The sequence below is a fragment of the Bradyrhizobium sp. USDA 4501 genome (assembly GCF_054062115.1).
On sequence record NZ_JBSSEX010000001.1, the window covers coordinates 9,404,915 to 9,505,164 of the forward strand.

The following is a 100,250-nucleotide window of genomic DNA, read 5'->3' on the forward strand; positions in this document are numbered from 1 at the left end:
AGGCGTGGGCTCGACAGTCCGCCGCGCAGCAGGGCCGCGATGGGAGAGCCACCCGGCGGTCGCAGCGGGCCAGAGGCGTCGCTGCAGATCAGGAAGTCGCAGGAGCGCAGTCCGCGCCCGGGCTTGGTCACCGCCTCGAGCCCCATGTTGTCATAAGCGCCGCCGTCCCAGAGTCGTACCCGGGTCGTCGACGGCGTCTTCATGCGCAGCTGCCCGCGGGATGCCGGATCGGTCTCCCACCAGCCGGTAGCCGGCAACGCCAGTGACATCGCTCCGATCGCGTACGGCACGGCCGCCGAGGCGGCGGCAGCGATCGAAATTGGGACATCGGGCGCGTAGTGCCGCCCGAACGTCCAGTCGCCCATCTCACGCTTGGAGAAGCGCCAGTTCTTGCCGGTGTCGATGCAGGTCGCATTGATCAGCCACTCCGGCGCATCCGGAAGATCGGCGAGACGCCCCGCGACGCCCCAGACTCGCTCGAGCATGGTCGCCAGGACCGCTGCCCGGCTCCGGACGAGACCGAGATTGAACTCGGCAAGGCCGGCCCATCCGATCGACTTGAGGCTGAAAAGATCGGCGGCGGTGATCCGCCGTCGCAGCTGCGGATAAACCGAGTGGAGATATTCGTCCGACGTCGGCCACTTCATGCCGGTTTGGGAGATGATCGCCGCGGTGACGAGGCTGCCCCCAGATACGGTCGAAGCGACCGAGACGTTCTCCAGCAGTCGTTCGCTGGCGAGGCGCCGCAGAACGCCGAGATGGAAGACAGCGGCGCGGATGCCGCCGCCGGATAGCGCCAGACCAATGCGACAGGAGCCCGCAGATGGCGCGGGCTCCGGAGGCGCTTCGATAATATCAGCCGCTGCGCCGCTCACCGCGTGCCCCCGCAGCGAGGCCGCAACTGGCTGCGCGGCTTGCCTTGATGAAATCCTCTGTCTCAAAAACCATCTTTAAGCCACTGGATTATCGAAATAATTTTTGATGTCGCCACGGCAACCCGCGGTGCCAACACCCCTGTTTTTCTACATATGATGGCAAGACCGCCATGCAAGATGTGGTAGCAATATTTTTCGAACCGCTAGATATATGAAATGCCTAAAACTTTAGCGGTCCGGAACCGGACCCGATTCCGGCTCTCGCTCGAGTTCTTGCCTCCGGCGGCCAAGAATGAGGTGGAAGCTAAATAACTGCGCACCCCACCCACTAGGGGCGCGCACAACCCGATCAGAAAGCAGCTTTCATTGACAGATTAAATCCACCGCCCGACCTATCCTGGCTGAGATCCGGCAATACCCGTTCGGCTGCCCCGGCGACCACACCGGCTATCGGATCTTTCCTGACGAGATCGAGCGGGATCCGGAGGTGTTCTTCCACGGAACCGACCGACGCTTCCTCCAGGCCATCGTCGACGAAGGGTTCAAGCTTCGAAGCGGCCCCGACAATAAGATTAAACCTTACCCTCCCCTGATGGGCTGATTACTCGGGGCGGAAAATTGTAACCTTCGCGCTACATATTTGCTCGATCTGTAGCGCGAAGGTGGCAAATGCCGACACCCCATATCCCTCCCGCCGCCGCACGGCGGGCACTGCGCAAGCTCGGGTCGGACATCCACGATGCCCGTCGCCGCCGCCGGCTGCCGATGGCGGTTGTGGCCGAACGCGCCTTCACATCTCGCTCGACGTTGCAAAGGGTCGAAGCCGGGAACACCAACGTCAGCATCGGAATCTATGCCGGCGTCCTGCAGGCGCTCGGCCTGCTCGATGGCCTGAGCCAGATTGCCGACATCAGCAACGACAGCGTCGGGCAGGCGCTGGCCAGCGCTGATCTACCCAAACACATCCATCTCAAGCGGCCAACCGGGTCGTCCCGCGATGGCTGACTTCGAGGTGGAGACCATTCTCATCACGTCGCGGCCCCCTGTTCGGCCGGCTCCCTCCGGGTTCTTGCGGCGCCTGGCTGCTCGATGAGACGACGGCAATGCGTGTTTGCGAAAGTTGGTTCGGCGAGAACGGTACGGCGCTCTGGCCCGTCTCGGTCGACCGCGGCTGCCATCAACTGCGCGGCAGTGGCCCAGCGCTCTGTGACCGGCAGCCAGTTCCGGTAATTTTCCGACCATGCTGCGACGAGTTCGTCAACAAGATCGGGTTTGTTGTTGGTGATGCAGCGCGCGATTGCGAGATCCAGCAAGGTCAGCATGCACGCCATCTGGAGGTCGCGTGCACCGCGCGAGAGAGGCAGCTCTGAGACGTGCCGTAACAGCTCAAAGGCCAACGTCTTGCGCTCCTCCACGAGTGCCGGCGACGACCAAAGGGCTAGCGCCCGAGCAAAGGGCGGCATCTCCATGGTTTCAAACCACTGGCTGCGGCGTGCATCGCCGTTTGCAAAATAGTCCATCTGCAGCACGGCGCGTGCCGTCAGTTTAAGCAGGAGTTGCGAAGAACGGACGTCGGGATATCCGGCGCACAGCAGCTTGACGACATGATCGAATGCAAGCTCATTCAGCTTCTCCACTTCGGCCCGGCGTGCCTCGGGCATGAGGGAGACCACAAGCAGCGCAAAGATATATGCGAATGCCGCCCGCCCGAACGCCGATTGCCAGCGGTCCGGTTTTCGGACGGCAGCGTAAGGTTCGGCGGCAAGCGCCTCAAACGCGCTCGAGATACCCGCGACAAGATCGCTCGTTCGCTTTCCTATGCCGCGGCCGTCGTCCGCGTAAAATAGAATCAGGGACTGCGCCGCCCATGGCGCGATGATCTCGGAGCGCTTGTCGTCCGCGTTGAAGTAGACATCAAGAATCCGGGTCGGCTCTTTCTCGAGGCCGACAAATTCACGAAGCTGATCGATGTTTCTTTTCAGGAGCCAGGCTCGATTAGGTCCGGACGGCAATTTCGCTGCCAGGCGGTACCTGATCTCTGGCGTCGAGACGAAATTGTATTCAAGCGCCAGCATTTGGTCGTCAGAGAGTCCGTCAGACGGCCAATCGGCCGCCAGATCGACAAGCATAGCTTCGAGGTCTGATGCGAGCTTCGATAAACGCTCCGAAGCATTGTCTATTTGATTCCGGAGCATGTTCACTTCGGCATCGAAATTATGTTGTCCGCCCGCCGCCGCCTCGGGGTTTGAATCCAGATAGCGCAGCCGCGCGCGGGTTTCGTCAATCTGATGCTCGGCCCAGTACCGGCCGTGGATCGCATGCTTGATCCGGTAAGCCACCATCCATGTTGCGTCGCCCGGTTCGATGCCGTTCGCGACCAGACACTTGTGGCAGTCGCGAAGCCTTTCCAGCGACGGTTCTGGGAATACTGGACAGACGTGGTGGGCGGCAGCCAGACATTTCAGGGACGGAATGGCGCTCTTAAGGAGCAAGTTCGCGCGACCGAGCACGTCGGCATCGTATATGGACGAGAGCGCGGCGGTTGCGATGGTGGCCACGCGCAGGCGGTTTCGGTGGCCAGCGATCCAGCGATCGATCGCCCGTGGTTCGATTGCCGTGACAATCCTGGCAACGAAGCTCAAGCCATATCGCCCAGGGCTGATTCCGATGTCTGGATGGCCGATGCGCTGCACAGCCAGATCGAAAGTGGACCAGTTCAGGGGCGCTCCCGAAATCCATTGCGCAAGGTCAACCGCGTCGAGGGAGAGCTTTCCATTGACCTTGGCTTCACATTCTGCAGCTGCTGAGAGCACTTTGAAGAATGATATGCTTGGTCGACGCGAGCCGAGATGTCTGGCGAGCGGCGCCAGAAGTTCGGCGCTCGTGCGCGCGTTCATTTCACCGACACCGTGAAGAACTCTCCCGAGTTGCACGGGATCACGGGGCAGTCGATTGAGCGCCGATCTCGCGAGACGCGCAGCGAGCGGGCCATTCACGTTCCAACTAACGCTGCCGTCAGCGATCAAGAGGCCGCAAAGGCGCGCCTTGACGAGAAGGTCCCGATCTGACGTCGGCCCGCCGCGATGCGCTAGCAACCATCGCAAGGCTGGCCACACGGTCGGTATGTCACGCAACGGCGGCAAGCTAAACCGCATCGTTCGGCCATTTGAATGTGATCGCCAGAGACTTGCCGCGGGCGATATCCTGGCCATCACAAAGCCCCTCGATGTAGCGCCGCACCTCCAAGCCCGCATCGGCCGACAGCAGGCTCATACAAAACGGCCAATTGCCCGCGGCGCGATTCAAGCTGTTCGACAACAGATAGATTTTGCTCGCCCCTTCATGGGGATACAGAAGCAAATAGCGATCGTGGAAGGCCTGATCGGATCCATCCGCCATATTGATCACTGTTAGCCGGGGGTTCAAAAAGCTCTCGATTTGGCGCAGCGCGGCTTCGAGCTCGGCGGTCGCACTCCGGTCAGGACCGAAAGGAACGCCCGTATCCGGGTCACGGCGCGTCCAGCTCGTAACAATTGTGAGATGGACATCCTGACTCGCAAGGCGCAGAGCGAATGCACGAAGCGCGTCGGCGCCAAACCAGGGGTCAACGAGCACGGCGCGTCGTATCTGGCCACCGTTGAGAAGCTGATTGAAATGCGCGATGAGGCCAACCTCACCCTCGATGCTCCTCGGAAACCACTTGTCCTGTCCCGGCGAGGGAAGTTGGGCCGCGACGAGATCGTTCATATCTTCGGCGAACTTGCGCCAGGAGCCTTCTGCTGGCCCGCCGACCATTGACCGATGCGACGTGTGCACGTGAACGGTAGAAGCCTGCTTGCCGAGACCTTTTTGGGCCGCTCGCCCGCTCAGGTCATCCTGGATGGTCACCTGACGCGTTATCGGCGCCATGACCAGACCGATTCTGGTAATGTATGTGTTCTGTTCGGAGTGGAGCAGCGTTTGGCCAGTCTCGTCGAAGAGTTGAAAATCGAGCTGGTCAACCCACTCCGGTGAATCCACCGGGACCCGAAATTGACCAGGTTCGAGAAAGATCAATCGATTGATCACCACATCGCCATGCACGCGACCGGTCACGTGGGCCAAATGTCTCGTATCCGCGAAAGCCGGGGTACGGCAGATTTCGAGGGTTTCATGACCAGACCAGTCGACCTGGAACGATGCCCCCTTTTGGTTGGGGGGCGGCGACGCGGCTTCGACAAGAAAAGGTTGCGGTGTGTCCAGCCACGGATTGAGATGGAAGATCTCGAAGTTGCCGAGACGCGCCGCGTAGGACGACTTGAACGGAAGGTTAAGCTCGCGCTCAAGCAACGATAAAAGCCTTTCAAGTCCCCCCTCGGCCTTCTCGATCAAGCCCACAATATCGGGAAGGGAGTAGTACGTTGTGACGCGCGCGGCGGTGTGCCCGAGCGCTCGCTGAAGAATGGCGCGGGTCACCTTTACGGTTGCACGCGGCGCGCCATATCCGACCAAGAGATCGAGTGTAATCGAACCAGCCTTGAGCTGATCTTGAAAGGTATCAAAGGCGTCTTGGGTCAGGGTGCGTTGCCGGATTTCAAGCTGGCCAAGTCCCACGAGTTCGAGTGAGTCATCCTTTGTCCACCCGGGCTCGCGCGAGGTTGGCGCAGCGCATCCGTAAACAAAGTGCTCCGAAGCGCTCTGCCGTAGCCAACAGCACCAAACCCACCAGGAAGCCGGATTGGGCGTTCCACATTCAGGCGTTTCGTCTTGCGGGTTCATGGAGCGCCAATCAGGCCAACGTCAGCCGACTTGATCTTGAAGTTTTCTTTGCGCAGCGGGGTTACGATCGCCTCGCCCGCGCGGTGCGCGTCTGCCTTTTGCCCTCTGTCGACAGCTCCCTCCAACTGATCACGCCGCCCCACTTCCCGTATCGCCCTTCTCGTTCAGACGCGTCTCGAGCGAGCCGATGCTGTCGAGCACCGCCTCGAAATCCGGAGGGTCGCCGAAGATCATACCCTGCATGGCCCTATAGTCGACGCGCAACTGCTCGATCATCGCGTCATGCGGGGCGAGTGCGAACGAACCCGGCGCAGCGCTGGCGAGATCGAAGTCCGGGCGGTTGAAGAACATCCGGGCGTGCGCGACGCAATCCGCACCGAGCGCCGCGTCAGCGATAGCGGCGGCGCCGACTGCCGTCGCAGCGAGCCGGTGCAGGTCATAATAGTGGCGGGAAACGCGTTGACCGCCTCCTCGCAGCTCGCCCCGCTTGTCGAACCAGCGTCGCAGCCCGTGGAGGATGACAACCTTGTCCCAGAAGGTGCGTTCGGGATCGACCGTGCGAACGGCCGGCACGGTCAGGTCGAGCGCCGGCAGATCATCATCGACATATGGTTTGATAGGCACTTCGCTGTTCGGATCGAGGGCGGATTTTGCGCCCGACTCGATCTTGATCGCCGCCCGGACATAATCCGATCGCGGCGTCGCCGCGGGATACCAGATCAGTAGCGTCTGCCCGTCGGGATCTGCGTCGTCGACTTCCACGCGTGCCGCGCCGCCATCGTGGCCGGCAGCCTGGAGCCGGGCCTGTAGGATTAGGGTCAACTCAGTGCGTAGCGGGCCGTTGATGTAGGCTTGGCAGGCGTCCTTGATCGCATCGAGGCGCGCCCGGCGTTTCTTGCCGCTTAGTGCGTCGAGCTCCTCGATGGTCGCCGGCTCGCCAATGTCGTCCCGAAAAACCGTGACATCGATGTCTTCGGAGAAGCGGTTGATCAGACCGCCCCCCTTGGACAACGAGGTTCCGCCCTTGAAGAGGAGGCGGGGCCCTCCCTCTTTCAGGCCATGGAACAGCGCATCCAGCGTCCAGCAGACCCAGAAGTCTTTCTCGATATTCTGGGATGCCGTGCCGAGGCGTAGCGCAGTCGTGTCGAAGGCACTCAACATCGCGTCCGACCCGGCCGCGAGAACCTCATCGAACGCCGGATTCATGTCTTCGCCGCCCGGGTTGTACCGCGCTTGGCGGTTCGCAATTGCTGTGTGGGGACCGGTTTGCGTGTCGGACGGACGCCGGCAGGCTGATGCTGATCATCGTCCCCCTCCCTCCTTCGTTGTCGATACTGGCTGATGATCATGATGATCATCAGCAGCATCAGCAGCACGTTCATGGTGCGTGTGCAGACGACGATCTCCGGCATCGTGTTCGACGAGCGGCTTGAGAAACACCCACATCCATGTCGGAAGCGCCGTCATGCCGGCAGTGAGATCGGCTTTGAGGGGCGGCCCGGCCGCCGGATCTTCGAAAAGCTTGGCGAGCTTGCGCCGAACCTGATCGCTCTCCCCTTCACGGACCAAGAGATCGCGCAGCCAGTGAAGCGCTTGGACGACGCGCATCGCCGGTCGTCCGGCCCAGAATAGCTTGCTGGCCGCAGTCGGCCGGAAGGTGATCGTCACGTTACCGAGCTTGATCGCGCGGCGCCGAGCGTCGGTGTGCACTACGATTTTGGCCGGGACGGCGTCAGTCAGGCCCAGATCGTTCGCGGCGGTCATGCCATCGACAAGCATCCGGGTTTGGTCACGTCGCCCGACGGCGTCGATGACTGAGCGCGGATCAGGCGGGTTGGGTTTCTGGGTGAGCTTGTTGAAGCCAGGTTGATCGTAAAGCCCGCGATCGATCCGCCTGAGGGTTTCGGCCTTCGTCAGCCGCTGCAACGCCTTATCGACGGCGTCCCGCGAGGCGAGATCAACGAAATCGCTGGGCGTCCAAACCTTGCGCGGCGCGTCCGCATGGATGCGCTCAAGGATGGCTGTCTTCAGATCAGGCGCGTCGCTGTTCATGTCCGAAATTTGTAGTTCTTTTTCGGACAAAAGGCAAGGCAACCGTCCGAAAAACGTATACAAATTTCGGACAGGTCCAAATCTGCCGACCCATAGCGGCTTGGGGCTCCTCCAGCCCCGGTCGGACGACGGCTTCAAGGTTGTCCGTCTGTGAGATCCCCCAAGATGGCGCGTCCATAATGAGATCCTGATTTACGTCTTCGCGGCTCTGCGGCTTTTGAGGGGAAAGCCTTCCCCTGCGTCCGAGCCCTGCGGTCTCGACCGCCCCCTTCTGCGGGGAGCCCCCGCAACGCCCCCGAGAGTGAGAGGGGGATCGGAGATCCATGACGGGTTGAGTGTCGAGAGAGAGGCTTTCGGCGCCCGTCATGGAGTTTGATCCCATGAATATGCAGGTTCTCGATGCCCGCCGCGACATGAGCGGTGGATACAAGGTCGATGTCAGCCGCGGCGAGCGTATCGGGCGGGTGTCGTCCGAGTGGTTCTCCCGCCCCGCCGACGAACGTTACCTGTCCCTGTCCGAGCTGGCCCATTCGGTTCGCGCGCGGACGGAACGCAGCCGGACCCGCGTCGTTGAGACCGCGCTCATCCATGTCGAGGCGAGCCGCACCGATCCCGAACGCCTGTCCGTGATCCTGCCCGGATCGGACACGCCGGTCGCGCCGACACACTGGAGCTTCGGCCAGCTCGCGAGCCAGGTCGGCGCGCCTGCCGCCTATCTGCGTCAGCTTCCCGCCGCGCTGGCAGGCATCAACCTGCAATACGGCCTGACCTCGCACCGAGCCGAGCAGATCAAGACACTCGAAACGGACAACGGCCGGGTCGATCTGCGCGCCGTCACCGGCCCCGACTACGGGCGCATCTATGACCACGAGCTGGTCGAGGCAGTGCAGCGGATCGCCGGCAACGGCACGGGCGACACGCGCTGGAAAGTGCCCGGCGTGCTGGATTGGTCGACCAGCGTCTACAATCCGCGCGTCGACATCACGAAGGACACGACGACGCTCTATGCGTCCGACCGCGACGTGTTCCTCTTCCTCGTCGACGATCTCAATCCCATCGAGGCCGGCCGGCTCCCCGATGGCTCGCCCGACCTCTACTTCCGCGGCTTCTATTGCTGGAATTCCGAGGTCGGCGCGAAGACGCTCGGCATGGCGAGCTTCTATCTTCGCGCGGTCTGCCAGAATCGCAATTTGTGGGGCGTCGAGGATTTCGAGGAGATCACGATCCGCCACAGCAAATATGCCGCCTCGCGCTTCGCTCACGAGGCCGCCCCCGCGCTGCTGAATTTCGCGAACTCTTCGCCCATGCCCTTCGTCAACGGCATCAAGGCCGCACGCGAACGGATCGTCGCGAGATCGGACGAGGACCGCACGGAATTCCTGCGCAAGCGCGGTTTCTCGAAGGCCGAGACCGGCAAGATCATCGAGACTGTCCTAGCGGAGGAAGGCCGCCCGCCCGAGTCGGTTTTCGATTTCGTCGCGGGCATCACCGCCATCGCCCGCGACAAGACCCACCAGGACGCGCGGCTCGAACTGGAGGGCAAGGCCAAGAAGCTGCTGGACCGCGCCGCCTAATCCTCGTGAACCCGGAAGTACGGTTTTCCGTATCTCCGGCTTTGCGTCTCAGTGCCCTTCCGTTTCACCGCATCCATGGCGCTGCCCTCATAGAGTGAGAGGGCGGCGCTTCGCTTCGTGACGGGTTTGGTTTCGAGAGAGAGGCTCTCGGCGCCCGTCGCGGAGTCAAGTCGATGGCAAACGCCGTTCAGAAGATCACCCTGTCGTCCTCGCGCGACATCCCCTTCAACAGGCTGGTACTGAGCCAGTCCAACGTCCGGCGCGTGAAGGCCGGCGTCTCGATCGAAGAACTCGCCGAGTCGATCGCACGCCGGGGGCTCATCCAGAGCATCCACGTGCGTCCCGTTCTCGACGATGAGGGTCAGGAAACCGGCATGTTCGAGGTGCCTGCCGGCGGCCGCCGCTACCGCGCGCTGGAAATGCTCGCCAAACAGAAACGTCTCAACAAGACAACGCCGGTCCCGTGCGTCGTATCGGCCGCAAACGCCGGCATCCTCATCGACGAGGTTTCGCTCGCCGAGAACATCGAGCGCGCTCCACTTCATCCGCTCGATCAGTTCCGAGCCTTCCAGGCCATGCGCGACAAGGGCATGACCGAGGAGGCCATCGCAGCCGCCTTCTTCGTCGGCGTCAACGTCGTGAAGCAGCGCTTGCGCCTGGTATCGGTCTCGCCGACTCTGTTGGACGTCTATGCCGAAGACGGCATGACGCTCGAACAGCTCATGGCCTTCAGCGTGTCGCACGACCATGCTCGTCAGGAGCAGGTCTGGGAGAGCGTGCGCAATAGCTGGCAGAAGGAGCCATATCAGATCCGTCGCATGCTCACCGAGACCACGGTGCGCGCCTCCGACAAGCGGGTCGTGTTCGTCGGCGTCGAGGCTTACGCGGCGGCCGGCGGCATCGTGCTCCGCGACTTGTTCCAGTCCGACGATGGCGGCTGGCTGCAAGACCCCGCCTTACTGGACCGTCTTGTGGCCGAAAAGCTGAAGGCCACCGCCGACGCGATCGCGGGCGAAGGCTGGAAATGGGTCGAGGCCGCCTTGAGTTTTCCCTACGGCCACCAGCATGGGCTTCGCGAACTGGCTGGCACCACGGTCGATCTGACCGAGGAGGAACATGCCACCCGTGAAACGCTGCGCGACGAATACGACCGGCTCGAAGCCAAATATGCGGAGGCCGACGAGCTGCCCGATGCGATCGACCAGAGGCTCGGCGAGATCGAACAGGCGCTCGACGTCTTCGAGCAGCGCCCGACGATCTACGATCCGGTCGACATCGCGATCGCCGGCGTCTTCATCAGTATCGACGCCGACGGCTCGCTTTCCGTGGATCGCGGCTATGTCCGCCCGGAAGACGAGCGACCGGCTGAACCCGAAGGCGACGATGCAACGGAGACGGATGGCGATATCGACCCTTCCGCCACGCCCGCCGTTCAGCGCGCCGTCATCACCATCGGCGCCCAAGCCGCGGAGCCGGAGAACGACGAGGATGACTACATCAAGCCTCTGCCCGAGCGCCTCGTCATCGAGCTGACCGCGCATCGCACGCTGGCACTGCGCAATGCGGTCGCGGAGCATCCCGATGTCGCCATGACCATGCTGCTGCACAAGCTGGTCAGCGACACCTTCCGGCATACCGCGCCGACCGGCTGCCTTGAGGCAAACGTCCGCCATATCTTTTTCTCCGCTCAGTCGGAGGAGCTGAAAGACAGCGCGCCCGCACGCGAAGTTGCCGAGCGGCACGAACGCTGGGGCGAGCATGTTCCCGCCGACGAGCAGGCGCTGTGGGACTGGTTGACTCATCTCGACGACAACACGCGCCTTGATCTGCTTGCCCATTGCGTCAGCTTCGGCGTGAACGCGCTGTTCGAGCGGCCGAACCCTTACAGCGGATCGGGCGTCAGCCAGCATGCGCTGGATGTGCGTCTGGCACAGGCCGACCGCTTGGCGCGGGCCACCGGTCTCGACATGGCGGCGGCGGGCTGGCGTCCGACCGTGGGCAACTATCTCGGCCGTGTGACCAAGCCCCGCATCCTCGAGGCCGTCCGCGAGGGTGCAGGCGACAGAGCCGCCCAGCTCATCGATCACATGAAGAAGGGCGACATGGCCAAGGAGGCCGAACGCCTGCTGGCCGAAACCGGCTGGCTGCCTGAGCTACTGCGCCTGGTCGATCACGACGTGCAGCCCACGGACGGCGAAGGCGACGAGGCGCTCCCGGCCTTCCTCGATGAGGACGAGGAATTCTCCGACGAGGAGGATGAAGCTCAGCAGGCCATCGCGGCCGAATAGCGCATGGGCGCGGGTCGGCTCCGGTCGTCCCGCACCTCCCCTCTCGATCTTCGATCAGCCCGGCCAGTTGCGCCGGGCGTTTTCGTTTCAGGAGCCTGTCATGGCCGACTATCTCACCCATTTTTCGTGCCTGCTCGACGTTGGTACGCCCGAGAACGCCGCCCGCGCGCTCGACCTCTACAACCGCCTGTCCGAGAAAGGTGTATCGGAGGAACCGCCATCCGAAGGCTTCCTTCTCTCGATCCAGCCGGAGCACGGCGGCACGCAGCTCTGGATGCGCGATGACGTAACCGGCGATCCCGAGCGCCTCATTCAGTTCGTGAAGCACTGCGCCGCCGAGTTCGGCCTGACCGGCCGGTGGGGCTTCCAATATGCCAACACCTGCTCGAAGCCCCTGCTCGATGGCTTCGGCGGCGGTGCGCATGTCCTCGATCTTGCCACGGGCGAGACTGTGGACTGGATCTACACCGATGGCTGGCTTGCCGAGACGCTCTCCGATGAGGGAGGCCGGATATGAGCATCCCCTCCTTCGCCCGGACCAATTTCGAGACCCTGCTGCGGGCGGCGGGCGACGGCAACCTCGCCCTCATGGAGTGCCTCGACGCCGTAACGGGCAGCCCGCGTTACGTCATCTGCGCCGTGGGGCGGGACAGCGGCGATTACGTCTTCACGCCCTTCGGCCATCTCGCCGACGGCAATCCCTACGACGCCTATCTGCCGCCCGATCCCGGCGATCCCGAAGGCTTCGTGCGGCCCGAAACGGGAGATGCGCCATGACCGACATCGACGCCATCTTCGCGGCGGATCGCCAGCATCCGCCGCATGAGCGGTCTCTGCCCTGGCAGGAAACCAAGGGCGACATCACCGTCGTCATCGAGCCCAAGCCCCATTGGGCCAACGACATGAGGGCGTTCCGATCTGATGTTCAGGAATATTGCGCCTATGCCGATTGGACCGCGCACGGCGAACGCGCCAGGTTCTTCGGCCACATCGACACGAGCGGCGATGACCTGATCCGCAAAGCGCGCGCGCTTATCGCCAGCGAGATCGTGGACGGACATTGAAAATGATCCCTCTAAAGCGCCCCGCCTCACGGTCGGGGCGCTTTTCTCACGCTGGCCGCGGCTGGCGTCCTGAGAGGAAGAGGTCTGCCGGGACGGGTTTGAGCCGGCGCGGTCGAGAGAGAGCGCCACGCGGGCTCGACCCTGCCCTGCTCTCCTTGAGGTTCTCACCATGACCATGATTTCCCCACCCGCGGCGGTATCCGCCACCGCGCCGCTTCCGCTTGCTCCGAACACCGACGCGTCCGCGTCTATCTTCGCCGCGGCGGGCCTGCTGCTGCCCCATCTTGAGCGCGGTGAACATGTCGATGCCGCAGCTCTGCGCGCGGCGATGGAGGCCGCATTCTGCGCCTCCGATTCCGCCGGCGTTTGGGATTGGAAGGCCGCCTATGAGGCGTGCGAGGTCGCCACCGTCTTGTTCCTCCGTAAATACGGACGGGCGCTTTTCCGTAAAACCGCTTCTCCGACAGCACGCCTTTCCATCTTGTCGAAAGTCACTGGGCTCCTGCCGACGCACACCCGTCGCTCGGAGGAGAGCCAAGCACTCCAGCAATTCTCGACGCCAGTGCCGCTCGGCCTCGCCGTCGTGGCGGCTGCGGCCATCTCGCCGGACGACATCGTGCTGGAGCCCTCCGCCGGCACCGGCCTGCTCGCCATCCTGGCCTCGACGGCTGGCGGTTCGCTGATCCTCAACGAACTTGCCGAGACGCGCGCCGAACTCCTCGCCTCCCTCTTTCCGGCCCTTGCCGTCACCCGCTTCGACGCCGCGCAGATCGACGACCGTCTCAATCCTGCCGCCGTTCCCTCGGTCGTGCTGATGAACCCGCCATTCTCGGCCATGGCCAATGTCTCGGGCCGCGTTGCCGACGCCGGCTTCCGCCATATCGCCTCCGCCTTGAACAGGCTCGCGCCTGGCGGCCGGCTCGTGACGATCACCGGCGCCAATGTCGGGCCGGACCTGCCGGATTGGCATGATGCCTTCGTGCGCCTGCAGGCGCGTGGGACCGTCGTCTTTTCCGCCGGCATCGCCGGATCGGTCTACGCCAAGCACGGCACCACATTTCCGACCCGCCTGACCGTCATCGACAAGGCGCCCGCCGGCGATCCGTCTGTGCTGCCGACGTCGCCCGGCAGCGCGCCCGACATCACGACGTTGCTCGACTGGATCGCGCGGGACGTTCCGCCCCGTCTGCCTGTCACGCTGCCCGTATCTTCTCCGCTGCGCACAGCCACGGCGCCGAAGACGGTGCGCGGTTATCTCGCGCGCTCGGTCGCCGTGCGCCCTGCGCCGGCCATCGACCCCGACGGTATCGAGCTTCCCTATGACACGATCGACTGGACGCCGGCCGATGACGCCCACCTGACCGACGCGATCTATGAAGAATACGGATTGCAGTCGATCCTTATTCCCGGCTCGCAGGCGCACCCGACCAGGCTCGTGCAATCCGCCGCCATGGCGAGCGTCGCGCCGCCGAAGCCGAGCTATCGGCCCATGCTGCCCGCCGGTATTTTCGGCCTGCTGTCGGACGCCCAGCTCGAAACGGTGATCTATGCCGGAGAGGCGCATAGCTACTATCTCGCCGGATCCTGGACGGTCGATGAGACCTTCGATCTCGTGCAGGCCGCGCCCGCCGATGCCGTGGGCGCCGTTCGCTTCCGCCGCGGCTTCATGCTCGGCGACGGCACCGGCGCCGGGAAGGGCCGCCAGTCGGCCGGCATCATCCTCGACAATTGGCTCCAGGGACGCCGCAAGGCGGTCTGGATCTCCAAGTCCGACAAGCTGATCGAGGACGCGCAGCGCGATTGGTCCGCGCTCGGCATGGAGCGCCTGCTGGTCACGCCGCTGTCCCGCTTCCCGCAGGGCAAGCCCATCACGTTGTCGGAAGGCGTCCTATTTGCAACCTATGCCACGCTGCGCTCCGACGACCGCGGCGAGAAGGTTTCGCGCGTTCGGCAGATCGTCGAATGGTTGGGCTCCGACTTCGACGGAGTGATCATTTTCGACGAGAGCCACGCGATGCAGAATGCCGGTGGCGGCAAGGGAGAACGGGGCGACGTCGCCCCCTCGCAGCAAGGCCGCGCTGGCCTCCGGCTTCAGCACGCCCTTCCGAACGCCCGCGTCGTCTATGTCTCCGCCACCGGCGCGACCACCGTCCACAATCTCGCTTATGCCCAGCGGCTCGGCCTCTGGGGCGGCGAGGATTTTCCCTTCGCCACCCGCGCGGAGTTCGTCGAGGCCATTGAGGACGGTGGTGTCGCCGCGATGGAGGTGCTGGCCCGCGATCTGCGATCGCTTGGGCTCTATACCGCCCGCTCGCTCTCCTACGATGGCGTGGAGTACGAGCTGGTCGAGCACGCGCTGACCGATGAACAGCGCCGCATCTACGATGCCTATGCCGGCGCATTCGCTATCATCCACAATCACCTCGACGCGGCGATGGAGGCCGCCAACATTACCGGCTCGACCGGGACGTTGAACCGGCAGGCGAAGTCGGCCGCGCGCTCGGCATTCGAATCCGCGAAGCAGCGCTTCTTCGGGCACCTATTGACCTCGATGAAAACGCCGACCCTGATCCGCTCGATCGAGCACGATCTGGAGGCCGGACACGCCGCTGTCGTGCAGATCGTGTCGACCGGCGAAGCGCTGATGGAACGGCGCCTGGCAGAGATCCCGACCGACGAATGGGGTGACGTTCGCGTCGACATCACGCCGCGCGAATACGTGCTGGACTATCTCGCCCATTCCTTCCCGGTGCAGCTCTACGAGCCTTTCACCGATGGCGAGGGCAATCTATCGTCGCGTCCGGTCTATCGCGATGGCCAGCCCGTCGAGAGCCGTGAAGCCGTCGCGCGTCGAGACGAGCTGATCGAGCGTCTCGCATCGCTCCCGCCGGTGCCCGGCGCTCTCGATCAGATCGTACAGCGCTTCGGCATCGACATGGTGGCCGAGGTGACGGGCCGCTCGCGGCGGATCGTCCGCAAGGGCGACCGCCTGGCAGTCGAGAACCGCGCCCCGTCGGCTAACCTCGCCGAGACGGCCGCCTTCATGGACGACCTGAAGCGCGTTCTCGTCTTCAGCGATGCCGGCGGCACTGGCCGCAGCTACCACGCCGAGCTGTCGGCGAAGAACCAGCGGCTCCGCGTGCATTACCTGCTCGAACCGGGGTGGAAGGCCGACGCCGCCATCCAGGGGCTTGGCCGCACCAATCGGACGAACCAGGCGCAGCCGCCACTGTTCCGCCCGATCGCAACCGACGTGAAGGCGGAGAAGCGTTTCCTCAGCACGATCGCCCGGCGTCTCGACACGCTTGGCGCGATCACGCGCGGGCAACGCCAGACCGGCGGCCAGGGCCTGTTCCGGCCCGAGGACAATCTGGAATCCTGCTACGCCCGCGACGCGCTGCGCCAGCTTTACCTCCTGATCGTGCGCGGCAAGATCGACGGCTGCTCGCTCCATCGCTTCGAGTCCTCGACCGGCCTGAAGCTGATGGACGACAATGGCATCAAAGATGAGCTGCCGCCGATCACCACCTTCCTGAACAGGTTGCTCGCCCTCACCATCGAGCTGCAGGGCATTCTCTTCACGGCGTTCGAGCAACTGCTTGATGCCAAGGTGGCCGGCGCGATCGCTAGCGGCGTCTATGACGTCGGGCTGGAAACGCTGACGGCGGAGAGCTTCGTCGTCACCGATCGCGCCGTCATCTACACCCATCCGGCGTCGGGCGCGGAAACGCGGTTGCTCACCATCACCCAGCGCGAGCGCAATCGGCCGCTGTCGCTCGACGATGCCCTTGGCTGGCTCGGTGATCGCGGCGCGAAGCTGCTGGTGAACGAGCGCTCGGGTCGCGCCGCCGTGCAGGTTCCAGCTCCATCGCTCATGCTCGACGACGGCGAGATCGAGCGCCGCGTCCGGCTGATCCGGCCGATGGAGCACCACCATGCTTCGTTGAAGTCGATGGCGGAAAGCCATTGGCAGGAGGCCGACCGGAACACCTTCGCGGCGGCCTGGTCTCGCGAACTCGGCGATGTGCCCGCTTTCAGCGAAAGCACGATCCATATCGTCGCCGGTCTGCTGCTGCCGGTGTGGAAGCGCCTGCCGAACGAGTCTACCCGCGTCTATCGTCTTCAGACCGACGATGGCGAGCGCATCATCGGCCGTCGCGTCTCTCCCGCCTGGGCCGCTAGTGCCGCGTCAACCAGCACGGTCGATCTGTCCGGTGACGCTGCCTACACGGCACTCGTCGACGGGCGGACGATCCTCGACCTGGCCGAGGGACTTCAGCTTCGCCGCGTGCGCGTCATGGGCGCGAACCGTATCGAACTATCCGGGTTCACAGAGGCCATGCGCGACCGCCTTCGCGCCTATGGCCTGTTCACCGAGATCATCTCCTGGTCGCTGCGGTTCTTCGTGCCGATCGACACCACGGGACCGGCAGTGCTCGGCAAGCTGCTCGACACCTATCCGGTGGTCCGCATCGGCGAGCGGGAGGCTGCGTGATGGCTCGCCGCAATGCTTCCGATCTCGCATCCCGTCTCGGCCGGCAGGCCGAGGCGGTGTGCAAATGCTATCTCGGCGCCGGCCGCCGACAGGGCAACTATTGGCAAGTTGGCGATGTTCGCAACACACCCGGCCGATCCATGTTCGTCCGCCTGAAGGACGGCACCAAAGGCCCTGCCGGCAAATGGACCGACGCCGCGACGGGCGAACATGGTGATCTGCTCGACGTGATCCGTGAATCGCTGGGCCTCATCGACTTCGCCGACGTCGCCGAAGAGGCCCGTCAGTTCCTCAGCCTGCCGCATCCCGATCCCGAACTGCAGCCGAGACAGCACGCTCGCAGTCCGGCACCATCGGGGTCGGCCGAGGCAGCACGCCGGTTCGTTGCCATGTGTCAGCCGATCGGCGGCACGCTCGTAGAAGCGTATTTGCGCGGACGCGGGATTACGGCTTTGCACGGATGCGGAAACCTACGTTTCCATCCCCGTTGCTACTATCGGCCCGATGAGCACAGCCCGACCGAGACCTGGCCGGCAATGGTCGGCGTCGTCACCGATGTCTCCGACAGGATCACCGGCGCGCATCGGACCTGGCTCGCCCCGGACGGCTCCGGCAAAGCGCCGATCGACATTCAGCGGAAAGCGATGGGCGACCTTCTTGGGCACGCGGTCCGCTTCGGGCTCTCCGGCGAGATGTTGGCGGCAGGCGAAGGCATCGAAAGTGTGCTCTCCGCCCGTGAGGTCATGCCCGGCATGTCGGCGGTGGCAGCACTCTCCGCGGCTCACCTCGCCGCCATCCAGTTCCACGACGCGCTGCGTCGGCTCTACGTCGTGCGCGACAACGATCGCGCCGGGGACGGTGCGCGAAACACGCTGATCGAACGGGCGAATGCGGTCGGGATCGAGGCGATTGCCCTATCCCCCGTGCTCGGGGACTTCAACGAGGATCTCCGCATATTCGGCCGCGACGCGCTGATGGCGCACATCCGGGTGCAGCTCGCACCGCAGGACGTCGCCCGCTTCATGTTCCTCGCGGCGTAGATCACGGACTGAACGGTGGCGGCGCACGGCCGGCATCATGCTCGCATGGATGCACGATCCTTTGGAGAGGACCGCGCCTCGGCCTTCGAGAGGGCGATCGGCCCACATGCGGTTCGGACAGGCAATGCCTGCGGCCGACTATTTTCCGGCGCGGCCTATCGGCCGCTTTCCATCGCGAGGCAAAATAGCCGGCCTCCGGCATCCTCCGCTGTCGCTCCGGCCCGGCGCTCGCGCCGGGTGCAGGTCCGCTCCGCCCGTGGGCTCCGTCGCCGTGAAGGCCGCGACGGTCGCGGTCCAGCCAAAGGAGCAAACCATGCGCGAGCATGACGACTTTGAACCCCACCACGAATCGTCACCCACGGATCACGTCCTCAACGAACTGCAGCTCCACGGCTACCGCCCCTTCGCCGACGAGCCCAACCAGCGTCTCTTGCCCGACGGCAATCAGGTCGCAGGCGCGGTTGCCGACATCTTCGACGCCCTGATCTCGACCCTGGAGGACACGCGCCTCGAACCCGACCTCGACGATCTCCTCTGGTCGACCGTCAACGTCTTCCACCGCGCCGCCGAGCGGATCGCCCGCGAACTCGACGACAACGAGCAGGCGCAGAAGCGCTTGCAGCGGCAACAGGACGGCAGCGAGGTGAAATCGGTCGAACTCGAGCGCCAGATCGCCGAGGGCAAGACGCTCATCGAACGGCAGAACGCCTTCGAGCTGATGCGCGACCAGGCCGCCGAACACTACGAACGTCAGATCGGCAAACCGTGGCTCCCTCGCACCGGGTCAAAGGTTAACCATCGCAACCTGACCTCGGCGATGATCGACAGCCGCGACTTCCTGATGGCCAAGAAGCGGGCCGAGCAGGAAGTGCTCCTCCCTCCCGGTCCCAAGATCGTCGTCACCGGCGGACTGGATTTCAACGACCACCGGCTGATCTGGGCCAAGCTCGATCAGGTGCATGAGAAGCACCCGGACATGGTGCTGGTCCACGGCAAATCCCCGAAGGGCGCCGAAAAGATCGCCTCGCTCTGGGCGAAGAATCGCAACGTCCCGCAGATTGGCTTCGCCCCCGATTGGACGAAACACGGCCGGGCTGCACCCTTCAAGCGTAACGACGAAGTGCTTCAGATCGTGCCGAAGGGCGTGATGCACTTCCCCGGCACGGGCATCAACGACAACCTCGCCGACAAGGCCAAGAAGCTCGGCATCCCGGTCTGGAAATTCGGCGGCGCGTAAGCGCCGCCATCACCCGAACAATAGCTGGGGCTGCGTGGACAGCACGATCCACTCCACAATATTCCCGGCCTTTATCGTGAAGCCCCGCTGGCGAAGGGCCGCTGCATCCGCATCGCTCAGCCGACATTGGGTTCCGTGGCTCGATGAGCCGTCTAGATTGACGACCCCGATTTCATTGCCCTTTCGCCCGTAGACGTGCGCATGCGTCTGTCCGACACCATGGGTCGGCTGATCGATGCGGATATTCTTGTCGAAGCGACCATTCACCCATTTGCCTTCGTCAAGCCGTTCGAAACCAGCATTGTCGGCGGAGACGAGAATTTCGGTCAGGACCGGAAGGTTTGCGAACTCACTGAATCTCAAAAACCGTCCTCCGATATGGGGCGTTGAGTGTTCGTGTTGCCGCGCCCGCACGTCCAAATCCATTGTGAATGCACGAGCGTCAGAGCAAGTTAGAAGACATTACTAATCGTGAACCGCATCGGCCAGTCCTCTGAGCAAAAGCACCACCCCCGCTTATCTGCGCTGATCCTTGGTCCAGCCGATGGCCTATCGCCATCAACCCACAAGGGGTCGGACTACGCGAAGCGTGCCGCCGCGCCGGCGTTGCCAGCGCGGTGATTGCGGCCATCGGCCGAACACATCGGGCGCCTGTCAGCGGGGGATGGTCCTCCGCTCAAACAGGAGCTGGATCGATGTCCTTCCCCGACGCACACGCCTTCGCCTTCAGCCTCGCCGCCACCCTGATGGTCACCATCGTCATCTTCCGGGCCGGCGACGGGACGCTCTCGGTCACCCCCGCCGCCGAATACGACGGTGACGAAGCCGCCATCGTCGGCGAAATCGACCCCTTCGCCTCGTGAGAGGCGAAGAAGGTCGCGCGAACGGCGGGTATTGCGCCTTTCCGCTCTCACGGCGATAGATTTTCTGCTAGGTCTGACGTCGCGCCATGGTGGTGGTGGAGGCGCATCCGCCGATTATTTTCGGAGCCACCACCATGATCTTCCTCGGCATCATCGTCAGCATAGTCGCCATCGGATTCCTCTGCTGGCTGCTCTTCACGCTTGCCGTATATGCACTGCCGTTCTTCGCCGGCGTCACGGCGGCCACTTGGGCCTATGGAACGGGAGCAGGATGGCTCGGCGCCGGCCTTGTCGGCTTCGTTGCCGCCGGCCTCACGTTCGGCCTCGGGCAGCTCCTGCTCGCAACCGTGCGGCCGACCTGGGCGCGCCTGCTCATCGCCGCGGCCTTTGTCGCGCCGGCTGTGATCGCCGGCTTCCACGCCACCCACGGCATCGTCAAGCACACCATGCCTTCCGAGACGTGGCAGACCGTGTTTTCAGTTGTCGGGGCTGTTGCTGTCGGCGTCGTGACCTTTGCCCGCATTGCCGGGATGGCAGCTCCCGGCCAGTCCGAGCGCCTGGCCCACTAAGCCTCACGCACCACGTCCACGGGAGACGTGCATCACGAGACGATCGCCCTTCGACATCCGTTGGAGGGGGCTGGGATGGCGCGGCTGAAGGCATGAGCTTTTGGCTATGCGTCACGTCAGGTTGGAGCCCTGTCACCAACGGCGTTGGCGTCGATACCGAGAGATCCGGTGCAGGGGCGTCCCTCAATGCCAGTGGCAGATCGGAAAGGGTCGCGCATCGCGGGCCTGGGCAAGGCAGAGCGAACGCCGGTGATCCCAGAGCCTGTCAGCCTGGCGGTGTCATAGGGGTCGGCCCCGTCTCCGTCTTCGATCCGTTGCTCGACCGCTCCAAACGGCCTCTTCAATGGCCTGATCTGGCCGAAGGACGGCTGCGCCTCGATCGCCTATGCCACAACGGCGCGTCCCGACTTTCTTCCCCTGGGCTGCGCCATTCCTCGCGAAACAACAAAGTCGCTCCTGCGCCATCCTCCGCTGCGCTCCGGTCGCAAGCGATGTGCCGGCGCTCGCCTCCGGCCTGCCGATCGCCATCGAGGCCGCGATGATGCGGGCTCGGAAAACGGAAAACGGAGACTTACAATGGCGACCATCGGCACCTTCAAGAAGACCGGCTCGAACGAGTTCAGCGGCGAAATCGTCACCCTCAGCGTCCAGGCCAAGGGCGTGCGTATCGTCCCCGACCAGCGCGCCACCGCCGAGAACGCCCCCAGCCACCGGGTCCTGGTCGGCCGCGTCGAAATCGGCGCCGCCTGGTCCAAGCGCTCCAACGAAGGCCGCGACTACCTCGGCCTCAAGCTCGACGATCCGAGCTTCAACGCTCCGATCTACGCCAACCTCTTCGATGACGAAGAGGGCGAGGGTTACTCGCTCATCTGGTCCCGCCCCAACGGCCGCCGCGGCGACTGAGGCGACGGGCTCAGGGCCCCGGCCATGGCCGGGGCCGCCTTCGCGTTCAACGAAAGGCCCCGAACGCCATAGCCGTCCCAATGGACGACCGAAATCGACTCACCCGACTTAACCGTCCATCGTCCCATCCAGGTGAGGAGAACCGTTCAGTACGCCGCGAACCAGGGTTTCGCGCTTGCGAATCAAGCGCTCACGCCAGCGCGCCGGCCAATCGCGTTTGGCCCTTTAGGCTGGCGCAAAGGAGCAAGGGCGACTATAATAGTCGCACTCCTGGAATTCCAGTCGTGATGGGAAGTGATCGATCTCGAAGATCGGGACGACGGGATTCCGTTCGTCCATACCTTGATCTGAATCATTGCCCGCTCGGGGTATCTTCGCAATCCCTCGAAACGTGAAGGAGCTTCGCAGGGGCTGAGTACGATTGGGCGGCAGCCCTAGAGAACGAGGCACTATTTGTACGAAGATATAGAAAATCGGTTCGACGATCTTGGGATAAACCAGACCTCGGTCGGCGAAAACCACGACATTCACGTCGTCAAGCACAGCACAGGACCGGCATGGTCCGACCTCTACGTCACCATTACCGAACAGCGGCCACATCACGCGATCCACCCCGCGAAATCGGGCCTCTGGATAAGCATGCCGCTGAACCGGGCCAACGTCCATCGAATCGCCGCCGGACACGACAGACGCGGTGAGATCCAGCCCTACGCAATCAATCTCATGGCGCCCGAAACGCCGTGTGAAGTCGAGGTGCGCGAGAGCTTCCGCGCACTTCACGTCTGTCTCACGCAGAGCTTGCTGCAGGAGATGGCGGAAGAACTCTATGATCGTGACGCACGAGACCTCGAACTCATCTCTTCGTTTGGTAAGAGCGATCCCGGCCTGAGCTATTTGCTTCGTGCGGCGGAACAGGCCCTGCTGGATCCCATGCCGGCGGCCCGCTTGAAAATGGATCATCTGGCGCGCGCCCTGACTGCCGATACCCTTTCCAAATATGCGGAAATGACGCCAGAGCGCATAACACCGAGATCCCCGGAGCGCTTGAGCATGGCGCAGCTTCACAGCGTGACCGATTACATTCACGAGCATCTCGACGTGAATATCGCGCTGAACGATCTCGCGGCTGTCGCCGGGCTCAGCAGGACCAGCTTTATTCGCCGGTTCAAGGCATCCTTGCATCAAACGCCGGACAGGTATCTCTGGCGGGCACGTATCCGGCGCGCCCAGGAACTGCTCGCAGGTTCGCAGCTTCCGATAACCCATATCGCCATGGCTAGTGGCTTCTCCAGCCAGGCACACCTGTCAATCGCATTCAAGCGTGAGACCGGAGTGACGCCATCCGCGTTTCGGCGGGAACGTTCATAACGAACGCAAAGCGCCCTCGCCTTCCCGTTTGGACCAGCGAGGGGTCAGCACGCGAAAGCGGTCACGGTAATGCACCTTGGCGACCGCGGCCTCGCCACCAGGCAATTTGCACGTCTGACTACTGTAGTGTTGGTCGGCGCGCTATTGGAGTTGCGCGGAGACTTTCGCGGCTGCGATTACCCCCCGTGATGCAGTAAATGACCGCACAATAACATTCTGGCTCGCAGGTGAACGTTCTCCGCTCTCCGACACGCTATCGCTCGAACAGTCTCGCTTGGGAGTGGGGACATTTGGGCGGCAGCAATGGAAACGGGGGCACGAATCCGGGCTCAGATCTCGAGGGTCCGGACGACGAGCTCCGGCTGTACCCGCCCTTAATCGGCGCCGCTCAGGATATCACCGTCGTAAGGGCCAGCAAGGGATCGGCATGGTCCGACCTCTTCGTCGTCCTCACCGACGAGCGGCCGCATAGCGTGACCTACGGCGCATTTCCAGGTCTCTGGATGACCATGCAGCTGACCCGGGCCCATATCCGCCGAATTAGCGGTGGGAACGATCTTCGGGCAGAGATCGAGCCCTACGCGATCACGCTCAATGCGCCACAGACGCCGTTGGAGGTCGAGGTGAGCGAGAGCCTCCGCGCAGTCCACGTCTGTCTCAGGGAGAGCTTGCTGCAGGAGGTGGCAGAAGAACTCTATGATCGTGACGCACCAGACGTCGGAATCATCGCTGCGTTTGGTGAAAATGATCCCGGCCTGAGCTATTTGCTTCGCGCGGCGGAACAGACCCTGCTCGCTCCCGTGCCGGCGGCGCGCTTGAAAACAGACTATCTGGCGCGCGCCTTATCCGCCAATGTCCTATCGAAATATGCGGAAATAGTGCCGGGACGTTTGAAGCCGCGATCCCCGGAGCGCTTGAGCGCGGCACAGCTTCAACGCGTGACCGAGTACATTCGGGAGCATCTCGGCATGAATATCGCGTTGAACGAACTGGCGGCTGTTGCGGGCCTCAGCAGAACCAACTTCATTCGGCGGTTCAAGGCATCCTTGCATCAAACGCCCGACAGGTTTCTTTGGCAGACGCGCATCCGGCGCGCCCAAGAGCTGCTCGTCAATTCGCAGCTTCCAATAACGCAGATCGCCATCGCTTGCGGTTTCGCAAGTCAGGCACACCTATCGATCGCATTCAAGCGTGAGACCGGAGTGACGCCATCCATGTTCCGAAGGGATCGTTCATAGCGAAGGCAAGGCGCTGACCGGCAATATCAAATCGCCCAGGTAATTCGCTGAGCAAGCGGCGCTAACTCAAGACCAAGGGCCCATTCGACCACAAGCGGCGTGAAGACGAACTTATAGATCTGCGGTAAAATGGCTGTAAGCTCTTCCCTAACTTCCCCGGTCAACCTCCGTCCTCCCTTCTCTCACGACGCGCCATCATGGCTCTCATGAATGGACGGCACGCCAAGCGTGACAAAAGAGATGCACAGCTGCGTGCATGGAACCTGGACAATATTGCAGTTGCCTATTCAAGATAGGAGCTGCCGGAAGACCATGGCGCGGGTGACATGATTGCTGCCCCGAACGGGCAATGGTTTTGTCTGCCGGGACTAACGCTCGGTCGCGACAACGCGATGGCGACGCGATGAGGCGCGCGTCTTAGGAGGCCGCCCGCCATGTCGGCACCCAGCGCTCCGGCCGAGGCGCGCGGACGAGGTCGGCCCGCGCTTCGACCAGCTCCGCGGGAACGTCGTCTATCATCAGGCGTGCGTCATAGTCGAAGCGCGGCATGACGCGGCCGTTCGCATAAAGGCCGAATGTCATCGAGTACCAGAGCCCGAGCTCCGGCTGCGCGCGTCGCACGCTGGAGCGCATCATGCTCACGGCCGCCACCCGATAGGATTGGCGATCCATCGGTTGATGTCGGACTCATGCCAGCCGGCGCCGTTGGTGCTGATCTTGAGCTGGGCGGGAAAGCTGCCCGCGGCGATCTTGCGATAGATGGTGGAGCGGGACAGCCCGGTGCGAGCAAGGACGGTTTTGAGACGAATGATACGGTCTGGTTCGCGCATGGCTGGCCTGCCTCCTGCTGGCTGTTTCTGACAAGTGCTGAGACCAGACAGAGCGCGCGTTCAGGCACCGTGCAAGACGCAAAATCTCGTCATGCGGCCATAGCGCAGAGACGGCGGCAAATCGGATAGGTCAGATTCCGATGCCGCGCCCTCTGCCAAGAGGTGTGCTCAGTCTTTAATGAGAGATCATCAGATGAAACATCCACGAGCGCAGCAGCCTGCAGCCGCTCCGTCTCGCGAGCGGCCTTCTCCAGCATCTCGCGCAATTCGTGCTTGCGATCATACTCACGTGCTCGAACGCGCGCCTCCGACAACTCGTCGAGCGCCGGGGCTTTTAACTGTCCGTACGTACAGATCCCTCACCGCAGATTCTCCCACGGCGAATGGACCGCCTTCGCTGACTTGTCCGCCGCTTGCGGTGGCACCGCTCCGGTCGTGGCTGTTTTTGGCTTCGGCTTGAGCTGTGGGCTCGGGGGACGAGGCGTCAGATCGGCCAGCGCCAGGCCCACGCCGCGCAAGCCCGCCTCAACCACGATCGGCTGGCCGACCCGCTCGAAACCGATCCTGGCGCTCGTCTCGCGCGCCAGCAGCCCGACCATCGGCCCACTAACTGGGAAGGTCGCAACGCACACCACCTTGTCACAGACAAGCGGCTTTACGAGGCGTGACAGTCCGCCAAATTCCACGGTTACGCCCTCGGCGCTGCCACTGTCGGGCGGCAAGATGAACAGCGCCATCGATCGCCCATCTTTCGCCAGCGCGATCCGCCAGCTGATCATGCTGCCGCCCTCACGGGCGACAGTCTCAAGATAGCAAAGCCGCCGTCCGCCCTTCACCACATCGCAAATCTGAGTCCAGTCCAGGAACGGCCGGATCGTGCGGGTGTAATCGCGCCGGGCGCGACCTGCTTTCCCTGCTCGAACACGCTGGCCCACTCGAACCCGAGCGCAGCCTTTGGCGTGGGCTCGCTGGCTGCCTGCGACGGAACGGACGGGGGCGAGCCTGAAAGGGCCGGCAAGTGAATAACGGGCGATTTCGTGTAACTCTGCTCCGGCATATCTCCAGCGTTCGCCTGCCCGAGCAATCCGATCGCGACACAAGCAGCCGCAATGCCGAAGGCATATCGCTTCATTCGAATAGCTCCGAGCCCTGGGGGAAGTCACGGGCGCGTCCATTAACGACGTGCCCGCTCATGCTTCAGTCGAAAATGTACGAAGCGCCGGCATTCCAGCTTGCGCTGTTCGTATTCGGAGCAAACGAGCCGCCGGCGTGGACCTGTACCGATGGTGTGATCCGATAGTCGAAGCCCGCCGCAATTGCAGTCGCTCCGGCGAAACCACCGACAGCCATCGAGACCGCACTCTGCCGTGGCCTGAGATCAACGCGATTTAGCCCAGCCAAAGCTGCCCCGGTCGCGCCCGCATCGCGCGCCAGCGCGTTCGCCTGCCCGACCCGCTGATCAGTGTAGGCCCGGTCGCTCTGGCTCATTGAAGCCAGACCATCGTTGAATTGCCGCACGTTCACCGCGTCAGTCGCGGCGGTACCGGCAGCAACATTGTGAATCGATACCGGTCCAGCCGAGCCGCCCAGCAGCGTGATTGAGTTCTGCTTCACGCCGTTGATGGCGTCATACTGCACGCCGTTTTCCAGGGCATCGCCAACGCTGCGATAAGTCCGGCCCTGCACCACATAGGTCGGCCCGGAAACAGTGCCGTCGATATTGGCCGACGCGCCACCGCCGAGCGCGTTGGCGACCGAATTTGAAGCCGCAAAGAGCTGTGAGCCGTTGACCGCATCAACCGAGGTCGCGTTGACGGCGCCGGCCGCCACCCCCGTCACAACGCGGTTGCCATCCATGCCCGAGACGTCAACCAACGTACCCCGAGTCTGAGCACCGACCGTAATCGGCGAACTCGCCCCGCCAGCTTGCTGCATAAGCCCGATCGTGCCGCTCTGGATCGAGTTCGTCAGATTGCTAATGCTCTCGTTGGTCTCATAGAGCTGCGAGCCGTTGACCACATCAACCGAGGTCGCGTTGACGGCGCCGGCCGCAACCCCCGTCACAACGCGGTTGCCATCCAAGCCCGAGACGTCAACCAACGTACCCCGAGTCTGAGCACCGACCGTAATCGGCGAACTCGCTCCGCCAGCTTGCTGCACAGGCCCGATCGTGCCGCTCTGGATCGAGTTCGTCAGATTGCTGATGCTCTGGCTGGTCGCATAGAGCTGCGAGCCATTGACCGCGTCGGTCGAGGTCGTCGACAGTTCGCCAGCCGCGACGTTATGCAACGCTACCGGCAATCCGGCGGTGGCGCCGACCATGGTGGCGTCCTGAGACGCGCCGCTGGCCCCCGTTGCGCCGCCGCCCCCGGCTCCAGAGCTCCCGTTCGGCGTCGTGGGTGCGCTCGCGCTGGAGTACTGCACCGGCAAGGACGCCGCCAACCGGTTGATCTGGGTCTCGACCGCGTTGACGGCATCCGTGACCGTGGTGTAGGTGCCGCCGTTGATGAGCGCTGAAAAGCCACCGATCTGGTGCGTGCTAGCGTTGTACGTCGTCATTCCGCCCAACGTCGCCGCTGCAGATTGCCCGAGACTGTCGGTTCGCAGCTGAACACCGTACAGCTGCCCTCCATTGACAGCATCCGTGCTTGTTGCCGAAATCGATCCCGGGGCCAGTCCGGTAATGGTGTTACCGTTGAGGTTGACCGGACCCAATAAGCGAATGCTGGATCCGTTAAGTTGCAGGGTCCCGTCGGTGTATCCGAAGATGCCCGCGGTCGAGTTGCTACCGTCGTTACGCAACCCGCTGTCATTGTAAGCTTCGAAACTGATGTTGTTTGTACAGTTGACAGGCCCGACCACGCCTAAAGTCCCGATCAGGCCGTATCCCGTTCCAACTCCGTTACAAGCGGCGAGGCCTCCGATCCCCGTTGGCGCTGTCTGCGCCATCGACGAACCTGCCAGCACAACCAATGCAATGCTGGTCAACAGACCAGCGCTAATTCCATATCTCGTCATTCCAAGGCTCCCTGCCTGATTGCTTTTGAAGTCAGCGCGACCTTGAAGCCTGGCTTCCATGTCAGACCCGACGAGCGCACTGTCGCATGCGGAACGGCCCTGGCAGACCGGTCCACCATCTTTCGGTCCCTCAGATCAGACCGGGAGGCTCCTCCTTTCGTTGAGTGTGAACCGACGGTTCGCATGGGATCGAAATAGATTTCGGTGACGCGGATTTTCCGCCAACGCGCATTGGACGACGACATCAACCGTCGCGATCAGCAGATTGCGAATATCCTCTCGCTCGAGATCGCGGCCCTCGACGGTGCCGGTCGAATTCATGACGTAGAGGGGCAACATGGACGCCAGCGGAGCTGTTATCGCTTGCGAATCGACGAATTCGGCCTGCACGAAGTCGCGGATGCGATGGACCTGCGTCATCTCGTGCGGCAGGCCGCATTCGACCTCGTGGGCGACTTGCGCGTCCTTGCGAAGTTCGCAGGCTTCGACATCGTTCCAGGGCCGTTCGCGATCGCTCCACTCCGGCGCACCTTCAGGCGATAGCTCCTCGGAATGGATGACGCTGCGTTTGGCAGAAAACTCGTGGCTGCGGTCGAACCGGCGGTCGCGCAGCCGCGAGGCAGAGCGGTAGGCGGCGGACGCCACCGCGCTTGAGCCAGCCCTACGGCCAGTGAACTTGACGTGAAGATGATAGATCGCCATCGCGACCGGATCATCTACACGGCAAAGCGCACGTCGGAACCACTTATAAGCGCGCCCACCCTCGAAAAAATCTCGGGATGGACCGGGGCGTCTCAGCCTGTGCCGGCAACCTTACAGCCCTCCGCAAGGCGTTCAACTATCGTCGCAACATCGACAATTTGAGAACGATTGGAGACGGCACATGCGCTCGCGGCGCTCAAACACAACAAGTCAACGCGCAACCGGCATCAGGCCTCGCGAGCGCGGAATGACATACGGACGTGGCAGGTGGAGCGCCAGCAGCGCGCACGTCATCTGATCGAACTCGGCGGTCTAAATTCCCACTCCCGAAGCCCCCGGTCGGCCGCTGAGCAGCCATCGGACCGCACCGGTGCCTGCCTTGGCCCGATCCGGATTGGCGCATGGACGGCAACGGCTGCCGGGGCGTGCGGATTGTTTGTAACGTTCCCCCAGCCGGCCCCTTTTCGGACTTACGGGATACCGCAGCGCGGGGCGCCTCGCATGAGAGCTGGATGACGGGTCGCGCTTAGTACTTCTCGAAGCTCGGATTGTAGTCTTGGCTTGCAAACTCGGAGAGCACTGAGCGCGCCGTTCGCAGCGCCTTCATTGCCAACGGGCTCGCGATGTCCTTTAGCGGAGCATCTTCTCTAGAGAGTAATATTACAATCCGCAGGAGAACGGCCATTGCCTCGCGAACGAGGTCAAGAGTAGGTTCATCGGCCCAGAAGTCGCCAAACTGGCGCTTGCGTATCTCGCCATGCCATCTTGGATTTCGTGCGTAGACTGGCGTGTTCACGTTGGGGATTGCCATTGCAACACCATGCGCGATGTTGTGTCTGATCGTGAAGCCAGAGCGCGCCGACTTGCACCAACTTTCAAGCAGCGTTTTCTCGTCTCCAGGTGTCAGGCCGGCGGCGAATGTTTCCAGCATTGCAAGCAGGTCGGTGATCACCCTTGCGTCCGTGTCGGGTTTGATACCCTTGGGATCGATACCCCGAAGCCTCCACAGTGCGCGCTCCAGATAATATTCGATGCTGCCAGCAAAGGTTATGATGGCAGCGACTTTCTGGCCGATCGGAGGGCTGAGCCCAAGCAATTCCTGAACTAGATCGGCCCTGCCATACTCAATCATTGCATTTGTCATCGACGTTAAGTCCTAGTGTCGCCACGACCGGAGAAGCGGCGCGAGATCAATGGACGCACGGTCGAATTTCATCGCACCTTTGCAACCTAAACGTTTTTGACCTATACACTCGCGCTTGCCCATAGCGCTGAATATCCGACCAAGCCGCTCGGTTCAATAAGCGGCAGAGGGGGAACGAGTTGAGCAGCATCAATATAAAAAGAGCGGTTGAGAACATTCGCTCGGGCACGACCGTTTACACCCCTGTTATCGAACTCATCGTGAATGCGATCCAAGCCATTCGGGTGATTAAGCCAAAGGGCGGATCGATCGAGGTTACGGTCCTTCGGCACGACCAACCCGACATGATCGACAAAATTGCCCCCGTTGATGGCTTCATCGTTCGGGACGACGGCATCGGGTTTAACGAAGAGCACCGAAACTCCTTCGACACCCTGTATACGGCTCTCAAGGCCGGTGATGGCGGTAAGGGCTTCGGGCGGTTCACATGCCTCAAATACTTTCATCGGTTCACAGTTGAGAGCGTGTTCGCGGATGGCTCAGCGCGGAAGAGGCGTTCGTTCGCCATGGGTCATGGCAACGACATCATAATCGATGAGAAGGTGACAGACGCGGGAGTTACCCCGACCGGATCAGCGGTCACCATCTCAGGCGCGCAAGGCGTCAAGTTTCCGGACAAAGGGCTCGATGTGATCGCGAGGGTCTTAGTTGAAAAGCTACTTCCCTACTTCATAGACCCAAATTCGGAATGCCCCCAGATCGTCATGCGAGATGAGCAGGGCGGCGGCCGTGTGATCCTCAATGACTACCTTGGCCAAACCAATAGACAGATCGTTGAACTGTCTGTGCGGAACAACGAACTGCGTCTCAAGTCTCTCGATAAAGACAAAGATGAAGTGTTCACCGTCCGCGTGTTCAAATTCTACGCTCCCCGCGCGAACAAGAGCAAGATCAGCTTGGTGGCCCATCGGCGAGAAGTCACCGACGTGACGTTGCAGACGTACATTCCTGAATTCGCGGATGAGTTCTATGACAAGACTGATGAAGGTGAGAATGCCAAGGATCGGAACTACATCATAAAAGCATACGTCTTCGGCGATTATCTCGATCGAAACGTCTCGCTGGAGCGCGGAGCTTTCAGCTTTGGAAAAGATAATGATTTGGTCTTTGGCATTTCGCAGTCCCAGATCGAGGCGCAAGCGGCAACGATTGCTCAAGAGGCAGTGGGTCAAGAAATCTCGGCCCGAAGAGAGCGCAAGCAGGCACGTATCAGAGATTACATCAACGATGAAGCCCCATGGCACCGAGGCCTGAGCCGAGAAACTGACTTCTCGTCACTGTCCATGAAGCCTACGCCACAAGAGATCGAACTCCACCTTCAAGCCGCGAAATTTCAGATGGAAACGCGCGTCAGAGCGGAGGTGAAGCAAATACTGTTGAGCAAGGATACCGAGGACCTGAAAGATCGGGTGACGGAGGTCGTTGGAAAAATTTCTCAGACGAGCAAGAACGACCTTATTCACTACGTGTCGTTGCGAAAATGCGTTCTCGAGCTCTTCAATAAGTCGCTACAACTTGGCGATGACGGAAAATACAAGTCCGAAGGCGACGTGCACGACATCGTGATGCCGCGCAAGAAAGACACCGATCAAATCGATTATGACCAGCACAATCTTTGGATACTCGACGAGCGACTAAATTTCACCGAATACGTCGCGTCCGACAAGCCTATGGATGAAAAGAACGGCGACCGAACGGACTTGTCGATCTTCGGCAAGCGTGTTGCATTTCGCGGAGACAACGAGGCGTCCAATCCCATTACGATCTTCGAATTCAAAAAGCCTCAGCGTCACGACTTCGTCAATCCCTCATCCGACGAAGACCCGATCGAGCAGATCGTCCGCTACGTTAACGACATAAGAGACGGAAAATACAAAACGCCCTACGGACGCGATATCCTAGTCAGCCAGAACACGCCATTCTATGGGTACGTGGTGTGCGACTTTCCTCAGAAGGTGAAGAACTGGCTGGAGCGGGAGAAGGATTTCACAGTGATGCCGGATGGCCTCGGCTACTTTCGGTGGTTCCAAAACATCAAACTTTATATCGAGGTCCTGAGTTGGACCAAGGTACAGCGTGATGCCGAAATGCGGAACAAGGTCTTCTTCCACAAGCTAGGCATCTGAGATCATGCATCGCTGCTCCCTTGCGGCCCATCTCTAAAGCAAAAGCCGCCGCTACCGAGTTGAGAACGGTGCGACGGCTTTAGGCTGGATACGCTGCGCTGGCAAGAATATCGCCGGCTTCCTTTAGAGAAACTGTGAGCATGGTAGCGGGGATTCGCTACATCGCTAGAACCCTCTCTTTCGCGGGTCCTATTTTCTTATCGCCGCGCAGCGTAACTGGCTCAGCAGCGCTCCCCCCACCCTGGAGTTATCGGACTTCCCGTGCACTCCTCCTCTTACGCTCTGATCTTCTGGAACCTGGCTCTGCCGCCGACAGCGGCCTAGGATTTGGCGGCGTGGACGATTTTCCCGGGATGCATCTCCGCCGCAGAACCAGCCCTCACGACACCTCCGGCGATATGTCCTCAAGGAGCTGTCCGCGCGTCTCCACGCCGAGCAGACCCACCGTCACTGCGCCAGCAAGGCCGACCGTCGCGAACATCAGGAATACCGCGCTCAGATCGGCATAGGCCATGAACAGACCAACGATATTTGGGCCAACGATCGACGCCACGCGCGCGAAGGCGCTTGCGGTACCGACCCCTATCGAGCGGACTCCGGTCGGATAGAGCTCGGGCGTATAGGTCCAGACCCCAAGGTTGACGAACGAAACCATCATCGACGCGATCGCCGCCAGCGACATCATCGCAATGGCCGACGCATCCTTCGTGACGAAATAAAGGACGATCAACGGCAGGCTCGTGAGACAGAAGGCGCCGATAAAGAAGGTACGGCGTGCGATGCGATCAAGCACCATGGCGCAGATCAGGCCGGAGATGAGCAGCACAAGATTGCCGGCAACGCTGTAGGTCAGAGCCTCGCTGGTGGTCATGTTGTAGCGAGTGCGGAAGATGGTCGGTAACCAGGTCATCAAGCCGTAGAGGATCATCGACGAGCAAAACCACATGATCCATACCAACACCGTTCGCTTGAGGTAGAGCGAATGAAACAGGTGCGAGAACCGGCCCTGTGTCGAGACCTGGGACGCCTGTACGGGCTCTGGCGCCGGAAGTGGCTTGCCGCTCTGCGCTGCGACGACGGCTTCGATCCGGCCGAGGATTCGATCGGCCTCCACCGTTTGACCGTTACGCGCGAGCCAGCGCGGCGATTCCGGAACCAGGCGACGCAGAATAAGCGTCAGCAATGCCGGCACTGCGCCGATGATGAACATCCAATGCCAGCCGAGATGCGGCACCACGAAGATGCTGCTCACGGATGCTGCGAGAAAGCCGACTGGCAGCATAAGCTGGTACAGCGACAGGAAGCGCCCGCGCCGGGAGGATTTGGCGATTTCGCTCACATAGGTGGCGGCAACCGGGATTTCACCGCCGATACCCCATCCCTGCAAGAAGCGAAATAGCGCCAGCGACCAAACACTCCAGGCGAATGCGCAGGCGAAGCCGAACACCGACAGAATCACGATCGTCCAGTTCAGCACGCGAATACGGCCGTAGCGTTCGGCTAGGATACCGAACAGAGGCGCGCCTATCAGCTGACCGGCGAATCCGCTCGACAGAAGAAAGCCGATCTCGGCGGGTTTCAGATGCCACTCCTGGATCAGCGCCGGAATCACGAACGCAATCGCGATTGCATCGAAACCGTCGAAGAAGGTCGCCATTCCGAGAATCGAACGGATCTTGAGGTGCCAGCGTGTGACCGGCAGGCGATCGAGCCGGGCGGCGATGTCGGCGGCGGACATCGGCGACGCGGCCATGGTCCCGTTCGGCGCAGTCTTGTCGTGCATGGTATCCCCCTCTGAGCATTTGGCCCGCTAACGGCTTCTTCAACTCGTCATATGTCGAGCACCAGCCGTGCCGAGCGAGCCCGCGAACAGCAGACCGCGATACGATCATTCGCGGCCAATTCGCTCTCGGTCTGGTACACGTCGCGATGCTCCGGCAACCCTTCGATGACCCCGACAAGGCACGTACCGCAGACGCCCTGCTCGCACGACAACGGCACCTCGACACCGGCGGCATGCAATGCCGATGCGATCGACTGATCGCTCAGGACCGTCACTGTCACGCCGCTGCGCGCCGCGGCGACTTCGAACCGGTCGCCGCCGTGCACGACCGCTGCCGTGAACCGCTCGTGATGAAGTTGATTTTGCGGCCAACCTTTTCGTTGCGCCTCTTCGAGCACCAGGTCGATGAAGGGCGCCGGACCGCACACATAGAGATGCGCGCCGGCAGCAGCCGGCGGGATGTCACGCTGGATCGCGAACTTTTGCTCCTCGTCGCCGTCGTCAAGATGCAGACGGACCCGTTGCGCATAGCTGCTGCGCTCGATTTCGGACGAGAATGCAGCCGCCCCCAGCGAGCGAGCGCAATAGTGAAACTCGAAGTCGGCGCCCTGGCGTTGCAGATGTGCAGCCATGGCGAGCATCGGCGTGACACCGATGCCGCCGGCGATCAGGACACTTCGGACTGCTTTCCCGGCTAACGGAAAGTTGTTGCGTGGCTGGCTGATGGCGAGCCGATGACCCACCTTCACCTCGCGGTGGATACCGGCGGATCCGCCGCGCGACTTGTCCTCCAGCTTGATACCAAGCCGATAGGTCGAAGTGTCGGCCGGATCGCCGCACAGCGAATACTGGCGGACGAGCTTGGGGCCGATGTGAACATCAACATGGGCACCCGCCTCGAATCGCGGCAGAGGTTCGCCGTCAACAGCGGCGAGATCAATGATGACGATACCCTCGCCGGGCTCCTCACGCCGCACCACGGTGACGTCGAGCAGGCCGTTTGCCGCACTGGGCTCGATCACCGGGATTTCCGGCACACTCGTCGCAAGCATCTTTGGTGTGTCCATCAATCGGGCTCCGGCCGTGCAGACCCCTACTGGGCTGCGACTGGCTGCCCGGCCGCTTCCTCGCGCTGCATCCGCTCGATAGTCCTGCGGAATGCAACCGAGCCCGCATCGAAGACGATGTCGACCGTCTTGGCGTGCGGCAGCAGGTCGACCGTGCGCTGCTGCGCCGCCAGAACTTCGGCATCTTCTTCGAGTGTCGCGTCGATCTGCGCTTTCAGGATCTGCGTCGTCTCCGGATCGTCGATCTTGAAGTTGCGCACTTCTGTCCAGAACAGGTGCGCAGTCGTCTCGGTCTCAGGCGTTACAACGTTGAGGTTCCAGCGCTCGATGCCCTGGCTGCGGTTGCCTTCCATCGCGCCGGTGCCGACCTTCGCGCCCCCCACCTCCAGCCACACATAGCAAGGCGGCGCGGCGGTCGCGATTTGCCAGCGGTCGATGTTGCCGTCGAACCCTCCAAGCTTCACGAAAGTCGGCGGCGGGGGCACGTTCTGCATCCAGCGCGTCACTTTCACGCTGTCGCCGTGCCGCGCCGTGGTGACGCCGTGGCGAGCGACATCGAGGGTGCCGATGGTGCGCTCGTGAACGTAAGAAAGATGGCTGAGGTCCAGCAGATTATCGACGCCGAACAGATAGTTCGCCTTGATATCGACCCGCGCGCCGACCGCGACCCAACCTTCACGATCGATGATGCTGAAGTCCGGCAGGCGAGCCTCGTCGGCGAGCGCCGGATCTCCCATCCAGATCCAGACCATCTGCCAGCGCTCAATCAGCGGAAACGACTTGATCTTGGCCGCGGCCGGTATTTTCTCCTGACCGGGCATGGAGATGCAGCGGCCGCCGCGGTCGAAAACGAGACCGTGATATCCGCATTGAACGTCGTCCTTCACGAGCTTGCCGATCGACAGCGGCACGTTGCGATGGCAGCACCGGTCCTCTATTGCGACCGCCTCGCCCGCCTCGGTCCGATACAGCAGCACCGGCTCGTTCAGGATACGACGGGCGAGCAGGCTGCGGCCGAGCTCATCGCTGCGGGCTGCAACGTACCAGTGGTTCCTCAGGAACATGTCACTCTCCGATATTTAGTAACCTATCTATCTATTTGCCGCCGGGTTCAAAGCCAAACCGTGTGCGACATGCTGCCTCTTTGTGCGGGTATCCGGCTCAGATTGAACGGATCACGCCGCCGTCGACGGGGATCGCCGCCCCGGTGACATAGGCCGAGCGTTCGGAAGCAAGGAACGCGACCACGTTAGCGATGTCTTCGGGTGAGCCAAAGCGTTGCAACGGGATATCCGATAAACGCGACTTGTAGTACGCGTCCGCGTCCATCTGCGACGCGGCGACGCCGCCTTTGAAGCGCTCGGTGAAGATGCGCCCCGGCACGATTGTATTGAACAGGATGCCGTCTGCCGCATAGTCACGCGCGAGGCTCTTCATCAGACCGGCTGCACCGGGACGCGTCGCGTTAGAGGCAACGAGATCCGGGATCGGCTCGCGCACCGAACGCGACTGCACTGTCACGACGCGCCCCCATCGCCTGCCCTGCATGTGCGGCAAGACAAGTCGCACCAGCCGGGCGAGCGGCAGTACCGTCGCCTCGAAGGCGGCGGTCAGGTCCGAGTCCGTCAGAGAGCCAAAATTCCCGCGGCGTGGCGATGCGCAGATCGCGACCAGGATGTCGATGCTGCCGAACTCGGCAACGGTTCGGCTCACCATCGCGTCCAGGTCGGGCGCCACGCTCAAGTCCGCCCTGCAGGCAAGAACGCGCGCCCCGCTCGCCGAGCGAATTTCCTCAGCGGTTTTCTGGAGCTCCGCCTCCTGACGCGCGCAGATCGCGATATTGCAGCCCTCGGCCGCCAGCAGCTCGGCGCACGCGCGTCCGATCCCCCGGCTTGCCGCCGTGACGAGCGCGGTACGCCCCTCGATCCCGAGATTCATGGTGTTATCCCCGTGAGTGTGGCGCCGGCAGACGTTCCGGTCGGGTCGTAGAGACGATCGAACAACCCGTCGCGCTCGAGCGCGTCCAGGAAGGTCGAGTCGTAAACCTCCTGCGGGCCCATCGACGCTGCGGCTGGATATTCGTCAGCGAACGAGTTCAGCACGTTCTGCAGTCCCGTGGGCGAGGCCCGCGGGATCCTGGAAAATCGCGGTGCGTAGAATTCGTGAATGCGCGCGACGCCAGCCTCGTCGGTGAAATCGAGGTGCGCCCGGAGCGTCGCACGCGCAACGTCTGGCCTGGTCTTGAACGCGTGCAAGGCTCGCGAATAGCCCTCGACGATGCGCGACACGAGATCGGGCCGCGCGGCGGCAAGGCGCTTGGTGGTCACGACGACCGGCCCCTGGAATTCGAATTCTTCGCTGAGATCCGCGAGCGCTGACAGGCCTTCACTGGGCGCGGCAGCAAAGCGATAGTCCGCCGGCAAGACGCCCGCCGCGATGCGACCGGTGCGCACCATATCGAAGATGACCGGATAGCGCTTGAGGGAGGCGATCGAGACGTCCGCGGCGGACAGGCCCCAGCGGCCGAGCATTTGGGCCGCGCAGTAACCCGTCTGGCCGGCCGCCGTCAGCACGCCGATTTCACGTCCGCGCAGTTGTGCCGGCTCTTTGACATCAGGCGCACCAACGATAAACAGCGCTGGACGCGGCTCGGCGGCAAGCAGAATGAGCGGATCGTGACCCTCGAGCGCCCACTGCACGACCGGGACTGCGCCGAATTCGGCGATGTCCCAGTCACCTTCAACAAGTCCTTTGATGCCCGCGGGGCCGGCCGTCTCCATGCCACTGATTTCCAGGGCGATCCCGGCCTCACGAAACGAGCCCGCCGCAAGGCCAACCAGCGCGAGACTTTGCGCGGTCGACTTCAGGCCGATCGCGAGCCTCACCTTCTCCAACTGCGGAGCCTTCAGAGCGGGCGATGCGATCATGAGAAGACGCTCACCGCGCAGCCCGTCTGCCAGGCTTCGATGGGTGCATAGCTCAGCGTCTGCGCCGGCCTTCCTTCCGTCGCGCCGAGCGCCACTGCCCACGGCCGGATTTCCCAGCTTCCGAAGCCCGCCTGATCCAGGCGCGACAGCGGAATATCGAGCACCGAAGTCGGCTTGTCGCTCGCCAGCAAGGCGAGGAACTGCCTGTCGAAGTCCGGGTCGAGACGGCTCGCTTCCGCCGCACCCGGCGCGTGCGACAAACCGCCGGTGGCGATGACGGCAATACGCTCCGACCGGAGACCGATGGTCTTGCGCAGGACTTTTCCGAAGTCGTAGCAGCGTCGCAACGACGGCATCGGCGCTACCTGACAATTCACCATGATCCAGACGATCGGAATGTCACGCTGCGGGCGGATCAGGCTCATGGGTACCATCACGCTGTGCTCAAGCTTGAGGCCGCGCGAGAACGCCGGGTCGAAACCGGACTCCATCGCCTCCTCCAGCAGATGGGCCGCAAAATCCGCAGCCCCCGGAACGCGGCCCTTTGGAATTCCGAGCCACTTCTCCACCGGCCCTTCATAATCTTCGTTCATGCCGACGCAAAAGGCGGGCATCCGATCGACGAAGAAGTTGGTGAAGTGATCCGGCGCAATGAACACGATCGCATCCGGCTTGCTTGCATCGAGCTCCGCGCCTACCCTGGCGGCTGCTTTAAGAAAGTCGCGACGTTGTTGTTCCGGCGCCTTGTCCGTGAAGGCAGCAATGCCGGGCGCGTGGCTCAAGGCGGCCGCAAACGCAAGATCACCCATGTCTATTCTCCGGAGTTGGTGAAACGGCGGGCGCTTGAGAACACCCTGCTGCCCTCGAGCGCGGCCAGCCGATGGTGGTAGTCGACGGGAGAGATCCCGGCGTAGCGCGAATACGGCGCGATCAGCAGCGGATGCACGCCCATGCGGTAGAGCTCCTCGACCGCGCCGCCTTCCAGGGCCTTTCGCTCCGGCGAACTGACATCGAACCCGTCAAACAGGTGCTCGTCCTTGTCGCGCAGGGCGGCCTGAAGCCGCTCGTCATGCTTCAGCTCAAAGATGAAGCGCTCCACCTCAAAAAGACTCACCGCCCGACCTCGTTTCATCGCGAGTTGTAATTTACATAGATAACTATGTATATATTTTTCCACCCGTCAATCGAAAACTGAAGACGCCCTGCCCGCAGGCTCGGGCAGTGGACGGTCGAGCAGCGCAACAATGTGGAGAGGATCAACGCAAATGTCGAAACCTGTGCTGGCGGATCTCACCGCGATCGAAAGCCGTACCCTGCTCGATGCCCGAGCGATGACTGCAACCGAATTGCTCGACGCCGTCGTTGCACGGCATCGCGCCACCCATGCAGCGATCAACGCGATCGTGGCCACCGACCTCGATACGGCTTATCGGGCGGCGGCCGAGGCCGACGCAAGGTTGGCACGCGGCGAACGTCTCAGTCCGGTGGATGGCATTCCCGTCACGGTGAAAGACAATATCGGCGTGCGCGGAATGGTCGCGAGTTGGGGCAGCCGGCTGTTCGCGGATCGCCTATGCGATCGCGACGATATCGCCGTGGAGCGGCTGCGCAGCGCCGGCGCGGTGATCTGGTGCAAGACCAACACGCCGGAATTCGCTCTCGCCGGCACCACGGAAAACAGCCTGTTCGGCATCACCCGCAATCCCCGGGATACGCGGCTAACACCGGGGGGATCGAGCGGCGGCGCCGCAGCCGCGCTCGCAGCCGGAGTTGGGCCGCTCGCGCTCGCGACCGACGCCGGCGGGTCAGCACGCAGGCCGGCCGCCTTTACCGGAACGGTCGGCTTCCGGCCATCGACCGGGCGCATTCCACGCGGAGCCTACTTCCCCAACACCACCCACGACCTGCAAACACTGGCACCGATGGCGCGTACAGTGGGCGACGCCCGCCTTCTCTATCAGGCTTTGGTCGGACCGGATCGATGGGACCGGACTTCACTGGCGCAGCCGAGCACCCGGCGCGACTTTGGGTCGCCGCTCCGAATCAACATGTTCCGGTTCGTGAGCGACAAGATTGTCGATCGCGACATTCTGGCCGCCCTCGAAGGGGCGGCATCTCGATTGCGCGACCGAGGTTGCGACGTGAGGGAAGTCGCACCCCCGTTCGATCTCGCCCGGATCGAACGGATCTGGTCGGTGCTGATCTCGACGTTTGCCACGGCGTTCGTGCGCGAGCACGATAGGTGGGATGGCTTCAGCGGCACAATCCAGGGGCTCGCCAAGGCTGGCGCCTTAATGACCGCGGTGGATTATCGCGCGGCCCTGGAAGACATCCAGCGCATCCGCCGAGAGGTTGACGAGTTGTTCGTCGGGGTCGACGCCTTCCTGTGCCCGACTTCGCCGTGCTTTCCATGGCCGGCAGATGCCCCCTTCCCCGGCGAGATCGACGGCACACCCGCATCGCTCCGCGACACAGCCATTTTCCTGCCGTTTGCCAACGTCGCAGGCGTGCCCGCAATCAGCGTCCCGGTGCCCGGCCCAGCGTTGCCGATCGGTCTGCAGTTGATTGGAAACTTCGGCGACGACGAGCATCTGCTCGACATTGCAGCGTTGCTCGAAAGATCTTTCGGGACCACGTCCGAGTAGCACCGGCCTTCAGACTAACGGCGCCGCCGCGGGGGAGCGAATTGGCCGGAATCGATGTTCGCGCGCACCTTGCGCAAGATGCTGCGCAGCATATTGAACTCTTCGGTCGAAATACCCTTCAGGACGAAATCATTGATGCCCTTGACCATCGGCAGCATGCGGTCGCCGACGTCCCGGCCTTCCCGCGTCAGGAAAATGCGCGTACTGCGACCGTCTTTCGGATCGGGTTTGATCTTGACGAACCCATGCCTCTCCATGTCTCGCAGCGCTGTCACAGCGGTCGGCTGCATCATGCCGACGCGTTCACTGAGCTCCCTCTGCGTCAGCCCGTCCTCCTCCCAGAGAACTCTGAGAAAGAACCACATCCCATAGGTTACGCCGCCCCCTTCCAACGCAAGGCACTGCTTCAACAGCGGCTTCAGGCGGCGCTCCGTCATCGTGAGCATGAAGCCCACGCTTTCGTCGAGCTTGTATTCAAGCTCCTGACGCGAGCCTGGCAATTTGACGGACTTCGGCATATCTCCACGCATAAGGCGAAATAAACTTCGTGCTCCGTGAGATCGAGAGATTCGAGGCCTCACGAAGGTCGGCATAATGCCTACCCTTCCAGCGTGAGCCAGTAAAGGGACCCCACCGATCAAAGGATCCATACGCGAAGGAGGCCCGCCGGTTCGCCTTCAACTTTCGATCATCAACAGACGGTCAGCGCCGACGGATACATGCCTTGGCGTGCCACGACCGCCATTTCTCATGTTTTTCCGAATCTGATCGATCAAGCCCTAACTTGCCCAACGGGTTGCCGAGCGGCGCGGCATTGCGCCACCCCACTTGTTGGAGAGGGGCAGAAAGACACCGCATCGGGCGACAGCGATCGGCTTGCGGGATGACGCAGCAAACCGAGCTGGAGGCGAGGCTCGCCATCCGGCAACATGGCCGCGACCGCGCCGTAGAGGTAATGAACGAAGAGAAGGTCCACTCGCCCTTCCGCCCGTTCCGAGCCGAAGCGCTGGCGCATCCACTGTTCGATGGAATGCGCTTTTCCTTCAAACCAATGAACTGTATCCCTCGTATTCGTTCCCCCAAAACATGAAATGAATTTCGTCATCGGGATATGAATTGTCCCTTTTATTTGGACATTGCTTCCCCCAGTTCGGCCCATGGTCAGAACTTCACATTGAAGCTTGCGCGGCCGGATTGGTCGGAGAGACCAGAGCCGAACTGACCGCCGTAGGAAACGCCGAGGATTGCTTTGGGCGACAGCGCATAGTCGAGCCCCGCTTCGATCACTGCAGTGCTACGCGCGATCGGCACACCAGCGATGGTGAAGGCGTTCCCGCCGCTGGCAAAGCGCATCGTCGAGAGCGGCGTCACGTCGCCGAAGGCATGACGCCAGCCCAGCATACCCTTCGCCGTGAGGTTAGCCCCGCCGAGATTGAACGTGGTCGAGCCGCGCAGGCCGAGCGTCGTGAAGGTCGCATCGGTGTTGGCTGACGCGCTGGTCAGCGCCGCAGCACCACCCTTTTCGGTGAAGCCGTCCGTGTGCAGGCTCACATAGGCGAGGTTGGCGAAGGGCTCGAAGCGGGCGCCGCCAGCATTGACGTCATAGGCGAGCTCGCCGAAGGCCTGTGTGGTCGCCGCCTGGTAGCCGCCCTTCAGGCTATCCGCGAAGCCGCGGAAAGCGACGCTGCGGCTGGTCGAGATGTCATGCCAGCTGTAGGCGGCGCCAGTCCGCAGCGCGAGATTGCCCCAGGTCGCGCCGCCGTAGAGGCCGACATGATAATTGTCGCTCGAACCCGAGGAGCGGCGATCCTTCACATTGAAGTCGCTGTTGCTGTAGCCGGCCACCGCGCCGAAGCGCCAGGTGTCGAACACCGGAGCATCGGCGCCGATGAAGAAGCCGCTGGTCGAGCGGTTGAGGCGTGCCGCATTGCCGTCGCCATCGCTATGACCCCAGGAGCCGAAGCTCTCGCCCCAGACCGCGAAGCGATCAGAGTTCGCGGCGACGCTGACTGGCTTGCCGTCGACATAGGTTGTGACCGAGCCCGAAGCCCCCACACCGTCGAAGGCCGCGCGGATGCGGTCGTTGACGGCATTGCGAACGAATCGGCTGTCCTCAATCAGCGCGGTCTTCGCGGAGGCATGAATCTCGCCGGAGAGCTGGTCGAAGGCATAGGCCGCCGCCGAGGCGCTTGTCTGCGACGCGACCAGATCGTAGAGGCTGTTACCCGTTCCCAGGCTTTCGACACCGTTCGCGGTTGCACACTGGTTGCGCGTAAAGCCATCCAGGCAAAACGACGTGTCGTTGCGTTTGATGTCCAGATAGACGTTGCTGGCGTCGTAGTCGAGCTGAAGCCCGACATACGGCATATCCTCCTCGAGCGCGTCGAACTGCCCCGTAATGCCGGATTGGGCATTCAGGATCGTCCAGTGGCTGCCGGGCAGGTACACGCCACCGGCCTTTGCGACCGTGACGATGCCGCCTTGCAGTTGCGCCTGACCGGTCACGTCGACGCGGTTGCTGTCGGTTGGATTGAGCTCGACCGCGAAGATCGATCCCTTTTCGAAAACCAGATTTCCGTTGACGGTCAGCATGCCGATCGAGTTGCCGGGCGACAGCGTGGCGCCATTCGCAACGGTCACGACAGACCCGGTGCCGGAGCCGACGGTGCCATGGCCGGCGAGTGTCCCGCCATTCTGGACATTGAGCGATCCGCCAAGCAAGGCGCCAGCGTGGGCGGCGTCGGAGCCGACGATCAGCGCGCCGGCGGTGACATCGGTCGCACCGGCGAAGCTCGCACTGTTGCCATCATAGACGAGCGCGCCCGCCCCCGCCTTGACGAAGCGTCCCGTTCCGGTGAGCACGCCGCCGTAAGCCGCATTCGCGCTCTGATCGAAGGTAAGCGCCGCCCCCGAGACGATGGCGGCATTGCCACCGAAGCGCTCGGCCGCCGTGCTCACCCCTCCGACCGCGATCGACCAGTCGAGGGTCGAGGTGCCGGTCAGCGTGAGATTGCCGGCGCCGGTCTTGACCATATGACCGAAGGTGCTGTTCAAGCTTCCGATATTGCCGGCGAAGGTTCCGTCACTCGCCTGGTCGAACACCACAGTGCCGGCATTGCCGATGGTGCCGGATATCGAGGCTGCATTGCCGATCAGCAGGCCGGACTGGACCAGCGTGTTGCCGTATCCGTTGCCGGCGTTGTCGAGCCTGAGCGTGCCCGCCCCGGTCTTAACCAGATCGCCCGCGCCTGACACCACGCCGGTGAGACCGAGCGTTGTGCCCGCCGCCACATCGATCTCGCCGGTCTGCGCCAGCGTGATATTGCGGGCTATATCGAATCTCGCGATGGTCGCGAGCCTGCCCCCATTGAAGGTGAGCGCGCCTGCTACATCGCCGAGATTGCCGTCGTCAGATACCTGCAACGTGCCACCGCGAAGCTCGGTGCCCCCCGTGTAGCTGTTCGCCCCCGAAAAGATCAGCGTGCCGGAACCGATCTGGCTGACACCGCCGCTGCCGGTGATCGCGCCAGCGAAAGTGTAGGCATCGGAGCGGTTGAAGGCCAGTACGCCATTGTTGGTCACGTCGCCAACGATGGAGCCGCTCGTCCCGCCATTGCCGATCTGCAAAGCGCCGCCCGTGATGGTGGTGCCGCCGGTATAGAGATTGTCGGCGCTGAGGATCAGCGTGCCACCGTCGGTTTTTACAAGGCGGCTATTGCCGGTCAACTCAGCTGCTATCTCCGCACCCATCTGTGCCGAGGCAGCTGTCCCGTCACCAACGCGAATGATGCTCTCGCCGTTGACGGCGCTCAACGTGAGCGCGTCCCCTTCAAGTCGATAGCCGCCGGTTGCGAACTGCATGCCGGTAGCCATGATCGCGCCGGCGCTATTGTCCACCGCAACCGTGCCGTCTGCGCCCGTGAAAACGGAAAAGGAAGGATTCGGCGTATAAGGGCCGTTGATTGAACCGTCCGCGGTGGTCCAATTCCTGCCATCGGCGCGCCAGGCGCCTGATCCGCCATCGACAGCGCCGTTGTCGTGCAATGCCACATTGCCACCGTCCCAGAAACTGGCCGGCGTCCCGTAAGTCGTGAAGAGATTGACTTGCCCGGCAACGGCGGTTTGGATGTTGTAAAGCCCCGCATCTCCCCCCGGGACCGTCCCGATCACAAGGCCGTTGTCGGTGAGCGCGCCGCCATAGCTGAAAATGCGGTAGAGACCCGGACCGAAGCTTCCGGCATCGGACACATTAAGCGTTCCGGCGAGCCGCAGGTTTCCTCCGACGTCGAAGAGAGCCGCGTTCGGGACAGCGCCCAGGGAGACATTGATCGCACTATCGATGCCAAGCGAAAGGTTGCCAGCGACGTGAAGCGTCTGGCCCTGAGAACCCGACAGAATGCCGCCGCCGAAAAATGTCAGATCCCCGGCGATGGTGCCGTTTCCCGCCACCGTTCCGGCACCCGTAGCCGTTACATTGCCGTTCAAGCTGCCATCAACCTCAAGCCGACCGCCCGTCACCGACGCCGTTCCGCCAAGGGTATTGGCAACGATGAGTCTGCCTCCGACCACTGTCGTCACGCCCTTGAAGGCGGAGCCGTCACCGGTGAGGCGTGTCGTGCCGGCATAGGAATTGATGTGATGATCGCCCGTCCCGCTGCTGACGATATCCTGCGAGAAGATATGGTTCGTATCGGTGTGGTTGAAATTCAGAGAGCCGGTGCCATCGCCGAATGCAATGGACGCGGCCTCAAGCGAGCCCGCACCTACGGCATCGGAGGCGAGTGTCGAGGCTGCGCCGATGTTGATTGCGCCAGAGTATCCCGCCACAGAGGCGACGCTGATGGAGCCCGATCCATTCGACACGCGAACTGTGCCGGCGTCCGCAACGGTGAGCGAGCCCGTTGCTTGCGAGCCGACCGTAAGGGCGCCGGCATTGTTCCAGACAGAACCGGCTCCCGTAACCAGGAAATCCGACGTACCGACTGAAGGGTAACCATCCAAATATCCAACTATCGCGACTTCGGTGTTGAGGGTGCCTCCCTTCTCCACCGTCAAGGCACCGCGCCCCTCATACCCTCCTCGAAGTTGCCCCGCCGGCCAGACGGAGCCGCCGCCGCTAATAGTCCAAGTGGAGCCGGCGCCGCTAATAGTCACTTGGCTGAGACCGTCGGAAAGCAATCCAACATCTCCCCATTGGCTCTGTACCGTGGCGCCGTCCGCAATGAGCAGCGAACCCGATCCGATAGCCATACCCGACGAATTGACCCAGCTGGTGCCGCTTCCGGTCACGGTGAGCGAACCGCCGACACTGCCATACGAGTTCTCAACGCGTGCGCCATCGGCAACCGTCACCTGTCCCCGGCCGCCCACGCTGAAATAGCCTGGCATTGACCAAAGCGAGTTGGCACCAGTAAGCGTGGCGGATGAGGACACGGAGTCCCATACGCCGCCAATTGTGAGGGCCGAACTCTTGATGACGCCCCCATCCTTGGTGATCAATGTCCCGTCTACATAGTAGCCGACGTAGATGCGGCCATACGCTTCCCATATTGACCCGGGGCCTTCGACAGTCACCGTGCCCGAAGCCACACCAGAGCCGCCGTCAAATTCCGGAGACTGATGGCCGACATAGGCACCTGTTCTGCTTAGAACATAACCACCGTCCAGGATGTGTAGAGAGCCAACGCCGTAAAAGCCGACTTCGAGGGTGTTAACCGCCAGGCTTGATCCCGTCCCGGATACGGTCACTTCTCCTGAGCTGCCGCGCCGCGCACCGATGTAGCCATTATCATGATCAACCCAGACCGTTGCGCCTCCATCGATGGTGAGAATGCCTGTACCATCGTATCCGACAACGAGCCTGCCGTTGTTTGTCCAGAATGTACCGGCGCCGGATGCGTGAACAGTGCCGCGCGCATCAGCGTAGAACCCGAGGACGCCATCCACGTTCGAGACTCTGGCGCCATCGAGGATTTCCAACGCCCCTGTCCCGGATGGAGCCGCGCCGATAAACAGATTCCCACCGACGTTCCAGGGCACACTTGGGTCTGCTGGCAGTTCCGGGGAAATATAGCCTGAACCGACAATCTGCTGTGCCCGTGCATGTCCTGAGAAACAGGTGAACGCGAGCGTCGTGAGCAGTGCAGTAGAATGACGGAATCGAATTCCGAGGCTAGCAAATTTGGCCAAAAGTACTCTTCGCGCGCCGACACCGACGCGCGCCTTCGTTGCTGGTTATTGCGGTTCGCGCCCGAGTCACAGAAGAGGACGCTTATTGCTCGCGCGGTAGCGTGTCGGAGAGTAGAAAACTTTTATCCGCGAGCCAGAATGTTATTGTGCGGCCATTTATTGGGTCGCGGAGTTAATCGCCGCCGCACAAGTCTCCGCGAAACCTCGCACATGGCCGCGACGCAACCTTGCCTGCTATATTTGCCTTGGCGAGAGAAACGACGCTCATTGTTCCCGAGCGAAGCACCGCGCTGGACAGTGCCGGTCTCTTTTCGCGAACCACGACAGGCAAAGGGCGTGGCACTCTCGCTCCTGTGACAGGGACAGCCTCAGGAGATTTTCGACACAACCAGCATGATGCCGCCCACGATGACGGCCCAGAGCCCTAGTGAGATCGGTAGCGCCCATCGCAACGCTCGCAGCGGAAAGCCAGGGACGTCGGAGGGGTCGAATACCACGAACTTGTAGGGAGGTGTCGTAGTGAGGCTCGGCTCTTCACGCACGGATGACGACTGTGTCGTGTAAGTGTCCGAGCTCATCAAGGCGACCTCATGTTTCTGCGAAATCACGTCAGGGTTGCCGAATTCGCATCGAGGCCGTTCGATAAAATATCCCTGCTGCCATTGCGCGCCCGCCTCCGAAGCGAGGTCGCTGTCCACCTGGCTTTCAACGCCTTCGACAACGACAATGCTGCCAATGGCAAGCGACAGGCGAACCATTGACCTCAGCGCGGCCTGACCTCTGGGAGACTTCCGCGCCCAGCGCAGGAAGTGCCCATCAACCTTCACCACGTCAGGATCGAGCTCGAACAGGTCGCGAAGGGCATGCTCGCCGGCGCCGAGATCATCGAGGGCAACCGCGCAGCCAAGCTCTCGCAGCCGCCGCACGAAGGCCACCGCGACAGCCGGAGCGGGAAAGCCCGCGGTTTCGGTAAGTTCAATCGTCAATCGCTTGGCGAGCGGACGATCCGCCTCGAGCTCCAGGAACCGCCACTTCCACCATTCATCCAGGCATGCACTTTGCGCGGAGACGTTGATTCCAAGCCGCAGCGTCGGATCCGAGCGGAGCTGCTTGATCGCCAGACCAAAAACATGATCGTCTACGGCCCGGATCAACCCAAGGCGCTCCAGCACCACGATCTCACTGGCACAGCTCCGCGCAGCACCATCATGGTCGACGATTCGAAGGAGGCATTCGTCATAGAGGGCGCTCGCGGCGCCGCGATGCTCCTTGATGGCCTGACGCGCCAGGACGAGACGGCCACCTGTCAAATGGTCGAAGAAATCGGCCGCGCGCGTCATCTCCTCACGGTATTGCTCCCTCCAGCCAGCTTCAGCACGAACGGGCCTCCCGGCGAACGGGCGCTCAACACGTGCGGGTTCTGATGGATGTGATACGATCCGCTGGTTGCCGTCCGCATTCGCAAACGGGAAGCACTCAACGGCAGGCGCAATCAGGATTTCCTGCCCATCGACGACGATGGACTCGACTGCGAGCGCGCGCAGAATGCGGTCAAGGAGCGATGAAGCCTCGCACGCATCACTGATCCGCACATTGAAGCGAATGAGATAATCGTTGGGCGCGTCCAGCCGCCTGCCGATCTCATGTTCGCCAGCAGCCAAGCTCGACTCGGCAGAGGCCCCGCCGAGGATCCACGAAACTGTCCGGGTCGAGGAGGCAATAGCCACCGACAATGCGGCGCCGCCGTACGCGGCGAGAATATGCCGCGCATTCAGGATTCGGACATGGACGCTGACGATAGGACTCGCCTCCGCCTGGAGGGCTCGCGTCATCGTGCGACTGGCCATTCTTTGCCGTTATGCACCAGAATCAGCTGCGGAGACTGCGCATCGCCCGAAGTGAAGAACCCCTCCACGCAAAGAATCTTGACGCCCCGGGTGACGACCAAAAGATCGCTGCCCGAACGGACACACCTCAAGAACGCAGCTGGGTCGATCGCGACCTTGACGACCCCGTCCCGCACCACGGAACCATTGCGCGCAACCGATTGAGACGATGAAACAGGAAGCGTTATCATGCGAGACCTCCAACGCGCTCATCGCCCAACCAAGCTACGACTGGAGACGCACAGGAGAGGACACCCGCAATATCGCCGCAGTACACACCGTGCTCGCTCAGGCAATCAAAAGAGCCCTCATACTCGAAAGAGCACACTTATTGCTCGACCTGATAGCGCGTCCGGAGAACTGAGACTTTCATGTCCGAGCCAGAATATTATTCTGTGATCACTTATTTCACCAGATAATCGAATACATCGAAGAGCATCTCAGCGTTGAGATTGACTATTGCGCAACGATCGCATCCTTCGCGAGCTCGACAAGAGTCCGACCCGGACCAACCTGGACGATCATCCTAGCATCGTGTCTGCGATGCAGGATGTAAGCACCGCCAAGCATGAGGTCATTGCGCAACGGGCCGCGATGGATGCCCTCATACCACCAACCCGTGAACGTGAACGACACCGATCTACAACCAGATGACCAGCCAAAATTGCATGAAGTCTCCGCCTGTCCCCCTATCCTCTCTTCTCTCGCGACGTGCATTTAAGGCTCTTATCAATGGACGGCATTCCAAAAGCGGAGGACGAAATGCGCGGGAGCGCATGTGGAAGCTAGCCGACATTGCAAGAGCCTACTCACGGCGCGAGTTGCTGGAGGAATACGGTGTGGGCGAGCTAACCGCCGACGAAATCGAGCAATGGCTGGCTCTGCACGGACTGGCACTGCGCCGAGAAGATACGACGCAGGCATAACCCGCACGAGACCGTTTCGTCCGACGGCGAAGGATTCCAATTGCAGCGCAGCCGCCACGGCTGGCTGGGAGTGCAGCATCGAGTGAAATTCGCCGACGCGGTCGTATTCCAAGGCGGAAAACCTGCACTGCTCGTGCGATAGCGCGTCGGAGAGCAGAGAACTTTTGCCTGCGAGCCAGAATATAATTTCGCGGTCATTTATCGCGACGCGAGCACACCGCTGTTCTAGACCGCCGTGAAAACGCCTCCCATCATGAACGGTAGCCGGGCAGGCCTTGTGCCAGCGGTGCCGCGTTTACGTTCAGACAAGTGGAGAGAAGTAAGGGGAAAGACATGGAACGGCTTTGCTCATGCAGCAATGCGAAAGAGCCGATTGATCCATCCTTGAATTGGCTCAAGGCGATCAGCGCGGGTGACCAACAGCCGCCCTTCGAATTTCCGCTTCAGGAGACCTCCCCTCGCCTCTGCGATGAATTCAGGATCATTCGATCCAGCAAAAAGCATGGCTGCGCCGAAATCGCCGTCCGCGCGACAAGGCAGCAACGTCACTCCCCAGATTATCGTCCGATATCGAGCTTGTGGGCCGCAGTGGCGCTCAGGACCAACAGCGTTCGCCGGACGATTGTACGCCAAACCCTTGAGGCCTCCTTTGCGCGGGACAGCGTCGCCATCACCCTAGCCGGTTCCGGGAACTCCGATCACGGAGGGCCGCGAGATGCCGCGGTTGGGCAGGTCTGAGCTGCAAGCCATGATCTTTGTCCTTGCGGCGGCTGAATGGGGCAGTTTTCGCAAGGCGGCAGCGTCCCTCAGCATCGACCCGTCGGTGATCAGCAAGCGCATTCGCGATTTCGAGGCAAGGTTTGAGACGCAGCTCTTTACCAGGTACAATGGCGGAGTGCGTCCGACCGATGCGGGATCGCGCCTTATCGCCCGAGCCGGGCCAGCCTTTGAGCAAATCAACGGCACGCTCGGCGATCTGGAAATCGGTCGCCGCGCTAAGCGCGGCGGGGTACTGAGAGTTGGCTTTTGCACATCTCTCGCATCGGGGTTTCTTGCCGAGCTCGTTCATCGACTCAGCCGGCAGCGCGAGTGGCCCCGGACGGACTATTTCGAAGGCAGCCCGAGCGATCACCTGGCTGCCTTGCGGGAGGAGCGGCTCGATATTGCCTTCTTGCCCGGCACCACCGCCATTACCGGCTGCTGTGTCGAACATCTGTGGAATGAACAGCTGTTCGTGACGATGTCGACACAAGACCCCTTGGTGTCTCACGCCGAGTTGATGTGGTCGGACCTCCATAATCGGACCTTCACCTTCAGCGAAAAGCAGCCGGGCGCCGACTTCCACTGCTGCCTGCTTCGCAGTCGGGTGACGCGCGGCCTCCCGGTTTTCGTCCACACCGTTCCGGTATTTCGTGAAGCGCTTCTTCAGCTCGTTGCCATCGAGGGAAACCTGACGCTTGGGAGCGAAGGCACCGCCACGTTCGCCAATGCCGATGTGACAAGCCGCCCGCTGATCGGCGAAGTGCTGCCCTTAAGTGCCGTGTGGTCGCAATGGAATGGCTCCTCAATGTTGCGACGCTTCGTCGATCTCGCTCGCAGCATTTCTCCGCTGACGGCCGGAGGGTCCATGAGAAAGCCCGTGGCGAGTGCGGCCCCTGCCCTGCAGCGAAAAAGTACGGATGACGTGAGATCGTGATCCGAACGGGACACAAGTCTCAGCCAATGGGCGTCAGAACGACAACCGGCGATCGGCCTCGGATGGCGCGATGACCACCCCCGCTACATGTCGCTGATCCTTGGTCCAGCCGATGGCCTGTCGCCATCAACCCGCAAGGGGGCGGACTTGCGCAGAGCGCGCCGCCGCGCCGGCTTCGCCCTCGCGGTGATTGCAGCCATCGGCCGAACACATCGGGTGCCTGTCAGCGGGGGATGGTCCTCCGCCCCGCGCAGGAGCCGGATCGATGTCCTTCCCCGACGCACATGCCTTCGCCTTCAGCCTCGCCGCCACCCTGATGGTCGCCGTCGTCATCTTCCGTGCCGGCGACGGTACTCTTTCTGTCGTTCAAGCTACTGAGTACGACGGCGACGACGACGCCATCGTTAGCGAAATCGACCCCTTCGCCTCATGACGAGGCGAAGATCGTGTCGGCAGAAGCGAAGACCTGCACGGTTTTTGCTCCCGCAGGCTCTTATGCTTTGCAATGCTCGGCGTTGCGCCGTGGTGGTGGAAGGCGCAGCTTCAGAGCTATTCGGTGATCTACCGAGCCTCGGACGGGATCTAGGTCAGGCCGTTGCCAACAATTCGCGAGATCTTCGCCTCATAGCATCGTTTTCAAGATAGATGGTCCCGTTCGCGACCGAGCTTTGGACGAACTCGGCGACAAAGGCGCGCCCGATGTCATCCTGTTCGATCGCGCCATAAGATCCTGGAATAAGACGTCCCAGCCAAGCCACGTAGTTCGGGGTGTGAACATTGCCTGCGATAATACCTGGACGAAAAATCGCGAGGCGCTGGAATCCTACGGCTTTGACCGCATCCTCCTTCAGTCCCATGACCCGCACGTAACGGATCCTGCTTTTGGCGTCGCTTCCCACCGCCGAGAGCAGAGAAAATTGTTGGATGCTGCCGGCGTGACAACCGCGGGCGAAGTCACCGACGACGCCGACTTCGAGGGCTTTCAGTTCATCCTCGCTCCATTTCATGCTGCCTTTGCCGACGCCGACACAGGATGCCCCGTAGACGGGATCGCCTTGCGCGGCCATGCTTTGCGCGAGCTTGGTCACTTCCGCCGGAAACTGAGCATCTGCCGTATCCAGGATTACCTGTCGCACGCGGGAATCGGCGTCCGGGGAAACCGCCCTGCGATTGACCATCACGACTTTGGCGCAGGACGGCTCTGCGGTCAGTGCACGCACCACTGCAGCTCCGACCTGCCCGGTGCCGCCGATGATCAAGACCCGAAATGCCATGTCTAGGTTCTAGGCCGACTTCCGCTGCGACTTGGCCGACGGCTTCTTCTCCGTCGTCTCCTTGGCCTGCTTCTTGCCGGCGATCGGCATCAGCATCTCCTTCTGACCGGCGGCGGCCTTGCGCGGCTTCTTGGCCGGCTTTGCCGCCTTCGCCGGCGCGGCCTCCCGACCCACGCTCTGCCGCAGCGCCTCCATCAGGTCGACCACGTTCGCGCCCTTCGGCCGCTCCTTCGGGCGGATGGTCTTGCCCGCACGCTTCTGGTTGATCAGGTCGATCAGCGCGCTCTCATAGTGGTCCTCGAATTTGCCAGGGTCGAACGTGCCGGCCTTCTGGTTCACTATGTGCCTGGCGAGGTCGAGCATGTCTGTGGTGACTTTGACGTCCTGGATCTCGTCAAAATACTCCTGTTCGCTGCGCACCTCATAGGGGTAGCGCAGCAGCGTGCCGACGAGCCCCTTGTCCATCGGCTCGAGAGCAATGATGTGCTCGCGGTTGGTCAGCACGACGCGCCCGATCGCGACCTTCTCCATCTCGCGGATGGTCTCGCGGATCACGGCAAATGCGTCGTGGCCGACCTTGCCGTCCGGACGCAGATAGTACGGACGGATCAGGTACCGCGGGTCGATGTCGGACTTGTCGACGAACTCATCGATCTCAATGGTGCGCGTGGACTCCAAAGCGATCTCCTCGAGCTCTTCCTTCGTGACCTCGATAAACTGCCCCTTGTCGAGCTCGTAGCCCTTGACGATGTCCTCGTTGGCCACCTCGTCCCCGGTGTCCGCGTCGACCTTCACGTACTTGATCCGGTGACCGGTCGCCCGATTGAGCTGGTTGAACGAAATTTTCTCGGATTCCGAGGTCGCCGGGTAGAGCGCCACCGGACAGGTGACGAGGGACAGACGCAGGAAGCCTTTCCAGTTGGCTCGCGGGGCCATCGTACGCAGAACTCCAGTTGGCGGGCGGCTCGGATTCAAGACGAACGGTAGACCAAGGTTCCGACAGCCTCGCCTGCCGACTAGAGCACTTTTTTCGGCGAGCGGTACTCGACGTTTTGTTCCTGTTATGTTCTAATTGAGTAATGACCGACCGCCCTGCCAGTTGGCGCTTTCCGACCATGAAACAGATCCAGAAGCTGGCCAACGCCCCTGTCGCCGGCAAAAACGCCTCCCCGGTGCCGGCCGTCGGCCCGGCCGACGACTTGCCGGCTGCCTACTGGGCAGCGCTCCTCGGGGACGAGCGTGCCGACGCCGCTCGCGCCGAAAAGCCGATCCAAGCGCGCAAACTGTCCGGGATCGGTCGTCACGTGCTGCGGGTCTCCTGCAGCCGCTGCGAGCGCATTGTCGAGATCCAGAAGGCCGATGCGCTCCGCCTCTACGGTCCGGACGCGGTGTGGCGGGATGTCGGTCAGCGCCTGCTCGACAACACCTGCCAGCAGCGGACCGGTCGCCACGAAGAGGACGGCTGCTGGCCTGCGTTCGAGTAGTTGCTGGCGCTGCCGCACGCATCAGAACTGGATGCCGGCATGGCACCGAAGCATCACCCGACGCCCCTGAGCGGCGGCGACCGCAAGGCGCTCGCTAAGGAGATCGGCCGGGCCCGCGCGATGACGACGATCCTCGCTGCGCAGTCCGCCGAGGTCCGCGCCAAGGGGGAGGCCCTGATCCGGACGGCGGACAAACTGCTCTGCGAAAGCTGGAACGAGCGGATGTGGGCCGACGGCGGGCCGATCGACCCGTCGCCGACCATCGATCAGGGCATCAACGGCGGTTACGCCTGGCTGGAGATCGAGTGCTCGCGGTGCAAGACCCGCCGGGACGTCGATCTGGCGGCGCTGCGCCATCCGCCGACCACGTTTGTCCACGATTTGGCGAGCCGGCTCCGCTGCAGCAAATGTGCTAAGGCCGGCCGCCGGCCGTCCGCCACGCTTCTGCAACTGACACCGCGTCCCCGCTAGGCCGCTCCGGAGACCTGATTTTGTGTAATCTTTATTCGATGACGAAAAACGTCGATGCGATCCGTCGCCTGTTCGGCGCGCTCAACAGCCACGTCGGCAATCTGCCATCGATGCCCGGCATCTTCCCGGACTACCCCGCCCCTATCGTCCGCAATGCGCCGAACGGCCTCGAGGTCGCCATGGCGCGCTGGGGCATGCCGTCCTCGTCGAAGGCGCTGATGGACGCGACGAAGAAGCGCGCCGAGAAGCTCGAGGCCAAGGGCCAAACGGTGGACTTCAAGGAACTGCTGCGGATGGAGCCGGACTTCGGCACCACAAACATCCGCAACACCAGCAGCAGCCATTGGAAGCGGTGGCTCGGGCCGGACAATCGCTGCCTTGTGCCGCTCACGTCGTTTTCCGAGTACGATACGATCGACGGCAAGAAGGTGCCGGTTTGGTTCGCAATCAACGAGTCACGTCCCCTCGTCGCTTTCGCCGGCATCTGGACGAACTGGACCAGCGTTCGCAAAGCGAAGGAAGGCGAAGTCACCCTAGACATCTTCGGCTTCCTGACCTGCGAGCCGAATGTCGAGGTGAAGCGCGTGCATCCAAAGGCGATGCCGGTGATCCTCACCACGAACGAGGAGTACGACGTCTGGATGCGCGCCCCTTGGGACGAGGCCAAGGCGTTGCAACGTCCGTTGCCGGATGACGCATTGAAGATCGTTGCGACGGGCGAGAAGGAAGATCCCACCACGGCCACTTAGTGTTGTGCACAGGAAGGCGGAACACGTGGACAAGCCACAGTGCCCGCGATTCCGAATCCCTGCCCTGTGCTAACCGGACGGAACGGCGGCGGGGGGCGAGGATTCGTCTCGGTGGAGCGAATTCGATGCTGATGTTCAAGGAAAGGCGGCCTGCGGTCCGGACGCTACGTGGCTGGGCCATCTCGGTCCTCAACGACGCCGGAGCCATTCGGGAATGCGGGGAGCACGGCTGGATGCAGGATCGCGGCGACCCCCACGCCCGCGAGCGTGCATTCGACGTCGCGCGTCAGGATCCGCCGGCCGGGGTTTCTCCGGAGGCCGCCGCGGTCGCGATCGCCGAGGTCCTGGATTCGATCGGCGACATATGCCCTGAGTGTCCGCCCGAGGACCTCATCTAAGGCTGCGACGAGCCGATCGCGAACCTCTATAATTTCAGGATGGCCCCATCCGATCCGGAGCAAGGCGTCTCGACGGCGCCCCACCGCAAGATCATCCACATCGACATGGATGCGTTCTATGCGTCCGTGGAACAGCGCGATAATTCGGACCTGCGCGGCAAACCGGTCGCGGTGGGTGGCTCGGCGGAGCGCGGCGTCGTCGCCGCCGCGAGCTACGAAGCCCGCAAATTCGGCGTTAGCTCCGCCATGCCGTCGGTGACCGCGAAGCGAAAGTGTCCCGACCTGATCTTCGTCAAGCCGCGCTTCGAGATCTACAAGGCGATCAGCCGGCAGATCCGCGAGATCTTCGCCGAGCACACGGCCATCATCGAACCTTTGTCGCTCGATGAGGCCTATCTCGACGTGACCGAAAACCTTCAAGGCATCCCCCTCGCCCGGGACATCGCTTTGCGCATCCGCGAAAAGATCAAGGCGGAGACCGGCCTCAACGCCTCGGCCGGCATCTCGTACAACAAGTTTTTGGCGAAGCTCGCTTCCGATCACCGCAAGCCCAATGGGCAATTCGTCATCTCTCCTGAGATGGGACCTGCATTCGTGGAGACACTGCCCGTAGGTAAATTCCACGGGATAGGACCGGCGACGAGCGCGAAGATGAATGCCTTGGGCATCTTCACGGGCCTCGACATGCGCAACCAGACGCTGGAGTTCATGAACGCGAACTTCGGCAAATCTGGTGCCTACTACTACTGGATTTCGCGCGGCGTCGACGAACGGCCTGTTCGAGCCAACCGCATTCGGAAATCCGTCGGCGCGGAGAACACGTTCTCGACAGACCTCACAGAATTCGATGCGCTGGTCGCTGAGCTCGAGCCGCTGATCGACAAGGTCTGGCGGCACTGCGAGTCGGCGGGCACTCGAGGACGAACGGTTACGCTCAAAGTGAAGTTTGCAGACTTTGAAATCATCACGCGCAGCCAGTCCGTCCTTTTGGCCATCGCGAACCGGCATGATCTGGAAAAACTGACGATCGGTCTGCTGGAGGACAACATGCCTCTTCCCAAGCCTGTTCGCCTTTTGGGGGTGTCGCTGTCCTCCCTCCAGGTCGGGGACGATGCGGAGCCGCAACTGGATTTCGGGCTTTAGATGACGGCGAAGCCGGCCGCACTCGCTGAAGTGTCGTGTCGGCCCGTGCAATGCTGGCCGCTCGGTGTTCATTCGAAACAGCGGACGATCAGGCGCGATCGCGTACCAGAGCAGGAATCAGGGTGCGTGTTGAGTGACGCAGCGGGAGCGGAGTGACGCAGAACTCGGGCCCGGAATGAGGACGGGAGCCCAGCGAACGAGCTGCGGCCGGTTTTGAGGTTTGGTGGTCGCCAGCGTCTCCGCCTGCCATCCGTTCAGCGAGCGCTCCAAACGGCCTCTCCAATGGCTGATCTGGCCGAAGGACGGCTGGCGCCTCGACCGCCTGTGCCGCAACAGCGCGTCTCGACTTTCTTCCCCTGGGCTACGCCCATTCCTCGCGAACCAAGAAAGTCGATCCTGCGCCGTCCTCCGCGCTGCTGCGGTCGCAAGCGATGCGTCGTCGGTCGCCTCCGGCCAACCGATCGCCATCGAGGCCGCATGGCGCGGGCTCGGGAACGGAAAACGGAGACTTACAATGGCGACCATCGGCACCTTCAAGAAGACCGGCAACGACGAGTTCACCGGCGAAATCGTCACCCTCAGCGTCCAGGCCAAGAACGTGCGCATCGTCCCGGACCAGCGCGCTACCGGCGAAAACGCCCCCAGCCACCGCGTCCTGGTCGGTCGCGTCGAGATCGGCGCCGCCTGGTCCAAGACCTCCAACGAGGGCCGCAACTACCTGGGCCTCAAGCTCGACGATCCGAGCTTCAACGCCCCGATCTACGCCAACCTCTTCAACGACGAAGACGGCGACACCCACTCGCTCATCTGGTCCCGCCCGACGGGCCGGCGCGGGGACTGAGGCGCCGCAACAAGGCCCCGGACCAAATGGCCGGGGCCTTGGCTATTCCGCGACGGCTTCACGCCGGGTGCGACCGCATAGGGCAGCAGCGTCTCGAAGCGTTCAGCCGTGATCTCGAGCGCAAGGAGGTTGAGGCGGTCGGATTCCGCCGTCTGGGAGGTACAGCTTGAATCCGGCGAGTTGATCCATGATCGCCCGGTCGAGCACGGACGGAGCCCGCATGCAATCGGTTGACGGCCCCGACGCCCGGCCTGTCATGCAGGCGGTCCGAGCACATCGCGACTTGTCAGACAGACGCCGACAGCTGAACCCGCCGATCCGCTGCCGCTGTGGCAACATTGGCGCAGCGTCTCAAAATGCGACCTTGAGGCCGGCGCGCCCACCGAAGCTGTGACCATCGGTGCTGGTGAGGGAGACGTTGTAGTCGCCGACCGCAAAGACCGAGACCTTGTCGCTCAGCTGGGTGGACACGCCGAGATCGAACTGCGCCAGGGTGCCGCCGAGATCGGTCCCGAACGTCGTCGGGTTGAGGCTATCAAGGTTCGAGAACGTCGTCTTCGCTTGCGCCCCGAAGTCGGTCCAGACGCCAGCCCGCGCCCAAGCCATCACCGTGCGGCCATCCTCGCGCGTCCAGTCCCGCGACAGACGCCCGCTCAGCCGCCCGTACCACGCATCGCTGTCGTTGAAGGCAATCCGCCCGAACTTGTCGGCGCCGTCGCCAAAACCAAGATGCTGGTAAACGACCTGCGCCTGCGGCTCGAAGGTGAAGCCCTGCCCAAGCGCAATCGGATAGCCGCCCTCCAGCGAGGCCAGCAAGCCGCCACCGCTGGTCTTGAGCGTCTGCGCTTCGTTGATGTTCGATGTCGCCGAAATGTCTGCGTAGTAGGTGCCTTGCAGCACCGCGTCGACATACCAGCCGCTCGATCCGATATGAGTATAATAGGCGCCGAGCGAATAGGCATCCATCGACATCCGGCCGGCGTTCGAACCGAAGCCGAAGTCGGTCACCGAGTGCACATCTGCTCTCGCACTGCCGGCGCCGACATAGAAGCCCACAAGGTCGCGTGAGCCATCACCGTTCTCCCGCCGCATCAGGTCCATGCCGGCCTGGATGCCGCCGAATGCGAAGTCGTAGGACGGACCGTGGCTGTCAAAGGCGGTGCTGCGATCTCCTATCCTGCCGCCAAAGCCCATGCCATAGCGACCGGCGTCGCCGAAGATACGACCCCAGCCGGCCTGCTGGTGACCGTCGGCGGTGACATAGTTGGTGGCGAACTCGCCGCCGGTGCGCTCATGCCAGGTGCCCAGCATGCCGAGCCCGAACCGGCTCGCCAGTGCCGGAATGGCGGTGTCGACGATTACCTCCGGACGATAGATCGAAACCTCGCCGCCACCACCGCCATCACATTCGGACACCCCCAAGCCGCCCGGCAGCGTGCAATCCACTGTTGAACGCAGATACCAGTTCTCTGGCTCGCTGGCGTCTACGCTGCCCCGGAATAACCGGTAGTCATAGGCTCCTGCTGCTGTGCGGGTGCCAAGCGTGAAAGCCCCGTTGGCAGTAGTGCCGCCGTTGATTGTATCGACCACCAGAATGCCGTTGCCCGTGGTTAGCGCGCCTGTGCCACCGGCGTTCTTGATGTACAGAGAGGTGTTCCCGCTTGCTTTCCCGCCGTTGATGACGACGCGGTCCGAAGGTGAGCTGTCATCACCGAGATAGGTGTTGAGGCTGATCGCTCCGCCAGCGCCTGAATAATTAGCGATCGTCAGGGTCTTGTAGCTGGTGAGCAGCGTTGGATCGCCGGTCGGTCCGACAAAATCAATGGTGCTGCCATTGTTGGCCAATGTCGTCAGATTGGACGAGCCGGTCATGGTCCACAACGAGCCGTTCCGAAGCGTCACATCCGTCGTGCTGCCACTATCCGTCCGAGCGAAACCCGTCAGCTGCGAATGATCCGCATCAACTGTCACAATGGCATGCACTGGAACGCGATCGGTCGAGATGCCGGATTGCGCATAGAGCCAGGCGCTCGTGCTGCTGGTCAAGGCTGAGTCGGTCAGATTTACGTTTAGTCGCGAGAATGTGTCGACAAACGCGTTCTGCGTTCCCGTGGCCCAGATTCCGTACCCTTGCTCGGAAGTCAGGGTGCTATTGGTGACGTTGACGGTGCCTGGGCCGGACGCCCCTGATGCAATCACTTTTCCAGCGTTCGCGTTGATGGCAGCGGCATCGACTCCTGTTGTGGTGACCGTGCTGTCGGCCAACGTGATGGTGGAGGAGCCCATAACGCGCAGCCCATGCGCTTGCCGGCCCGCCGTCCGGACGGTGACGTCCGTCCCGGAAATGACGGTCGGCGCCCCGTTCGCGGTATGATCAAGTACGCCGTAAAGACCGTACGCGAAATCTCCTGTAGTGCTGACGCGCACGTTGTCCAGGGTGATTCGCGCGCCGTATTGCCCCATCACTCCGAAGCCCTGCGTACCGGATGTGTTGATCGTCACGTCGGAGAGAGCGACAATATTAAGTGTATTGGCGAACAGACCCACCGCGCGCACGCCGGAGGTCGTGATGGCACCCCCGGTCATCACCAGCTTGCCGGTGAAGGAATCCAACACCGGACTGCTGGCGCCAACGGAGAAGCTTTGTGATTGGGCTACGCCATAGGAGGCGGTCCCCTCCGTCGTGATAGTGACGTTCTTCAACGTCATCACACCGGTGCCATACGCGGTCGCACCGCCGCCACTATATTCCGCGCCGACTGAATTGTTACCGGACGTTTTGATGGTGACTCCATCAGCATTTGTCGTCGCGCCGCCGTCGGTCTGCCAGAGCCCGTTCCCCGTCGTGGTGATTGTTCCACCGATCACATTGATCGTGCTGTCTGGATTGGCGTACACGCCAACCCCGCCGGAGATATCGACATTGGTCGCAGTTATACTCGCGCCCTGGTATCCGGCCTGCAAAACTGTGCCGCCCCCCGTCGAGGTGGCAGCCCCCCCGTTCAGCGTGATCGTGCCGCCGTTCTGGGCCAACGCGCTCGTCCCGGAAGTCCGGATCGTCTCGTTCGTGAGAGTTAGTGTGACGCCCGGCCCAACTGCCGTCTGGGTCGTGGTGATAGTCTGCGCAGCCGCCGCTCCCGGCAGAATGACGAGGAGCTCCACCAGGGCCGTCGAGCAAAGCAACGCACGCATGCGCGAGGATACGCCGTGGCCGAAACGGGCAAGGATATGGGCAGAGGTCAGGTTATGGTTCATATTCGGACAGGGTCGGCAATGTTCTCAAGGCAGGTTGCTTCGCCGCCTAAGCGCAGCGTTCCGAGAAAGACGTAGCGAACACTCGGCAGGAAATATTTCATCCCCGGTCGACGAATTTACTGAGCGGTCATTTTTGACTGTTCCCGCCCTTGCGAAACAAGAAACTCGTTTCCGACGCCGTCCTCCGCGCTGCCGCGGTCGCAAGCGATGTTGGTCGCCTCCGGTCCACCGATCGCCATCAAGGCCGCATGGTGCGAGCTCGAGAACGGAAAACGGAGACTTACAATGGCGACCATCGGCACCTTCAAGAAGACCGGCAACAACGAGTTCACCGGCGAAATCGTCACCCTCAGCGTCCAGGCCAGGAACGTGCGCATCGTCCCGGACCAGCGCGCCACCGGCGAAAACGCCCCCGGCCACCGCGTCCAAGTCGGTCGCGCCGAAATCGGCGGCGCCTCGTCCAAGACCTCCAACGAGGGCCGCGACTATCTGGGCCTCAAACTCGACGATCCGAGCTTCAACGCCCCGATCTACGCCAACCTCTTCAACGACGAAGACGGCGACACCCACTCGCTCATCTGGTCCCGCCCGACGGGCCGGCGCGGCGACTGAGCAGCCCCGACCCAAGTGCCCGGCCGATCGGCCGGGGCCTTACCTTTTTCGGCGCCGAGCCGAGGGCGACCGAATCGGTTCGACTTGAGAGAGGGTAACTTGCGTCGGCAACCGCAATTTTGCTCGCGCTCACCACATAGAGCGACTATTATAGCCGTAGTTCTGGCGCGCACTTTCGCGGAAGTGGGAGGTGATCATGCATGATCACCGCCCGACAATCACGGGCCGCACGAGCGTTGCTTGGCTGGACACAGGAGACGCTCGCTGACCGCGCCCGAATATCTTTGACCGCGCTGAAGCGCCTCGAGTCCGAAAGCGGGTTGGAGGTGTACGAGACCACGCGCGATGAGGTTCGTCGAGCACTGGAAACCGCGGGCATTGTCTTTCTGTCCACCGATCGGGGACAAGGTGTACTGCTCGTCAATGAACGTAAGGATAAGCAACGCTGATCGACGGCATTCGCGCGACGCCCTGGTCGCGTCGACTGATGCTTCGCGGGCGTCGTCTGTTTCGTATGATGTTTCCATAGAATACGCGGGCGACATCCTGTTGCACTGGAGGGCCAGGGATTCGCGATGATCGACCCGTTCGAAGACACGGCGCCGTCCGGTGCGGAATTGACCGCGTATGACCGCACCCACGTAAAGCTGTACATGCGGCTGCTCGATGCGGCCGCCGATGGCGCGGACTGGCGCGAGGCCGTCCAGGTACTCTTCGGAATCGACCCGGAGCGCGAACCCGAAAGGGCCAGGCACGTTCACGACAGCCATCTCGCTCGCGCTCGGTGGATGACGCACTCCGGCTACCGGCGCCTCCTTCGCGGATCGCCAAACTAGCGGACGTCCGTGCATCGCCGGCCCCGTGATGCCGCTCGTGCATCGCGCGATGCACGTTTCACGACTTCCACCAACTAATGCAACCGGGAATCGTTGATCACCCATAGTTCGCTCTGTCGGCGAGGAGCTGATGAATGAGACCCGATACTTCCGAGTGGCGTGATCGCAAGAGTTACGACTATTTTGACGCGTTGCATATCGAAGGCCTCGCCTGGGAATGCTTGCGGAGGTCTGCCCCATATCAGCAGCACTACGCGGCGCTGGTGCTAGAAAGACTTGAAACCACGGCGCTGCCGCTCGAAACCGAGCAGCACTGGGGGTTGCGATTTCCCCGCGAGACCGAGCTTGTCCGCACTCTCCCAAGACGTCTTCTGGTCCACCAGCGCCAGCTCCGCGGTGGTGATCCTCACGCCCGCACCTGCCTTCCAGCCACCTTTCTCCTTCATGCCGCCCGCCGGTCTTGGCGATCAACGCCCTAGCCCCGAAGGCATCTACGCGCTGCATCGACCCAGCGGCGTCGAACTTCTCTTCCTTCCCGGCAGCACGCCTCAATCTCATCTCGCTGCGCTCATTCCGTTGGGCGACGATGCACTCGGACACATCGAGGCCGTCACCCGATTCTGGCGCGCCTGGCATCGGCGCCCTGTCACGCAAGACACGCGTGTCACGACGCAGCAGCGGCGACGCCTGAGGCTGATGTTGCAAGCGGCCGATGGCCGTGAGCACGGGGCCAGCTATCGTGAGATCGCCCAAACCATATTCGGCGATACACGCGTCTCCGCGGATCCCTGGAAAACCTCCCCTCTGCGCGACACGGTGATCGGTCTGGTCGAAAGCGCCATCACCATGATCGGCGGCGGCTACCTCCAGCTTCTGCGCCATCGCAGGCGATCCTAGTCACTCGCACTCGAAACAAGGGTGGGGATTTTAGCCCTCCTCTTCTTTCCCATCCCCAGCGCAGCCTTCCCTCCGCCACCGTGGCCGCTGTTCGCCGCTGGACCCCAGCGGTCGCCCGAAAGCCCACGGAGGCCCGACCCATGCGACCTGATCTCGCCGCTTTACCGCCCCGCTTCCTGCGCACCAAGGAAGCTGCCGAGTTTCTCAGCCTCTCCGCCCGCACCCTCGAAAAGCACCGCACCTACGGCACCGGCCCTGCTTACCGGAAGCTTGGTGGCCGCGTCGTCTATGCCGTCGACGATCTTCAGGCCTGGGCCGAACGCGGTGCGGTGACGTCGACCTCGGACCCGCGCGGCAGCGTGCTCCCCGCAAAGCGCCAGGCGCTGGCGGCCGCGACCCAGCCCTCTCGCTCCGCACGCTGACGCGCGGCGGATTCCCGAATGGCGGCGCGACCCCAGCCACCTTCGGAGCGCGGACAGCTCGATCTGTTCCGGGCGCTCCCCGGCGACTTCGCGCCACGAGACGCGCAGGATCTCATGGCTTATCCGTTTTTCTCCCTCTCGAAGACCCATCGCGTCGCGCCGATCGATTTCGCCGCGGGCAACGTGTCGATCCGCGTCGAGGCCGTGCCCGATCACGGCATGGCGACCATCTGGGACGCCGACATCCTCATCTGGGCCGCAAGCCAGATCGTCGAGGCCCGCGACGCCGGCCTGCGCACCTCGCGGCTGATGGCCGCCACGCCCTACGAAATCCTCATGTTCGTCGGACGCGGCACCAGCCTGCGCGACTACCAGCGCCTGAAGGCGGCGCTTGATCGTCTGCAATCGACCACCGTCTCCACCTCGATCCGCCAGCCTGCAGAAGGTCGGCGTCACCGCTTCTCCTGGATCAACGAATGGCAGGAGAGGACCGATCGCGACGGCAAGCCGGCAGGTATCGAACTGATCGTACCGGACTGGTTCTATCGCGCGGTCCTCGACGACGCGCTCGTGCTAACGATCGACCGCGCGTATTTCGATCTCACCGGCGGGCTCGATCGCTGGCTCTACCGGCTGGTCCGCAAGCACGGCGGCCGCCAGCGCGACGGCTGGCGGTTCGACTTCCGCCACCTCCATCAAAAATCCGGCAGCCTGTCGCCGTTCAAGCGCTTCGCGTTTGAACTGCGCGACATCATCCGCCGCCAGCCGCTGCCCGGCTACACGCTGTTCCTCGAGACGGAGATCGGCGGCCGCGTGCTGCTCGCCTTCGAACCATCTGCGGCCTGTGGACCGGCTGTGGATCGCCTCGTGCTATCGGGAACCCGTACTCACGTGCCATCAGGAACCCGAGGCTCGTGCTATCAGGAACCCAAACAGGGTCTAACCCACCGAACTCAAAGCCGGAATCGCGCCCTTAACTTAGAGTCTAACAAAGAAACTAACTTTGAAGAGCGCGCGCACGATGTGCAAAAGCTCATCCGCGACACCGCCCGCAGCCTTGGCACGGCCGCCAAGAAGAGCGTCGGACCCGCCGATGCATCAGCGCGCTCCGCCCCAGAGCCCGTACCCGAATTGCCCCTTCTGCCACGGTCAGGAGGTGCGCAATGATCATTGCGCTCCTCAATCAGAAGGGCGGCGTCGGCAAGACGACGCTGGCGCTGCATCTCGCTGGCGAATGGGCTGGCCGCGGTAAGCGCATCACGCTCCTCGACGCCGACCCGCAGGGCTCGGCGCTCGATTGGTCGCAACAGCGCAGTCGCGGAGGCCTTCCGCGCCTGTTCGGCGTCGTCGGCCTGGCGCGCGATACGCTGCACCGCGAGGCGCCCGAGCTGGCTCGCGACGTCGATCATGTCGTCATCGACGGGCCGCCGCGAGTCGCCGGACTGATGCGCTCCGCGCTTCTTGCCGCCGACCTCGTGCTGATCCCGGTGCAGCCATCACCGCTCGACGGCTGGGCATCGGCCGAGATGCTGGCGCTCCTATCGGAGGCGCGTATCTATCGACCGGAGCTGCGCGCCCGCTTCGTCCTCAATCGCTGCGGCGCGCGCACCGTGATCGCCCGAGAGACGGCCGAGACGCTTGCCGATCACGATCCGCCGGTGCTGCGCACGACCATCGGGCAGCGCGTCATCTATGCCGACGCAGCACAGTCCGGTCGGCTCGCCTTCGAAATCGATAATGACGGTCCCGCAGCGCGCGAGATCGCAGCGCTCGTCACCGAGATCGAAAGGATCGCGCCATGAGCGAGCGATCCCCGAGACGCGGATTCGCCGCGCGACCCAGCGATCCTGACGCGTGGATCAGGTCCGCCGAGGCCGAACCGATGCGGGTCGCTGATGCGTCCAGCTTTACCGCCCGCCTGACCGTCGACATAACGCCGGAATTGCGCGGGCGCATCAAGATCATCGCGTTCCAGCGAGGCGTCACCGTCGCTGACATGCTGCGCGAGTTGCTCGCGCGCGAATTCCCTGCAACCTCAGGAGACACACTATGACCGGCATCGCGGCCTCCCGCATGCGCGGCGGCCCCACGCCGGCCGCGCTTCCCCCCGACGATCTCACCCATGTCGAGCTGACCTGGGTCGGGAAAAAAATCGAGAACTGGATTCGCTTCGGGACGCACGCTCACGAACAAATCCTCGATCGGCGGCGGCGCGTCCTGTCGTTCCGCCCTGACACAGTCTTCGCGTTCGTTCGCTGGGCGTCGAACGACTTCGGAACGATCATCTCACGCGTCGACATCGTGCGCGCCGTGTCGCGCGGCGAGGCATACCAGACGCTGCCTTTCGTGCGGCCCGGTGGCGCCATCCTGTTGAAGGTCGAGAGCTGGCCCAAGGTCGAGAGGGTGATGCAGGCGATCGACGCCATTGAGCGCCTCGGCATCGACCCGGAAGCCGTTTCGCCCGACCACTGGCGTCATGTCCATAACCGATTGACCGCTGGACATGAGCCGCGCGGCTACACGCTCGATCATCACCGTGCCTTCCTGGCTCGACGGAAGGCTAAGCCGTGAGCCGCGCCGGACTCCTCCTCGCAACGACGCTCGCGGCGCTCGGCGTCGGCTATCCCGGCTTCACGCCGATACCGATCAAGCTGATCTGGAACGCGTCAGCCAGTGCGCCGATCGGCTTCTACACGATCGATTTCGACGGGCCGTTCGAAGTCACCGATCTCGTCGCCGTGGACGCGCCCGAACCGCTCGCGACGTTCCTCGCCGAGCGCGACTATCTCCCAAAGGGTGTGCCGCTGATGAAGCGCATCCTCGCCGTCTCCGGGCAGACTGTTTGCCGCACGAGCCTCATCATCACCGTCGATGGTGTCGAGGCGGGCGCAGCGCTTGAACGCGACCGTGCCGGCCGCGATCTCCCCATCTGGCAGGGCTGCCGCCGTATCCAGACCGGCGAAATCTTCCTCATGAACTGGGACGTCCGCGACAGCCTCGATGGCCGCTACTTCGGTCTCCTCTCGACCGACCAGATCATCGGGCGCGCAATCCCGCTGTGGACCGACGAGGACGGGACAGGCCACTTCGAATGGCGCGCACCAACGCGCTGACCGCTTCCCATCGGTAGGAGCGGGTGCCCACCGATGGCTTTCCCAACAACACCGCCGAGGAGAAAGTGATGCCGCAAATCGGTCAATTCACGCGCGAGCAATCGGGCTTCGTCGGGCGTATCGAAACACTCACGTTGTTACGCGCCATTGCAGTCGTTTCCGCCGAGCCGTCCGACACGGAGAACGCGCCGGACTTCCGTGTTCATGCGCGCGACGACGGCAGCGACGAGAATGGCCCGGAAATCGGCGCCGGTTGGAAACGCACCGGCGAACGCGCGGGCGAATACATCGCGCTGCTGATCGACGATCCGGCGTTGTCGCATCCGATCCGGGCCAACCTGTTTCGCGACGACGATGCCGGCAGCGCCTGGTCCCTGCACTGGTCGCGTCCCCGCGATCGCGGCGAGAAGGATTGAGCGATGCGTGCTCGCCGCCACTCGACGAGCCTTCTCAGCGCGTCCGGGCTGCACAGCGTCGCCCGGCGCACGACGCTCCTTCTCCTTACCGGCCTTTCCATCGCGAGCGTCATGCCGGCGGTCGCGACGGCGCAGGACACGCCGATCGCACGACCTTCGGCGCGCGATCCTTATGCCGATCAGATCGCGGAGGCGTCGCGACGCTTCGGCGTTCCGATCACATGGATCCGAGCAGTGATGCGCGCCGAAAGCGCGGGAGAGCCGCGCGCCATTTCCTCTGCCGGCGGGATGGGCCTGATGCAGATCATGCCCGCGACCTGGGCCGATTTGCGCGCTCGCCATGGCCTCGGCCGCGACCCGTACGATCCGCGCGACAACATCCTGGCGGGCGCGGCCTATCTCCGCGAACTGTACGATCGTTACGGCTCGCCGGGCTTTCTGGCGGCCTACAATGCCGGACCCGAACGCTACGAAGAGTCGCTTACTGGCCGCCCGTTGCCGGCCGAGACGCGCGCCTATGTCGCCTTGCTTGCCCCGGTCATCGACGGTTCCGCCGGCACGAATCGGAGCGCGGCGGCCGAGATCGACCGATCGGCCTGGACACGCGCGCCGTTGTTCATCGCGCAGTCCGGCCACACCTCCGCTGCCGCTTCCGTGTCGACTGATCAACCGGCGGATGGCACCCCGGCTGCGTCCGCCGTGCGCGATGTGTCCGGTATCGCGCCCCAGTCGAACGGATTATTCGTGGCACGCGCGGCAGCCGGAGAGCCGCGATGACGGCACTTGGCGGCTTTCGCCGGCAATCGCACACCAGCGTATCGAAGGAAGCGCAGAGGTGGGAGGCAGGCTCCACAACCGAAGGATGGCAGGATAAAAGGCCGCGAGGTGCGGCATCGGTCGGTCGTGTTGTCTCAATAGGTTATGAGGCGATTTCGCGATGTGCTGGAAATCCTCGCACCTCGCGGCAATGCCCATTTCTTATCGTTTTCCGCGCCTTGGCGCGATGTGCGGCGCATCGGCCATGACCGGCGACAGTGAATTCCGCATCCGGCCAGGCCGCATCCGATCGACTCGCGCCCAAGCAGCGCGTCCCTTCATCGCGCAGGCCCTTGCGGCGGCAAAGAAGGCCGGCGCCGGCGTCTCGCACTCCGGCCGCATCGTCCCCGGCAATCGCTCTCGCTTCGGGCGCGGCCAGCGCGCGAGCATCCAGGCGAACCGACTGCTGACCGCGCGTTCGCGCGGCGCCGTCATCAAGGCGCGCGTCGTGCGCCAGACGTCCCGCTCAGCACCGCTCGCCACCCATCTCAACTACCTGCGCCGCGAGGGCGTGACCCGCGATGGGGATAAGGCCCATCTGTTTGGCCCCGGCGGCGACGACGCCGACCCGAAGGCCTTCGCCGAGCGGTGCCAGGACGATCGCCACCATTTCCGGTTCATCGCCTCACCCGACGACGCGCCCGACATGGCAGACCTCAAATCCTTCACCCGCGATCTCGTCGGTCAGATGGAAAAGGATCTCGACACCCGGCTCGATTGGCTGGCCGTCGATCACTGGAACACCGAGCATCCCCATGTCCACCTGATTGTGCGTGGAGTGCGCGACGACGGGCAGGATCTCGTCATCTCACGCGATTACATCAAGGAAGGGATGCGGGATCGCGCGCGCGACCTCATCACCCAGGAACTGGGGCCACGCACGGATCTCGACATCCGCCGCAGCCTGGAACGGCAGATCGAGGCGGAACGCTGGACGCAACTCGATCGCCAGCTTGTCCGCGATGGCCACGCCAACGGCGTCATTGATCTTGCGCCCGATCCGACGGGGCAGCCCGATGAGTATCACGCCCAGAAGATCGGGCGGCTGCGCAAGCTCGAAACCCTTGGTCTCGCCGATCAGGTTGGCCCCGGCCAATGGGTGATCGACGGCAAGGCCGAGGCGACCCTGCGCGAGCTCGGCGAGCGCGGCGACATCATCAAACGGATGCACCGGGCATTGACCGAACGCGGCATCGAGCGCGGCTCGGCCAGTTATGTCCTCGCAGCCGAGAGCCTCGATACGCCGATCATCGGTCGGCTGGTCGATCGCGGTCTCGATGACGAGATGAAAGGCACGGCCTACGCCGTCGTCGACGGTGTCGATGGCCGCACTCACCATATCAAGTTGCCCGACCTCGGTGCGGCAGGCGACAGCGCGCCGGGCTCGATCGTCGAGCTGCGCAAGTTCGATGACGCACAGGGCCAGCGGCGCGTAGCGATCGCCGTCCGCTCCGACCTCGACATCGATCGGCAGATCACGGCAACCGGCGCGACCTGGCTCGACCGCCAGAACATCGCGCGCGATCCCGTCTCAATGTCGGAGGGCGGCTTCGGCGCCGAGGTGCGGCAGGCGATGGATCGGCGCGCCGATCATCTCGTCGGACAGGGTCTCGGCGAACGGCACGGTCAGCGCGTCACCTTCAATCGCGGTCTGATCGACACGCTGCGCCGTCGGGAGTTGGAGGCGGTTGGCGAAAAGCTCGCCGCTGAGATCGGCCAGCCGTTCAATCGCGCGGGAAGCGGCGAGTATGTCGCCGGCACTTACCGCCAGCGTCTCACGCTCGCCTCAGGCCGCTTCGCAATGCTCGATTATGGCCTCGGCTTCCAGCTCGTTCCCTGGTCGCCCTCCCTCGAAAAGCAGCTCGGCAAGCACGTGTCAGGCGTCGCCCGCGATGTCGGCGGCGTCGATTGGAGCTTCGGTCGCAAGCGGGGGCTCGGCCTCTAAACTCTTTCGGAAAGGACAGCCGTCATGTCGGCAACAAAAATCCTCTGGGGCCAGATCCTCGCCGTCTTCCTGATCGTGCTGGCGACGACCTGGGGCGCCACCGAGTTTGTGGCGTGGAAACTGGGGTTTCAGGCGCAGCTCGGCCCGGCCTGGTTCAGGGTCATGGGATGGCCATTCTACTATCCGCCCTCCTTTTACTGGTGGTGGTATTTCTACGACGCCTATGCGCCATCGATCTTCGTCACGGGCGCCTTCATCGCAGCCTCCGGCGGCTTCATCTCGATCGCCGTCGCCATCGGCATGTCGGTCTGGCGGGCGCGCGAAGCCAAGAAGGTCGAGACCTACGGCTCGGCGCGCTGGGCCGAACAGAAAGAGGTGGGATCAGCCGGCCTTCTCGGCCCGGATGGCGTCGTGCTGGGGCGCTACCATCACGCCTATCTGCGCCATGATGGCCCGGAGCATGTGCTGTGCTTCGCGCCGACCCGCTCCGGCAAAGGCGTCGGCCTTGTCGTGCCCTCGCTGCTGACCTGGCCGGGCTCGGCGATCGTCCACGACATCAAAGGCGAGAACTGGCAGCTCACCGCTGGATTTCGCGCCAGGCACGGCCGCGTCCTGTTGTTCGATCCGACCAACGCAAAGTCCTCGGCCTATAATCCGCTGCTCGAGGTGCGCCGCGGCGAGTGGGAAGTTCGCGACGTCCAGAACATTGCCGACATCCTGGTCGACCCCGAAGGCTCGCTGGAAAAGCGGAACCACTGGGAGAAGACGAGCCATGCGCTGCTAGTTGGCGCCATCCTCCACGTTCTCTACGCCGAGGAGAGTAAGACGCTGGCCGGCGTCGCGGCCTTCCTCTCCGATCCTAAGCGACCGATCGAGTCCACACTCGCTGCGATGATGAAGACCGCGCATCTGGGCGAGGCTGGCCCACATCCGGTCATTGCCAGCGCCGCCCGCGAATTGCTCAACAAGTCCGACAATGAACGCTCAGGCGTTCTCTCGACCGCCATGTCGTTCCTTGGACTCTATCGCGATCCTGTCGTCGCGGAGGTGACGCGGCAGTGCGACTGGCGGATCACGGACATCGTGGGCGACAAGCGACCGACGACGCTCTACCTGGTCGTCCCGCCTTCCGACATCAACCGCACCAAGCCCCTGATCCGCCTGATCCTCAATCAGGTCGGCCGCCGCCTGACCGAGGATTTGCACGCGAAGGCAGGACGCCACCGGCTGCTACTCATGCTCGACGAGTTTCCGGCACTCGGCCGCCTCGACTTCTTCGAGTCGGCACTGGCCTTCATGGCCGGCTACGGGCTGAAGAGTTTCCTGATCGCCCAATCTCTCAATCAGATCGAAAAGGCCTATGGGGCGAACAACTCGATCCTCGACAATTGCCATGTGCGCGTCAGCTTCGCCACCAACGATGAGCGGACGGCCAAGCGCGTCTCCGATGCGCTCGGCACCGCGACCGAGATGAAGGCCATGAAAAACTATGCCGGCCACCGGCTGTCGCCCTGGCTCGGCCACCTTATGGTGTCGCGCTCGGAAACGGCCCGGCCGCTGCTCACGCCCGGCGAGATCATGCAGCTTCCGCCAGTGGACGAAATCGTCATGGTGGCAGGCACGCCGCCGATCCGCGCAAAGAAGGCACGCTATTACGAGGATGCCCGCTTCCAGGAACGTGTCCTGCCGCCGCCAGCGCTTGCCGCGTCAACACAGACCCTGCCCGATGACTGGACAAGCCTGCCGCGTCCTGCACGGCCAGAACCGCTTGACGCCGTGCCTGCGCCTCATGCCCCCGACGAAGATCAGACCGGGTCCGAGCGCCGGCACCAGCCCGAACTCAGCCGCGCGAAGCCGATCGAGAAGAAGCCACCTGTCGAGAACGAGTTCGAGATCGATGTCGAGCGCGACGAAGACGATGACGTTGCTGCGCGCAACAGGCGCATGACGCGGATGGTCCAAGGCGTGGCGCGACAGGTGTCGCTCGACCCCAACGATGGCATGGAGCTCTGAGGCGCCGATGTCGAAACCGCCCAAGAAACAACGTCTCTCAGTCTATCTCGATCCGGCCGTGATGGGCCGGCTCGCCGAACATGCCGCGCGTCGCGATCATTCCCGGTCCCTGGTCGCGGAGGCTGCTATCGAATCCTTTCTGTCCCCTGACGCGGCAGAGCGACAGGAGGCGGCCATCACGAAACGCCTCGACCAGCTCGATCGGCGGGTGACACGGATGGAACGCGATCTCGGCATTGCAGTCGAGACACTCGCCGTCTTCGTCCGCTTCTGGCTCTCAACGACACCGGCACTGCCGGAACCCGCCGCACAGGCCGCACGCGCTAAGACCGGAGAGCGCTATGACGCCTTCGTCACGGCGCTCGGCCGCCGGCTCGCCAAGGGGCCTAAGCTGAGACAGGAAATCGTAGAGGACGTTGATACTTAGATTGAATAGCTCACCGGGAGGTGAAAACTCCCTCAGTTCGAATCCCTCGCGCTGCGCCATTCCTGCGCCAAGGCGCGCTATCGCACTCTGTCTTACGATGATGACGAGATTGTCGCTTGGCGTCGCGTTCGCCCAGACGCGCCAAGATATCCAGGGCGGCCGTCGTCATCGACCTCCAACATCAGCACTAGCCTTCGCTAGCGAGGGATTTTCAGGTCATAGTCGGCTTCGAGCATATCGATGATCTTGATCAGGGCACGGTAGATGCTGAGCTCGTTGGCGCCAAACCGATAATGGCCGGTAACAAGCTCTTCGGGCTGCAAGTCGTCAAAGCGCGTCCGGCGCTTTTCGGATTCCCCGTTTCGCAGCACCGTTACGGGGTATCGGAATGAGCGCCCTTCCCCCTCCCACACGCCCCAAGAGCTATAGTTCTGGATGTTATCGTTGTAGCACTCGTCGCCGATGATGGATTCCATGCGGATCAGCAGGTCGCGAATCGGGCCGACCTTGGCCCGCGTATCGCGCACGTAGCGAAAGTGCTGGACGCCTCCGTTGACCTCATCGCGCTGCGATGAATACCAGTCGTGGTCGGCAGCGGCCTTACGTTTCAGCTCCTCGAAAATCTCCGCGGAAATGTCCTCTGGCCTTTCTTGCAGCTCAGAAAAAGCTTCCACCTCGTCGGCGACAAAGGTGGCACGATCCTCCCAGAGTTCACTGTAGTCATTGGCCCATTCGAGAATTTGATCCTTGATCGGTAACGCGAGGCCGAAGTCGATATTGGCGATGGCGACATACCCGCCGGTTTCGGACTCGATGTAATAGTCTTGCATATCGCGGTCGCCTGGCCACTCCTTCTTGGCGGCGGCATTGATCGAAGCAAGTATGTCGGCGGGAACATCGCTCATATCAGCGATGCTCCATCGCAAACCGCCTCGAAGCGGTGTGCTGGTAGTTGAAGTCAGGTTCAAAAAGCAGCTTCATGTCCACCTCTCTTCGATCAGCGCCATATTCCTGTCATGGCGCGCGCGGTCCGGGTCCTCGGCGGCGGGCACGGATTCTAGCCCGGCGATATAAGGTGCAGGTAAACCGTGTTCTTTCGCGCCCGCAATGACCAACGCGCGATACCAAGTGTAGGGGCGAAGTGCGGGATCAGCGTTGGTCGCGCGATAAACCTTGGCCGTCACCTGAGTGCCACCAAAACGAACCGTGATATCGGCTTCCTCATAGCCGGAGCCAAGCCCCTCGGCCTTATCTAGCTTGGACTTCTCGGCGCCAGCAATCTCATAGAGCACGCCAAAGACGGAAATGCCGGAGGCTTCGCTGGCAACGATGTCACATTTACCCGATCCGTCCTTGCTGGCTTTGTGCCAGCGCAGCCAATAACCGGGCAGTTCGGCGAGGCCGAGCGCCCGCGCGGACGGGCACCGCTCACGGATGCGAGCGGTGGGCATGTTGGAGCCATAGGCGAAGGTGATGAAACTATCCGCGTTCATTACAGGCTCCTCACGTCGAGGTTGAGTGTGCGGACAGGCGCCGTCCGTAGCTGCCATTTCTCCCGCTCGGCACCGGACGGCGATTGAACCGTCCAGCCAAGGAAGCAGCACAGTTCCAATACTCCGGCCATGCTCTGAACTAAAGACAGGATGCCGCCCTTGCCAAAAGTTTTGCGGCTACTGTTCGTTCACCTCGCCCCGTCCGAAATCTGACTCCGCCGTTTCCCTGTATTTGCACGCTGCACTACGACACTGATGAATCCTTGTTGAATCGGCTCATAATCAGGCCCTTTTAATCATCCCCGTCTGGGGAAGAACTGTCTCGACCCTGATGGAATCGGGGTCATATGACGACGTCTCACCAAAATTCAGAACGCTTTGCGCGCGGTGCGCGGATGCTGCGCACCGCGCTTGGACCCGCCATCGCGCGCTACCTCGACGATGCCAGCATTGTCGAGGTGATGCTCAACCCGGACGGACGTCTTTGGATCGATCGCCTCTCCGAGGGTCTGTGCGCTACCGGCGAGCGGCTGTCGCCGGCGGACGGCGAACGCATCGTTCGGCTTGTCGCCCATCATGTCGGCGCTGAGGTCCATGCCGGCGCGCCGCGCGTTTCGGCCGAGTTACCCGAGACGGGAGAGCGGTTCGAAGGACTGCTGCCCCCTGTCGTCGCCGCACCCGCGTTCGCGATCCGGAAACCTGCCGTCGCCGTATTCACGCTCGACGACTATGTCGCGGCCGGCATCATGTCGGCAGACCAGGCCGTCGCGCTTCGCCAGGGCGTTACAGCCCGCGCCAACATCCTCGTCGCCGGCGGGACGTCGACCGGCAAGACCACGCTGACCAACGCACTCCTCGCCGAAGTCGCGAAGACCGCCGATCGCGTCGTCATCATCGAAGACACGCGCGAACTGCAATGCGCCGCGCCGAACCTCGTCGCCATGCGAACGAAGGACGGCGTCGCCTCACTCTCTGATCTCGTGCGCTCATCGTTGCGCCTGCGCCCCGACCGCATTCCCGTCGGCGAGGTACGCGGCGCAGAGGCGCTCGACCTGCTCAAGGCATGGGGCACCGGCCACCCCGGCGGTGTCGGAACGATCCACGCCGGCAGCGCCATCGGCGCGCTGCGCCGCCTCGAGCAGCTCATTCAGGAAGCCGTCGTCACCGTTCCGCGCGCACTGATCGCCGAGACGATCGATCTTGTCGCGGTCCTCTCCGGTCGCGGGTCTGCGCGTCGGCTCGCCGAGCTCGCGCGCGTCGAAGGTCTCGGCCCCGACGGCGACTACCGCGTCACCCGCCTCACCCAAAAGCCCAACGAAGGAGAATCCGCATGATTCCGCATGTCTGCAGAACGCCTCACCGCCTGATGATGACGGCCACCGCTATCGTCATCAGCGTGGCGATGGCGCGCGCCGCCCACGCCTCCGGCTCCTCCATGCCATGGGAACAGCCGCTCCAGCAGATCCTCCAGTCGATTGAAGGGCCGGTCGCAAAGATCGTCGCGGTGATCATCATCATCGTCACCGGCTTGAGCCTTGCCTTTGGCGACACCTCGGGCGGCTTCCGCAGGCTCATCCAGATCGTGTTCGGTCTCTCGATCGCCTTCGCGGCGTCGAGCTTCTTCCTGTCCTTCTTCTCCTTCGGCGGCGGAGCGCTCGTCTGATGGCGGGTGTCGTGGATCAGGCCAGCGAGATGCCGGGCTTCACGGTCGCGGTCCACCGGGCGCTGACCGAGCCGATCCTGCTCGGCGGCGCCCCGCGTGCCATCGCCATCATGAACGGGACGCTCGCCGGCGCAGTCGGCCTCGGCCTGCGCCTCTGGCTCGTCGGGATCGCGATCTGGGCAATCGGGCACGCCGCAGCGGTCTGGGCGGCGAAGCGCGATCCGCTCTTCGTCGACGTCGTACGCCGGCATCTGCGCATTCCCGCGCATCTCACGGTCTGAGGGAGGGTTGGGCCATGATGAATCTCGCCGAGTATCGCAACCGCAATAGCCGGCTCGCTGACTTCCTGCCCTGGGTCGCGCTGGTCGGCGCTGGCATCGTCCTCAACAAGGACGGCAGCTTCCAGCGCACCGCGCAATTCCGCGGTCCCGATCTGGAATCAGCAATCCCTGGCGAGTTGGTCGCAGTCACAGGTCGCCTGAACAACGCCTTCCGCCGTCTCGGCTCCGGCTGGGCCATTTTTGTCGAAGCGCAGCGCCATCCCTCAAACAGCTATCCCATCAGCAATTTTCCCGATGCGGCCTCGGCCCTGCTCGACGCCGAGCGCAAAGCGGATTTCGAGGAAGCGGGCAGCCATTTCGAGTCCAGCTATTTCCTGACCTTCGCCTGGCTGCCGCCGGCTGAGGACTCCTCGCGCACTGAGGCCTGGCTCTACGAGGGGCGCGAAAAGTCGGGCTTCGACCCGCATGAGACGCTCGCGGGCTTTGCCGATCGCACCGACCGCATTCTGCGCTTGGTCGAAGCCTTCATGCCAGAATGCCGCTGGCTCAATGACGCCGATACCCTGACCTATCTGCACGGCTGCGTCTCGACCAAGCGCCATCGCGTTCGCGTTCCAGAGACCCCCATCTATCTCGATGCGCTGCTCGTTGATCAGCCGCTTGCCGGCGGGCTGGAACCGCGACTCGGCGATCAACACGTTCGCGTCCTCACGATCACCGGCTTTCCGACCGCGACGACGCCCGGCCTGCTTGACGAGCTGAACCGGCTCGCCTTTCCCTATCGCTGGTCAACGCGCGCGATCCTCCTCGACAAGACTGACGCCACAAAGCTGCTGACCAAGATCCGCCGCCAGTGGTTCGCCAAGCGCAAGTCGATTGCCGCGATTCTCAAGGAGGTAATGACCAACGAGGCGTCAGTCCTCGTCGATACCGACGCCGCGAACAAGGCCGCCGACGCCGACATGGCGCTTCAGGAGCTCGGTGCCGACTATGCCGGCATGGCCTATGTCACCGCGACGGTGACGGTCTGGGACGCCGATCCGCGCGCGGTCGACGAGAAATTGCGGCTGGTCGAGAAGGTCGTCCAGGGCCGCGACTTCACCGCCATGGTGGAGACGGTCAACGCCGTCGACGCCTGGCTCGGATCGCTGCCGGGCCATGTCTACGCGAATGTCCGGCAGCCGCCAGTCTCCACACTCAATCTCGCCCACATGATCCCGCTGTCCGCGGTGTGGGCGGGGCCGGAACGGGACGAGCATTTCGGCGCACCTCCCCTCTTGTATGGCAAGACCGAAGGCTCAACCCCGTTCCGGCTTTCGCTTCATGTCGGCGACGTCGGGCACACGCTGATCGTCGGCCCGACTGGTGCGGGCAAGTCCGTGCTGCTGGCGCTGATGGCGCTCCAGTTCCGCCGCTACGCCGGTTCCCAGGTCTTCGCCTTCGACTTCGGCGGCTCGATCCGCGCGGCAACGCTCGGCATGGGGGGAGACTGGCATGACCTCGGCGGCGATCTCAGCGATGGCGCGATCGACAGCGTCAGCCTTCAGCCGCTCGCCCGCATCCACGATGTCCCCGAGCGCGCCTGGGCGGGCGACTGGATCGTCGCGATCCTGACGCGCGAGGGTGTGGCGATCACGCCCGAGGTGAAGGAGCATATCTGGACAGCGCTGACGTCGCTTGCATCGGCGCGCGTCGAGGAGCGCACGATCACCGGCTTCGTCGTGCTGCTCCAGTCGAACGATCTCAAACAGGCGATGCGACCGTATTGCATCGGCGGTCCCTACGGCCGGTTGCTCGACGCAGAACGCGAGCATCTCGGATCGGCCTCGGTTCAGGCATTCGAGACGGAAGGGCTGATCGGTACAGGCGCGGCGCCTGCGATCCTGTCTTACCTGTTTCATCGCATCGAAGATCGGCTCGACGGCTCGCCAACTCTCCTCATCATCGACGAGGGCTGGCTGGCGTTGGATGACGACGGCTTCGCCGGCCAGCTCCGCGAATGGCTGAAGACGCTGCGCAAGAAAAACGCCAGCGTCATTTTCGCCACACAATCGCTCTCGGACATCGATGGCTCGGCCATCGCACCGGCCATCATCGAGAGCTGCCAGACCCGGCTTCTCCTGCCGAACGAGCGTGCGATCGAGCCGCAGATCACCACGATCTATCGGCGCTTCGGGCTCAATGATCGCCAGATCGAGATCATCGCGCGGGCCATGCCGAAGCGCGACTATTACTGCCAGTCGCGCCGCGGCAACCGGCTGTTCGAGTTGGGCCTGTCAGACGTGGCGCTCGCGCTCTGCGCGGCATCCTCGAAAACTGATCAGGCCGCCATCGCGCGCATCGTCGCCGAGCATGGCCGCGAAGGATTCCTCGCCGCCTGGCTGAGCCATCGCGAAGTCGGGTGGGCGGCCGATCTCATTCCCAGCCTCATCAACAAGGAGAAGTCCCGATGAAACTGCGCCGCACTCACGCAGCGCCGCTTGCTGTCGCGCTGCTTTCCGCCCCCATGGCCCTCGCGCCAATCCTGGCGACGCCGGCCCACGCCCAATTCGGGTTCAGTGGTATCGTATTCGACCCGACGAACTACGCTCAAAATGTGCTGACGGCGGCGCGCTCGCTCCAGCAGATCACCAACCAGATCACCTCGCTTCAGAACCAGGCGCAATCGCTCATCAACCAGGCGCGCAACCTCGCGAGCCTGCCATATTCCTCGCTGCAACAGCTCCAGCAATCGGTCCAGCGCACGCAGCAGCTCCTGAACCAGGCGCATAATATCGCCTACGACGTCGAGCAGATCGACAGGGTGTTCCAGCAGAAGTACGGCAACGTCTCGCTGTCCGCGTCCGACCAGCAGCTTGTCGCCGATGCGCGCTCGCGCTGGCAGAACACGGTCGGCGGCCTGCAGGACGCGATGCGCGTCCAGGCGGGTGTCGTCGGCAACATCGACACCAATCGGGCGCAGATGTCGGCCTTGGTTGGCCAAAGCCAGGGCGCGACCGGCGCGCTCCAGGCGACCCAGGCCGGCAACCAGCTCCTGGCGCTTCAGGCGCAACAGCTCGCCGACCTCACCGCTGTCGTCGCGGCGAATGGTCGGGCACAGGCGCTTCAATCGGCAGAACAGGCGGCCGCCGCCGAACAGGGCCGTGAGCAGCGTCGTCGCTTCCTGACGCCAGGCTCGGGCTATCAGCCCGGCAACGCGCAGATGTTTTACGGCAATCACTGAGGGCGACGCGATGGACGGCAACACCCTCGCTCGCATCGGCGCCATCGTCTATGTCGCGATAGCCATCGTGGCGAACGCGATCGAGATTAACCGCAAGGATGATCCACCAACCGTCTTCGCGACGCAGGGCCGCGCCTCCGCATCGCAGGACCCGCTTGCGGCTGAATTGCTCCGCTGTTCGGAGATCGGCGCGGCCGGCCCGCGCGATCCCGGTTGCCTGAAAGCATGGGCCGAGAACCGGCGCCGATTCCTTGGCCAACCGGCTCATGCAGCGTCGTCGGCCCTCGCCCCTCCGACCACGCTCTTTCCGAATGCGTCCGTGCCGGCCGATCCCGTCCACAAAGAAAATGAAAGCGCGCCAGCGGATCTGACCGGGCCTGCGGTACAGGCCGATCCCGCTCGGCAGGAGGTTCGCTGACATGGGCGGCACTGGCGTCATCGACCATTTTCTTGAAGTCTTCACCCGCTACATCGACGGCGGATTCGGCCTGCTCGGCGGCGAGGTCGGCTTCATCGCCACCACGCTGATCGTCATCGATGTGACGCTGGCCGCGCTCTTCTGGTCGTGGGGCGCCGACGACGACATCGTCGCCCGGCTGGTGAAGAAAACGCTCTTCGTCGGCGTCTTCGCCTACCTGATCTCCAATTGGAATAATCTCGCCCGCATCATCTTCGAAAGTTTCGCGGGCCTGGGCCTGAAGGCCTCGGGCACGAGCTTTGCCGTCAGCGACCTTTTGCGCCCCGGCAAGGTGGCACAGACCGGGCTCGACGCCGGCCACCCGCTGCTCGACTCCATCTCGGGCCTGATGGGCTATTGGTCGTTCTTCGAGAACTTCATCCAGATCGCCTGCATGTTCTTTGCCTGGGCGCTGGTGCTACTCGCCTTCTTCATCCTCGCGGTCCAGCTCTTCGTCACCCTGATCGAGTTCAAGCTGACGACGCTCGCCGGCTTCGTCCTCATCCCGTTCGGCCTGTTCGGCAAATCTGCCTTCATGGCCGAGCGCGTCCTGGGCAACGTGATCTCTTCCGGCATCAAGGTACTGGTGCTCGCCACCATCATCGGCATCGGTTCGACCCTCTTTTCCGAGTTCACCGCGGGCTTTGGCGGCAACACGCCGTCCATCGACGACGCTATGGCGATCGTGCTGGCCGCGCTCTCGCTTCTCGGCCTCGGTATCTTCGGCCCCGGAATCGCCAATGGCCTCGTCTCCGGTGGACCGCAGCTCGGTGCCGGCGCAGCGGTGGGCACCGGTCTTGCCGCTGGCGGCATGGTCGCCGCAGGCACGGCCACGGTCGGCGCCGTTGCTTCGGGTGGAGCCACGCTCGCACATGGGGCCGCCGCAGCTGCACGCGGAGGCGCCGCCCTAGCTGGCCGCGCCTCCGCCGCCTACAGCCTGGGTGCGGCCGGGCATACCGGTGGGTCGGCCGTCGCGTCGGGCCTTGGCAACGTCGCCAGCACCGGCGCCAAGGCGGCGGCGTCGCCCCTGCGTCGCGCCGCATCGAGGGTTGGTGACAGCCTCAAATCCAGCTTCGAGTCCGGAGCGCGCACGGAACTGAATGGCGGCGCAGCAGGCGCAGAAGCCGCTGATGCCAGCGCCGCTCCTTCCGCTGCGGCCACAGCCAGCGACGCGCCGCCTGCCTGGGCGAAGCGCATGAAGCGCTCGCAGCAGCTCACCCACGGCGTCCAGGCCGCAGCCCATGCTGTGCGCAGCGGCGACAGTCATGGCGGGGGCTCCTCCATCAACCTCTCTGAAAGCGACTGACGATGAGTCTCTTCAAACGCCCCTCGACCCACTACGGCAAATCGCCCGAGCCAGAGACGCCCTATCAGCGTGCCGCGCAGGTCTGGGATGACCGCATCGGTTCGGCTCGCGTGCAGGCACGGAACTGGCGCTACATGGCCTTCGGTTCGCTGGCGCTCTCTGCCGGCCTCTCGGCGGCGCTGGTCTGGCAGACGGCGAACGGATCGATCGTGCCGTGGGTGGTGCAGGTCGACCGGCTCGGCCAGGCGCAGGCGATCGCGCCCGCGACGGCCGACTATCAGCCCAACGATGCGCAAATCGCGTTCTACCTGGCGCGCTTTATCGAGCAGGTCCGTTCGATCCCCGCCGACCCGATCATCGTGCGGCAGAACTGGCTGCGCGCCTACGACTTCACGACACAGGGCGGGGCGCTCGCGCTCAACGACTATGCGCGCGCCAACGACCCGTTCATCAGGGTCGGTAAGCAGCAGGTCGCCATCGAGGTATCGTCGGTCATCCGGGCGTCGCCCGGCTCGTTCCGCATCGCCTGGATTGAGCGGCGATATCAGGACGGTTCGCTCGCCGACACCGAACGCTGGTCGGCCATCCTCACTGTGGTCGTGCAACCGCCGCGTGACGCCGACACGCTGAGGAAGAACCCGCTCGGCATCTACATCAACGCCATCAACTGGTCGAAGGAGCTTGGACAATGACGCCCGCCTTCCGCAAAGCCGGGAGGCCGGCTTTCCTCATCCACGCAATCCCGGTTTTCCGTAAATCCAGCTTGCCGCTTCTGCTTCTCTGCACATCGCCGCTCGCCGGCTGCGCCACCCACACACCGCCACCGGAGATTTCCTACGATGATGCGATCCCTGCCGCGCAAGCTGCCGACGCACCGGCGCCAGTAAGGGTGGTCGAGCTGCCGAAACCCCTTCCACTTCCCGGTCAGTTGAAGCCCATCGGCAAGGACGGCAAGCCCGAGCCGGAAGCCGCCGATCCGACCGTCCGCGTCAACCAGGCCAACGCCGCAGCGCGCGTCCAACCTGTGCGCAACGGCTTTATCAACTCGATGCAGGTCTATCCCTTCGTCGATGGCGCGCTCTATCAAGTCTATTCCTCGCCAGGACAGATCACCGACATCGCACTTCAGGCCGGTGAGCAGCTTGTCGGCTCAGGGCCGGTCGCCGCCGGCGACACCGTGCGCTGGATCATCGGCGATACCGAAAGCGGCGCGGGTGCAGCCAAACAGATCCACATCCTTGTGAAGCCGACACGGCCCGAGCTGATGACCAACCTGGTCATCAACACCGACCGCCGCACCTATCACATGGAGCTGCGCTCGAGGCCCTCCACCTACATGGCCTCGGTCTCCTGGCAATACCCCCAGGACCAGCTCATCGCGCTACGTCGGCAGAACCAGCAGGCCGAAGCCGCCAAGCCAATCGCCAACGGTGTGGATCTCGCGCGCGTCAACTTCCGGTACGAGGTAACGGGCGACCGCGCGCCGTGGCGACCGCTTCGCGCCTTCGATGATGGCAAGCAGGTCTTCATCGAATTCCCCCGCGGCATCGGTCAGGGCGAGATGCCGCCGCTCTTCGTCGTCGGCCCCGAAGGCGACACGTCGCAACTCGTGAACTACCGCGTGCGCGGCAACTACATGATCGTCGACCGACTGTTCGCGGCGGCCGAACTGCGCTTCGGCGCCGACAAGAACCAGAAGCGTGTCCGCATCTCCCGCACCGATGGGAGGCCTGCGTCGTGAGCGACGAACTCGATCCAGATAAGGAGGAACGGCGGGCGCCGGAAGCACCGCCACGGCCCGAGGCCGAAGACGACGATGGCCGGCCGCTAACCGGCGAGCCCGTTGCGCCGATGCGGCTGCGCCCCGAGCTGCCCCGCGTCACCCGCCTGTCGCGCAAGGTGCTGGCCGGTCTAGGCCTTGCCGCAAGTGTCGGCGTCGGCGGCGCTCTGATCTACGCGCTCCAGACCCGCCATCAGGGTCAGGGGCAGGAGCTTTATTCAACGGACAGCCGTTCGACGCCTGACGGGCTGGCCGGCCTGCCCAAGGATTATAGCGGCGTGCCCAAGCTCGGCCCGCCACTTCCCGGCGACCTCGGCCGCCCGATCCTCAATGCGCCGAATGGCGCCGCCGTACCGCCGATCGGTGCGCCGGCTTCAGGGCTCGTTGGGCCGAGCCCTGAAGAGCAGCGCCGCCAGCAAGAACTGGAGGCATCGCGCACCGCACGGCTGTTCGCCTCCACTGAAACGCGGTCCGCAAGCAACGCGCCCGCGTCGGCGCAGTCCGTCCAGCCAGCGCCGCCATCGGGCGATCTCGCCAGCCTGGGCCTGGCGCCACAGCCCGCGACGCCGACCGCCCAGGACCGCCAGCTCGCCTTCCTGAACCAGACACCGGACAAACGCACGGTCTCACCCGATCGCGTGACCGCGCCAGCATCCGCGAATGTGCTACAGGCCGGCGCTGTACTCGCAGCAGCGCTCATCACCGGCATCCGTTCCGATCTTCCGGGCCAGATCACTGCGCAGGTAACAGAAAACGTCTATGACAGCCCCACTGGCAAGATATTGCTCGTGCCCCAGGGCACGCGCGTCATCGGGCAATATGATAGTGGCGTCGGCTTCGGACAGCGGCGCATACTCCTCGTCTGGAACCGGCTGATCTTCCCCAATGGCCGCTCAATCGTTCTTGAGCGTCAGCCTGGTGCGGACGCCGAGGGCTATGCCGGTCTCGAAGATGGTGTTGACTATCACTGGGGCGAACTGTTCAAGGCCGCCGCGCTTTCCACCCTCCTCAGTGTCGGGGCCGAGGCCGGCACATCCGGTCAGGAGAGCGATATTGTCCGTGCGCTTCGCAACGGTGCAGCGGACAGCATCAATCAGACCGGCCAACAGATCGTCCAGCGTCAGCTCAACATTGCACCGGCGCTCACCATCCGGCCGGGCTTCCCCGTTCGCGTCCTTGTGACGCGCGACCTCGTCCTTGAACCTTACGGAGGCTGACATGGCGAAGTTGAAACTGGGGCCGATCACCGACGACAAACCCGTCAAGATCACGACGGAACTACCCGCCAGCCTACATCGTGATCTCACTGCCTATGCGGAAATTCTCGGTCGCGAGGCGGGACAACCTGCGACCGATCCGGTGCGCCTGATCGTCCCCATGTTGGAGAAGTTCATCGCCACCGATCGCGGCTTCTCAAAGGCCAAGAATGCTGCAGGCGGTAAGCGGTCAGGCGATTGACGCCGCACCATGCTCCAACCTGCTGTTTCGTCGGCGCTGCGGCGGCCGACCTTCAGTGATGGATGGCGCTCGAGGCCCTTACGCTGGAGTGCTACCGCTCTGCGGCGGGCCCCCTACCACACGCTGGGCAGTCGGTCCGCTACGCCGTCGATGCCCTCGATGCCTAGGCTGAGAGCTGCCGGCGCGCCACGACGGCGGCACCGGCGGCGCCGTAACTCCGCTTCGGCCATCTCAAATACCCGCCGTCGCGCCGCAATTTTTTCTACTCGACCGACTTCTCGATAAAACCAAGCGTATTGGCGTTTTCGACCAGCGTCCGCACCTTGGCGCGCTCAAGCCCACCGGGCACTTCTGCTTCGATCTCAAGCCTGAGTTTCACCTGACTGCCCGGCAGCGTCGTAAGCTGTTCGACGATTGCTTCGACAATCTGATGGATGTCTCGCGCTGGCCGCTCCGGTGAGATCATCACGGCGCCGGTGAATCGCGTCGGCTTCTTTTCCACTGGAGGCGGCGTCGGCCCGCCCCCGGCAGGTTGCTCTCCCGTCCCTGGCGCCTTGTCGCCGGGGCCGGCAGAAGCGCCTCCGGGCGCAGGTTGTGCCGGCGCCGGCCGGTGCGCTTCGGCCACATCCGGTTTGATAATGACGCTGTCGCCGTCGATGACCACCGGCACGTTGCTGGCTCTGTCGATCGCGAGCCCCAAATAAGTGTCCGTCTTCCCATCCCACCGCTCGGCGTAGGCGAAGGGGCCGGGCAGCATGCCGCTGACGGCCGCCAGCACGGCCTTGATCAGGACTTCCTGGTTCTTCAGCCGCGGGAGATAGATGTAGCGGTTGAGATATTCCCGCAGATCCTTCAGCGACAGGTGGGGGTTGTCGTTCCAGATGTATTTCTGGAGATCGCGATCGAGGCGCGACGGCCCAAGCTCGACGAGCAAGCCCTCCTCAGCCACGAGCTTCTTGCTGGCCCGGGCTAGCAGCCCATCTTGCGCTGGGATCTTACCGGACACCCACTCCCAATCGGCCTGGGCACTCTCCTGCACCGGATAGTGCAGATAGCACCACGCCTCCTTCAGGCGGGTCTTCATGGTCCCGTTCGCCTCAGCGAGCTTGGTTTCGGCGAGCGCGCTGTCGCTCTGGGTGAGATTAAGCCGCTTGGTATCTCGGACGATTTCACTCCAGGCTAGGTAGGCGCGCACAGCGTCCTTGAGATGGTCGAGCTGCCGAGCTTCCGCGGCGATGAACACCAACATATTGCGATAGACGCGCGGTGTGCTGCCTCGTTGCGTGAGGATGTCTTTCGCCTCGACCAGCGCGTCCGAGCCCTCGCGGCCGTTGTGCGGATGCTTGACGCCCAGCACCACGACACGGACACCGCCAGCCTCGTCCGGCACTTCGGCCGATGATGCGGGGGCGACCTGCCTAGCATCGAAATGCCCGCGATCCGCGAGGCCATTTACATATTTGCCGAGTTCAGTGTCGATCGTTACGTCGACTAGAGCTGCCTCGATCTGCGCCGCCTTATCCGCCGCGATGCGGTTGAGGCTGGCCGACATGGAGTACCAATAGCGGCCAAGATCCGCGTGCATGAACTTGGACTGGTTGGTCAGCCGGCGTAGCGCATCGCCGAAGATCGCCGGCCTCTCACCGGGCTGCACAACGCCGAGATTGATCTGCTTGTCGTCGAGGCCTGTGTTCTGCTGCTGATGCGTGGGCGCCGTCCCCATGAAGATCGTGCGGGCGACGCGGCGGGTCGCCGAATAGCGATTCAGGTTGGGCGCTGACTGGTCGACCTTGTAAGGAGTGGACGCCGTGCCATCGACATCGCCGGCGATGATCGATTGCCAGGTCACGTCGAGATAATGGAGCAGCTCCGGCTCCACGCGGGGCGAACTCACCGCCACGCTGCCCGGCATGATCATCACCGATGGATCGGCGCTCATCCAAAGCTCGTGAATGGCCTGCGCCATCAGGCGCAGGACGCCGCGGGTGCGCTGGAATTTTTCGAGCGATCCCCAACTCGTATAGAGTTGGTCGAACAGCTCAGGATGGATCGGATAGGCCTTTTCCAGCTTGCGCCGGTAGTCCTCATCCGCGCACCCCTGCGGGAAATCGTTGGCGTTCTCCCGATACAGCTTGGCGAACTGCTTCAGCGTGTTGTCGCGGTGATGGAATTTGTCACCGGGGATTTCCTTGAAGAGCCGCCGCCGAACGATCTCATAGCTCTCTTCCTGACTCGCCGGCCGCCACGAGGATTCTACGCGGCTGAAGGTCTGCTTGAGGCGGGCCAGCGCTTCCTGACCGCCCTCACCGCCCACCTCGATCTGCGAGGCCGGCAACGAGGCAACTAGCAGAGTGCCGGGACTGGCCTTGACCGCCTCGGTCAGCGACTGGACGAAGGACAGGTTCGCGTCGAACGACCCGGATGGCAGCCCCTCGACCTTGTAGATTTGCCGCAGATAGGCGACCCATTCGTCGATAAGAATCAGGCACGGCGCATATTTCTTAAAGAGCGCCTCCAGGAGGTTCGAGCCTGGCGCGATGCCGCTGGCGTCATTCTCCGCCACCATGGCGAAGGCGTCGGCGCCGCCGAGTTGCCAGGCCAACTCGCCCCAGGTCGTGCGGATGTTCCGGTCGCCCTCCGCGTGGAGCACGTCCTGCGGTCCCCGCGATGTGCCGACGAGAACCGCCCGGTTGATGCCCTTCGGCACGCTCAGTCCGAGCTTGTCGAGCAATTGATCCAGGCCCGACAAGTCCTGCACCGGCGTCGGCCCCGCCATGTGATAGAGGGCCAACATTGAGTGCGTCTTGCCGCCACCGAAATTGGTTTGCAACTCGACGACCGGATCGCCGCCACTGCCGGACAGCCGCTTCGCAGCGCCGATCAGCAAAGCGCTCAACCCTTCGGTCAGATAGGTGCGGCTGAAGAACTGACGCGGATCACGATATTCCGGCGGCGCGCTCCCGGAATGGACCTTGGCGAGGTCGGCCGCAAACTCGGCCTGCTGGAACTCGCCGGTGGCGACATCCTGGTGCGGCTCGACCACCTCGCGCCACGGCAGCAGGCCCGCCACTGTCTCGACCGAGATTTCGAGCCGCTGGGTTTTCCGTCGTTCCTCATTGCGCGCCAGCTCGGTGAACTTCGTGCGCAGGATGGTGTCGCGCATCTTGCCGAGCTGCTCAGCCGTCTCACCGGCGCTGATCGCCTCCATGAGCCGACGCATAGAGTCGAGCGCACGCTCGGCGTCGTCATAGGTGAAGGTCTCGTTGTGCGAGAGCTTGTTGCGGACATCGCTCAGCTCGTTGACCAGCGACCGCTCGGCGCGGCCGAGAACGGCCTTGAACGCCTCGGTCCAGAAGCGATCCATTGCATTGAACAGCGCGGCCTGATCCCAGCCGACTTCACCGTTGCTGTTTGGGCGCAGGCTCGACAGCTTCTCCAAAACCTGGACCTGCCAATGCCCCTTGAGCGAAGTTTCGAGCCGCTTTTCGACGAAGGGGATCAGCGCCGCTGGCAGCAGCTCCATCCCTTCAAACACATATTGGCGCGTACTTTTTGCCACGTCCTGTTCCCCCTCAAATATCCAGCCGGATCTGGCGATCCCCGCTTGTGTCATGAATGGCCGCCGCAGCCTTCGTCAGCTCGGTCCAGTCGGCGATCAAGGCGTTGTAGGCCGTGGCCTCCTTGGCATCCTTTCGCTTGTTGGCGCTGATGTCGTAGAGGCAGTAGGCGAGATCCTTTACGGCTTCGGCGTGGGTGTTGATCTTCTTCAGCAAGACGGCAGTGTCGTGGGAAATGCCGTCCTTCTCGTGCTGGCGGACCAGATGCTGAAGGCATTCCCACACTGTCAGATGGCGGTCCTCCTCCGGGTTCCAATCGCCGTCGAGTTCATCGCGCGAGAAGATGCGGACTTTGCCCGCGGCGCTATCCACGATTCCGGCGTGCCTGACGCTATCGACCGAGATACCGCGCGCCGTTGCGATACTGTTGGCGATGCCATAATCGCCCGCTTTGAGCCCATTCTGCTCAAACCAAGTGATGGCGAACCGCGTATCAGCATCGAACTCGCCCTGGATGCCGCCGAGATATTCGTCGAGTTCGCGATTGATGAGTTGGAGCGCGGTCTTCACGCTCATTGGGCTATCGCCAGATTCCAGGACGGCCTTGTAACGGGAGAACACGCCCATGCCGGGTCCGATGGCCGATTGCGGCATGTCGGCTGGGGCGATGTTCGCCGCTTGAAGCTCGGCAATCGCCGGCGGCAGTTCCCGTTTCAGTCCGCGGATGAATTCGGCGCGGGTTATGATTTCTGCCGTCGCTTCCTTCTTCCGGCAGACAAGGACGACCGAATTTGCGAGGGCGTTGGTGCCCGATGCAACCATTCGGTTCGCCATTTCAGTGCGCAATGGCCATGTGCCGACCACGGCAAAGCCAGCATCCATAACTGCCTGGAGGAAGGTGGCCCAACCCGTGGAGCTGACTCCTTCGTCAACGATCTCGCTCTGCTTGAACGCATAGTAAATAGTCGCGGGAAAGCCTTCGAGTGAAAGATCGGCCATACGAGATACGGCCGATGTCATACCTTCGATGAAGAATTTCTCCGCACCTTCACGGCCGCCGTGCCGGGAGGCAATCGCCACAAGTTCATCTGATTTTGGAGTTGCGATCACCCCAAACAGTGACGGTTCAACATCACGCAACGCCCGGCGTATCCACGCATAGAAAAAATCTGACAAGATCGAGTACGCGATATTATCGTAGTAAGGTGGATCAGTGCTGATAACTACAGGCCGCGAGGAGTTCGCCGCTTGTGCGTTTTGTTGCCCCACTAACCCTGATGCGCCAAGAACGAGCGCATCTAACGTTTTCACACCCCACTCGATACAGTTTCGCCAATTCCCCGTAGATGACGAAAAAATATTCGCCTCTGTGAAATCCCACGTCATCGGAAGAGATTGTCGTCCAAATGTATTTCTGATGATTTCCCTGCTACTGTGCCAAGTGGTTATCGACGAGTGATAGTCCGCCGCTTTGGAGATACCGAAGGTCAAGTATACGCTCACCGCTTCTGCATAGGCCGAGGCGCCTTTGCCTCCATCGCGCAGCGGCGTCGGGCCGGGGGTGAGGCCCGCAGCCAGAGCATCAGCCTCGATTTGTGCCCGTGCTTCACCCACCAGATCGCTAAATGTATTCAGCGCTACCAACTGACGATCCGTGTAGAGATTCCCCCATGTTGTAAGACCATATGCAGAGCAGACGCCGCCAGTTATTTCTGCCCGAGTTGGCGTCAATCCAGATAGAAATGACTCCCTTGCTTCGGACACATTGATATTTTTCTGAGCGAGCGCCGCGGTCTCCTCATGAATTTGGTTTGGAGGAGCGTACACCCGCATTCGAGAGCCTTCTGCGACAACGGCTATCAACCTCGCACCAAGGCGACCGTTCTTTCCTTCGCTCCTGATATATTCGCGCTGAATTGGTGCTCCGGAGAACAGGCAGACAAAGTCCTGTGCTTTTCCGGCCTTCGTTCCTGCATTCGCTTCCTGCAATTCTTGCTTGGTGACGCCAGCGGTCTTAATCGAAAAATTAATTTCTCTTCGAGCCTTATCGACCACGGGTACGATTATCGCCTCGCCCCCCTTCTTCGACGAAAGTACGAACGAGTTAACCAGGGGAACATGCGCCCCTCCAAAAGCCGGATCCGGACTCGCAACTGTTCGCGCCCATATCCAGGCAATCACCGTTGCTTTACCGCCGCCCTGTTCCTTCGGCAGGTCTACCTGCGGGTAGAGATGCCCAATGCGCTCCCACGCCTTCTCGCGCATCCATTCGCCATAGTATTTGACGTCTTCAGCCAGTCCCTCGGCATTGCGGTAGAACTGCCGATCCTTTGCCCCGGGATGGATCGGTTCTTTGTCCTTGAACTTCGGCGGGATCTCGATCATCGCCTTGCCAATCATCACCGCGACCGGGTTCAGGTCCGACCCATAAGCGGGCAGACCGAGGCGCTGCGCCTCCAAAGGGATCGACCCACCGCCCGAGAACGGATCATAGACCGGGGGGAGCTCGCCGCCGCAGCTCTTGCGGATTTCGGCGCGGGCGCGTTCCAGCACCCCCTCGTTGGTCGAGTTCTCCCACTTCACCAATTCCTCGATGATGCCGAACAGCCGCTTGCGCTCGGCCTCCTGCGCTTCATGCGTGGGGAATTTCTCAAGGTCGCTCGACGGATCATCGACGAGCTGGGCGAACAGCACCGCGCGGCACGCCGCCAGTGGCCGGCGCGCCCACCACAGATGCAGCGTGGACGGATGCCCATGCCGGATCGACTTTTCCCGTGCGGAGGCGGCGTTGATCGCTTCGAGGGGGATCGCAACCTCGATCAATTTCTTCTTCGTGTTATTCGTCGAGGTCATAAACAAGCCTGTACGTTGCGGGGTGAATGGTCAGCTCACCGCCGTCGCGCAGCGCGCGCAGGCGGACGCCCGTCATCTCGACGGGATCACCCTCGGGGTTGATGAGAATGAACGAATAGACGTCCGGCTTCTGATCGAGCAGACCCCAGACGTCGGCTTCAAGCTGGAGCGGTTCGTGCTCCAGGCAATGGTCCTTTGGATAATAGTGGCGTAGAATCTCACCGCCTGCCGAACGGCGCTCCCACGGAAAGCGCGTGCCGTTGGCGCGACTGATCCAGCTCCCGTCCGCATGGAAGAAGCGATCCTCGCCGTCGGACTTATAGCCCTGGCCGAGTGCGAAGCGAGCCATGACGCTGGGACGTGGCGGCTTCGGCGCGGCGCGAGGACGGGTCGCAATGTCCATTTCGAACAGCTCGCGATCCGGCTCTCCGGTCTGCGGCTCCGGTTCGGGTTGCGTGGCGGGTTCGTCCTCCTCCGATAGGAGGAGATCGTTCGCCTCAGCCGGCGCGCCATGGTCGCGCATGTCTTCGACAGAGTCGTCGGCCGCATCATCATCGCTACGAGCGGTTGCGGGCTGGGCCTCGACGACCGGCGCGACGACGATTTGCTCAGAGCCGAGCGTGAAGTTCTCCTCAAGATATTCCTTGATGTCCTCGGGCGACCGCTCGAAGGCATAGGACAGCGCCGCGCGAATATCCGCGCTCAGGCTCCTGCCGATCTCTTCGGGTACCCGCTTGGCAAGCTTGGCCTTCGACAACGGGCTGACGAATAGCTTGCGGTCGAGCCACAGAATGTCGGTGAGCCGCGCCGTGCCGGCGGGCACGCCGTCGAGATAGGGAACAACCTCCAGCTTGGGGGTCTGGACCCAGCTCGTCGCCGCGATCGCTTCCGCCAACGCCCGCACTCGCTCGGTCTCGGCGGCATCGGCAAGCTCTATGCGCCCGAGCTGCATTCCGAACGCTATCAGCCAGGCGCGACGGTCTTCCATGCCGGCCAGCAGCGACGGTTGGTTGAACCGTTCCTCGACGAGGTCCGACAAAGCCGGCAACGCCGAGAATGGCGGCGCCTGCACGGTCTCCGCCGACAGCCGCTGAAAATCGGCGGTTTTGCGCTTAACCCATTCGTGCAGATGGCTCCAGCGGAACAGGGTCTGCATGCTCAGGCCATAGGCGAGCGTATCGACCGGCGCCCATTCGCCCACGAGGTTCAGCCAGTGCCCGCACTCCTCCCAGATCCGGGTCGGGTATCGGACCAGCAAGGTGCGAACCCGCCGGGCGTCGTCGGCCGACAGCACCTTCCCTGAGGCTAGGGTCCCGAGCCATTGCAGCGCGAGGTCCGCGGACGGGCGGTCGGCGACACCGATACGATGCCACAGGCTGAGGTCGAGCACGGACGCGCGCACGACCGCGGCACTGGGGACATCCTCCTCGTCCCCAGCCAGGAAGACGCCGCCGGTCGTCGCCCATGTCCCGTCCTGGGCGAGGATCAGCTTCTCGGCCTTGAAGGCGTTCCTGATGTTCTGCGCATCAGCGGTCGAGCAACCGTCGAGCATCTGATCCAGGCGGCGGTACCATTTCTCGACCTCATACGCCGGCGCCCGGTCGGATTTCGCCAGGGCGCGCAGCCGGTCGAGCAGGCGTCCTGGGCCGCTCGGCGTGCTGCGGACACCGAGAAGATCGAGCAGCGGGCGCGTCGTTTCCCGGTCGAGCAGCCCATGCACGAAGGGCTCAACGTCGATCAGCGCCTCCGTCTCCGGCGTCCTGCGCACCAGGTCCGCCGGGAGGTGGATCATGTTGCGGGTGTCAGAAAGGCAGGACTTGGCCCGCAGCTTCAGCAGCCAATCCGCCAGCAACGGCTCCGAGCTAACCGATCGCGTCGATCCGGTGGTCGCCACCTGCGACAGGCGAACGCTCGAAGCTCGTGACCAATAGGCGTCGCGCTGCTCCAGGATCTTTCCGACAACCTTGGCCCAAATACCGGGATCGGCCTTCGACAACGCCTCCCAATGCCGCCAATAGTCGGCCGGGAAGTCCCAATCATCGAGAACGAAGCTGTCCGTGACATAGGCATAGTAAAGCGCCTGGCGCTGCCCGCGCGCCTGCGCCTCCGCCACTGCGCGCTGGCGTCCGTAAAGGCTGGTCCGCTTCTGCGCGAGCGGCGCCATCGTCTGAAGCCCCGAACGGCCCGACGACACCCAGCGAATCCAATCCTCCCGCGTGCAGGATTTGAAGCTCGCTACATAGTCGCCGTGCAGGAGCTGCGTCTTGCGGACGGACTCCGGCAACAACGCCTCTAGCGCGCCATTCTCGTCGAACAGCACCCCCTTGCCGATCGTCCGAAGCTTCAGGTCCGCGCAGGCATATCGGAAGGCTTCACCGATCGTGACGCCCAGCTTGGCCGCGATCTGGGCAAGCTGGACACACTCGGCGAGCTTCGGCTGACCCGAGCCGAAATAGTCGGCGGCGACGCGCTCGATCACGGCGTTGACGTCGCTCGTCCCATCGAGGCCGATCTCCTCCAGCACCGCAAAGGCCGCCTCGACCGGATCGTTGCGGCTTTCCCCCTCCCCCTTGTCGCGACGCTGGTCGGCGAGGAAGCGGGTCCAGTTCTGGTTGAGGACGATCAGATGGCTGGCGAGAAACTCCCAATCCTCTTCCGACTGGAGCAGCTTCTTCTCGCCGAGCCGAACGATCTCCGACGCCGCGTAGAGCGCCTCCTTGCCCTGCACCGGCACGATCCGGAGGGCGTCGGCGTCGTGACACTGCCAGCCCGTCACCTCGGGCGCGATATAGGCCCACAGGTTCAGCAGATGTCGCCAGGTCGCGGGCCGAGGCAGATGATGGCTGCGTAGGCACTCGAGCAGATCGGACTTCGAGAACTCGTCGACCAGGCCCCAATGGACGAGCTTGGTCCGGTTCTTGGCCGATACATGCTGACACAGCGCCGGCCGGGACTTGGCATCGAGCAACGCCATGGCCTGGTCGGCCGGCCAGATGTCGAAGATCGGCCGCGGGACGGTGATCGCGCCCTTGGCGTCGACCAGTCGGCCCTCTTCAGTCAGAAGCATGAGCCGGCCATCGATCGCGGCGTCAAACGCCAGCTCGACGATCGCACCACACACCCCTTCAAGCGTGGCCGCCTCACGGTCAACGTCAGGCAGCAACCCATAGGCGTCCGCCCGATCCGCCGCGCTGGTCTCGGTCTGCTCCAGCCACTCCATCATGGAGCTCGCGGCGAGTTCGCCGGCGCGGTTCAGGAGCCATCGATTGGTCGGCGAGGTCTCCGGGTCCTTGATCTTGAGGCGCGCCGGGTCCTGGATGAAGGGCGCGTTGCAGGCGAAGGGGAGCGCCGTTTCGACCCCGGTCGGCAGCACGACGTAGAGCCGGCCCTTCGCGCCCAGCACGATCTCAACCCGGCAGGGCGGGAAATCACCGCTATCCTCGGCCCCCAACATCCGCTCCTTGCGGATCTCATCGAGCGCCTCGGCCGGAAAAGCTTCTTCGCCCGACCGCACCAACAGAAAGGGATTCTCCGCTTTCTCATCCAAAGCCATCCATTCGCTCTGGGCGATGGGGCCGGATCCGAGGCTCCGCCAATGCACCTCGCTGTCGCCGATCCGAAAGCGGCGGATTTTCTTGAAGAAGAGCAGCGACACCGGGCTCTTCAGCCATTCCTCGAGGTTCTTCTCGACCTCACGGCGCAGCAGCGCGTTGGCGATCGCCACTTCGACGCGCGTAGTTCCGGTCGTCAGATTGCGGCTGTCGATCCAATGCGGCTGGGTGAACCGCGCGCGCTCGAAGGCGACCGCCAGGGTCGGTGTAAAAAGCTCGACCCGATCGCCCAAGCTGAACGTGCTCTTGAACCCTATCCCCCGAAACCCGATCGTGTGCAGCGCGCGCTTGTTGGAATAGCCAAAACGGCAGATCGAGGCGAAATGGGCCTCGATGAAGTCCTCGCCATTGTGCTCGAACACAAAGCGGTCGTTCTCGATCGATACACGCGCTTCGCTGGCGCCGGCGTCGTCGGCGTTCTGGAGCAGCTCGGAGAGGATATGGCGCGGGCTCTGCACCTGCTTGAAGAGCTGGTGCCACGGCCCGGCAAGCTCTGGGTCCGCGTCAAGCTGGTCCCAGCGCTTGGTCGCGCGCTCCTGAATCGGCAGAAAATAGCCGGGAGGATCAGCGAGGATGGCCTCGATCTGGCGGCCCGCACTCATAGGGGCAGCTCCAGCGTCGATGGCGTGGCGACCAGTTCGGGTCCCCGCGGTGGGGCGGTCTTGCGCCAACCACCCTTAACGGTCTGGATGGCGGAAATTGGCAGCCGTTGCGCGGCCGACAATTCGTGCAGATCGCAAACGTGCCAGAACACCGCCCAGTGGCCCTGATTGTCGGACGCGTACTGGCCCGTCGTCGGCGGGCGATGCGTCATCCCCTTTGAATGCTTGCCGTTTCCACTTTCCTCGCAGCCGACATACCAGCCCACCCAGGACACGATAAAACTAGCCTTCGCTGGCACGTCCTCGTGCGACGGATAGATCAGGACCCGGCACGCGCGCACTGCCGCGCAGTTCATCGACCTTGCGAAACAGCTCCCATTTCCGTGAGCCAAAAGCGACAAAACCGGTCTTGTGCGCAATGTCGGCGCCGGACTGAAGATGCTCCAACGGAACCGGGGCGAGAATGGCGAAATCCTTGATCTCCATCACGACCCCATGCCTTGCGATCCGTACCGCCTGAGGCTGACGCGATAGCGATAGGCTGCGATTTCCTCGACCACGACCCGGTCCCCGGCCCTGGCGCGATGCAATTGATAGAAAGCGCCGATCCAGCCGCGGGCGCGGAAAAATTTCTTCTCGCCGTCGAGGTCGGTCTGGACCGGCTCTGCGCCGCCCCAATCGATCGTGAGGTCGCGTTTCGCCCGCGTCGCCTTGTTTGACCCGCCAATGGCATCGGCCGGGAAGCGGTCGAAGAACGAGCGCAGGTAGATGTGGTTGTTCGCGATGTTTCCGTCGGTGATCTCCACTTCGCCGATTACACGTCCCGTCGCTGTCTGCGAGGTCGTCGTGGCCGGTAGCGTCAGAGGTCGCGCAGTCTGGACGGTCGCTGTTGATGCACTCGGCTTCACCGGCGCGATACCGTCCGTTTTCCCGTCATCCCATTCAACGTCGGTATGCAGCTTTCGACCGCGCTGGGAGACATCGACCTTCACCGTATCGGCGCTGCCGACCCGATCATGCCGCGAAGCGGCAACCAAAGGCATCACCGCTTTCGGGTTGACCGTCGTGGCCCCGGCTTCGAACTGGCTGGCGACGCCATCGATGGCCGCGTCGTCCAGCTCGACCCAAGTCACGGCTCCACTCTTGTGCCGGTAAGGAATCGGGCGGTCGAGGCGACGCGCATCGGCGAGCTTCCAAGGCGTATTCCATTTTGCGACTTCGCCCGAGCGGATCATATGCTCGGGAATACGGTGATGCTCAAACGTGGCGATCATCTCCATTGGTGATAGCCGCGTGCCCACATCGATCAGTCTGGCCACGCCATAAATTGCCCCCGTGCCTCTGCGGATCAGAGCAAACCAGCCGCGATGTGACGCCCCTGAGGACCGCATCTCCCAGTGTTTGGTGCCGCCGAGAATGTAGCCGATCCAAGGATCGGCAATGATCAGGCCTTTGGTGATCCTCATCGCGGCGCCTCCGCGCGCTCGAGCAGGCGCGGCAGGTGGAACTGAATCGCCGTCTCCAGAAAGGATGGCTCACGCTCGACAAGGGGGCCGCGCACATACCGCGGCTCATGGGCAAAGCCGGCGGCGACCGGGACAATGGCGAGAATGAACTTCTCCGGCTCGTGCAGGGAGGTGATGACCTCCTGCCGCGTAACCATCACGCTGTCCGCGCCGTCGATGCGCCCCTTGACCTCGATGAAGCGCAGATGCCCCGACTTCGGATCGTGGGAAGCAATATCGTAACCGATCTTCTGGGCGGAGACGTCGGCCGGCTCGTTGCCCAGCGCCCGCTCGGCCGCCATGACGGCTTCCATCGCCGCAAGCTCGATCTGCCGGCGCGCTTCGGGATCTTCGGAGAAGTGGTTCGGAACGCCCGCCGACGTGACGGGCGTTTGGCGTGCTTCCAGCAGGCCCCGCGGGATGACGACCATGCCGCCCCGCACGCGCGGCGGCTGCGATGAGATGAACCGCTCACGCTCAAGCTGGTCCATCCGGCGCTTCTGCCGTTCCGCAAGGTCTTCGGCCCGGCGCTGGGCATTCTGCCAGTTCACCCGCGTCTTCTTGCCGGCCCGCTCCTCTTCCTTCAGCTCGAAGGCGCGCGAGTCCCAATAGTTGATCTCCTTCTTGAGCCGGGCGCGAACTTCCTGCTCCACCTTTTCGATCTCGGGCAAGCGCCGCGCCTTGACCTCGGCGACATGGCCCTGGGCCAATTCGACCGTCGCAAACCGGATAGCGGCCTTCTCCAGATCGGTAGTCAGCCAACTCTCGTCCAAAAGGTCGCGCACGCTGGCGACCTCCTCCGGATTGGCGGGTCGCAGATTCAGATGCGGTGCGATGCCGGCGTTGACGGTATTTCCGGCCTTGTCGATGGCGGCGAATTGGAGCCGTTGCGAAATCACATGCGGCTTGCCGGCACTGGTGACGCGACCATCCTGAACGGTGTGCTCCAGCAGGAAAATCGCCGACAGCGCGTCACCGGAATCGGTGTCATCCACCAGGATCGCACCCTGACGCATGATCTGCTCATACTGCTCGCGGATCAGGCTGATCACAGCTTCGAGCAGCGGATGGCCGGGGCAGACGAAGGCAGCGACCGGTTGCTGGTTGATCTTGTCCTTCTCGAAGCAGATCCGCTCATACTGCGTCTGGATCGGCGCGCCGGTCCCGATCTGACGATCCCGCTCGCGGATGCGTACGGGCACATGGGTGATCTCCCAGCGCCCTTCCTCGCGGCGCTTGATCCGGCCGCCCAGATGCTCAAACGCCTCGACGAAGAAGCTCTGGATGTGGTGCGGCTGGAGACGCAGCGCCTCGGCGCGCTCCATTTCAAGGCGCAGCTCCTCGACCCTGGCCTCCGGCATGGTGTCGTTAGTCAGCGCTCGGCGACGCAATAGTTCGAGCAGATTCGCTTGGTCGACGGCGCCATCGACCTGCTGGAACAAGCGCGCCTTAACCTCTTCCCTCTCGCCATACTGGATCGCTTCGAACAGCAGGTCTTTGAGCGCCACGCCGTCGAACAACTCGCCGAGCACGTCATAAACACGGCCGCCCAGCGCCTCGCGCGCCGCCTCGAGCTTTTCGAGAAGCCGGGCATAAACCTCACCCTCGCGCGTATCTGCCGCGACGAGATTCCAGAGGTGGCAGACCTCTGTCTGGCCGATGCGGTGGATGCGGCCGAACCTCTGCTCGATCTTGTTCGGGTTCCACGGCAGGTCGTAATTGACCATGAGATGGCCACGCTGAAGATTCACGCCTTCGCCCGCCGCGTCGTTGGCGATCAGCACCAGCATGTCCTTGTCTTGCATGAAGCGCTCGACGACCTTGCGCCGTTCTTCGCGCGATACGCCGCCGTGGATCACCTCCACGGCCTCGGGATTGCCGAGCCGCGCCCGCACCTTGTCGAGCAGGTAGTGCAGCGTGTCCTTGGGCTCGGTGAAGATGATCAGCTTGCGGCGATTACCAGCGGCATCGACCATCAGATCGTCGTCGAGGATACGATTGAGCTGGCTCCATTTCGTATCCACGCCCGAGCGCAGCACGCCGAGCGCCATCGCTTCCAGGCCTTTCAGCGTCTCGACTTCCAGCGCGAGCTGCTCGACCGTCTCGGCGGTCGTCGCACCCGTCGAGATCAGATCCTCAAGCTCGTCGATCTCCTCCTGACCATATTCCTCGATGTTGCGCAGCATATCGGCGTTGATCGCCGGTTCACCCATGCCGGCCCGGCGGCCCTTGGCAGCAAGGCGCGCCTCACCCAGTTCGTTTTCCAACCGTTCGCGGCGCCGCTTGAGTGACTGATAGATGGCAGCCGGCGACGATGCGAGGCGCCGCTGGAGAATCTGCAAGGCGAAGCCGACATTGTTGCGCTTCTTCCCGTCGCCCTCGGCGAACCGCTGCACGCGGTTCATCTCGGTGCGCACATATTCGGTGACGGCGGTGTAGAGCGCAGCCTCCCCTTCCGAGAGCTGGTACTTGACGGTGCGTGCGCGCCGCTCGGGGAAGAGCGGCCGGCCATCGAACTTCAGCAGTTCCTCCTTGGTCAGCCGCCGCATCATGTCTTCGGTGTCGGCATAGTGGACGCCATCGCGGAACCGGCCCTCAAACCGGTCGCCGTCGAGCAGCGCCATGAAAAGCTGGAAATCCTCTTCCTTGCCGTTGTGCGGCGTCGCCGACATGAGCAGCAAGTGCCGGCAGACCTGGCCGAGCTTTTGGCCGACCTGGTAGCGGCGCGTATATTTGACCTCGCCGCCGAAATAGGTGGCTGACATGCGATGGGCTTCGTCGCAGATGATCAGATCCCATTCGCGCGCGCTCATGAGCTTCTCCTGAAGCTCCTCATTGCGCGCCAGCACGTCGAGACGGACGATCAGCCGATCGCGGTCGCTAAACGGATTGCCCGACCGCGAGGTCTCGATCATGTCGCGGGAGAGGATGTCAAACTCGAGATTGAACTTCTGGCCGAGTTCGTCCTGCCATTGCTCGACAAGGCTGCCCGGCGCGACGACGAGGCACCGCTCGAGATCGCTGCGCGCGATCAGCTCCTTCATCAAGAGCCCGGCCATGATCGTTTTACCGGCGCCGGGATCGTCGGCGAGAAGGAAGCGAAGCGGCTGCCGCGGCAGCATTTCGCCATAGACCGCAGAAATCTGGTGCGGCAGCGGAGCGACCAGGCTCGTGTGGATCGCCAGATATGGGTCGAAATAATGCGCCAGCTTGATGCGGTTGGCTTCCGTCACCAGGCGCAGTAGCCCGCCATCGGCGTCGAACGACCAGGGCCGCCCGTTCTGCTCGACCTCAAGACGGTGCTCGTCGTCCCGATAGAGAACGGCCTCGGCTACCGCGCCGTTGTGATCGCGGTAGACGACGCTGATCGCCTGATCACCGATCCAATCGACCGAAATGACATGCACGGCCTGCGCCGAGGCAACGCCTCGGACGGACGCGCCGTTCTTTATCTCCTCAAGCCTTGCCCCCATCAGTCGCCCCCCCGATTCGTTCATAGCAGAAGCTCCGCCTTCTCAAGCGCGGCTTCAGTTTCCTTGCGGTTCATTGTTACGATATGCTGTGTATGGGCACTCAGCTTTGCGGCGTCACCAAGCAAACCAAGACGCTTCAAAACGTAGAAGAGCATCGCGTAACGAACCGTGAGTACGCCGTTACCCTGATCAAGCCCATAGTCCTTGGCGACAACCTTCTTCTGGCCCGCCGTGAGCTCGGGATGCGGGCCTATGATCACGTCGAAATAGTTGTTCCAGAGCCAATCCCGCTCGCCGGCCTCCCCCGGCTCACCTTTCGCGCCAACCTCCAGAATGCGCGGCAGCAGGAAGTCCTTGAACTTATGCTCTAGGTGGCAATAGGCCCGCGCGTGCCAGCGGAAGCCATCGTAGCCGAAAGCGTGGGGCGTGATCCGGCGCCAAATCGGGTCTGGCCGCGCCTTGTTCATCGACTGATAGAAGATGTCGAGGGAGACGCCTTCGCGGATGGCGTCGAGGATCCTGCGTAGAACCTTAATGTCGATGTCCCGCCTGG

General features: G+C 63.0%; 89 protein-coding genes and 1 pseudogene (1 of these 90 cut by a window edge). 53 read left to right on the forward strand and 37 right to left on the reverse strand.

What is annotated here, in order from left to right:
• Positions 1-875 carry the 5' portion of a patatin-like phospholipase family protein gene (locus ACVWZM_RS44090; protein ID WP_456856452.1) on the reverse strand. The gene continues 340 nt to the left of window position 1, outside the view, so only the first 875 of its 1,215 coding nucleotides appear in the window; the start codon lies at positions 873-875; its stop codon lies off the left edge, out of view.
• 669 nt (positions 876-1,544) lie between these two features.
• Between ACVWZM_RS44090 and ACVWZM_RS44095 the strand changes: the two genes are divergently transcribed.
• Positions 1,545-1,880, forward strand: a complete 336-nt coding sequence (locus ACVWZM_RS44095; RefSeq protein WP_456856454.1) for a helix-turn-helix domain-containing protein — start codon at positions 1,545-1,547, stop codon at positions 1,878-1,880.
• Between the two features lie 23 nt (positions 1,881-1,903).
• Here the strand turns inward: ACVWZM_RS44095 and ACVWZM_RS44100 are convergent, their stop codons facing one another.
• From ACVWZM_RS44100 to ACVWZM_RS44115, 4 genes are all read right to left on the reverse strand, one after another.
• The gene (locus tag ACVWZM_RS44100; RefSeq protein ID WP_456856455.1) at positions 1,904-3,772 is read right to left on the reverse strand and encodes a hypothetical protein; all 1,869 of its coding nucleotides are present in this window, start codon (positions 3,770-3,772) and stop codon (positions 1,904-1,906) included.
• A 247-nt stretch (positions 3,773-4,019) separates the two neighbouring features.
• Positions 4,020-5,468 (reverse strand): VPA1262 family N-terminal domain-containing protein, encoded by a 1,449-nt coding sequence (locus ACVWZM_RS44105; RefSeq protein ID WP_456856456.1) that lies wholly within the window; start codon positions 5,466-5,468, stop codon positions 4,020-4,022.
• Between the two features lie 294 nt (positions 5,469-5,762).
• Positions 5,763-6,839, reverse strand: a complete 1,077-nt coding sequence (locus ACVWZM_RS44110; RefSeq protein ID WP_456856458.1) for a nucleotidyl transferase AbiEii/AbiGii toxin family protein — start codon at positions 6,837-6,839, stop codon at positions 5,763-5,765.
• A 96-nt stretch (positions 6,840-6,935) separates the two neighbouring features.
• The gene (locus ACVWZM_RS44115) at positions 6,936-7,685 is read right to left on the reverse strand and encodes a DUF6088 family protein (protein ID WP_456856460.1); all 750 of its coding nucleotides are present in this window, start codon (positions 7,683-7,685) and stop codon (positions 6,936-6,938) included.
• A gap of 380 nt (positions 7,686-8,065) precedes the next feature.
• On the opposite strand from ACVWZM_RS44115, the gene ACVWZM_RS44120 reads away from it, so the two are divergent.
• The 8 genes from ACVWZM_RS44120 (at position 8,066) to ACVWZM_RS44155 (ending at position 19,383) form a co-directional block, all read left to right on the forward strand.
• Entirely contained in the window at positions 8,066-9,259 is a 1,194-nt protein-coding gene (locus tag ACVWZM_RS44120; protein ID WP_456856461.1) for a DUF932 domain-containing protein, read from the forward strand.
• A 173-nt stretch (positions 9,260-9,432) separates the two neighbouring features.
• Positions 9,433-11,547 (forward strand): ParB/RepB/Spo0J family partition protein, encoded by a 2,115-nt coding sequence (locus ACVWZM_RS44125; protein ID WP_456856463.1) that lies wholly within the window; start codon positions 9,433-9,435, stop codon positions 11,545-11,547.
• A gap of 100 nt (positions 11,548-11,647) precedes the next feature.
• Complete coding sequence (locus ACVWZM_RS44130) at positions 11,648-12,064, forward strand: hypothetical protein (RefSeq protein WP_456856465.1); 417 nt, start codon at positions 11,648-11,650, stop codon at positions 12,062-12,064.
• A complete protein-coding gene (locus ACVWZM_RS44135; RefSeq protein WP_456856467.1) occupies positions 12,061-12,324 on the forward strand; it encodes a DUF6117 family protein in 264 nt (87 codons plus the stop codon). Before ACVWZM_RS44130 ends, ACVWZM_RS44135 begins: the two co-directional genes overlap by 4 nt.
• Entirely contained in the window at positions 12,321-12,611 is a 291-nt protein-coding gene (locus tag ACVWZM_RS44140; protein WP_456856469.1) for a hypothetical protein, read from the forward strand. The genes ACVWZM_RS44135 and ACVWZM_RS44140 overlap by 4 nt, the downstream gene beginning before the upstream one ends.
• Positions 12,612-12,780: 169 nt before the next feature.
• Positions 12,781-17,106 (forward strand): strawberry notch-like NTP hydrolase domain-containing protein, encoded by a 4,326-nt coding sequence (locus ACVWZM_RS44145; protein ID WP_456856471.1) that lies wholly within the window; start codon positions 12,781-12,783, stop codon positions 17,104-17,106.
• Complete coding sequence (locus tag ACVWZM_RS44150) at positions 17,106-18,146, forward strand: DUF7146 domain-containing protein (protein WP_456856472.1); 1,041 nt, start codon at positions 17,106-17,108, stop codon at positions 18,144-18,146. The genes ACVWZM_RS44145 and ACVWZM_RS44150 overlap by 1 nt, the downstream gene beginning before the upstream one ends.
• 313 nt (positions 18,147-18,459) lie before the next feature.
• Positions 18,460-19,383 (forward strand): DUF2493 domain-containing protein, encoded by a 924-nt coding sequence (locus ACVWZM_RS44155; protein ID WP_456856473.1) that lies wholly within the window; start codon positions 18,460-18,462, stop codon positions 19,381-19,383.
• A gap of 9 nt (positions 19,384-19,392) precedes the next feature.
• Here the strand turns inward: ACVWZM_RS44155 and ACVWZM_RS44160 are convergent, their stop codons facing one another.
• Positions 19,393-19,746 carry a hypothetical protein gene (locus ACVWZM_RS44160; RefSeq protein ID WP_092082009.1) on the reverse strand — a complete coding sequence of 118 codons (354 nt, stop codon included), beginning with the start codon at positions 19,744-19,746 and terminating at the stop codon, positions 19,393-19,395.
• Positions 19,747-20,078: 332 nt separating this feature from the next.
• Between ACVWZM_RS44160 and ACVWZM_RS44165 the strand changes: the two genes are divergently transcribed.
• The 5 genes from ACVWZM_RS44165 to ACVWZM_RS44185 all read left to right on the forward strand — a co-directional run bounded on the left by ACVWZM_RS44165 (position 20,079) and on the right by ACVWZM_RS44185 (position 24,324).
• Positions 20,079-20,246: a hypothetical protein gene (locus ACVWZM_RS44165; protein ID WP_456856474.1), complete on the forward strand. Its 168-nt coding sequence runs from the start codon at positions 20,079-20,081 to the stop codon at positions 20,244-20,246.
• 134 nt (positions 20,247-20,380) lie between these two features.
• Positions 20,381-20,815, forward strand: a complete 435-nt coding sequence (locus ACVWZM_RS44170) for a hypothetical protein (RefSeq protein WP_456856867.1) — start codon at positions 20,381-20,383, stop codon at positions 20,813-20,815.
• A 576-nt stretch (positions 20,816-21,391) separates the two neighbouring features.
• A complete protein-coding gene (locus ACVWZM_RS44175) occupies positions 21,392-21,718 on the forward strand; it encodes a DUF736 domain-containing protein (protein ID WP_456856476.1) in 327 nt (108 codons plus the stop codon).
• A 453-nt stretch (positions 21,719-22,171) separates the two neighbouring features.
• Complete coding sequence (locus ACVWZM_RS44180) at positions 22,172-23,086, forward strand: helix-turn-helix domain-containing protein (RefSeq protein WP_456856477.1); 915 nt, start codon at positions 22,172-22,174, stop codon at positions 23,084-23,086.
• A 290-nt stretch (positions 23,087-23,376) separates the two neighbouring features.
• On the forward strand, positions 23,377-24,324 hold the full coding sequence (locus ACVWZM_RS44185) for a helix-turn-helix domain-containing protein (RefSeq protein ID WP_456856478.1): 948 nt from the start codon (positions 23,377-23,379) through the stop codon (positions 24,322-24,324).
• A gap of 417 nt (positions 24,325-24,741) precedes the next feature.
• On the opposite strand, the gene ACVWZM_RS44190 is transcribed toward ACVWZM_RS44185, so the two are convergent.
• The 7 genes and pseudogenes from ACVWZM_RS44190 to ACVWZM_RS44220 form a co-directional block, all read right to left on the reverse strand.
• Complete coding sequence (locus ACVWZM_RS44190) at positions 24,742-24,966, reverse strand: hypothetical protein (RefSeq protein ID WP_456856480.1); 225 nt, start codon at positions 24,964-24,966, stop codon at positions 24,742-24,744.
• A complete protein-coding gene (locus ACVWZM_RS44195) occupies positions 24,963-25,154 on the reverse strand; it encodes a helix-turn-helix transcriptional regulator (protein ID WP_092082001.1) in 192 nt (63 codons plus the stop codon). The genes ACVWZM_RS44190 and ACVWZM_RS44195 overlap by 4 nt, the downstream gene beginning before the upstream one ends.
• A gap of 359 nt (positions 25,155-25,513) precedes the next feature.
• The gene (locus tag ACVWZM_RS44200) at positions 25,514-26,089 is read right to left on the reverse strand and encodes an invasion associated locus B family protein (RefSeq protein ID WP_456856481.1); all 576 of its coding nucleotides are present in this window, start codon (positions 26,087-26,089) and stop codon (positions 25,514-25,516) included.
• On the reverse strand, positions 25,987-26,286 hold the full coding sequence (locus ACVWZM_RS44205) for a hypothetical protein (protein ID WP_456856886.1): 300 nt from the start codon (positions 26,284-26,286) through the stop codon (positions 25,987-25,989). Before ACVWZM_RS44205 ends, ACVWZM_RS44200 begins: the two co-directional genes overlap by 103 nt.
• Positions 26,287-26,351: 65 nt before the next feature.
• Positions 26,352-28,172 carry a YadA-like family protein gene (locus ACVWZM_RS44210; protein ID WP_456856482.1) on the reverse strand — a complete coding sequence of 607 codons (1,821 nt, stop codon included), beginning with the start codon at positions 28,170-28,172 and terminating at the stop codon, positions 26,352-26,354.
• 369 nt (positions 28,173-28,541) lie between these two features.
• Positions 28,542-28,874, reverse strand: a pseudogene (locus ACVWZM_RS44215) (MobA/MobL family protein); the annotation flags it as partial.
• A gap of 526 nt (positions 28,875-29,400) precedes the next feature.
• Positions 29,401-30,006 (reverse strand): hypothetical protein, encoded by a 606-nt coding sequence (locus ACVWZM_RS44220; RefSeq protein ID WP_456856483.1) that lies wholly within the window; start codon positions 30,004-30,006, stop codon positions 29,401-29,403.
• 191 nt (positions 30,007-30,197) lie between these two features.
• On the opposite strand from ACVWZM_RS44220, the gene ACVWZM_RS44225 reads away from it, so the two are divergent.
• Positions 30,198-32,204 carry an ATP-binding protein gene (locus ACVWZM_RS44225; RefSeq protein WP_456856485.1) on the forward strand — a complete coding sequence of 669 codons (2,007 nt, stop codon included), beginning with the start codon at positions 30,198-30,200 and terminating at the stop codon, positions 32,202-32,204.
• 379 nt (positions 32,205-32,583) lie between these two features.
• Here the strand turns inward: ACVWZM_RS44225 and ACVWZM_RS44230 are convergent, their stop codons facing one another.
• The 7 genes from ACVWZM_RS44230 to ACVWZM_RS44260 form a co-directional block, all read right to left on the reverse strand.
• Positions 32,584-33,957 (reverse strand): MFS transporter, encoded by a 1,374-nt coding sequence (locus tag ACVWZM_RS44230; protein ID WP_456856486.1) that lies wholly within the window; start codon positions 33,955-33,957, stop codon positions 32,584-32,586.
• A 77-nt stretch (positions 33,958-34,034) separates the two neighbouring features.
• The gene (locus ACVWZM_RS44235) at positions 34,035-35,054 is read right to left on the reverse strand and encodes a PDR/VanB family oxidoreductase (protein ID WP_456856487.1); all 1,020 of its coding nucleotides are present in this window, start codon (positions 35,052-35,054) and stop codon (positions 34,035-34,037) included.
• A 26-nt stretch (positions 35,055-35,080) separates the two neighbouring features.
• A complete protein-coding gene (locus tag ACVWZM_RS44240; RefSeq protein ID WP_456856489.1) occupies positions 35,081-36,118 on the reverse strand; it encodes an aromatic ring-hydroxylating dioxygenase subunit alpha in 1,038 nt (345 codons plus the stop codon).
• A gap of 97 nt (positions 36,119-36,215) precedes the next feature.
• Positions 36,216-36,992: an SDR family oxidoreductase gene (locus ACVWZM_RS44245; protein ID WP_456856490.1), complete on the reverse strand. Its 777-nt coding sequence runs from the start codon at positions 36,990-36,992 to the stop codon at positions 36,216-36,218.
• The gene (locus ACVWZM_RS44250) at positions 36,989-37,981 is read right to left on the reverse strand and encodes an ABC transporter substrate-binding protein (RefSeq protein ID WP_456856491.1); all 993 of its coding nucleotides are present in this window, start codon (positions 37,979-37,981) and stop codon (positions 36,989-36,991) included. The genes ACVWZM_RS44245 and ACVWZM_RS44250 overlap by 4 nt, the downstream gene beginning before the upstream one ends.
• Positions 37,978-38,790, reverse strand: a complete 813-nt coding sequence (locus tag ACVWZM_RS44255) for a DODA-type extradiol aromatic ring-opening family dioxygenase (protein ID WP_456856493.1) — start codon at positions 38,788-38,790, stop codon at positions 37,978-37,980. The genes ACVWZM_RS44250 and ACVWZM_RS44255 overlap by 4 nt, the downstream gene beginning before the upstream one ends.
• A 2-nt stretch (positions 38,791-38,792) precedes the next feature.
• The gene (locus ACVWZM_RS44260; protein ID WP_456856495.1) at positions 38,793-39,080 is read right to left on the reverse strand and encodes a hypothetical protein; all 288 of its coding nucleotides are present in this window, start codon (positions 39,078-39,080) and stop codon (positions 38,793-38,795) included.
• A gap of 166 nt (positions 39,081-39,246) precedes the next feature.
• Between ACVWZM_RS44260 and ACVWZM_RS44265 the strand changes: the two genes are divergently transcribed.
• Positions 39,247-40,626: an amidase gene (locus tag ACVWZM_RS44265; protein ID WP_456856497.1), complete on the forward strand. Its 1,380-nt coding sequence runs from the start codon at positions 39,247-39,249 to the stop codon at positions 40,624-40,626.
• A 14-nt stretch (positions 40,627-40,640) separates the two neighbouring features.
• Here the strand turns inward: ACVWZM_RS44265 and ACVWZM_RS44270 are convergent, their stop codons facing one another.
• Positions 40,641-41,144 (reverse strand): MarR family winged helix-turn-helix transcriptional regulator, encoded by a 504-nt coding sequence (locus ACVWZM_RS44270; RefSeq protein WP_456856499.1) that lies wholly within the window; start codon positions 41,142-41,144, stop codon positions 40,641-40,643.
• Positions 41,145-41,509: 365 nt separating this feature from the next.
• On the opposite strand from ACVWZM_RS44270, the gene ACVWZM_RS44275 reads away from it, so the two are divergent.
• The gene (locus ACVWZM_RS44275; RefSeq protein WP_456856500.1) at positions 41,510-41,716 is read left to right on the forward strand and encodes a hypothetical protein; all 207 of its coding nucleotides are present in this window, start codon (positions 41,510-41,512) and stop codon (positions 41,714-41,716) included.
• Positions 41,717-41,787: 71 nt separating this feature from the next.
• Here the strand turns inward: ACVWZM_RS44275 and ACVWZM_RS44280 are convergent, their stop codons facing one another.
• From ACVWZM_RS44280 to ACVWZM_RS44290, 3 genes are all read right to left on the reverse strand, one after another.
• Positions 41,788-46,605: an autotransporter domain-containing protein gene (locus tag ACVWZM_RS44280; RefSeq protein WP_456856501.1), complete on the reverse strand. Its 4,818-nt coding sequence runs from the start codon at positions 46,603-46,605 to the stop codon at positions 41,788-41,790.
• A 578-nt stretch (positions 46,606-47,183) separates the two neighbouring features.
• Entirely contained in the window at positions 47,184-48,647 is a 1,464-nt protein-coding gene (locus tag ACVWZM_RS44285) for an EAL domain-containing protein (RefSeq protein WP_456856502.1), read from the reverse strand.
• Positions 48,644-48,892, reverse strand: coding sequence for a hypothetical protein (locus ACVWZM_RS44290; protein ID WP_456856504.1), 249 nt, complete (start codon positions 48,890-48,892; stop codon positions 48,644-48,646). The genes ACVWZM_RS44285 and ACVWZM_RS44290 overlap by 4 nt, the downstream gene beginning before the upstream one ends.
• A gap of 585 nt (positions 48,893-49,477) precedes the next feature.
• Between ACVWZM_RS44290 and ACVWZM_RS44295 the strand changes: the two genes are divergently transcribed.
• From ACVWZM_RS44295 to ACVWZM_RS44305, 3 genes are all read left to right on the forward strand, one after another.
• Positions 49,478-49,627 (forward strand): hypothetical protein, encoded by a 150-nt coding sequence (locus ACVWZM_RS44295; RefSeq protein ID WP_456856505.1) that lies wholly within the window; start codon positions 49,478-49,480, stop codon positions 49,625-49,627.
• 715 nt (positions 49,628-50,342) lie between these two features.
• Positions 50,343-51,323 (forward strand): LysR family transcriptional regulator, encoded by a 981-nt coding sequence (locus ACVWZM_RS44300; protein ID WP_456856506.1) that lies wholly within the window; start codon positions 50,343-50,345, stop codon positions 51,321-51,323.
• 265 nt (positions 51,324-51,588) lie between these two features.
• Positions 51,589-51,756, forward strand: coding sequence for a hypothetical protein (locus ACVWZM_RS44305; RefSeq protein WP_456856508.1), 168 nt, complete (start codon positions 51,589-51,591; stop codon positions 51,754-51,756).
• Between the two features lie 154 nt (positions 51,757-51,910).
• On the opposite strand, the gene ACVWZM_RS44310 is transcribed toward ACVWZM_RS44305, so the two are convergent.
• The gene (locus ACVWZM_RS44310; protein WP_456856509.1) at positions 51,911-52,597 is read right to left on the reverse strand and encodes an NAD-dependent epimerase/dehydratase family protein; all 687 of its coding nucleotides are present in this window, start codon (positions 52,595-52,597) and stop codon (positions 51,911-51,913) included.
• Positions 52,598-52,606: 9 nt separating this feature from the next.
• A complete protein-coding gene (ku, locus tag ACVWZM_RS44315; protein ID WP_456856510.1) occupies positions 52,607-53,533 on the reverse strand; it encodes a non-homologous end joining protein Ku in 927 nt (308 codons plus the stop codon).
• 143 nt (positions 53,534-53,676) lie between these two features.
• On the opposite strand from ku, the gene ACVWZM_RS44320 reads away from it, so the two are divergent.
• From ACVWZM_RS44320 to ACVWZM_RS44345, 6 genes are all read left to right on the forward strand, one after another.
• The gene (locus ACVWZM_RS44320; protein WP_456856511.1) at positions 53,677-54,081 is read left to right on the forward strand and encodes a hypothetical protein; all 405 of its coding nucleotides are present in this window, start codon (positions 53,677-53,679) and stop codon (positions 54,079-54,081) included.
• Positions 54,082-54,120: 39 nt separating this feature from the next.
• Positions 54,121-54,552, forward strand: coding sequence for a hypothetical protein (locus tag ACVWZM_RS44325; protein WP_456856868.1), 432 nt, complete (start codon positions 54,121-54,123; stop codon positions 54,550-54,552).
• Between the two features lie 20 nt (positions 54,553-54,572).
• The gene (locus tag ACVWZM_RS44330) at positions 54,573-55,301 is read left to right on the forward strand and encodes an SOS response-associated peptidase (RefSeq protein WP_456856513.1); all 729 of its coding nucleotides are present in this window, start codon (positions 54,573-54,575) and stop codon (positions 55,299-55,301) included.
• Positions 55,302-55,426: 125 nt separating this feature from the next.
• Entirely contained in the window at positions 55,427-55,699 is a 273-nt protein-coding gene (locus ACVWZM_RS44335; RefSeq protein ID WP_456856514.1) for a hypothetical protein, read from the forward strand.
• Between the two features lie 39 nt (positions 55,700-55,738).
• Entirely contained in the window at positions 55,739-56,842 is a 1,104-nt protein-coding gene (gene dinB, locus ACVWZM_RS44340; RefSeq protein WP_456856516.1) for a DNA polymerase IV, read from the forward strand.
• A 514-nt stretch (positions 56,843-57,356) separates the two neighbouring features.
• Positions 57,357-57,683, forward strand: a complete 327-nt coding sequence (locus tag ACVWZM_RS44345) for a DUF736 domain-containing protein (RefSeq protein ID WP_456856518.1) — start codon at positions 57,357-57,359, stop codon at positions 57,681-57,683.
• Between the two features lie 351 nt (positions 57,684-58,034).
• Here ACVWZM_RS44345 and ACVWZM_RS44350 read toward each other — a convergent pair whose 3' ends face one another.
• On the reverse strand, positions 58,035-60,938 hold the full coding sequence (locus ACVWZM_RS44350) for an autotransporter family protein (protein ID WP_456856520.1): 2,904 nt from the start codon (positions 60,936-60,938) through the stop codon (positions 58,035-58,037).
• Between the two features lie 285 nt (positions 60,939-61,223).
• Here ACVWZM_RS44350 and ACVWZM_RS44355 point away from each other — a divergent pair, with 285 nt between their 5' ends.
• The 16 genes from ACVWZM_RS44355 (at position 61,224) to ACVWZM_RS44430 (ending at position 72,435) form a co-directional block, all read left to right on the forward strand.
• Positions 61,224-61,550, forward strand: a complete 327-nt coding sequence (locus ACVWZM_RS44355) for a DUF736 domain-containing protein (protein ID WP_456856522.1) — start codon at positions 61,224-61,226, stop codon at positions 61,548-61,550.
• 200 nt (positions 61,551-61,750) lie between these two features.
• Positions 61,751-61,999 (forward strand): helix-turn-helix domain-containing protein, encoded by a 249-nt coding sequence (locus ACVWZM_RS44360; protein ID WP_092081953.1) that lies wholly within the window; start codon positions 61,751-61,753, stop codon positions 61,997-61,999.
• A gap of 126 nt (positions 62,000-62,125) precedes the next feature.
• Entirely contained in the window at positions 62,126-62,386 is a 261-nt protein-coding gene (locus tag ACVWZM_RS44365) for a DNA -binding domain-containing protein (protein WP_456856524.1), read from the forward strand.
• 134 nt (positions 62,387-62,520) lie between these two features.
• Complete coding sequence (locus tag ACVWZM_RS44370) at positions 62,521-62,865, forward strand: transcriptional regulator domain-containing protein (RefSeq protein WP_456856526.1); 345 nt, start codon at positions 62,521-62,523, stop codon at positions 62,863-62,865.
• Positions 62,831-63,283: a DUF2285 domain-containing protein gene (locus ACVWZM_RS44375; RefSeq protein ID WP_456856870.1), complete on the forward strand. Its 453-nt coding sequence runs from the start codon at positions 62,831-62,833 to the stop codon at positions 63,281-63,283. The genes ACVWZM_RS44370 and ACVWZM_RS44375 overlap by 35 nt, the downstream gene beginning before the upstream one ends.
• A gap of 140 nt (positions 63,284-63,423) precedes the next feature.
• Positions 63,424-63,705, forward strand: a complete 282-nt coding sequence (locus ACVWZM_RS44380; RefSeq protein ID WP_456856528.1) for a helix-turn-helix transcriptional regulator — start codon at positions 63,424-63,426, stop codon at positions 63,703-63,705.
• An 18-nt stretch (positions 63,706-63,723) separates the two neighbouring features.
• Complete coding sequence (locus ACVWZM_RS44385) at positions 63,724-64,872, forward strand: replication initiator protein A (protein WP_456856530.1); 1,149 nt, start codon at positions 63,724-63,726, stop codon at positions 64,870-64,872.
• Positions 64,869-65,507, forward strand: coding sequence for a ParA family partition ATPase (gene parA, locus ACVWZM_RS44390; RefSeq protein ID WP_456856532.1), 639 nt, complete (start codon positions 64,869-64,871; stop codon positions 65,505-65,507). The genes ACVWZM_RS44385 and parA overlap by 4 nt, the downstream gene beginning before the upstream one ends.
• On the forward strand, positions 65,504-65,758 hold the full coding sequence (locus ACVWZM_RS44395) for a hypothetical protein (protein WP_456856533.1): 255 nt from the start codon (positions 65,504-65,506) through the stop codon (positions 65,756-65,758). Before parA ends, ACVWZM_RS44395 begins: the two co-directional genes overlap by 4 nt.
• Positions 65,755-66,276: a DUF2840 domain-containing protein gene (locus ACVWZM_RS44400; protein ID WP_456856534.1), complete on the forward strand. Its 522-nt coding sequence runs from the start codon at positions 65,755-65,757 to the stop codon at positions 66,274-66,276. Before ACVWZM_RS44395 ends, ACVWZM_RS44400 begins: the two co-directional genes overlap by 4 nt.
• Positions 66,273-66,818: a S26 family signal peptidase gene (locus ACVWZM_RS44405; protein ID WP_456856536.1), complete on the forward strand. Its 546-nt coding sequence runs from the start codon at positions 66,273-66,275 to the stop codon at positions 66,816-66,818. The genes ACVWZM_RS44400 and ACVWZM_RS44405 overlap by 4 nt, the downstream gene beginning before the upstream one ends.
• Positions 66,819-66,886: 68 nt before the next feature.
• Positions 66,887-67,234, forward strand: coding sequence for a DUF736 domain-containing protein (locus tag ACVWZM_RS44410; RefSeq protein ID WP_456856871.1), 348 nt, complete (start codon positions 66,887-66,889; stop codon positions 67,232-67,234).
• A 3-nt stretch (positions 67,235-67,237) separates the two neighbouring features.
• Positions 67,238-68,011, forward strand: a complete 774-nt coding sequence (locus ACVWZM_RS44415) for a lytic transglycosylase domain-containing protein (protein WP_456856538.1) — start codon at positions 67,238-67,240, stop codon at positions 68,009-68,011.
• A 244-nt stretch (positions 68,012-68,255) separates the two neighbouring features.
• Positions 68,256-69,995, forward strand: coding sequence for a relaxase/mobilization nuclease domain-containing protein (locus ACVWZM_RS44420; protein WP_456856540.1), 1,740 nt, complete (start codon positions 68,256-68,258; stop codon positions 69,993-69,995).
• Between the two features lie 24 nt (positions 69,996-70,019).
• Positions 70,020-72,008, forward strand: a complete 1,989-nt coding sequence (locus ACVWZM_RS44425; RefSeq protein WP_456856542.1) for a conjugal transfer protein TraG — start codon at positions 70,020-70,022, stop codon at positions 72,006-72,008.
• A 7-nt stretch (positions 72,009-72,015) separates the two neighbouring features.
• Positions 72,016-72,435, forward strand: a complete 420-nt coding sequence (locus ACVWZM_RS44430; protein WP_456856544.1) for a ribbon-helix-helix protein, CopG family — start codon at positions 72,016-72,018, stop codon at positions 72,433-72,435.
• Between the two features lie 197 nt (positions 72,436-72,632).
• Here ACVWZM_RS44430 and ACVWZM_RS44435 read toward each other — a convergent pair whose 3' ends face one another.
• Positions 72,633-73,340 (reverse strand): hypothetical protein, encoded by a 708-nt coding sequence (locus ACVWZM_RS44435; RefSeq protein WP_456856546.1) that lies wholly within the window; start codon positions 73,338-73,340, stop codon positions 72,633-72,635.
• Positions 73,341-73,412: 72 nt separating this feature from the next.
• Positions 73,413-73,928, reverse strand: a complete 516-nt coding sequence (locus tag ACVWZM_RS44440; RefSeq protein ID WP_456856548.1) for a gamma-glutamylcyclotransferase family protein — start codon at positions 73,926-73,928, stop codon at positions 73,413-73,415.
• A gap of 347 nt (positions 73,929-74,275) precedes the next feature.
• On the opposite strand from ACVWZM_RS44440, the gene trbB reads away from it, so the two are divergent.
• From trbB to ACVWZM_RS44495, 11 genes are read left to right on the forward strand one after another with little or no spacing between them, the layout of a single operon-like run.
• Positions 74,276-75,262, forward strand: coding sequence for a P-type conjugative transfer ATPase TrbB (gene trbB / locus ACVWZM_RS44445; RefSeq protein ID WP_456856550.1), 987 nt, complete (start codon positions 74,276-74,278; stop codon positions 75,260-75,262).
• 32 nt (positions 75,263-75,294) lie between these two features.
• Positions 75,295-75,591: a TrbC/VirB2 family protein gene (locus ACVWZM_RS44450; RefSeq protein ID WP_456856872.1), complete on the forward strand. Its 297-nt coding sequence runs from the start codon at positions 75,295-75,297 to the stop codon at positions 75,589-75,591.
• The gene (locus ACVWZM_RS44455; RefSeq protein WP_456856552.1) at positions 75,591-75,872 is read left to right on the forward strand and encodes a VirB3 family type IV secretion system protein; all 282 of its coding nucleotides are present in this window, start codon (positions 75,591-75,593) and stop codon (positions 75,870-75,872) included. The genes ACVWZM_RS44450 and ACVWZM_RS44455 overlap by 1 nt, the downstream gene beginning before the upstream one ends.
• Positions 75,873-75,886: 14 nt before the next feature.
• Entirely contained in the window at positions 75,887-78,325 is a 2,439-nt protein-coding gene (trbE, locus tag ACVWZM_RS44460; RefSeq protein ID WP_456856554.1) for a conjugal transfer protein TrbE, read from the forward strand.
• Positions 78,322-79,095, forward strand: a complete 774-nt coding sequence (gene trbJ, locus ACVWZM_RS44465) for a P-type conjugative transfer protein TrbJ (protein WP_456856555.1) — start codon at positions 78,322-78,324, stop codon at positions 79,093-79,095. The genes trbE and trbJ overlap by 4 nt, the downstream gene beginning before the upstream one ends.
• A gap of 10 nt (positions 79,096-79,105) precedes the next feature.
• On the forward strand, positions 79,106-79,513 hold the full coding sequence (gene trbK-alt / locus ACVWZM_RS44470) for a putative entry exclusion protein TrbK-alt (protein ID WP_456856557.1): 408 nt from the start codon (positions 79,106-79,108) through the stop codon (positions 79,511-79,513).
• Position 79,514: 1 nt separating this feature from the next.
• Positions 79,515-80,858, forward strand: coding sequence for a P-type conjugative transfer protein TrbL (trbL, locus tag ACVWZM_RS44475; protein WP_456856559.1), 1,344 nt, complete (start codon positions 79,515-79,517; stop codon positions 80,856-80,858).
• A 2-nt stretch (positions 80,859-80,860) separates the two neighbouring features.
• Positions 80,861-81,550, forward strand: a complete 690-nt coding sequence (gene trbF, locus ACVWZM_RS44480; RefSeq protein WP_456856561.1) for a conjugal transfer protein TrbF — start codon at positions 80,861-80,863, stop codon at positions 81,548-81,550.
• Positions 81,547-82,599 carry a P-type conjugative transfer protein TrbG gene (gene trbG / locus ACVWZM_RS44485; RefSeq protein ID WP_456856563.1) on the forward strand — a complete coding sequence of 351 codons (1,053 nt, stop codon included), beginning with the start codon at positions 81,547-81,549 and terminating at the stop codon, positions 82,597-82,599. Before trbF ends, trbG begins: the two co-directional genes overlap by 4 nt.
• A complete protein-coding gene (locus tag ACVWZM_RS44490; RefSeq protein ID WP_456856565.1) occupies positions 82,596-83,855 on the forward strand; it encodes a TrbI/VirB10 family protein in 1,260 nt (419 codons plus the stop codon). Before trbG ends, ACVWZM_RS44490 begins: the two co-directional genes overlap by 4 nt.
• 1 nt (position 83,856) lies before the next feature.
• Positions 83,857-84,096: a DUF2274 domain-containing protein gene (locus ACVWZM_RS44495; protein WP_456856567.1), complete on the forward strand. Its 240-nt coding sequence runs from the start codon at positions 83,857-83,859 to the stop codon at positions 84,094-84,096.
• A 262-nt stretch (positions 84,097-84,358) separates the two neighbouring features.
• Here ACVWZM_RS44495 and ACVWZM_RS44500 read toward each other — a convergent pair whose 3' ends face one another.
• The 8 genes from ACVWZM_RS44500 to ACVWZM_RS44535 form a co-directional block, all read right to left on the reverse strand.
• Positions 84,359-87,709: a DUF499 domain-containing protein gene (locus ACVWZM_RS44500; RefSeq protein ID WP_456856569.1), complete on the reverse strand. Its 3,351-nt coding sequence runs from the start codon at positions 87,707-87,709 to the stop codon at positions 84,359-84,361.
• A complete protein-coding gene (locus ACVWZM_RS44505; RefSeq protein ID WP_456856570.1) occupies positions 87,669-90,506 on the reverse strand; it encodes a DUF1156 domain-containing protein in 2,838 nt (945 codons plus the stop codon). Before ACVWZM_RS44505 ends, ACVWZM_RS44500 begins: the two co-directional genes overlap by 41 nt.
• On the reverse strand, positions 90,490-94,719 hold the full coding sequence (locus ACVWZM_RS44510; protein WP_456856572.1) for a sacsin N-terminal ATP-binding-like domain-containing protein: 4,230 nt from the start codon (positions 94,717-94,719) through the stop codon (positions 90,490-90,492). Before ACVWZM_RS44510 ends, ACVWZM_RS44505 begins: the two co-directional genes overlap by 17 nt.
• Complete coding sequence (locus tag ACVWZM_RS44515; protein WP_456856574.1) at positions 94,716-94,994, reverse strand: hypothetical protein; 279 nt, start codon at positions 94,992-94,994, stop codon at positions 94,716-94,718. The genes ACVWZM_RS44510 and ACVWZM_RS44515 overlap by 4 nt, the downstream gene beginning before the upstream one ends.
• 7 nt (positions 94,995-95,001) lie before the next feature.
• Entirely contained in the window at positions 95,002-95,208 is a 207-nt protein-coding gene (locus ACVWZM_RS44520) for a hypothetical protein (RefSeq protein ID WP_456856576.1), read from the reverse strand.
• Positions 95,205-96,185, reverse strand: coding sequence for a hypothetical protein (locus tag ACVWZM_RS44525; RefSeq protein WP_456856578.1), 981 nt, complete (start codon positions 96,183-96,185; stop codon positions 95,205-95,207). The genes ACVWZM_RS44520 and ACVWZM_RS44525 overlap by 4 nt, the downstream gene beginning before the upstream one ends.
• Positions 96,182-99,697, reverse strand: coding sequence for a protein NO VEIN domain-containing protein (locus ACVWZM_RS44530; RefSeq protein WP_456856873.1), 3,516 nt, complete (start codon positions 99,695-99,697; stop codon positions 96,182-96,184). The genes ACVWZM_RS44525 and ACVWZM_RS44530 overlap by 4 nt, the downstream gene beginning before the upstream one ends.
• Positions 99,698-99,717: 20 nt before the next feature.
• Positions 99,718-100,250: WYL domain-containing protein (locus ACVWZM_RS44535; protein ID WP_456856580.1), on the reverse strand; the 533-nt coding region annotated here is incomplete at its 5' end.

Bases quoted from the DNA above. Each gene is read 5' to 3' on its own strand.
- ACVWZM_RS44095 (WP_456856454.1), top strand. From the start codon at position 1,545: ATGCCGACACCCCATATCCCTCCCGCCGCCGCACGGCGGGCACTGCGC.
- ACVWZM_RS44100 (WP_456856455.1), bottom strand. From the start codon at position 3,772: ATGAACGCGCGCACGAGCGCCGAACTTCTGGCGCCGCTCGCCAGACAT.
- ACVWZM_RS44110 (WP_456856458.1), bottom strand. From the start codon at position 6,839: ATGAATCCGGCGTTCGATGAGGTTCTCGCGGCCGGGTCGGACGCGATG.
- ACVWZM_RS44115 (WP_456856460.1), bottom strand. From the start codon at position 7,685: ATGAACAGCGACGCGCCTGATCTGAAGACAGCCATCCTTGAGCGCATC.
- ACVWZM_RS44120 (WP_456856461.1), top strand. From the start codon at position 8,066: ATGAATATGCAGGTTCTCGATGCCCGCCGCGACATGAGCGGTGGATAC.
- ACVWZM_RS44125 (WP_456856463.1), top strand. From the start codon at position 9,433: ATGGCAAACGCCGTTCAGAAGATCACCCTGTCGTCCTCGCGCGACATC.
- ACVWZM_RS44130 (WP_456856465.1), top strand. From the start codon at position 11,648: ATGGCCGACTATCTCACCCATTTTTCGTGCCTGCTCGACGTTGGTACG.
- ACVWZM_RS44135 (WP_456856467.1), top strand. From the start codon at position 12,061: ATGAGCATCCCCTCCTTCGCCCGGACCAATTTCGAGACCCTGCTGCGG.
- ACVWZM_RS44140 (WP_456856469.1), top strand. From the start codon at position 12,321: ATGACCGACATCGACGCCATCTTCGCGGCGGATCGCCAGCATCCGCCG.
- ACVWZM_RS44145 (WP_456856471.1), top strand. From the start codon at position 12,781: ATGACCATGATTTCCCCACCCGCGGCGGTATCCGCCACCGCGCCGCTT.
- ACVWZM_RS44150 (WP_456856472.1), top strand. From the start codon at position 17,106: ATGGCTCGCCGCAATGCTTCCGATCTCGCATCCCGTCTCGGCCGGCAG.
- ACVWZM_RS44155 (WP_456856473.1), top strand. From the start codon at position 18,460: ATGCGCGAGCATGACGACTTTGAACCCCACCACGAATCGTCACCCACG.
- ACVWZM_RS44165 (WP_456856474.1), top strand. From the start codon at position 20,079: ATGTCCTTCCCCGACGCACACGCCTTCGCCTTCAGCCTCGCCGCCACC.
- ACVWZM_RS44170 (WP_456856867.1), top strand. From the start codon at position 20,381: ATGATCTTCCTCGGCATCATCGTCAGCATAGTCGCCATCGGATTCCTC.
- ACVWZM_RS44175 (WP_456856476.1), top strand. From the start codon at position 21,392: ATGGCGACCATCGGCACCTTCAAGAAGACCGGCTCGAACGAGTTCAGC.
- ACVWZM_RS44195 (WP_092082001.1), bottom strand. From the start codon at position 25,154: ATGCGCGAACCAGACCGTATCATTCGTCTCAAAACCGTCCTTGCTCGC.
- ACVWZM_RS44205 (WP_456856886.1), bottom strand. From the start codon at position 26,286: ATGAAGCGATATGCCTTCGGCATTGCGGCTGCTTGTGTCGCGATCGGA.
- ACVWZM_RS44210 (WP_456856482.1), bottom strand. From the start codon at position 28,172: ATGACGAGATATGGAATTAGCGCTGGTCTGTTGACCAGCATTGCATTG.
- ACVWZM_RS44220 (WP_456856483.1), bottom strand. From the start codon at position 30,006: ATGATTGAGTATGGCAGGGCCGATCTAGTTCAGGAATTGCTTGGGCTC.
- ACVWZM_RS44230 (WP_456856486.1), bottom strand. From the start codon at position 33,957: ATGGCCGCGTCGCCGATGTCCGCCGCCGACATCGCCGCCCGGCTCGAT.
- ACVWZM_RS44235 (WP_456856487.1), bottom strand. From the start codon at position 35,054: ATGGACACACCAAAGATGCTTGCGACGAGTGTGCCGGAAATCCCGGTG.
- ACVWZM_RS44240 (WP_456856489.1), bottom strand. From the start codon at position 36,118: ATGTTCCTGAGGAACCACTGGTACGTTGCAGCCCGCAGCGATGAGCTC.
- ACVWZM_RS44245 (WP_456856490.1), bottom strand. From the start codon at position 36,992: ATGAATCTCGGGATCGAGGGGCGTACCGCGCTCGTCACGGCGGCAAGC.
- ACVWZM_RS44250 (WP_456856491.1), bottom strand. From the start codon at position 37,981: ATGATCGCATCGCCCGCTCTGAAGGCTCCGCAGTTGGAGAAGGTGAGG.
- ACVWZM_RS44255 (WP_456856493.1), bottom strand. From the start codon at position 38,790: ATGGGTGATCTTGCGTTTGCGGCCGCCTTGAGCCACGCGCCCGGCATT.
- ACVWZM_RS44265 (WP_456856497.1), top strand. From the start codon at position 39,247: ATGTCGAAACCTGTGCTGGCGGATCTCACCGCGATCGAAAGCCGTACC.
- ACVWZM_RS44270 (WP_456856499.1), bottom strand. From the start codon at position 41,144: ATGCCGAAGTCCGTCAAATTGCCAGGCTCGCGTCAGGAGCTTGAATAC.
- ACVWZM_RS44275 (WP_456856500.1), top strand. From the start codon at position 41,510: ATGACGCAGCAAACCGAGCTGGAGGCGAGGCTCGCCATCCGGCAACAT.
- ACVWZM_RS44285 (WP_456856502.1), bottom strand. From the start codon at position 48,647: ATGACGCGAGCCCTCCAGGCGGAGGCGAGTCCTATCGTCAGCGTCCAT.
- ACVWZM_RS44290 (WP_456856504.1), bottom strand. From the start codon at position 48,892: ATGATAACGCTTCCTGTTTCATCGTCTCAATCGGTTGCGCGCAATGGT.
- ACVWZM_RS44295 (WP_456856505.1), top strand. From the start codon at position 49,478: ATGTGGAAGCTAGCCGACATTGCAAGAGCCTACTCACGGCGCGAGTTG.
- ACVWZM_RS44300 (WP_456856506.1), top strand. From the start codon at position 50,343: ATGCCGCGGTTGGGCAGGTCTGAGCTGCAAGCCATGATCTTTGTCCTT.
- ACVWZM_RS44305 (WP_456856508.1), top strand. From the start codon at position 51,589: ATGTCCTTCCCCGACGCACATGCCTTCGCCTTCAGCCTCGCCGCCACC.
- ACVWZM_RS44310 (WP_456856509.1), bottom strand. From the start codon at position 52,597: ATGGCATTTCGGGTCTTGATCATCGGCGGCACCGGGCAGGTCGGAGCT.
- ku (WP_456856510.1), bottom strand. From the start codon at position 53,533: ATGGCCCCGCGAGCCAACTGGAAAGGCTTCCTGCGTCTGTCCCTCGTC.
- ACVWZM_RS44320 (WP_456856511.1), top strand. From the start codon at position 53,677: ATGACCGACCGCCCTGCCAGTTGGCGCTTTCCGACCATGAAACAGATC.
- ACVWZM_RS44325 (WP_456856868.1), top strand. From the start codon at position 54,121: ATGGCACCGAAGCATCACCCGACGCCCCTGAGCGGCGGCGACCGCAAG.
- ACVWZM_RS44335 (WP_456856514.1), top strand. From the start codon at position 55,427: ATGCTGATGTTCAAGGAAAGGCGGCCTGCGGTCCGGACGCTACGTGGC.
- dinB (WP_456856516.1), top strand. From the start codon at position 55,739: ATGGCCCCATCCGATCCGGAGCAAGGCGTCTCGACGGCGCCCCACCGC.
- ACVWZM_RS44345 (WP_456856518.1), top strand. From the start codon at position 57,357: ATGGCGACCATCGGCACCTTCAAGAAGACCGGCAACGACGAGTTCACC.
- ACVWZM_RS44350 (WP_456856520.1), bottom strand. From the start codon at position 60,938: ATGAACCATAACCTGACCTCTGCCCATATCCTTGCCCGTTTCGGCCAC.
- ACVWZM_RS44355 (WP_456856522.1), top strand. From the start codon at position 61,224: ATGGCGACCATCGGCACCTTCAAGAAGACCGGCAACAACGAGTTCACC.
- ACVWZM_RS44360 (WP_092081953.1), top strand. From the start codon at position 61,751: ATGATCACCGCCCGACAATCACGGGCCGCACGAGCGTTGCTTGGCTGG.
- ACVWZM_RS44365 (WP_456856524.1), top strand. From the start codon at position 62,126: ATGATCGACCCGTTCGAAGACACGGCGCCGTCCGGTGCGGAATTGACC.
- ACVWZM_RS44370 (WP_456856526.1), top strand. From the start codon at position 62,521: ATGAGACCCGATACTTCCGAGTGGCGTGATCGCAAGAGTTACGACTAT.
- ACVWZM_RS44375 (WP_456856870.1), top strand. From the start codon at position 62,831: ATGCCGCCCGCCGGTCTTGGCGATCAACGCCCTAGCCCCGAAGGCATC.
- ACVWZM_RS44380 (WP_456856528.1), top strand. From the start codon at position 63,424: ATGCGACCTGATCTCGCCGCTTTACCGCCCCGCTTCCTGCGCACCAAG.
- ACVWZM_RS44385 (WP_456856530.1), top strand. From the start codon at position 63,724: ATGGCGGCGCGACCCCAGCCACCTTCGGAGCGCGGACAGCTCGATCTG.
- parA (WP_456856532.1), top strand. From the start codon at position 64,869: ATGATCATTGCGCTCCTCAATCAGAAGGGCGGCGTCGGCAAGACGACG.
- ACVWZM_RS44395 (WP_456856533.1), top strand. From the start codon at position 65,504: ATGAGCGAGCGATCCCCGAGACGCGGATTCGCCGCGCGACCCAGCGAT.
- ACVWZM_RS44400 (WP_456856534.1), top strand. From the start codon at position 65,755: ATGACCGGCATCGCGGCCTCCCGCATGCGCGGCGGCCCCACGCCGGCC.
- ACVWZM_RS44410 (WP_456856871.1), top strand. From the start codon at position 66,887: ATGCCGCAAATCGGTCAATTCACGCGCGAGCAATCGGGCTTCGTCGGG.
- ACVWZM_RS44415 (WP_456856538.1), top strand. From the start codon at position 67,238: ATGCGTGCTCGCCGCCACTCGACGAGCCTTCTCAGCGCGTCCGGGCTG.
- ACVWZM_RS44420 (WP_456856540.1), top strand. From the start codon at position 68,256: ATGACCGGCGACAGTGAATTCCGCATCCGGCCAGGCCGCATCCGATCG.
- ACVWZM_RS44425 (WP_456856542.1), top strand. From the start codon at position 70,020: ATGTCGGCAACAAAAATCCTCTGGGGCCAGATCCTCGCCGTCTTCCTG.
- ACVWZM_RS44430 (WP_456856544.1), top strand. From the start codon at position 72,016: ATGTCGAAACCGCCCAAGAAACAACGTCTCTCAGTCTATCTCGATCCG.
- ACVWZM_RS44435 (WP_456856546.1), bottom strand. From the start codon at position 73,340: ATGAGCGATGTTCCCGCCGACATACTTGCTTCGATCAATGCCGCCGCC.
- ACVWZM_RS44440 (WP_456856548.1), bottom strand. From the start codon at position 73,928: ATGAACGCGGATAGTTTCATCACCTTCGCCTATGGCTCCAACATGCCC.
- trbB (WP_456856550.1), top strand. From the start codon at position 74,276: ATGACGACGTCTCACCAAAATTCAGAACGCTTTGCGCGCGGTGCGCGG.
- ACVWZM_RS44450 (WP_456856872.1), top strand. From the start codon at position 75,295: ATGATGACGGCCACCGCTATCGTCATCAGCGTGGCGATGGCGCGCGCC.
- ACVWZM_RS44455 (WP_456856552.1), top strand. From the start codon at position 75,591: ATGGCGGGTGTCGTGGATCAGGCCAGCGAGATGCCGGGCTTCACGGTC.
- trbE (WP_456856554.1), top strand. From the start codon at position 75,887: ATGATGAATCTCGCCGAGTATCGCAACCGCAATAGCCGGCTCGCTGAC.
- trbJ (WP_456856555.1), top strand. From the start codon at position 78,322: ATGAAACTGCGCCGCACTCACGCAGCGCCGCTTGCTGTCGCGCTGCTT.
- trbK-alt (WP_456856557.1), top strand. From the start codon at position 79,106: ATGGACGGCAACACCCTCGCTCGCATCGGCGCCATCGTCTATGTCGCG.
- trbL (WP_456856559.1), top strand. From the start codon at position 79,515: ATGGGCGGCACTGGCGTCATCGACCATTTTCTTGAAGTCTTCACCCGC.
- trbF (WP_456856561.1), top strand. From the start codon at position 80,861: ATGAGTCTCTTCAAACGCCCCTCGACCCACTACGGCAAATCGCCCGAG.
- trbG (WP_456856563.1), top strand. From the start codon at position 81,547: ATGACGCCCGCCTTCCGCAAAGCCGGGAGGCCGGCTTTCCTCATCCAC.
- ACVWZM_RS44495 (WP_456856567.1), top strand. From the start codon at position 83,857: ATGGCGAAGTTGAAACTGGGGCCGATCACCGACGACAAACCCGTCAAG.
- ACVWZM_RS44500 (WP_456856569.1), bottom strand. From the start codon at position 87,709: ATGACACAAGCGGGGATCGCCAGATCCGGCTGGATATTTGAGGGGGAA.
- ACVWZM_RS44505 (WP_456856570.1), bottom strand. From the start codon at position 90,506: ATGACCTCGACGAATAACACGAAGAAGAAATTGATCGAGGTTGCGATC.
- ACVWZM_RS44510 (WP_456856572.1), bottom strand. From the start codon at position 94,719: ATGAGTGCGGGCCGCCAGATCGAGGCCATCCTCGCTGATCCTCCCGGC.
- ACVWZM_RS44525 (WP_456856578.1), bottom strand. From the start codon at position 96,185: ATGAGGATCACCAAAGGCCTGATCATTGCCGATCCTTGGATCGGCTAC.
- ACVWZM_RS44530 (WP_456856873.1), bottom strand. From the start codon at position 99,697: ATGGGGGCAAGGCTTGAGGAGATAAAGAACGGCGCGTCCGTCCGAGGC.